The organism is Pseudomonas paraversuta, from assembly GCF_904063065.1.
In the GTDB taxonomy this organism is placed as follows: Bacteria; Pseudomonadota; Gammaproteobacteria; order Pseudomonadales; family Pseudomonadaceae; genus Aquipseudomonas; species Aquipseudomonas paraversuta.
The window spans coordinates 1-115343 of sequence record NZ_CAJFCL010000008.1; the positions used below are offsets into that span (position 1 = coordinate 1).

Sequence of the window (115343 nt, forward strand, 5' to 3'; positions counted from 1 at the left end):
GATGCTGATAATCTTGTTGACTATCAGTCTGACTCCACAAGCACCCACACGAATTGCTTGATTCAGTTGTTAAAGAGCGGTTGGTTAAGCTTTCGCTCAACCGAGGCGCGCATTCTACAGCAGCCTCTGTTGCTGTCAAGTGGTTATTTTCAGATGTTTTCAAAGTTTCCCTTGTAACATCAACCACTTGCGCTTTCGATCTCTCGTTAGCGGGAGGCGAATTCTACAGCGTTACACGCTGCTGTCAACACCTCATTTCCTGCTTCGATGACTTGAAGCTGACACTGCCGAAGAACCATCCAACTCATTGAAACTCAAGGAGTTTTCCGTTTCGACTGCGCCGGAAGTGGGCGAATTATAGGCCGTTGGAATTCTGAGTCAAGGGCTAATTGAGTGACTCTATCAATTAACCCAAAATCATACCCGCCACACATATATAGAGGGGTGCTGACGCACCCCTCTATATATAGCTACAGCACACCCGCCTCACGCAGGGCTTCCACCATCCCATGGTCCAGCCCCAACACTCGCTCCAGGACCTGTTGCGTATGCTCCCCCAACAAAGGAGGCGCATTACGGTACTCCACCGGCGTCTCGGATAAACGGATCGGGCTCGCCACCTGCGGCACCAGGCCAGCCAGCGCATGGGGCAGTTGCATAGACAGCCCACGCGCCTGGACCTGCGGATCTGCAAAGACCTGCGCCAAATCATTGATTGGCCCGCACGGCACGCCAACCGCCTCCAGCTGCGACACCCACTCAGCCGTAGTCTTGAAAACTGTTGCCTGCCTTATAAGGGGCACCAGCACTGCGCGATTGGCGACCCGCTGCTTGTTACTCGCAAAACGCGGGTCATCACTCCACTCGGGCCGACCAGCCACTTCAGCAAACTTGCGAAACTGACTGTCGTTACCCACCGTAAGGATGAAGTCGCCATCGGCCGTAGGAAAATCCTGATACGGCACGATATTAGGATGAGCATTGCCAAGACGCTGCGCAGCGACACCTGTAGTCAGATAGTTCATCGCCTGATTCGCCAGGCAAGCCACCTGCACATCCAGCAGCGCCATATCAATATGCTGACCGCGGCCACCCTGCTGCCGATGGGCCAGGGCCGCCAGAATTGCCACCGTCGAGTAAAGACCAGTCAATATATCCGTCAGCGCCACACCAACCTTTACCGGCCCCGCACCCTCGTCGCCCTCAGGCCGACCAGTCAAACTCATCAGGCCGCCCAGACCCTGAATCATAAAGTCATACCCGGCCCGCTTGGCGTAAGGCCCGGTCTGTCCAAACCCGGTAATCGAGCAGTAGATCAACTCTGGATTCAACGCCTTGAGCGACCCATAGTCCAAGCCGTAGACCTTCAGCCCGCCAACCTTGAAGTTTTCGATCAAGATGTCGGACTTCGCAGCCAGTTCTCGCACCAGTCGCTGACCTTCCGGCTTGGTGAAGTCGATTGTCACTGACTGCTTGTTACGATTGGCCGACAGGTAATACGCAGCCTCCCCCGTACTCTCGCCATACGCATCCTTCAGGAACGGCGGCCCCCAGGCGCGTGTGTCATCACCATTGCCGGGGCGCTCGACCTTGATGACCTCAGCCCCGAGGTCAGCAAGTATCTGCCCCGCCCACGGCCCGGCGAGAACCCGCGACAAATCCAGCACCCGCAAATGCGACAAAGCACCCATGAGCCGAGCTCCTGTTAATAGAACGCCTGAAGACCGGTCTGCGCACGCCCAAGAATCAAGGCATGCACGTCATGCGTCCCTTCATAGGTATTCACTACTTCCAGGTTGACCAGGTGACGCGCCACGCCGAACTCATCGGAAATACCGTTGCCGCCCAACATGTCGCGAGCCATACGGGCGATATCCAGCGACTTGCCGCACGAGTTGCGCTTCATGATCGATGTAATCTCCACCGCCGCAGTGCCCTCATCCTTCATCCGCCCCAGACGCAGGCAGCCTTGCAACGCCAGGGTAATCTCGGTCTGCATGTCAGCCAGCTTTTTCTGAATCAGCTGAGTCGCTGCCAAAGGCCGCCCAAATTGATGGCGATCCAGGGTGTACTGACGCGCGGTGTGCCAGCAGAACTCGGCAGCACCCAATGCACCCCACGAGATCCCGTAACGCGCCGAGTTGAGGCAAGTAAAAGGCCCCTTCAGACCGCGAACATCCGGAAAGATATTCTCTTGAGGCACAAACACGTTATCCATAACGATTTCGCCCGTGATGGATGCACGCAAACCAACCTTGCCGTGAATCGCAGGCGTGCTCAGACCCTTCCAGCCTTTTTCCAGAACAAAGCCACGAATGTCGCCTTCATCATCCTTGGCCCAAACCACAAACACATCCGCGATCGGGCTGTTGGTGATCCACATCTTGCTGCCCGTCAGGCTGTAGCCGCCATCCACAGAGCGAGCACGGGTAATCATCGCACCCGGGTCGGAACCATGGTTCGGCTCTGTCAGACCAAAGCAGCCAATCCATTCACCCGAGGCCAGCTTGGGAAGATACTTCTGCTTCTGCGCCTCAGTACCAAACTCATTGATCGGAACCATCACCAGAGACGACTGCACGCTCATCATTGAGCGATAACCCGAGTCGACCCGCTCTACTTCACGGGCAATCAGACCGTAGCTGACATAGTTCAGACCGCTGCCGCCGTACTGCTCAGGGATCATCGCCCCCAGCAAACCTGTCTCACCCATCTCACGAAAGATCGCCGGGTCGGTCTTCTCATTACGGAAAGCTTCAAGAACACGCGGCGCCAGCTTGTCCTGGGCAAATTGCTCAGCGCTGTCGCGCACCATGCGCTCCTCTTCAGTCAGTTGCTGATCCAGCAACAGTGGATCAATCCAGTTGAAGCTTGCTTTACCCGCCATCAGAGAACCCTCGTGAAATAGATCAAATGTCGTAGATCGATCCTAGGCCGCCCTTAATAGAAGGACAAACGAGGATTACGCACCCTGTTGTGATAATTTCTCACTCTGTAGCCAATGAAAAAGCCATTTATGGCCGTCTTTAGTGAGGATGTCGTACATGCGCCGCAAAATCCCCAGCACCACAGCCCTTATCAGCTTTGAGGCAGCGGCGCGCCACGAAAGCTTCACCAAGGCCGCACAAGAACTATCCCTCACCCAAGGGGCCATTTGCCGACAGATAGCCAGCCTCGAATCGTTCATTGGCGTAGAACTGTTCAGACGCTCCAAACGCGGGGTAAAGCTGACCGAAGCTGGCCTTTCCTACAGTCGGCGGGTTGCAACTCAACTGGATGCAGTAGAACGGGACACCCTGTCCGTCATGGGCCAACAAGGCGCCAACACCATTGAACTGGCCCTTGTCCCTACCTTCGGCACGCAATGGCTGCTACCCCGCCTGAAGGACTTTCAGCAACAACACCCGGACGTCACGGTCAACCTGACCAACCGAACACGCCCCTTCCTGTTCGCCGACACCGATTTTGACGCGGCTATCTACTTCGGTGATGCCGACTGGTCCGGCACATCGTCCTACCGCCTGATGGGCGAAAACCCGGTCCCGGTATGCAGCCCTTCTTTACTGGGTGCAGCCCAACACCTGAGCGCAGAAACCCTCGCAGAACTGCCCCTGCTGCAACAAACCACTCGCCCCTACGCCTGGCGACAGTGGTTTAACGCACAGGACATGAACGTGCCACGCGACATGACCGGCGCACGTTATGAGCTGTTTTCGATGCTGGCCCAGGCCGCCATGCACGACATGGGGGTCGCCCTGATCCCGCCTTTTCTGATTCAGCGCGAACTGGCCGAGAAGCGCCTGGTGATTGCCAATGAACGCCCGCTTTCCAGCACCAAGGCTTACTACTTAATGATCCCCGAGCGCAAAATTGAATCGGCCTCTCTGCAGGCCTTTCGCGACTGGCTGATCAAGCAGGCCGCGATCTACAGCCTTACCTGACTCCCCGCATCGTCCGGACAAACTATGTAGTGACGCATAAAAAAGCACTACATATATAAGCAAATGTCGCTATTTTACACTCGTTACTTTTGTCTAACTGGACAAACCTGCAAGGCAGTAACCACGCGGCCTGCAGGGTATTTCCGAAAGTTATGCTGCGATAACCAAAAGAAATCTGAAAAAAACTCAAAAACCCCCTCAAATCATTACAAGCCATGTATTCAAAGGGCTGCAGCTGACCCTTGCGACATTCGGTCACTGCATGACTTGTAGTTAATATCCCGTCACCCTCCATAAGTTCTTGAAGGCCAAAAAAATCGACGGCAGAATGCCCCGCCCCACCTGCATTCAGGCGGGGTCGTGCTGATCGGCCGCCCCAGATGCACCACCCGTAGTGCGCTGGCTTTCTTATAAAAGATCACGCAGGAGATATGACGTGCACATTGGTGTTCCTCTCGAAACCCAACCGGGTGAAACGCGGGTTGCTGCAACCCCCGAAACCATCAAGAAGCTGATCGGCCAAGGCCATAAGGTGACTGTTCAAAGTGGCGCCGGTGTTAATGCCAGCGTTATTGACAGCGCCTATGAAGCTGCAGGCGCGACTATTGGCAGCGCCACAGATGCATTCAGCGCCGAGCTGATTCTGAAAGTCGTCGCCCCGAGCGACAGCGAACTGGCCCTGATCAGTAGCGGCACCGTACTGATTGGCATGCTCAACCCGTTCAGCAATGAAACCATTGCCAAACTGGCCGAACGCGGGATCACCGCCTTCTCTCTTGAAGCCGCCCCCCGTACATCCCGTGCGCAAAGTCTTGATGTGCTGTCATCCCAGGCCAACATTGCCGGTTACAAGGCAGTTCTGGTCGCCGCTCACCACTATCCGCGCTTCATGCCGATGCTGATGACCGCCGCCGGAACCGTTAAAGCTGCACGGGTGCTGATCCTGGGTGCCGGTGTTGCGGGTCTGCAGGCGATTGCCACCGCCAAGCGCCTGGGTGCCGTCATCGAAGCGTCGGATGTACGACCTGCGGTTAAAGAGCAGATCGAATCCCTGGGCGCCAAATTTGTCGACGTACCCTACGAAACCGACGAAGAACGCGAATGCGCCGTCGGCGTCGGCGGTTATGCCCGACCAATGCCTGCCAGCTGGATGCAGCGCCAGGCTCTGGCCGTTCACGAACGCGCCAAGCAGGCCGACATTGTTATCACCACCGCACTGATTCCGGGACGCAAGGCCCCTGTGTTGCTGAGTGCAGAAACCGTCGCGCAAATGAAGCCCGGTTCTGTGGTCATCGATCTGGCAGCGGCCCAGGGCGGCAACTGCCCGCTGACCGTTGCCGACCAGGTCGTGGTCGAGCACGGGGTCACCATCGTCGGCTACACCAACCTGCCTGCCATGGTTGCCGCAGACGCCTCCGCGCTGTACGCCCGCAACCTGCTGGACTTCCTCAAGCTGGTCTTCACCCCTGAAGGGCAGTTCCAGATCAACCTTGAAGACGACATCGTCGCTGCGTGCCTGATGTGCCGCGACGGTCAAGTCGTGCGCAAAAACGGCTGAGGATAAAAACATGGAAGAGCTCATCTCCCCCGGTATCTACAACCTGATCATCTTCGTGCTGGCTATATATGTCGGTTATCACGTGGTCTGGAACGTAACCCCTGCATTGCACACGCCCCTGATGGCCGTCACCAACGCCATCTCCGCCATTGTGATCGTGGGCGCCATGCTTGCCGCCGCACTGACGGTCACGCCACTGGGTAAAACCATGGGCACCCTAGCGGTCGCACTGGCAGCCGTAAACGTATTCGGTGGATTTTTGGTCACCCGGCGCATGCTGGAAATGTTCAAGAAGAAAGCACCTAAAGCCAAAGAAGAGGTGCGCAAGCCATGAGCATGAACCTGGTCACTGTTCTTTATCTGGTTGCATCGATCTGCTTTATTCAGGCGCTGAAAGGCCTGTCGCACCCGACCACCTCACGCCGCGGCAACTTCTTCGGCATGCTTGGCATGGGTCTGGCGGTAATCACCACCGTCGGCCTGATCTACAAACTGGGCAGCGAAATTGCGACCGCAGGCATCGGCTACGTGATTGTCGGCCTGTTGGTAGGCGGCACCGCAGGCTCGATCATGGCCAAACGTGTCGAAATGACCAAAATGCCTGAGCTGGTCGCTTTCATGCACAGCATGATCGGCCTCGCGGCAGTCTTCATTGCCATCGCTGCAGTGGTAGAGCCGCAATCGCTGGGCATCGTCAAACATCTGGGCGACGCCATCCCTGCCGGTAACCGTCTGGAACTGTTCCTCGGCGCGGCCATCGGTGCCATTACCTTCTCCGGTTCGGTCATCGCCTTCGGCAAGCTCTCGGGCAAATACAAGTTCCGCCTGTTCCAGGGCGCACCGGTACAGTTCAACGGTCAACACAAACTGAATCTGGTACTGGGCCTGGCCACGCTGGCACTGGGCATCACCTTTATGCTGACCGGCAACCTCAATGCCTTCGCACTGATGCTGGCATTGGCGTTCGTACTGGGCGTGCTGATCATCATCCCGATTGGCGGTGCCGACATGCCGGTCGTGGTCTCGATGCTTAACAGCTACTCCGGCTGGGCAGCGGCAGGCATCGGCTTCTCGCTGAACAACTCGATGCTGATCATTGCCGGCTCGCTGGTCGGCTCTTCGGGTGCGATCCTGTCGTACATCATGTGCAAGGCGATGAACCGCTCGTTCTTCAACGTGATCCTCGGCGGCTTCGGTGGCGCAGTCGATACCGCAGGCCCGGCAGGCTCGAAAGAAGCGCGCCCGGTGAAATCCGGCTCGGCTGACGACGCCACGTTCCTGCTGATGAACGCCGACACCGTGATCATCGTTCCGGGCTATGGCCTGGCCGTGGCACGGGCCCAGCACGCACTTAAAGAACTGACCGAGAAGCTGACCCATCGCGGCGTGACCGTGAAGTACGCCATTCACCCGGTAGCGGGCCGCATGCCCGGCCACATGAACGTACTGCTGGCCGAGGCAGAAGTGCCTTACGACCAGGTGTTCGAGATGGAAGACATCAACTCCGAGTTCGGCCAGGCCGACGTGGTGCTGGTACTGGGCGCCAACGACGTGGTCAACCCGGCGGCCAAGAACGATCCTAAATCGCCGATTGCCGGCATGCCGATCCTCGAAGCCTATAAAGCCAAAACCGTCATCGTTAACAAACGTTCCATGGCCAGCGGCTATGCCGGTCTGGATAACGAATTGTTTTATCTGGATAAAACAATGATGGTCTTCGGCGACGCGAAGAAAGTTATTGAAGATATGGTTAAAGCGGTCGAGTAACATCCCCGCCCCTGCAACACCGAGAACCCCGGAGCTGAATTGGCCGGGGTTTTTCTATTTATAAAGAACCCGACCAAAGGCTCTAAATCGGCCGCTGGCATTCGACCATGGTAGCGGGACGAAAGGCTCTGAAAATGAATAGACTGCGCCTCTTGCTTCCGTTGCCCGAGATAACAATCCATGTACCGTGAACGTATTCGCCTAACTTCCCTACACGACAAGGTCATGAGCGCCGCAGAAGCCGCCGACCTTATCAAAGACGGCATGACCGTCGGCATGAGCGGTTTTACCCGTGCCGGCGAAGCCAAGGCCGTCCCCCAGGCATTGGCCGAACGCGCCAAGCTGTCGCCGCTGAAAATCACCCTGATGACCGGCGCCAGCCTGGGCAACGACCTCGACAAGCAATTGACTGAAGCCGGCGTACTGGCTCGGCGCATGCCGTTCCAGGTCGACAGCACCCTGCGCAAGGCCATTAACGCGGGCGAAGTGATGTTTATCGACCAGCATTTGTCCGAAACCGTAGAGCAATTGCGCAACAAGCAACTGACCCTGCCGGACATCGCCGTTATCGAGGCCGTCGCAATTACCGAGCAAGGTCATATCGTTCCAACGACCTCCGTAGGCAATTCCGCCAGCTTCGCGATTTTCGCCAAACAGGTGATTGTCGAAATCAACATGGCGCACAACCCGAATCTGGAAGGTCTGCACGACATCTACATTCCGACCTACCGTCCGACGCGCACACCGATCCCGCTGGTCAAAGTCGACGACCGCATCGGTAGCACCGCGATCCCGATCCCGGCGGAAAAAATCGTCGCCATCGTGATCACCAACAAGCCGGACTCTCCGTCCACCGTGTCCGAGCCGGACAGCGAAACCGACGGTATCGCCTTCCACCTGATCAATTTCCTCAAGCAGGAAGTTGAAGAAGGGCGCATGACCAACAAGCTTGGTCCGCTGCAGGCAGGCATCGGCAACATTGCCAATGCGGTAATGTGCGGCCTGATCGACTCGCCGTTCGAAGACCTGACCATGTACTCCGAAGTACTGCAGGACTCGACCTTCGATCTGATCGACGCCGGCAAGATGAGCTTTGCTTCGGGCAGCTCGATCACCCTGTCCAGCCGTCGCAATGCCGACGTGTTCGGCAACCTCGAGCGCTACAAGGACAAACTGGTCCTGCGCCCGCAAGAGATCTCCAATCACCCGGAAGTGGTTCGCCGCCTGGGCATCATCGGGATCAACACCGCACTCGAGTTCGACATCTACGGCAACGTCAACTCCACCCACGTTTGCGGCACGCGGATGATGAACGGCATCGGCGGCTCGGGTGACTTCGCCCGCAACGCACACCTGGCGATCTTCGTTACCAAGTCGATTGCCAAAGCCGGAGCGATTTCCAGCGTTGTGCCCATGGTCAGCCACGTCGACCACACCGAGCACGACGTCGACATCCTGGTCACCGAGCAGGGCCTGGCCGACCTGCGTGGCCTGGCCCCACGCGAGCGCGCACGGGTCATCATCGACAACTGCGTGCACCCGGACTTCCGCGAAGCGCTGAACGATTACTTCAACAAAGCCTGCGCTATTGGCGGCCACACGCCGCACATACTGCGTGAAGCCCTGAGCTGGCATATCAACCTCGAAGAAACCGGGAAAATGCTGCCGTAACTCCCGTTCTAGACAGCCGCTGACAAAAAACACTATTTGCCAGCGGCTTTTTTTGGCGTAAATTTCAAAAACTGTACTACTGTACCGGTCAATTCATGGCCCTTCCCCGCCTTCCCCCTGCCAAAACAGTCCGTTTCGCACCACATTGGTGCTGACAGGTACAGTTGTGCTCATTTATGGCCGTACAGCACCCCTAAACAGTTAACTGGCCCATCGCAATACAGTTGAACTGTATCTACTGTGTATGGACACAGAAGAGGATCATTGGCATCAGTTAAACCACTAGCCAATGCCGCCACAAGCGGAAGGATGCCGTCATGGAACGTACACTCAGTTCCGATCTGTTCAACGAAAGCAACACAGTAAACAACCAGGCTTCCATGCCTTTGCGCGTTCTTGCCAACTTGATGTTGTGGCAGCGCCGAATCTCCAGCCGCCATCAACTGGCTCGCCTGGACTCGCGTCTTCTGGCTGATGCCGGGATTAGCGAAGCACAGCGTTACGAAGAGCTGAGCAAGCCGTTCTGGCGCTAATGAGCGCTCGCTGGCCCTGACCACCGGTCTATCGCCAGCACCCTGAATTGAAAAAACAGAACCCGTCGCGGATTACCGCTGACGGGTTTTGTCGTTTATGGGGCGAATTTTTAAGAGGCCATAGCCAGACAGGTACAGTTTCTAAAAACATTAAAACAGACAGGTACAGTTACACAAATACTTGATCCAAAGCACTTTGCGTACTCCAATCGGCAAAACATCCTTTGCTCAGCGCTGCCCTGCGCCTACTATTCGAGCCATAAGCGTCTATTTTAATAAGCTCATGTTTTGGAGTCTCACCATGCCCACCCTTCGTCTGTTTAGCGCCGCTGCCTTGCTGACCCTTGCTGCAAGCGCCAATGCCTCAAGCTTTATCGTTACCACCGATAGCATCGTGGGCACCCTCAAGGCCACTTCCGACCTGACGTCCGACGCCACCGGTTCGTTCCGCGACAACAAGATCGTGCGTGCTGCACGTGACGACGCCGCCAGCTTTGTAGCCAGCGAAGGAACCATTCGCGGTGTGAAACTGGAAAGCGCATTCGAGGCCATCCGCCAGCAAGCACCACAGTTGCAGGCCACCGACGCTCAACTGGCCCAGGCAATCCTGACCATTTGATTTTCGGATACGCCTGCCCCCTGTGGGGCAGGCTTGCCCGCAGAAGAAACACTGCGCTGCGCCGCTTCATGAAGAACCCCGCCTCGCGCTGGCTCTGCCCCGGCCATTACGCTAGCCTTGAGTCTCATTCCAACTGCCTCGAGACCCATGCGCTTTTCCTCTTTAGCTCTGCTTGCACTCTGCTGGACACACACAGCCCATGCCTTCGATCTGACCACCCAGAATGTGGTGCTCAGTGGTTACGTCACCAGTAAAGTGACGTCCGCGCCCTTTGATCACAAACTGATACGTGCCGCCCAGGATGATGCTGGCGTCTTCATTGCCAGTGACGGCCAACTGCGAGGAGCGCAGCTGGAATCTGCCTTGCGCTGCCTGCGCCGGAGTCATCCAGAATTGAGTGTCAGCGACCTTGAACTGGCACAAGCAATTCTCGTCCAATAAATACCCGCATTTTCTGGAGATGTTTCATGCGTAGCCCTTTAATTGTCGCGACCCTGGGTCTTTTGCTGCTCGCCGACGTGGCACAGGCACAGACCCTGGTCCAGACCAGCAACATCATTGTGCGGGCCTTTGGCCGCACCATTGACTTCACCTCGGACACCACCACCTCGATCCGCGACTCCAAAGTCGTGCGCGAGGCTCAGGATGACGCCGCCACTTTCGTTGCCAGCCAGGGCGACATTCGCGGTGTGCAGCTGGAATCAGCCTTCAGCACCCTGCGTGAGCGTGTCCCCGAAGCCCGTACCGCCAGCGACCAGGTCCTCGCCGAAGCCATACTCGCACTGTGAGGCGGTTAACGCGCTGGTTCTTCGTTTGTGGCCTGCTGCTTGCGGGCAGTGCCCAGGCCGCTCTGCATCTGCAACTCAAGACCGAAGGCCTGAGCCCGGCTGAACAACAGGCCAGCCAGGCTCTGCTGGACGAGGCCATGCAGAGCCTGCCACCGCGTTTTATCGAGCAGCTGGACCGACAGATTCTGGTGGGCTGGACCGATGACATGCCAAGCAATGCCTACGGCCAGGCGTCGCTGGTGTCAGAGCTGGACCTCAATCGCAAGCTGCTGGCCGGGCTGACCGACGGTTCTGCCGCCACCCTGCAGACCAACCGTCCCCACGGCACCGTGCGCCGGGAAATGCTCGCCACTGTGCTGCACGAACTGACCCACATCTACGACCGCGCCCGACTCTGGCCCGCCGCAGAGCGCAGCCTGATCCTGCGCTGCAGCAGACAAAGCAACAGCTCCGGAATCATTGGCCTGCCCGATCAATGCCGCGGCCAGACCGAACGCCGCTTCACCCTCAGCGATGATCCACGGCTGCTCGACCTGGCCGGCTGGCAGCAATATGTCGGACGCCGTGGCGAGCGCGAGCAAGACAACCACCAGATCGTTCGCAGCCCGGACCTTTACGAAGTCACCAACCCCAAAGAGTTTGTAGCGGTCAACATGGAGTACTTCCTCCTCGACCCGGCCTACGCCTGTCGCCGCCCAGCCCTCTACCGCTACTACAAGGCGCATTTCGGCTGGGCCCCGGCGGCCAGGGACGAATGCCCCAAAGGCTTCGCCTTCCTCAACGCCGGTAACGACTTTGCCCTGCAGCCCCTGGGCACCGTCGACCCGGAGCGGGTCTACGCCGTCGACTACCTGCTGGCCGAGGCCAACCAGGAGTGGGCCAGCCGCTGGGGCCACAGCATGCTGCGCCTGGTGATCTGCGCCCCCGGACGCCCGCGCGGCCCGGACTGTCGCCTCGACCTGCAAGAACACCTGGTTCTGTCCTACCGGGCATTCGTCAATGACGTACAGCTTTCAAGCTGGGACGGCCTGACCGGGGCTTACCCGTCACGCTTGTTTGTGTTGCCACTGGCCCAGGTTATCGACGAATACACCAAGACCGAACTGCGCAGCCTGGCTTCGGGGCCGCTCAAGTTGAGCCGCCCCGAAATTGAAGAAGTGGTTGAGCACGCTGCCGAGATGCACTGGAGCTATGACGGCAACTATTACTTCATCTCCAACAACTGCGCGGTGGAAACCCTGAAGCTGCTGCGCAGCGGTAGCGACAATAGCCAGCTCAAAGGGCTCGACAGCATCGTGCCCAATGGCCTGCTTGAAGTGCTTGAGGGCCGCGGGCTGGCCGACACCAGCGTGCTGGAGGATCCGAAAGAGGCCCTGCGCCTGGGTTACCGGTTTGACTCCTACCGCGACCGCTATCAAGCCATGTTCGACGTGCTCAAAACCCGCCTGCCAATCAAACAGACCACGGTTGAAGACTGGCTGGCCCTGAATGCCGACGAACGCCGGCCGTGGATCGAGAAGGCGGACCTGCGCTCGAGTGCTGCGCTGTTATTGCTTGAGCAGGCCAGCTTTCGTCGACAACTGCTGCTGGCCCAGGACGAGGTCAAGCAAAAGTACCTGGGCGCCCGCGGGCTCAAGGATGGCGGCATGGATAAAGCCAATAAAACCCTGCAGCAGATTCTCGCCACCAGCGGCTTCCTCAGCCGCCCGGCCGAGTTGCTCGGCAGCAGTGGTTATGGCCTGCCGCAAGCCAAAGAGTGGGAAGTGCTCCAGTCCGAAAGCAGCCAGCGCCAGCAGCAACTGCTGCGCCTGACCACTGACCTGGACCAGGAAGTACGCGGCCTGCTTGAACCGGCCCGGGCGGCGGAAATTGCTGCCACCGAAGCCAACGTCAAACAGATCGGCGAGCACTTGCGGGCGATTCATAAAGCGTCAGGCGGGTTGCAACTGCCCTGATTCTGCTAACCCCCCCTGCAGGAGCGAGCTCTTTAGCCTGGCTGAAAACAGCTCGCTCCTGCAGGACTTGCCCGGCGTATCTCAGGCTCCCGGCACAAAGTGCTTCTGCACGGTGCCGTGGGCGATCAGCCGCGAGAGGTAGTTCATTTTCTCGGCATCCTGATCGACAAAGCGGAACGTCAGTTGCAACCAGTCACTGTCCGGCCTGGGCTCGTAAGCCACGATGGCATGCAGATAGCCATTGAGGCGCGCAACCTCGGCGCTCTCGCCCTGCTCAAGGTCCAGTACCGCACTGGCCAATACCTGAGGCAGCACTTCACCGCGACGCACCACCAGCAGCGCTTCCTTGAGGCTCAGGGCCTTGATCACGCACGCCTGGGTGCCGCTGGCCAGGCGCAGCTGCCCTTGACCCCGACCAGCCGGCACCTGAGCGGCTGGTTTTGCGGCTGGCGCCACCGGACGTGCAGCCGCAGCAGGAGCCGGGGTGATTACTTGGGCCTTGCCACCGGTCAGTGCATTCAGCGAGTCGTTACCGAAGGCGCTGCTCAAGCGTGCAGGTGCACTGCTCATCACGGCATCCAGCAAACCCGCCTTGGCAAAAGCCTTCTTCACCTTGGTCAACAACTGCTCGTTGGTGAAGGGCTTGCTGACAAAGTCTGAGACCCCGGCCTGAATCGCCTGAATCACATTTTCCTTGTCCCCGCGGCTGGTCACCATAATGAACGGCAGGGTTTTCAGATGATCCTGCTCACGGCACCAGGTCAGCAGTTCAAGGCCGGACATCTCCGGCATTTCCCAGTCGCACAGCACCAGATCGAAAGTCTCACGGGTCAGCAATGCCTGGGCTTTACGGCCATTGACTGCGTCTTCGGTCCTGATGCCCGGAAAATAGTTACGCAGGCAATTTTTAACCAGATCGCGAATAAACGACGCGTCATCCACCACCAGCACACTGACCTTGCTCATCGACTGCTCCTTTAAAATCCTGACCACCCTGCCCGCATTCAAAGCAATGTGCCAAGACCGACAGGCACCCCAACGGCATAAACGTTCGCAGAGCGCCTTGAATATGAATGCCAAAAACCAAAACGCCCGGCTAGAGCCGGGCGTTTTTTATCTCGGGCAGTCTTATTTATCGTCAGCAGACTGCACAACATTAGCTTTATCACCGCCTGTGCCTTCAACTTCTTCGCGCATGCGCTTGAGGCCCATGTGCCGCACGTCCGTGCCGCGCACCAGATAAATCACCAGCTCGGAGATATTGCGCGCATGGTCGCCAATACGCTCCAGCGAACGCAGAACCCAGATGATGCTCAACACACGCGAGATCGAACGCGGGTCCTCCATCATGTAAGTGGCCAGTTCGCGCAGTGCGGTCTTGTACTCACGATCGATGATTTTGTCGTACTGGGCTACCGACAGCGCGAGGTCGGCATCGAAGCGGGCGAACGCATCCAGTGCATCACGCACCATGTTGCGTACCTGATCGCCGATGTGCCGCACTTCGATATAACCCCGGGGCGCCTCGCCTTCTTCACACAGCTGAATGGCACGGCGAGCGATCTTGGTCGCTTCGTCACCGATGCGCTCCAGGTCAATCACTGACTTGGAGATACTGATGATCAGGCGCAGGTCAGAGGCTGCCGGCTGGCGACGGGCCAGAATGCGCAGGCATTCTTCGTCGATGTTGCGCTCCATCTGATTGATCTGATCGTCTATCTCGCGCACCTGTTGCGCCAGGCCGGAGTCGGCCTCGATCAACGCCGTGACGGCATCGTTGACCTGTTTCTCCACCAGGCCGCCCATCGCCAGCAAGTGACTGCGTACGTCTTCGAGTTCCGCGTTGAACTGCGCGGAAATGTGATGGGTGAGGCCATCCTTTGAAATCATGGTTTTGCTCCGCAAAAGCTTCAAGCGACCAGCTTCAAGCTGCAAGTTGATTGTGTCGTTACGCCAAACTGCATTTACTTGCCGCTTGAGGCCAACGGCTGCAGCTGCTGCTAGCCATAGCGCCCGGTGATGTAGTCTTCGGTCTGTTTCTTGGCCGGGTTGGTGAACAAGGTATCGGTGTCGCCGTACTCAACCATCTTGCCCATGTACATGAACGCGGTGTAGTCCGAAACCCGGGCTGCCTGCTGCATGTTGTGGGTCACGATCACGATGGTGAACTTGGACTTGAGCTCGTAGATCAGCTCTTCGACTTTCAGGGTCGAGATCGGGTCGAGTGCCGAGCACGGCTCATCGAGCAGCAGTACTTCAGGCTCAACTGCGATGGTACGGGCAATCACCAGACGCTGTTGCTGGCCGCCGGACAGCCCCAGGGCCGACTCGTGCAGACGGTCCTTGACCTCATCCCACAGCGCCGCGCCCTTGAGTGCCCACTCTACCGCTTCGTCGAGCACGCGCTTTTTGTTGATGCCCTGGATCCGCAGACCGTAGACCACGTTTTCGTAGATGGTCTTGGGGAACGGGTTGGGTTTCTGGAACACCATGCCGACGCGCCGACGCAACTCGGCCACATCCTCGCCCTTGCGGTAGATGTTGTTGCCGTACAGGTTGATCTCGCCCTCGACACGGCAACCGTCCACCAGATCGTTCATCCGGTTGAAGGTGCGCAGCAACGTGGACTTGCCGCAACCCGACGGGCCGATAAACGCGGTAACCCGTTGCTTGGGGATGTTCAGGCTGACGTCGAACAGCGCCTGTTTTTCACCGTAGTAAAGGTTCAGGCCCGGTACTTCAATGGCGACGGCTTCGTCAGCCAGGCTCAGGCTCTGTTTGCTGCGGCCCAGGGCTGACATGTTGATGCCGTGGGTGGGAGATTCATGCTGCATGGGTTGCTCCATACGCTAAAAATTCATTTCGCTTACCTCTGGCCGCTTATCAGGGCCAGAGGTTTACATGATTATTGTGGGAGCCGGCTTGCCGGCGATCCGGACAACGCGGTGTACATCTGAACCGTCGCTGGCAAGCCAGCTCCCACATGACCCTTACGTGTATCAATCAGCTTTCCAGCGCCTTGTACTTCTCGCGCAGGTGGTTACGAATCCATACCGCCGACAAGTTAAGCGTTGCGATCACCAGTACCAGCAGCAGCGCGGTGGCGTATACCAGCGGGCGTGCGGCTTCGACGTTGGGGCTCTGGAAGCCCACGTCATAAATATGGAAGCCCAGGTGCATGATCTTCTGGTCAAGGTGCAGGTACGGGTAGTTGCCATCCAGCGGCAGCGACGGTGCCAGCTTGACCACGCCCACCAGCATCAGCGGCGCCACTTCACCGGCCGCACGGGCCACCGCGAGGATCATGCCGGTCATCATCGCCGGGCTAGCCATCGGCAGCACGATCTTCCACAAGGTCTCGGATTTGGTGGCACCCAGCGCCAGCGAGCCTTCGCGAACGGTACGCGGAATACGCGCCAGCCCTTCTTCAGTGGCCACGATCACCACCGGCACCGCCAGCAGCGCCAGGGTCAGCGAGGCCCACATCAGGCCCGGCGTACCAAAGGTCGGCGCCGGCAGTGCTTCGGCGAAGAACAGCCGGTCCACCGAGCCGCCCAATACATACACAAAGAAGCCCAGGCCAAACACGCCGTACACAATGGCCGGGACACCGGCCAGGTTGTTGACCGCAATGCGGATCACCCGGGTCAGGGTGTTTTGCTTGGCATATTCGCGCAGATACACCGCCGCCAGCACCCCGAACGGCGTGACGATCACGGCCATGATCAGGGTCATCATCACGGTGCCGAAAATTGCCGGGAAGATCCCGCCTTCAGTGTTGGCTTCACGGGGGTCCTGAGTGAGGAACTCCCAGATATTGCTGAAATACATCCCCAGCTTCTGCCAGCTGTTCATCGCGTTCGGCTGGTAGGCCTTGACCACCTTGCCGATGCTGATTTCCAGCTCTTTACCGTTGGCGTCGCGGGCCGTGAGGCTGTCGCGATTGAACTGCGCGTGCAAGTCCCCCAAACGTTCTTCGATGGCTTTGTAGCGGGCGTTCAGTTCGGCCCGTTCCGACTCCATGTCAGCTTGCGCTTGCGGGGTGAGCTTGCCGTCCAGTTCCAGCTTGCGACCATGCAGGCGGATACGCTCCAGCCCGTAGTTGATCGCACCGATGTCTTTCTTTTCCAGCTGGCTGAGTTGTGCCGCCAGTTCATTGATACGTTTGACCCGGGCTTGCAGTTCAGGCCAGGCCGCAGCACCTTCGGCGATCACTTTGCCGTTTTCTTTAACGTTGACCAGATAGCCGTAAAAATTGCCCCATTCGCGGCGCTCGATGGCCATCAGCTCCGGCGGCGTGGACTGGTTGGTCAGCCACTCGCCGACCACCCATGTGAAGTCGTTGCCGTTCAGGTCACGGTTACCGACCTTGATCAGCTCCCGCGTCATGAACTCGGGGCCTTGATCGGGCACCGGCAAGCCGGCGCTTTTCAGACGCTCGCGCGGTACTTCTTCCTTTTGCACCACTTCGCCGATCAGCACGTGATTGGCATTACCCGGTACGTCGTACTGCGCGTGCACCAGGTCTGCCGGCCAGAAGTGACCCAGACCACGCACCGCGATGACCGACAGCAAACCGATGGTCATGATGACCGCGATGGAAACCGCACCACCGCTGATCCAGACGCCGGGAGCGCCGCTCTTGAACCAACCTTTGAGGGAGTTCTGTTTCACAGACTTCTACCTTCCTTAAAGCGACGAATATTTCTTGCGCAGACGCTGACGAATCAGCTCGGCGAGGGTGTTCATGACGAAGGTGAACAGCAGCAGTACCAGCGCCGAGAGGAACAGCACGCGGTAATGACTGCCGCCCACTTCCGACTCCGGCATTTCCACCGCGACGTTCGCCGCCAATGTGCGCAGGCCTTCGAACAGGTTCATTTCCATGACCGGGGTGTTGCCGGTGGCCATCAACACAATCATGGTCTCGCCTACCGCACGGCCCATGCCGATCATCAGCGCCGAGAAAATCCCCGGGCTGGCGGTCAGGATGACAACCCGGGTCATGGTCTGCCACGGTGTGGCACCCAGCGCCAGCGAGCCCAGGGTCAGGCCACGCGGCACGCTGAACACGGCGTCTTCGGCAATCGAGTAGATGTTCGGGATGACCGCAAAGCCCATCGCCAGACCCACCACCAGAGCATTGCGCTGGTCGTAAGTGATGCCCAGGTCGTGGGAGATCCACAGGCGCATGTCGCCGCCGAAGAACCAGGCTTCCATATACGGGCTCATATACAGCGACAGCCAGCCCACAAACAGAATCACCGGGATAAGGATCATGCTTTCCCAGCCGTCCGGCACCCGCAGGCGGATCGACTCAGGCAGGCGGCTCCAGGTGAAACCCGCCACCAGGATGCCGATGGGCATCAGCATCAGCAGGCTGAAAATCCCCGGGAGATGGCCCTCGACATAAGGCGCCAGGAACAGACCGGCGAAGAAGCCCAGGATTACCGTGGGCATCGCTTCCATCAGCTCGATCACCGGCTTGACCTTGCGCCGCAGGCTCGGGGCCATGAAGTAAGCGGTGTAGATCGCGGCAGCAACAGCCAGCGGAGCGGCCAGCAACATGGCGTAGAACGCCGCCTTCAACGTACCGAAGGTCAATGGCGCAAGGCTCATTTTCGGTTCGAAGTCGGTGTTGGCAGCCGTCGACTGCCAAACGTATTTAGGTTCGTCGTAGTTCTCGTACCAGACCTTGCTCCACAACGCGCTCCAGGACACTTCCGGGTGCGGGTTTTTCAGGGTCAGTGGCAGCAGCTTGCCGCCCTCTTCCACGATGATGCGGTTGGCCCGTGGCGACAACGCCATGATGCCGGGGCCTTCAGCAATTTTTTCAACCAGCAGGGTGCGATGCGCGGTGCTGTGGAACACACCGATTTCACCAGCAGCGTCCAGGGCCAGGAAGCCTTTGCGACGTTGTTCGGCGGTGATCTCGACAATCGGCGAGGTGCCCATCTGGAAACTGCGGATGTGCTTGAAGCGTTGCTCGCCATCCGGATCGCGCGCCATGAACCATTGGCTCAGACCACCCCTGGAGTCGCCGAAGATCAGCGAGATACCACCCACCAACTGGGTACTGGCGGTGATCTCGGTCGTGGCGTCATCAGCCAGCTTGTAGCGCCCGTTGAGGCTCTTGTCGCGCAGGCTGAACACATCGGCTTGCGCCCGCCCGTTAACCACATACAGCCACTGCTGGCGCGGGTCGACGTAGAGCGCTTTGACCTGCTCGGTCATTTGCGGCAGGTCGATGCGGGTCTCGGAATTCGTGACCTCGCCGGTCATCATGTTTTCTTCGCTGACCATCGACAGCACGTTCAACTGCGCACCGCTCGAGCCCGCCAGCACCAGCGTCGAATCGTTCACGCTGAGGTTCACGTGATCCAGCGCACGGCCCTGGGGGTCGAGCACAATCGGCGTTTCGCCATAGGGGTATTCAATGGCCGGGGTGATGGTCTTTTTGTTATCCGGATAGCTGACACGGTAGCTGTGACGGAACACCAGGGCCTGACCGTTGGACAGGCCCAGGACCACCACCGGATTACCCGGCTGGTCTTCACCGATCGACGTCACTTGTGTGCCCGCAGGCAACGGCAAGTTGACCCGCGATAACTCGTCGCCCGTTTTGGCGTTAAAGAACAGCACCATGCCCTTGTCGGACACACGCATACCGACCTGATTCTGCTCCTCTACGGAAATCATCAGCGGCTTGCCGGCATCCTGCATCCATACCGGAGTCAGCGCCTGCTTGGCATTGAGGTCTGCGCCCTGAAACAGCGGGAACACGACATAGCCGAGGAAGAAGAAAATCAGGGTGATCGCGCCGAGCACGGCAAGACCGCCGATAAATACATACCAGCGGGTCAGGTGGTCTTTTAGCGCGCGGATGCGACGCTTGCGCTTGAGTTCAGGGGTATTGAAATCAATGCGCTTGGGAGCGGATGTCGTAGTCATTGGGGAATTGGCCAGATCATTCATGCGCACACCCTAGCGATCCTGTATGACAGAAAGATGACAAAGCAGTGACGCAGAAAATCCGCCGCCCAGTGGTGCTGGCAGCGGAGCGAAAAATGAGGTGAATCAGGAGCGCCTGTAGCGGCTGCCGGAGGCTACGACGGGCTGCGTAGCAGACCCGTTTTTGAAGGCCCTTCGGACCTTGCCGCAGCCTTCGTCAGCGACTACAGAGCTCTCGTTTATGCGCCTTCTTTCAAGCCCAGGTCAGCCAGTGCTTTGGCAGCGACTTTGGCTGGCAGCGGGATATAGCCGTCTTTCACTACCACTTCCTGGCCCTGCTTGGACAACACCAGCTTGATGAACTCGGCTTCCAGCGGGTTCAGCGGCTTGTTCGGTGCCTTGTTCACATACACGTAGAGGAAACGCGACAACGGGTATTTGCCGTTCAGTGCGTTTTCTTCGGTGTCTTCAATGAACTCGGTGCTGCCCTTTTTAGCCAGAGGCACTGTTTTCACGCTGGCGGTTTTGTAACCGATGCCCGAGTAGCCCACGCCGTTCAGCGAGCTGCTGATGGACTGAACCACCGAAGCGGAACCCGGCTGTTCGTTCACGTTTGGCTTGTAGTCGCCTTTGCACAGGGCTTCTTCCTTGAAGTAGCCATAAGTGCCGGATACCGAGTTACGACCAAACAGTTGAACCGGCTTATTCGCCAGATCGCCGGTCACACCCAGGTCGCCCCAGGTTTTAACGTCAGCTTTGGCTCCGCACAAACGGGTCGACGAGAAAATCGCGTCAACCTGCTCCATGGTCAGGTGCTTGATCGGGTTGTCCTTGTGGACAAATACCGCCAGGGCATCAACAGCCACCGGGATGGCGGTCGGCTTGTAGCCGAACTTCTGCTCGAAGGCAGCCAGTTCGTTGTCCTTCATCTTGCGGCTCATCGGGCCCAGGTTGGCGGTGCCTTCAGTAATCGCAGGTGGCGCGGTCGAAGAACCGGCAGCCTGAATCTGGATGTTCACGTTCGGGTATTCTTTTTTGTAAGCCTCAGCCCACAGGGTCATCAGGTTCGCCAGGGTATCGGAACCAACGCTGGACAGATTCCCCGACACACCGGTGGTCTTCACGTAGGGCTGAATAGCCGGGTCAACACCAACGGCAACCGCATTGGCAGTCGCAACGCCAGCGGCAACAAAAGTCAGGGCCGCCATCACACGCTTCAGTTTCATGCCTTACTCCTAACAAACGGGGTTAGATGAATCGGGGGCCAGTATCTTCAGGCCATGTGACCACTCTATGAACCGATTGTGACAATTGGATGAAAGGCCATCATTGTTTACAAATGATGGCCTTTCTGGAGAGGCTAATTATATGTGACGACGAGGCCGGCTCGATCAGCGGCCCTTTTTCCACAAGTAGGCACCGACCAGCAAGCCCATGGTGCAGATGATTGCCACGTAGTACGCCGGGCCCATCGGGCTTTCTTTAAGCAGCAGGGTTACGGCCATCGGGGTCAGGCCACCAAAGATGGCGTAGGCCAGGTTGTAGGAAAAAGACAGGCCACTGAAACGCACCACTGGCGGAAAGGCTTTGACCATCACATAGGGCACAGCGCCGATGGTGCCTACAAACAATCCGCTCAAGGCGTACAGGGGAAACAACCAGTCCGGGTGCTGCAACAGGCTGTGGTAGAAGGTCCACGAGGTGATCAGCAGTCCGGCGCAACCCAGCACGAAGACTTTGCCGGCACCAAAGCGGTCAGCCAGTGCCCCCGAAGCAATACAGCCCAAGCTCAAAAAGACGATGGCCAGACTGTTGGCTTGCAATGAGGTGGTGGCAGAAAAACCGTACACGGTTTGCAGCACGGTCGGCGTCATCAATATGACCACGATGATCCCGGCAGACAGCAACCAGGTCAGCAGCATCGAAATCACAATTGCGCCGCGATGATCACGCAACACGGTCTTGAGCGGCACTTCTGCAGCCAGGGCCTTGCGCAGCTGCAACTCGGCGAACACCGGGGTTTCGTGCAACCAGCGCCGCAGATACACCGAAAACAGTCCGAACACACCCCCCATGAGGAAAGGGATTCGCCACGCGTAATCGGCCACTTCCGCCGGGGTGTAGATCGTATTGATCGCAGTGGCCATCAACGAACCGAGCAAAATGCCCGCCGTCAGGCCGCAGGTCAGGGTGCCGCAGGCATAGCCCACGTGACGCGGCGGAACATGCTCGGCCACAAACACCCAGGCGCCCGGCACTTCACCGCCAATCGCCGCGCCCTGAATCACGCGCATCAGCAGCAACAGAATCGGCGCCCACATGCCGATCTGTGCATAAGTCGGCAGCAAGCCCATGATCAGGGTCGGCACCGCCATCATGAAGATGCTCAAAGTGAACATCTTCTTGCGCCCCAGCAGGTCGCCGTAGTGCGCCATGACAATGCCACCCAGCGGCCGTGCCAGATAACCCGCAGCAAAAATGCCGAAGGTTTGCATCAGGCGCAGCCACTCCGGCATGTCCGCCGGGAAGAACAGCTTGCCGACCACGGTGGCAAAAAATACAAAGATGATGAAATCGTAAAACTCCAGCGCACCGCCCAAAGCAGACAGCGACAAGGTTTTATAGTCATTACGGGTTAACGGCCGCGACGGCGGTGCAGCACTGGAAGGCTCTGTGATCATGGAGTATTGCTTCTCTTATTTGGGCTCGGCAAAAAGCTGCAACTACGCCGGCAGGGGCTGGGCAGGTTTTGAAAGATAACAAATTGTTTACAAAAGCACAGAGCTAGACGCACGCCTCGCTTAAAAAGCAGAATCCGAAGGTCGTCGGCCAAGCCAGTGATCGATATACTCGTTGGCTGTAAGAAACATTTGGAGACTTCTGAAAATGCTGTGCGAAACGTTCGCAGGGCATTCACCAGCTGATTCCGCAGAGTTTCCCTTGGTGCGGCTTATGAAGAACGTGACGAACGTAGTATGTTCGGGCTGAATCGTTTTTCTAATGACGCTTATTCACCCGCAATACACATGATGAATCACGGGTCAGAGGCCCTTAGGCATGCTAGAGCTCGAACAAGAAGATCCAATCCCGCAAGGTGACCTGGCCTTGCAAATCACCGCATTACCGCGCGAAACCAACGGTTTCGGCGATATTTTCGGCGGCTGGCTGGTATCACAAATGGACCTCGCTGGCACCGCAATGGCCAGCAAGGTCGCCGGGGGCCGTGTGGCTACGGTTGCCATTGATCGCATGGCATTTCTGGTGCCCGTGGCAGTCGGGGCCCAGTTATCGTTTTACACCCAGGCCCTGGAAATCGGCCGCAGCTCGATCCAGATGATGGTCGAAGTGTGGAGCGACGACCCGCTGTCCAGCGAATGGCGCAAAGTCACCGAAGCTGTATTTGTGTTCGTTGCCATCGATGGCAGCGGCCGCACGCGCTCCGTTCCGCCGCGCCGTTAAACCTCGCCGCGCTTTGCCTGTCTACTGCTGTCCTAGTCCCTGATATAGAGAGCCTGCCATGCACCACATTGAGTCAGTCACCCTGGACGAACTGGAGTGCTGGCACTTCCAGCATGGTCAGGCCCAACTATTGGTCGCCAAACAGGGCGCCCAGGTGCTCAGTTATCAGGTAGGCGATGAGCCGCCGATCATCTGGCTTAACGACAAGGCCCAGTACAAGGCAGGCAAAGGCATCCGCACCGGCGTCCCGGTCTGCTGGCCGTGGTTTGGCAATTTTGAACGCAACCCGCAAAGCGTAAAAGCCATGCGTCAGTCAGACGAGCCGGCAACGGCCCATGGGCTGGTGCGCACCCGCGAATGGGAGCTCCTTGAGTTCGACGATGCCGGTGAAGCACTGCACATCGAACTGGGCCTGCCCCACGTCGAAGGCGGCCTGCCCGGGTGGCCACACGATGTCGCACTGACCCTGAGCATTCGCCTGGACACGCAGCTGCACATCAGTCTCACCAGCCATAACCGCAGTGATATTCCGGTCACCATCAGCCAGGCGCTGCACAGCTATTTTGCGGTCAGCGATGTACGCAGGGTGCATGTCGAAGGGCTGGACGCACTGACGTATATCGACACGCTGCAAGACTGGAAACAGATCCGCCAGACCGGCGATTTGACCTTCAGCGGCGAAACCGACCGCATCTACCTCGACGCCCCGCAGCAGCTGAGCATTGTCGATAACGACTGGCACCGCAGCATTCAGCTCACCAGCCGCGGCTCACGTACGGCGGTGATCTGGAACCCGTGGATCGAGCGGGCCGAACAGTTTGACGACATGGCCGATGATGGCTGGCAACGCATGCTCTGCATCGAAACCGCCAACGTGATGGACGACGTGGTCACCCTGGAACCGGGTGCGAGCCATACCCTGGGTGTGAGCATTGCGAGCAAACGCCTGAAACCCTGAACCTGTAGGAGCGAGCTTTTTAAACAGCTCGCTCCTACAGTCAGATTGCGCGTAGTTAAGTTGCGTATCCCTTACAAATCCGCCTCAACCACCACCCGCACCTTGCTCGCATCCAGCGCATAGGCCGCATCCGCCAGATCATTACTGACTGTCTCAACCTTCAGCGTGCCCACCACCCACAATGGCGTGTAGATGTCGTCCAGCTTCAAGCCTTTGGGGTAGCGCACCAGCACCAACTGATTGGGCGGCGGTGGCGGCACGTGGATGCAGGCGCCAGGGTACGGCACCAGGAAAAACAGGGTACTGCGCCCCTTGGCATCGGTTTCCAAAGGCACGGGATAGCCGCCCAAACGGATATTTTTCCCGTTCATGGCAGGCACAGTTTTACTGGAATACATGACCGCCGGCAGGCCTTTGCTCTGCTTCAAACCACCCTTGGCAGTAAACGTACCATTGGCCTCGGGCGAGTCATGGTCGATTTCGGGCATTTGTTCGAGGGCTTTTTGATCCGACTTTGGCATCAGGTCGAGCCAGTCGGTTTCGGGCAATTGCGCCGCGTGTACCAGGCCACAGCCCAGTAAAAGAAAGATAAAAGCAAAACGACGCATGGCAGTCTCAATCAAAGAGGGCTTCTGACGCCGCGCATTCTAGCCTTCTCTGCGGCGAGCGCAGAGAGGGCCAGACCATTCAATCAGCTCTTTTTCGACACCATGTTGTAGATCACCAGCAGGATAACCGCCCCGATCACCGCACCAATAAAGCCGGCACCCTCGCCTGCCTTATAGATACCCAGTGCCTGTCCGCCGTATGTTGCCGCCAGCGAACCGCCGATACCCAGCAGGATAGTCATGATCCAGCCCATGCTGTCGTCGCCCGGTTTCAGGAAACGGGCCAGCAGGCCAACGATCAAGCCGATAAAAATGGTTCCGATGATGCCCATGGACGCTTCCTCTCTGTAGATGGCGTAAACCCAAGCCTAGTCAGCACTTTGGGATCACGCCATCAGAGAGTGGCGGTCACTGAATGGTTCCCGCCAATTAACGATTTACGCTTGATCGATCAACGCTTCAACACGCTGGATTTGCGCTTTGAGCGTCGCCAGGTCTGCACAACGCAGATTGGCATGACCCACTTTGCGGCCGACCTTGAAGGCCTTGCCGTAGTGATGCAAATGGCAGTCGGCAATCGCGATCACCTGCTCTACCGGCGGCACGCTGCCAATGAAGTTGAGCATTGCGCTCTCACCGACCTTGGCCGTCGAACCCAGCGGCAAACCGGCAATGGCGCGCAAATGGTTTTCGAACTGGCTGCACTCGGCGCCTTCAGTGGTCCAGTGCCCGGAGTTGTGCACACGCGGGGCAATTTCATTGGCCTTGAGGCCACCGTCGACTTCAAAGAACTCGAACGCCATCACGCCGACGTAGTCGAGTTGCTTGAGTACACGGCTCGAGTAGTCCTCGGCCAGCGCTTGCAACGGGTGATCGGTGCTGGCAACCGACAGCTTGAGAATGCCGCGGTCATGGGTGTTGTGCACCAGCGGGTAGAACCGGGTCTCGCCATCACGACCGCGCACGGCGATCAGCGACACTTCACCAGTGAAGGGTACAAAACCTTCCAGCAGGCAGGCGACGCTACCCAGCTCGGCAAAGGTACCTTCGACATCGGCCGCAGTGCGCAGCACTTTCTGGCCCTTGCCGTCATAACCCAGGGTGCGGGTCTTGAGCACGGCCGGTAACCCGATGCTGGCTACCGCTGCATCCAGATCCACCTGGGACTGGATGTCGGCAAAGTCCGGCGTCGAAATCCCCAGGTCCTTGAACATGCTTTTTTCGAACCAGCGATCACGGGCGATACGCAGCGCTTCGGCACTCGGATACACCGGTACGAATTGCGACAGGAAGGCCACGGTTTCAGCAGGAACGCTTTCGAACTCAAACGTCACCAGATCGACTTCATCGGCCAGTTGGCGCAAATGATCCGGGTCGCTGTAGTCCGCACGCAGGTGTTCACCCAGCGCAGCTGCGCAGGCATCAGGCGCCGGATCAAGGAAAGCGAAGTTCATGCCCAGCGGAGTGCCCGCCAGGGCCAGCATGCGGCCCAGTTGGCCGCCACCGATTACACCGATTTTCATCGTCAAAAACCTCAGGCTTCGCGCGGGTCTGGATTGTCCAGAACGCTGTCTGTCTGCTCAGCACGGAATGCTTTCAATACGGTATGGAACTGCGGGTGCTTGGCGCCCAGGATGCTGGCCGACAATAGCGCTGCGTTGATCGCACCCGCCTTGCCTATGGCCAGGGTGGCAACCGGGATGCCTGCAGGCATTTGCACGATCGACAGCAGCGAATCAACGCCCGACAGCATCGCCGACTGCACCGGTACACCCAGTACCGGCAAGTGGGTTTTGGCCGCACACATGCCTGGCAGGTGAGCAGCGCCACCGGCACCTGCGATGATCACCTCGATCCCGCGGCCTTCGGCCTCTTCGGCATACTGGAACAGCAAGTCCGGAGTGCGGTGGGCAGAGACCACTTTAACTTCGTAAGGAATGCCGAGTTTTTCCAGCATATCGGCGGTGTGGCTGAGGGTGGACCAATCGGACTTGGAGCCCATGATCACGCCTACCAGTGCACTCATCGTCGCGCCTCTTCTCTTGGGCGCCCGCAGGCGCGTCAAAAAACAACAAGCCACGTGGGGAAACCGACGTGGCTTGTTATAGAAATTAAGGCCGGTCAAGCCAGCCGAAGGCCGCGCAGTATACCCAAAAAGGTAAACAAAACGCATATTCCCCGACCATCTGTCTTTGATCCTGAAATCTGCTTCGACGCCCGGTTTTATTGACTTCAAGGTCAGGCCAGAAAACCTCCGGGCAGCGACTACACCGGCGCCTGGGCTGGTGCTGAAGGATTTTCCAGCTTGCGCCACAGCAAGCGCACGTTGGCCTTGCGCACCAGGGCGCAGCGGTACAAGCGAATTTCCAGCGGCACGTGCCATTGGGGCCCGCCACAGATCACCAACTCACCGCGCTCAAGCTCCGCCCGCACGCTTAACCGCGGCACCCAGGCGATGCCCAGCCCTTCAAGCGCCATGCTTTTAAGGCTGTCGGCCATGGCGGTCTCATAAATAGTGGTGAAGCGCAGGCTGCGCTGGCGCAGTAACAAATTCACCGAACGGCCCAAAAATGCCCCGGCGCTGTAGGCCAGCAACGGCACACTGGCATCGCCTTCCAGATCAAACAGCGGATTGCCGTCAGCGTCGGCAGCACACACCGGCAACATTTCGGTATTACCCAGGTGCAAGGACGGGAAAATTTCCGGGTCCATCTGCAATGCCGCATCCGGATCGTAAAAGGCCAGCATCAAATCGCAGCCGCCCTCACGCAAAGCATGCACCGCGTCTCCGACGTTAGTCGCAACAAGACGTGTCGCGATGTTCAGCCCTTCGTTACGCAACTGAGCGATCCAGCGCGGGAAAAAACCCAGCGCCAGGGAGTGTGCCGCAGCCACTTGCATGACCTCGCCCTGCCCGCCTTCCAGGTGATGCAAGTGACGCAAGACTTCGCCGAGCTGTTCGACCACGGTGCGCGCCGTGACCAAAAACAGCTGGCCGGCCGCGGTCAACTCCACCGGGGTGCGGGAACGATTCACCAGGGTCAGCCCCAGCGCCGCTTCAAGGCTGCGAATACGTCGGCTGAAGGCCGGCTGAGTCACAAAGCGACGCTCTGCCGCCTGGGAAAAACTGCGAGTGGCGGCCAGGGCACTGAAGTCCTCTAACCATTTACTTTCGAGATTCATCGAGTCCTCCCGGACGCGCACCAAATTGGGTCACACGTTCGACGCGGCCGTCGCGTCACGTCGTCATTATGCCGTTTATGCATAGGATAGTGTTTAAAGGCATTGGCCCAATTTTGTCTGCAGGCCTAGCATTCGCAGCGTTCCGGCTCAGACCGGGTCCTTATCGAGATGATTTCTATCATGTCCTCCGCTGCATCTTTCCGCACTGAAAAAGACCTGCTTGGCGTACTCGAAGTACCCGCTCAAGCGTATTACGGCATCCAGACCCTGCGAGCGGTGAACAACTTCCGTCTCTCCGGCGTTCCGATCTCGCACTACCCGAAGCTGGTCGTGGCCCTGGCCATGGTCAAGCAAGCCGCAGCTGACGCGAACCGCGAGCTGGGCCATCTGAGCGACGCCAAACACGCAGCCATCAGCGAAGCCTGTGCACGTCTGGTGCGCGGTGATTTCCACGATGAATTCGTGGTCGACATGATTCAAGGCGGCGCTGGCACTTCAACCAACATGAATGCCAACGAAGTCATCGCCAACATCGCGCTGGAGGCCATGGGCCATCAGAAGGGCGAGTACCAGTACCTGCACCCGAACAACGACGTGAACATGGCTCAGTCGACCAACGACGCTTACCCGACGGCTATCCGTCTGGGCCTGCTGTTGGGTCACGATGCACTGCTGGCCAGCCTCGATAGCCTGATTCAGGCATTCGCCGCCAAGGGCGTCGAGTTCAACCACGTATTGAAGATGGGCCGGACCCAGCTGCAAGACGCGGTACCCATGACTTTGGGTCAAGAGTTCCGCGCATTTGCCACCACCCTGGGTGAAGATCTGGCCCGCCTGAAAACTCTGGCGCCAGAGTTGCTGACCGAAGTGAACCTGGGCGGTACTGCGATTGGTACCGGCATCAACGCCGACCCGCGCTACCAGCACCTGGCCGTGACCCGTCTGGCGACCATCAGCGGCCAGCCGCTGGTACCTGCTGCCGACTTGATCGAAGCCACTTCAGACATGGGCGCCTTCGTCCTGTTCTCCGGCATGCTCAAGCGTACCGCGGTCAAACTGTCGAAGATTTGCAACGACCTGCGCCTGCTGTCCAGCGGCCCACGCACCGGCATCAACGAAATCAACTTGCCAGCGCGTCAGCCGGGCAGCTCGATCATGCCTGGCAAGGTCAATCCGGTAATCCCGGAAGCCGTCAACCAGGTGGCATTCCAGATCATCGGTAACGACCTGGCACTGACCATCGCGGCTGAAGGCGGCCAACTGCAACTGAACGTGATGGAGCCGCTGATCGCGTTCAAGATCTTCGACTCGATCCGCCTGCTGCAACGCGCCATGGACATGCTGCGCGAACATTGCATCGTTGGCATCACCGCCAACGAAGCACGTTGCCGTGAACTGGTCGAACATTCGATTGGTCTGGTGACTGCGCTGAACCCTTACATCGGCTATGAAAACGCCACCCGCATCGCCCGTATCGCCCTCGAAAGCGGCCGCGGCGTGCTGGAACTGGTGCGCGAAGAAGGCTTGCTCGACGACGCCATGCTCGACGACATCCTGCGCCCGGAAAACATGATTGCTCCGCGTCTGGTGCCTCTCAAGGCCTGATGCATGTAACAAAGTTCTGAATGCAAAGTTGCCGAGGGTGTTTTTAACGCCGCATCACCGAAGCCCAGGCACTTTGCGACAGAACTCAACGCTCACCAGGTCGAGGGACTAGACACCTCTCACCTTTTGAGGGCTTGCAGATACGTCTGCAGGCCCTTTTTTTTGCGCAAATTTTGTGAGAACCGGCTCCCACAAAGGACAAACAAAGAGGGCAAACACGACAGGATCCAAGGCCTTTTCAGACGACTCGCACATGAAAAATCAATCACTTATGCAGACGCTTCCAACACTCCTAGGTATAGTGCCGGCCCTCTTCCCGTGCGTGGGCCCTGCAACAGCGGCCACCGACAGTGCGGAAACAGCATCGTAAACCAAGCAGCAACATGGCCGGGATTCCCTTGATCGCCTACTTTTATGCCCTGTCTTGCCGGGCGTAATGAGCGATCCTGATTCGGCCGTGTTGCCATCAGATAAAAACAGCGAGGAATAATCCATGCTTGAAGTCATCAATGACTTCCTCTCAGGGAAAGTGCTAATCGTGCTCATGGTCGGGCTCGGTGGCTACTTCACGATCCGCTCGCGTTTCGTACAGTTTCGCTACTTCCTGCACATGTTTTCGGTCTTCAAAGACAGCCTGCGCAGCAGCGCCGGCGAACTTAGCTCGTTTCAGGCATTGATGCTGAGCCTGGCGGGCCGTGTGGGTGCGGGCAACATCGCCGGCGTCGGCATTGCCGTGACCCTGGGCGGCCCCGGTGCCGTGTTCTGGATGTGGGTGACCGCACTGGTCGGCATGTCCAGCAGCCTGATCGAATGTTCCCTGGGCCAGCTGTACAAGCGTCGCGACGCTGAAGGCCAACTGCGCGGCGGCCCGTCCTTCTACATGAAGTACGGCCTGGGCAAAATCTGGATGGGCAAGCTGATGGCCGTGCTGCTGCTGATCACCTTCGGTTTTGCCTTTATGGGCCTGCAAGCCCACGCCGTAACCCACTCGCTGCAAGACGCCTTCGGCTTTGAGGTCAATTACTCCGGCCTGGCCATCGCCATCCTGCTGGGGCTGGTGTTTATCGGCGGCATCAAACGTATCGCTTCGGTTGCCGACCTGCTGGTACCAGTCAAAACCCTGGCCTACATCGCAGTCACCCTCTACGTGATCGTGCTGCAATTCGACCACGTGCCGGCCATGCTGGGCCACATCGTCAAGAGCGCCTTCGGCCTCGATCCGGTGTTTGGCGGGCTGATCGGCAGCGCGATCGTGATGGGCGTCAAGCGTGGCGTATTTGCCAACGAAGCCGGCCTGGGCAGTGCTCCGAACGTAGCTGCCGTGGCCGATGTCGAGCACCCTATCGCCCAGGGCGTAGTTCAGGCGTTCAGCGTATTCCTCGACACCTTTGTGATCTGCACCTGCACCGCGCTGCTGATCCTGCTGTCCGGCTTCTACACCCCGGGCTTCGAAGGGGACGGCATCGCCCTGACCCAGAACTCCCTGGCGGCCGTCGTCGGCGAATGGGGCCGTGTGTTTATCAGCGTGGCCCTGGCGCTGTTTGTCTTTACCTCGATGCTCTACAACTACTATCTGGGTGAAAACAACCTGCGTTTCCTGGTCGGTGAGAGCCGCAAGGCACTGATCGGTTATCGCGTGCTGGTACTGGTGCTGATTTTTTGGGGTTCGATTGAAAACCTGCAAACCGTCTTCGCCTTCGCCGATATCGCCATGACCATGCTGGCGTTCGTCAACCTGGTCGCCCTGGCGATGCTGTTCAAGGTCTGCATGCGCGTGCTCAAGGACTACGACGACCAACGTCGCGCAGGGATCAAGACACCGGTGTTCGATTCCAGTAAATTCCCGGATCTGGATCTGGACCTCAAGGCCTGGCCGCCACGACCGGCCGTCACGAGCGAAGAAACAAAACGCTGACACTCACGCGGCGGTTCTAATCAGAACCGCCGCGTTTTTGCTTATGGAGACTCATAAATGACTGCAGCCACCCATCACCCAGCCCAGCGCGTCATGGTGCTCTACACCGGCGGCACCATCGGCATGCAAGCCAGCGCCAACGGCCTGGCCCCGGCATCGGGCTTTGAAGCGCGCATGGCTGATTACCTCGCCAGCCAGCCACAGCTGCAAGTACCGCAGTGGCGCTTTCGCGAGATGAGCCCACTGATCGACAGCGCCAACATGACGCCCGCCTACTGGTTGCGCCTGCGCACAGCGATCATCGAAGCCGTTGAACAGGATGACTGCGATTCGGTATTGGTCCTGCATGGCACCGACACCCTGGCCTACAGCGCAGCGGCGATGTGCTTTCAACTGCTGGGGTTGCCGGCGCCGGTAGTGTTCACCGGCTCCATGCTGCCTGCGGGTGTGCCCGACAGCGATGCCTGGGAAAACGTCAGCGGTGCATTGAGCGCACTGGGGCAAGGCCAGCCCCACGGCGTGCAGCTGTACTTCCACGGCGCGTTGCTGGCACCGACACGCTGCGCCAAAGTGCGCAGCTTCGGACGCAACCCGTTTGTCGCGCTCAAGCGCAATGGCGGTACCCCCAAGGCCAATACCTTGCCGGGTGAGCTGATGTATCGCCAGCCCCGGCACGAAGCCAGTGTCGGCGTACTGCCACTGGTCCCGGGGATTGGCGCGGCGCAACTGGATGCCCTGCTCAATAGCGGGATTGAGGCGCTGGTGCTGGAGTGCTTCGGCAGCGGCACCGGCCCCAGCGACAATCCGGCCTTCCTCGCCAGCCTGCAGCGGGCGCAGCAAAACGGCATAGTGGTGGTCGCCATTACCCAATGCCATGAAGGTGGCGTGGAACTGGACGTGTACGAAGCGGGCAGCCGCTTGCGTGAAGCCGGCGTGCTCTCGGGCGGCGGCATGACCCGGGAAGCGGCGTTCGGCAAACTGCACGCGTTACTGGGGGCCGATTTGCCCCTGGCAGAAGTGCGTCAGCTGGTCGAGCTGGATCTGTGCGGCGAGCTGGCGTAACCAGCTCCCCTTCCATCTGTAGGAGCGAGCTTGCCTCGCGATCTTTAAAAAATCAAAAGATCGCGAGACAAGCTAGCTCCTACAGCGTCAGGGTACAGAGCTACATCGGGATCTATTTCACACCCCGGCACACAACTTGCTCGCTTCCTGCACCCTCATGCAGGAAGCCAACATGCTGCACTCCCACCTCACTACCCTCAACGCTGTATCGCTGGTACTCAGCACCTTCGAGGCCGAAGGCCTGTCCTGCGAAGCATTGCTGGCCGGCAGCGGCATTCGGGCCGCCGATCTGAGCCGCGCCGACACGCGCATTACCGCCAGCCAGGAAATGCAGGTGTGCGCCAACGCCGTGGCCTTGCGCCGCGAAATAGGCCTTGAGCTGGGGCGACGCATGCATGTGTCGTCCTACGGCATGCTCGGCTATGCCATGCTCACCAGTGCCACCTTAGGTGACGCTTTACGCCTGGCCTTGCGCTATCCGGCGCTACTGGGAACACTTTTCGAGCTCAGCCTCAGGGTCGAAGGCGAACACGTGTGGTTCTGCGCTGACCACTATCACGAAAATCCGCAGCTGGCCGTGTTCAATGCACAACTTTGCCTGGTGTCATTGACCGTTATTTGCCAGGACCTGCTGGGGCAGCCGTTACCCCTGCTGGCCGCCCGCTTCGCCCATAGCAAGCCGGACTATCACGCAAGCTATGACAGCACCTTCGACTGCACACGCACGTTCGAGGCTCAGGACAACGGCTTTGCCTTTGCCAGACACTGGCTCGATCACCCTCTGCCGCTGGCCGATGCCATCACCCACCAGGCGATGGCCGTGCGCTGCCGTAAACAAAACCTGGAGTTCACCGGCCGTCAGACCTGGCTGTCACGCATCCGCCAGCTGCTCGCCGGCCAACTGCATGCGGCACCGGGGCTGGAGGGCCTGGCCGAGCAGATGACCTGCTCGCCACGCACTTTGCGCCGGCACCTGCGTGACGCCGGATGCAGCTATCAGGGGCTGCTCGACGAATTGCGCTTCGAGCGCGCCAAGCTGTTGCTCCACGAAACCGAATGGCCGATTTATCGGATTGCCGAAACCCTGGGCTTTAGCGAAACCGCGAGTTTTCGCCACGCGTTTGTACGCTGGAGCGGTGTCGCACCCAGCCAGTTCCGCGCGTAATAAAACCGTAGGAGCGAGCTTGCTCGCGAGCTCTTGATCGCGACATGGAAGAGCTCGCTGCTACAGGTTTCAGTGGTTCAGGGGGCGAATTTCGGTCAGTGATTTCGGCCATATTTATCCCCTTTTGGCCGCTCCTGCCGTTCTCTGAAACCACCGCTGCCGCAAGACTGTAGGCCAACGCTCTAGCCTACGGAGAACAAGAAAAATGCTGACTATCTACTCGGACGATCACCATCTGCATCATGGCCGTTGTGAATTGATAGACGGGCAACTGATGCCCTGCTTTGAAATGCCCTCCCGCGCCGACCATATTCTGCAGCGCGTTCAAACCCGTGAGCTGGGGCCGGTGCAAGCCCCGCAAGACTTCGGACGCGATCCGATCCTGCGTGTGCACAGCGCGGCATATCTGGATTTTTTCGAGGGCGCCTGGGCGCGCTGGGCCGAGCAGGGTCTTGACGGCGACTTGATGCCCTACACCTGGCCTGCCCGCACCCTGCGCGCCATAGTGCCTGCCAGCTTGCACGGCCAACTCGGCTATTACAGTTTCGATGGCGGCGCCCCGATTACAGCGGGCACCTGGCGCGCAGCCTATAGCGCAGCCCAGGTTGCACTCACCGCCCAGGCCGCCATCCAGAACGGCGCCCCCAGTGCTTTCGCCCTGTGCCGTCCACCGGGGCACCACGCCGCCGGCGATTTGATGGGCGGTTATTGCTACCTCAACAATGCCGCGATTGCCGCTCAGGCCTTCCTGGACCAGGGTGGTAAAAAAGTGGCGATCCTCGACGTGGACTATCACCACGGCAACGGTACGCAGTCGATTTTCTATGAACGCAACGACGTGCTGTTCACTTCGATCCACGGCCATCCCGAAGCCGAATTCCCGTTCTTTTTGGGCTATGAAGACGAACTGGGCGAAGGTCCGGGTGCAGGCTTCAACTTCAACTATCCGCTGGCGGCCGGGTCGGCATGGGAGCGCTGGAGCGCGGCGCTGGAACTGGCCTGTGGCGAAATCGAAGGTTACGACGCTGATGTGCTGGTGGTTTCTCTGGGCGTGGACACCTTCAAGAACGACCCTATCTCCCAGTTCAAACTCGATAGCCCGGACTATCTGCGCATGGGCGAACGTATTGCACGCCTGGGCAAACCGACGCTGTTCGTGATGGAGGGTGGCTACGCGGTAGAAGAAATCGGGATCAATGCGGTCAATGTGCTCGAGGGGTTCGAAAGCGCCCGATAAGCCCCCGAACCTGCAGGAGCGAGCTTTACCGCGCAGCAACCAACAGCTCGCTCCTACAACCAGACCTTGCCCAGGCGGGCCAGCGCTGCCTTGATATCGGCCTCAGGCACCGCGGCAAAACCCAGCACCAGCCCTGCACGTTTATCCACAGGCACGCTCGAGTCTTGCAGCCAGTAGCCACTCAAACCGTTGATCTCCACCTCGGCCGCTTTGGCCTGAGCCAGCAATTGCTGTTCGCGCTCGAAACTTATGACCGGCACCGTCACATGCAGCCCCGCTGCAATGCTCGGCACCGGCCCCATCCCCGCTACCCCCTGGGGCCAATCTGCCAACAATGCATTACGCCGGCTCAAGGCCGCACGCCGCATGCGCCGGATATGCCGCTGAAAGTGCCCGGCAGCCATGAATTCGGCCATCACGGCCTGGGTACTGACCTCCGAATGCCGCATATCCAGGGAGCGCCGCCGGGCGAAAGGCTCAATCAAACCCTTGGGCAAGACCAGGTACCCCAGACGCAAGGCCGGGAACACCACTTTGCCGAAGGTACCGACATAGATCACCCGCCCCTGACGGTCCAGTGCCGCCAACGGGGCCAGCGGGGCCCCGCAGTAACGGTACTCGCCGTCGTAATCGTCTTCGATGATCCAGCCCTGGTTGCGCTCGGCCCAGTCCAGCAACTCAAGGCGCCTGGCCAGACTCATGGTGACACCCGTCGGGTACTGGTGGGATGGCGTCACATAGGCCAGCCGGCAGTTATTCAACTGCTTGAGTGCCGAGCAATCCATACCCTCCTGATCGACCGCTATGCCCTGCATTTTTGCCCCTGCAATCGCAAAGGCATGGGCCGCTGCGCGGTAGCCGGGATTCTCGACCGCCACCCCGTCGCCAGGCTCAACCAGCAGCTGTGCACAAAGGCTAATTCCTTGCTGCGCGCCACTGGTGATCAAAATTTGATCGGCCGAGCACGATAAACCACGGGAAGTGCGCAAATAGACGGCAATTAATTCACGCAGCCGCTCATCCCCTGCCGGATTGCCATAACACAGCTGCTGCAAGTCCGGCTTACGCCAAAAAGCCGCCTGCAGCTTGCTCCAGACCTCGAAAGGGAATAAGTCAAAGGCTGGCACCCCCACCCGGAAAGCTCGCGGAACTCCGCTCGGAGGAAGGTCAAGCGAGTGCTGGCCAACCCTGTCCAAAGCAGTGCTGTGGATAACTTTACTGGACGTAATTACAGGTAAATCAGCCTTTTTTGTGGATAACCCTGGGGATAAGCCTGTTGAAAACCCTGTGGACAAGTTGGTGGACAACTTTTTTCGCGGGAGGGCTTTTTCCGGCAACTGCGCGACATAAGTGCCATCACCGATTCGCCCCTCTAGAAAGCCCTCGGCATACAACTGGTCATAGGCCCGTACCACGCTGTTTCGGGAGATGCCGAGCGCCAGCGCCAGATCGCGACTCGCCGGCAACCGCGAGCCACTGCCAAGGCGGCCATCCAGTACCCGCTGGCGCAATGCCTGATAGAGCTGGCGGGTCAGGCCTTTTTTTGGATCAAGCTCGATACCGGCAGGGTTGAAGGCGATGGACAGCGCTGAATCCGGCATGGATTGGACCTATAAAAATGACCATTAATGGCTCTTACAACGAGCCAATAGCCTGCCTAGGATGCAGTCATTCGCCAAGGAAAATTTCTATGTACGTGCCCCGCGCCTTCGCAGAAAGTGACATTCACCTCTTGCATCAGCAGATGCAGGCCACCCCGTTGCCCGTGCTTGTGACCCATGGCAGCCAGGGCCTGGTCGCCAGCCATGTACCACTGCTGCTGAACCCGGACGAAGGCCCCAACGGCACGCTGTATGGCCACCTTGCCCGTGCCAACCCCCATTGGCAGGCACTTGCGCAAGGCGCCGAGGCGCTGGTTATTTTTGCCGGGGAGCAGGCTTATGTCAGTCCGTCCTTCTACCCCAGCAAAGCTGAAGACGGCAAATCCGTACCCACCTGGAACTACCTTGCCGTTCACGCCTACGGCCAGGCCCAGGTGTTCGATGATGCCGAGCGCCTGCTGGCCCTGGTCAGTCGCCTGAGCAACAAGCACGAAGCCGGTCGCGCCGAGCCGTGGTCCGTCAGCGACGCCCCCCGGGATTACATCGACAGCATGCTCAAGGCGATTGTGGGTTTCAGCCTGCCGATCACCCGCCTCAACGGTAAACGCAAACTCAGCCAGAACCGTAGCGCCGCCGACCAGACCGGTGTGCGCAATGGACTGCTGGCCAGCAACAACCCGCAAGACCACGCCCTCGCTCAATTAATTGCTAAGGAATAGCAACATGGCTCAGCCACTGCAGATCAAACCCGCCAGCGCCGCCGATCACGATCAATGGCTGCCGCTCTGGCAGGCGTATTTGAGTTTCTATAAAACCGAACTGCCCGCCGCAGTCAGCCAGTCGACCTGGGAGCGTTTTCTCGACCCGGCCGAACCGACCCACCTGGCGCTCGCCTGGAAGGGCAACGAAGCTGTAGGCATGGTGCAGTTCATTTATCACCGCTCCAACTGGAGCATTGGAAACTCCTGCTACCTTCAAGACCTGTTTGTCAGCCCCCAGGTGCGCGGCACCGGTGCCGGGCGCTTGTTGATCGAGCATGTATACGCCACCGCCAAAGACAATCAGTGCGCCAAGGTGCACTGGCTGACCCACGAGACCAACGCTACCGCCATTCAGCTCTATGAGCGAATAGCCGAGCGCCCCGGCTTTATTCAATTTCGCAAAGCCTTGTCATGAAAGGAACGCGCAATGCCTGAAGATCTACAACATTGGCAGCCAGCCAGAACCCCGGATACGCGAACCCTCGAAGGACGCTTCATTCGTCTGGAAAAGCTCGACCCGGCCCGTCATGGCGATGAATTATGGCTAGCCTTACAAGGCCCCGAGGGCGATCCCAAGCTGTGGGATTACTTGCCGTACGGGCCTTTCAATGAACGCCCGGCATTTGATGCCTGGCTGCAGAACAACGCGGCCAGCCGCGACCCGCACTTCTATACCGTCGTCGATCAGGCCAGTGGCCAGGCCCAGGGCACCATCAGCCTGATGTGCATTGTTGCCGAACACGGACGCATAGAGATCGGCCACGTCACGTTCGGCGCGCCGATGCAGCGCTCGCCGAAAAGTACCGAGGCGGTCTACTTGCTGGCCAAGGAGGCTTTCGCCCTGGGCAATCGACGTCTGGAGTGGAAGTGCAACAATGACAACGCCAGATCGAAACGTACTGCAGTACGACTCGGGTACACATACGAAGGTGTCTTCCGCCAGCATATGGTGGTTAAAGGCAAAAATCGTGATACCACGTGGTACAGCATTATCGGTACGGAATGGCCCGCTATAGCGGCAGGCTTTGAAAAATGGCTGGCACTGGATAACCAACCAGAAAGTGGCCAGATCAAGTCTCTGGAAGAATGCAGGGCAGCAACTGTATAAAATTTGATCAATGCGCCCGACAAGGACTGTCGGGCGTTTTTGTGTCTGGAAGGGGTTAAAACTTTACTGGGGTTTAACCGGGTCATTTCTGCACCCGTCACTCAGCCCTTATGGGTGATGAGCTGACAAACCCCGCGAGCAATCTCGTTCCTGCAGGTCTGTACGCACCTCAAATTGCAGGCAAAAAAAAGGGGAGCACATGCTCCCCCGAGGTTTAAAGCGTTTGGATCAAAGGCGGTATCAGGCTTCGATTTCGATCAGGATTTCGCCCGGGTTGACGCGATCGCCTTTGATCACATGGATGAGGAGGATCTTGCCAGCGATGGCGGCCTGTACTTCGGTCTCCATTTTCATCGCTTCGGTAATCAGTACCGATTGGCCAGCCTTGACGGTGTCGCCCACCTTGACCAGTACATCGACAATGTTGCCCGGCATGGCAGTGCTGACGTGCCCAGGCTCGCTGGCCTGCTTGCGTTTGCTGGATGCACCGCCGACGAACTGGTTGAGCGGCTCGAACACCACTTCTTCGGGCATGCCGTCGATGGACAGGTAGAAGTGGCGCTTGCCCTCAGCCTTGACGCCCACACCGGTGATGTCGACGCGATAGCTTTCACCGTGGACGTCGATCACGAACTCGGTCGGTACGCCTTCGCCACCGGCGCTGCTCACGCCGCCCGCTTCAGGAATAGGCAGCAGCACTTCCGGCGCCAGGGTGCCAGCAGCACGCTCCTCGAGGAACTTGCGACCGATATCCGGGAACATGGCGTAGGTCAGCACGTCCTCTTCGGACTTGGCCAGCGCGCCGATTTCGCCACGCAACTTGACCATTTCCGGCTTGAGCAGGTCCGCTGGACGCACGTCGATCAGCTCTTCGTTGCCGATGGCCTGACGACGCAACTGCTCGTTGACCACGCCCGGCGCTTTGCCGTAGCCGCCCTGCAGGTAGAGCTTCACTTCGTTGGTGATGGTTTTGTAGCGCTCGCCGGCCAGTACGTTGAAAAACGCCTGGGTGCCGACGATCTGCGAGGTCGGGGTGACCAGCGGCGGGAAGCCCAGGTCTTCACGCACACGCGGGATTTCGGCCAGCACTTCGCTCATGCGGTTCAGCGCGCCCTGCTCTTTGAGCTGGTTGGCGAGGTTGGAGATCATCCCGCCCGGCACCTGATTGACCTGAACCCGGGTGTCGACCGCGGTGAATTCGCTTTCAAACTGGTGGTATTTTTTGCGCACGGCGTAGAAGTACAGACCGATTTCCTGCAGCAGCGCCAGGTCGAGGCCAGTGTCGTATTCGCTGCCTTTAAGGGCGGCAACCATCGACTCGGTACCCGGGTGGCTGGTGCCCCATGCGAAGCTGGAGATCGCGGTGTCGATATGACTGGCACCGTTTTCGATGGCCTTGAGCTGGCACATGGCGGCCAGACCGGCAGTGTCATGGGAGTGGATAAAGATCGGCAGGCCGATTTCAGCCTTCAGCGCTTTGACCAGCTCGCCCGTGGCGTACGGCGTCAGCAGGCCGGCCATGTCCTTGATCGCCACCGAGTCGCAACCCATGGCTTCCATCTGTTTGGCCTGGGCCACAAAGGCCTCGGTGGTGTGCACCGGACTGGTGGTGTAGGCGATGGTGCCCTGGGCATGCTTGCCAGCCGCCTTGACCGCCTCGATGGCGACGCGCAGGTTGCGCACGTCATTCATGGCGTCAAAGATGCGGAATACGTCGATGCCGTTAACCGCCGCCTTGGCAACGAAGGCTTTGACCACATCATCGCTGTAGTGGCGGTAGCCGAGCAGGTTCTGGCCACGCAACAGCATTTGCAGGCGCGTGTTAGGCAAGGCTGCGCGCAACTGGCGCAGACGCTCCCACGGATCTTCTTTCAGGAAGCGTACGCAGGCATCAAAGGTGGCGCCGCCCCAGACTTCCAGCGACCAGTAGCCGACTTTGTCGAGCTTGTCGCAAATCGGCAGCATATCTTCAGTGCGCATGCGGGTGGCCAGCAGCGACTGGTGAGCATCACGCAGGATGGTGTCAGTTACAAAGATCTTATTGGACATGAAAATATTCCTCACAGGCCTGCGTGGGCGGCAATGGCGGCGGCGATGGCCAGGGCCAGCTCTTCGGGTTTGCGCTTGATCGAATAGTTGGTCAGTTCAGGGTGGCTTTCTACGAAGCTGGTATTGAACTGGCCACTACGGAATTCCGGGTTACGCAGAATTTCCTGGTAATAGGCGGCGGTGGTTTTGACCCCCTGCAGACGCATATCGTCGAGGGCACGCAAACCACGGTCCATCGCTTCTTCCCAGGTCAGCGCCCACACCACCAGTTTCAGACACATGGAGTCGTAATACGGGGGAATGGTGTAACCGGTATAGATCGCCGTGTCAGTACGCACGCCAGGCCCGCCGGGCGCGTAGTAACGGGTGATCTTGCCGAAGCTGGGCAGGAAATTGTTTTTCGGGTCTTCGGCATTGATCCGGAATTGCAGGGCAAAGCCGCGGTGATGAATGTCTTCCTGCTTGATCGACAGAGCCAGGCCGGAGGCGATGCGAATTTGTTCGCGAACAATGTCGATGCCGGTGATTTCTTCGGTGATGGTGTGTTCGACCTGCACCCGGGTATTCATCTCCATGAAGTACACCTCGCCCTCGGCGAGCAGGAACTCCACGGTACCGGCGTTCTCGTAACCCACCGCCTTGGCTGCGCGCACGGACAGGTCGCCGATGTAGGCGCGCTGCTCCGGGGTCAACTGCGGGCTTGGGGCGATTTCGATCAGCTTCTGGTTGCGGCGCTGGATCGAGCAATCACGCTCGAACAGATGCACCACGTTGCCGAAACTGTCGCCGAGAATCTGCGCCTCGATGTGCTTGGGGTTAACGATGCATTTTTCGAGAAACACTTCAGCCGAGCCAAAGGCTTTGGTGGCTTCGGAGATAACCCGAGGGAATGCCTGCTCAAGCTCTTCGCGGCTGTTGCAACGACGAATCCCGCGACCGCCGCCACCCGATGTGGCTTTAAGCATCACCGGGTAACCAATGCGCTCGCCTTCGATCAGTGCTTCGTGGATATCGGCAACGTTGCCCTCAGTGCCCGGAGTAACCGGCACACCGGCCTTGATCATGCTGCGGCGCGCTTCGGTCTTGTCGCCCATGCGGCGAATGACTTCAGCGGACGGACCAATGAACTTGATTCCGCGCTCGGCGCAAATGTCAGCCAGTTCGGCATTTTCTGACAGAAAACCGTAACCGGGATGCAAGGCATCACAACCGGTTTCAACGGCCAGGTTCACCAGCTTGCGCGGGTTGAGATAGCCGGCCAGCGGGTCTTCGCCAATGCTGTGCGCTTCATCGGCGCGCTTGACGTGCAAGGCATGCCGGTCAGCTTCGGAATAGACCGCAACAGAGCGGATACCCATCTCGGCGCAGGCACGCACGATGCGGACGGCAATTTCTCCGCGGTTGGCGATCAGGATCTTTTTTATCACTTGGAGTTTTCCTAAAGCCTATGGAACAAACGACCTGCTAGACCAGGTCGGCACGTGTCCAAATGTGTCTGAACCGTTGTGGGCTCACACTAGACCCACGCAGAGATAAACAAAAATCAATATTTCTTGGGTGATGCATAAGCGAAGACTTATAGTTGAATGACTTGCTCAGCCGGATAACTTACAAAAAATGCGTAAGTCATTGATGCGTATCACTTTTAGGCAACTTCAAGTTTTCAACGAAGTCTGCGATCTGCGCTCTTACAGCCGTGCAGCTGAAGAAATGTCTCTCACTCAACCCGCCGTCAGTCTGCAAATTCGGCAGCTGGAAGAGCTGATCGGGCAGCCTTTATTCGATTACGTCGGTAAAAAGCTGTACATGACCGAGGCCGCTGAAGCGCTTCAGCTGGCCAGTCGAGATATTTTCGGGCGCCTGGAAAATCTCGATATGCAGCTTTCCGACATGCTGGGGTCACTGCAGGGGCAGCTGAAACTGGCGGTCGAATCGAGCGCCAAGTATTTCGTCCCGCACCTGTTTGCCGCATTCAAGCGCCAGCATCCGGAAGTCAATTTGCAGCTCACCGTGGTCAATCGCGCACAGGCCGTGCGCAGGCTGTCGGATAACCGCGACGACCTGGTGATTATGTCGATGGTGCCGCAAGACATGGGCCTGGAATTTTTACCGTTTTTGAATAATCCGATTGTTGCCGTGGTCCCGGCGGATCACCCGCTGTGCGCTCTGGGCCCGTTACGTTTACAGGATCTGGAGCCTTACACCCTGCTGATGCGCGAGCAGGGATCGGGCACGCGCATGGCCTGCGAAGAATATTTCAAGGAAAAGCGCGTGCACTTCAATCACACACTGGAAGTGGCATCGAACGAATCCCAGCGTGAATGCGCAGTGGCCGGGCTGGGAGTGGCGCTGTTGACGCGCCACGCCGTCAGCCTGGAGCTGGCGACCGGACTGCTGCGCGAGCTGCCGGTCGAGGAGTTGCCGCTGTATCGCAGCTGGTGCGTGGTGCAGGCCAAAGCCAAGCGCCTGTCACCGGTGGCCCATGCTTTTCTGGACTTTATTCGCAGTGAACGCCTGCAAATCAGCGCACTGGTTGAGCGTTTCGACGGTCACTTGCCGAAATAGCCTGCCAGTAGTTAAGCGAGTTGAGGTCGGGATAATCGGCAGTTTCCATACTCAACTGACGCTGATTCGTACGGTCTTCAATCGCACGACGGAAGGCCATGCGCCGCTGGTCTTCTTGCTGACGACGGGTTTTGACGGCGCTGTTGCGTTCTTCGTAAGGCTGGGCCATTTCGAGTCTCCCAAGGCGTGTACGGGAGTTTCACGATGGACTTTGTTTATGACGACTTGGCGAAAGGGGGATGACAGGAAAATGAAGGCTGACAAAGTGCCTTATCTGCAGGAGCGAGCTTGCCTCGCGATCTTTTAAAGATCAAAAGCTCGCTCCTGCAGTAATTGTGCGGCGCTTAGTCGTCGTGGCTTTTCAGCGACTTGGGTGACAGGCGCAGACTGCGAAGGCTGCGTTTAACGCTTTTGAGGTGGTTGACCAGGCTTGGACCGCGGGCCATGGCAACCCCCATCGCCAGCACGTCAATCACCACCAGGTGGGCAATACGCGACGTCAGCGGGGTATAGATTTCGGTGTCTTCGTGAACATCGATCGCCAGGTTGATGGTCGAAAGCTCGGCCAGGGGCGTTTGGCTTGGACACAACGTGATCAGGGTGGCGCCACTTTCGCGCACCAGATTGGCAGTGATCAGCAGGTCTTTGGAGCGGCCGGACTGTGAGATGCAAATCGCCACGTCAGTAGGCTTCAGGGTTACGGCCGACATCGCCTGCATGTGCGGGTCAGAGTAGGCAGCAGCGGTCAGCAGCAGGCGGAAAAACTTGTGCTGGGCATCTGCCGCTACAGCGCCAGAGGCACCAAAACCATAGAACTCGACCCGCTGGGCCTGGGACATGGCCGTCACGGCTTGCTGCAACGCTACCGGGTCGAGCTTTTCGCGCACGTCCATCAAGGTGTGCAGCGTGGTGTCGAAAATTTTCAGGCTGTAATCGGCAACCGAGTCGTCTTCATGAATCGCGAACTGACCAAAGCTGGCGCCAGCGGCCAGGCTTTGGGCCAGCTTGAGTTTCAGGTCCTGAAACCCGGAGCAGCCAATCGCGCGGCAAAAACGCACGATCGTGGGCTCACTGATGCCGACGCTGTGAGCCAGATCAGCCATGGAACTGTGCATTACAGCCGCAGGATCAAGCAGCACGTGATCGGCGACCTTGAGTTCCGATTTACGTAACAGGTGGCGTGACTGGGCGATATGTTGCAGCAGGTTCAAAGGGCAGGACTCGGTCTGTAAGCGGCGGGCGCCGGGGATGTAGCAATCTTGTAGTTATACTACAAGAAATCGCTTTCTGCCCAACCAATACATCGTCCTGCTCCAGTACTTCCCGCCATGTAGCTCTTTTTGGCACTACATAACAACGACACCGGTGCGCAGCAAATCGCCTAAAGCCGTGGCGTTTACCGGACGACTGATCAAGTAACCCTGAACCTCGTCGCATCCCTGGCTCCTGAGAAACCCAAGTTGCACCTCATCTTCAACACCTTCAGCCACCACCTTGAGCTCCAGGCTGTGGGCCATGGCAATAATCGCAATGGTAATGGCATCGTCTTCGCTGCAGCGTCCGACACCGCGAATGAATACTTGATCGATCTTCACGTAATCCACGGCAAACCGCTTGAGGTAGCTGAGGGATGAATAACCGGTGCCGAAGTCATCGATCGCCAGCTTCACCCCCAACTCATGGAGCAACTGGAAGGTCGTGATGACGTGTTCAACATTGTCCAGCAGCTGGCTTTCAGTCAATTCGAGCTCCAGGCAGTGCGGCGCCAGCCCGGTTTCTTCGAGCACCTGACGCACCAGGCTGACCAGCTTGCCCTGGCGCAACTGATGCCCCGAAAGGTTGACCGAAACCCGTATCGCAGCCAGCCCCGCACGTTGCCACTCACAGGCCTGACGACAGGCTTCGCGCAGCACAAACTCGCCGATGGCACCGATCAGGCCGGTCTCTTCAGCCAGGGCAATAAAGTCGCTCGGTGGCACGCTGCCCAACTGGGGATGGTCCCAACGCACCAACGCTTCGGCCGCATGCAGACGTCCCGTACGCAGGCACAGCTTGGGTTGATAGAAAACGTTGAGCTGGCCTTCGGCGATGGCTTTACGCAGTTGGTTTTCCAGCTGAAAACGCTCAAGGGTACTGTGTTGCAGACTGTGACTAAAAAACTGAAAAGTACCGCCGCCCACGTGCTTGGCTTGCTGCATGGCCTGGCTTGCCTGATTGACCAGGGTCGCAATGTCTCGGGCGCTGTCGGGCAACAGGCTGATCCCCATCGACGCACTGATCACCAGTTCATGGCCATCAATCAGCAACGGGCGGCTGAGTTTGCTCAACAAGCGGGTGGCCACCCGCGCCAGGCTGGTCAGGCTGGCATAGGTATCGAACAGGACAGCAAACTCATCGCCCGACAGGCGCGCAATGGTGTCGGCCTCGGGCAAGGCCTTGGTGAGGCGCTCTGCCACTTGCTGCAGCACCTGGTCTGCCAGTTCATGCCCAAGACTGTCGTTGAGCAGCTTGAAACGGTCGAGATCGATGTGCAGCAGCGCCAGGTTGCGCGAGCCTTGACGCACCCGCTGGCTGGCCTCCTCCAGACGCTCCTTGAATAAAAGGCGATTGGCCAGACCGGTGAGCTCATCAAAATGGGTCAGGTGGCGCACCCGCACCTCAGAAATGCGGCGCGCTGAAAGGTCGCTGATAAAGGCCACGATATGACTGACACTCCCGGCCCCGTCGCGCACCACTTTGAGTTGCAGCCACTGAGGATAGAGTTCGCCGTTTTTGCGGGTTTCAACCAACTCCCCTTGCCAGCTGTCATGCAGGCCAAGCAAGGCCTGAATGGCTGGAAAATGACGACAGGCATCGCGGCTGCAGGCCAGCTCATCGACCCGGCGCCCGGTCAGCTCTTCAACCGCATAGCCACTGATATGACTAAACGCCTGATTGACCGCCAGCATTTTGTAAGCCGGGTCGAGAATCACGATACCTTCGCCGGCCGCTTCAAACACGGTTGCGGCCAATCGCCGCTGCTCCACTTCACGCGCCAGTTCGATGTTGAGCTGTTTACTCAGGACGTTGGCTTGCTGCAGGTCTTCAAACACCTTCTGGTGATGCCGACGACGTATGTGTCGGTCCTGATTGATTTTCCAGCCGAGCACACCCACCAGCGCCAGAAAAATACCGGACCCTATGCCAATAACACCACCCAGCGAGCTAAAACCCTGAATCATTGGCAAAATTCTTAATTAGTGGATGAGCCAAAAAGTTTCCCGAGCATACACAAGCAACGCCTGCTACCAAATAGACGAAAACAGCGGCACGAATTCATCCGCACACTCCGTTCACTGCCGGCCCTGCTTTTCATCACAACCGGCAAAGCAATGCCCGACACGGATTGGGGTTTGCCCGGTTTGCCTGCTCCCCCTAGAATGGCCCGATGCGCGATGATCTCTCTCTATTATTAAATTCTCTCAACGATGCCCAACGTCAGGCCGTCACGGCCAGTGTCGGGCGTCAGTTGGTTCTGGCCGGCGCAGGTTCCGGCAAAACCCGTGTGCTGGTGCACCGTATCGCCTGGTTGATCCAGGTCGAAAACGCGTCGCCCCACTCCGTACTGTCGGTGACGTTCACCAACAAGGCCGCTGCCGAGATGCGTCATCGCATCGAACAGTTGATGGGTATCAACCCGGCCGGCATGTGGGTAGGCACCTTCCACGGCCTGGCTCACCGCCTGTTGCGTGCTCACTGGCAAGAAGCCGGGCTGAGCCAGACCTTCCAGATTCTCGACAGCGATGACCAGCAACGCTTGGTCAAACGGGTGATTCGCGAGCTGGGCCTCGATGAACAGCGCTGGCCGGTGCGTCAGGCGCAATGGTTTATCAACGGCCAGAAAGATGAAGGCCTGCGCCCCAAACACATTCAGGCCAGCGGCGATTTGTTCCTGGCCACCATGCGCAATATTTACGAAGCCTATGAAGCCGCGTGCCAGCGCGCCGGTGTGATCGACTTCTCCGAGCTGCTGTTGCGCGCCCTCGACCTGTGGCGCGACAACCCGGGGCTGCTGGCGCATTACCAGAAGCGTTTCCGGCACATTCTGGTGGACGAATTCCAGGACACCAACGCCGTTCAGTACGCCTGGCTCAGACTCCTGGCCCAGGGCGGCGACAGCTTGATGGTGGTGGGCGATGACGACCAGTCGATTTACGGCTGGCGCGGCGCCAAGATTGAAAACATCTATCAGTATTCAACCGACTTCCCGGACGCCGAAACCATTCGTCTGGAACAAAACTATCGCTCCAGTGCCGGCATCCTCAAAGCGGCCAACGCCCTGATTGCCAACAACACCGGGCGCATGGGCAAAGAACTGTGGACCGACGGCGGCGAAGGCGAAGCGATCAATTTGTACGCGGCCTTCAATGAGCACGACGAAGCACGGTATGTAGTCGAAACCATCGAAAGCGCCCTGAAAACCGGTCTTTCCCACAGCGATATCGCCATTCTGTACCGCTCCAACGCCCAGTCCCGGGTGCTTGAGGAAGCGTTGCTGCGCGAGCGTATTCCCTACCGTATTTATGGCGGTCAGCGCTTCTTCGAACGCGCCGAAATTAAAAACGCCATGGCCTACATGCGCCTGCTTGAAGGCCGCGGCAATGATGCAGCGCTGGAGCGGGTAATTAACGTCCCGGCTCGCGGCATTGGCGAAAAAACCGTCGAGGCCATTCGTGAGCACGCACGCCACAGCGATGTGTCGATGTGGGAAGCCATGCGCCAGCTCATCGCCAACAAGGCTTTGCCCGGTCGCGCTTCTGGCGCCATCACCGGCTTTATCGAGCTGATCGAAAATCTTTCGGCAAAAGTCATGGAGATGCCGCTGCATCTGATGACCCAGACCGTCATCGAGCAAAGCGGACTGATTGCCTACCACCAGGCGGAAAAAGGCGAAAAAGGCCAGGCACGGGTAGAAAACCTTGAGGAACTGGTGAGCGCGGCACGCAACTTCGAAAACAATGACGAAGATGAAGAACTGTCGCCATTGGCCGCCTTCCTCGGGCACGCGTCGCTGGAAGCGGGCGACACCCAGGCCGAAGAGCACGAAGACGGCATCCAGCTGATGACGCTGCACAGCGCCAAAGGCCTGGAGTTCCCGTACGTCTTCCTGGTGGGTATGGAAGAAGGTCTGTTCCCGCACAAGATGAGCCTGGAGGAGCCCGGCCGCCTTGAAGAAGAGCGTCGTCTGGCCTACGTGGGCATCACCCGGGCGATGCATAACCTGGTGATGACCTATGCCGAAACCCGACGCCTGTACGGCGCCGAAACCTACAACAAGGTTTCACGTTTCGTGCGTGAGGTGCCGAAAGGACTGATTCAGGAAGTTCGACTTTCCAACAGTGTCAGTCGTCCTTTCGGCGGCGGTCAAAAGCAGAGTGCCAGCAGTCTGTTCGGTGGTTCGGAGATCCCGGAAACCGAATTCAAACTCGGCCAGTTGGTCAAGCATGCGGTGTTCGGCGAAGGTGTCATCCTCAACTTCGAGGGCGCAGGCGCACAGGCGCGGGTGCAGGTGAACTTCTCCGAGGGCAGCAAGTGGCTGATGATGGGCTACGCCAAACTTGAAGCCGTCTGACAGCTGGCCTACAGCTATTCAGGAATAAGATAGGTTGGCCCTGGACGCTTGCGGGAGCTGAATTGCCAGCGATACAACGAATGCGGTCACCTGATGCACCGCGTTCATGTAATCGCTGGCAAGCCAACTCCCACAAGATATTTCCCGCTCTCCTGCTTTGAAAAAATCCAACTCTTACATCCAAACAGGCAAAAGCCCGAAACACTTCACCGCTAGCCAGCCATACCTCACCTGTGCAACATGGCGCGCGTGTCATCCACAAATGGGAACCCCTTATGAAACGTTTTCTTAGCATCGCCATGGCGCTGTGCATCGGTTTGACGATGAGTCTCGACGCAAACGCCAAACGCTTCGGCGGCGGCAAGAGCTTTGGTTCGGCCCCTAGCCATCAAACGCGTCAGGCCGCTCCAGCCGCCGCAGCCCCTGCTGCTGCGGGCGCAGCTGCCAAAGCCGGCGGTGCTTCGCGCTGGCTCGGCCCTCTGGCCGGCCTCGCTGCTGGCGGCCTGCTGGCCTCCATGTTCATGGGCGGCGGCTTCCAGGGCATGCAATTCTTTGACATTCTGATCATGGCGGTCATCGCCTTCCTGATCTTCCGCTTTATTGCCGCCCGTCGCCGCAAGCAACAGTCTGAAATGATGGCCCCGGCTGGCCACGCGCCAATGCAACGCGAAGCGTTCGATGCCAAGCCTGCAGCCTCGATCTTCGGTGGCGGCTCGGCTGCACCTGCAGCACGTCCGGTGATCAACGCTCCGGCCTGGTTCAACGAACAGAACTTCCTGGAAGCTGCGCGCAACCATTTCCAATCCCTGCAACAGCACTGGGATGCCAACGAAATGGACAAGATTGCCGAGTTCGTAACCCCGCAAATGCTCGACTTCCTCAAGCGTGAACGTGCGGATCTGGGTGACGGCTTCCAGTCGACCTACATCGACAACCTGACCGTTCAACTGGACGGCCTGGATGATCGCGCTGACAAAACCATCGCGACCCTGACCTTCAGCGGTCTGTCGAAGTCTTCGCGCTTTGACCAGGGCGAAGCGTTCAGCGAAAGCTGGAACATGGAACGTCAGCAAGGTGATAACCAGCCTTGGCTGGTTGCCGGTATTCGCCAGAACGGCTAATCCATCAGGCATTGCACGCTGTAACCAAAACCCCGGACTTGTCCGGGGTTTTGCATTTCACGATTGCACTTATAACGAGCTACTGTATAAAGCGCGTCATATAAACCGCGCCATAGAGCATGAGGATTGAGGTCGTGGAAGAGATCATCGAACAACTACGTGAACAAAATGAGCCAGTGCCAGTGCCCCTGGAACTGCCAGACGAAGACCAATTGGTGGAAATCGAAGAACAACTGTTCATCGATATCCCGTTCGTATTCAGAGAGTTTTTGCTGACTGTCAGTGACGTGGTGTATGGCAGCCTGGAGCCGGTCACCGTAACCGATCCTCAGTCCCACACCTATCTGCCTGATGTAGCCGCGACCGCTTGGGATGCCGGTGTAGATCGCAGCCTGATCCCGATTTGTCAGGACGGTGACGACTACTACTGCGTTGAGGAAGACGGCACCGTGGTGCTGTGGTCCGGCGAAGAAGAACTGGTTACCGAAGAGACGTGGGAATCCGTCTGGCACTGGGCGCGGGACGTCTGGCTGGAAAGCTGATAGCTGTCCGCCCCGGGTTATTTTGCAGGAGCAGGCTTGCTCGCGAAGGCATCCGCACTGAATTCAGTGCGTCGCCAGCACCGCGAGGCAAGCTCGCTCCTGCAGAGACCGACTGTCTAGTGCCCCCCCTCCTTGTGATTATCCAGAGTTTCCAGCAGCGCCACCTGCATGCGCGTATGAATCCGGATAAACCAGCGCCACAATACTGCTGCAACCCCCGCCGCCACTACCGCAATCACCATCAGCAATTCATTGGTCGGCAAGATGCTCGCCGACAGTGCTGACAGCAGCAGAAAAATCACCAGCAACGATAAAATCGGGATCACTTCAGAGATCACCCGACGCAGGCGCTGGGTGTGCCGCCCGGCCATTTCAGGCTTGACGCCCATCTCCGCCAGCAACATCGACAGCGCTTTAAGCTTGCGATAGGCCGCGATCAAAAACGGCAGCGAGAGCAATAAGGCCGCCCCCCAGATCATGCCTTTTTGCCAGCTTGGCTCCAGGATCCAGCCCTGTAGATAGCGCCCGATTCGCGGAGCGAAATATCCGCCAGCAAAGAAAATGGCAATGACCAAAGCCAGATTCACCCCCACCTGAAGCAGTATTTTCCGGATCATGGCCGCCAGTAACGCACCCTCTCCCTGTGGCTGAATACTGCGCAGCCATTCGCCATACAGCCCAAAAACCCGGGACAGGCGATTCGGCATGACCTGCGCCAGCTTGTGCGAGAGCGGATCTGCGGCGCGAATCAGGTAAGGCGTCATCAGGGTAGTGAGCACCGACACAGCGACCGCTACGGGGTACAAGAAGCTGCTGGTGACCTGCAATGTCATCCCCAGCGCCGCGATGATGAAAGAGAATTCCCCAATCTGCGACAGCCCCATCCCGACCCGCAATGACGTCCGTCCGTCGTTACCTGCGATAAACGCGCCCAAGCCGCAAGAAAGCATCTTGCCCAGTACCACCGCGATGGTAATCACCACGATCGGCAGTGCGTATTCCAAAAGAATCGCCGGGTCGAGCATCAGCCCTATGGCGACGAAAAAGATGGCGCTGAACAAATCACGCACGGGTTCGATCAAGCGCTCGATTTTTAGCAACTGACGAGATTCGGCCATGATCGCGCCGATCAGGAAGGCCCCGAGTACCATGCTGTATTCCAGCTTGACCACCAGCAGGCAGAAGCCAAAACACAGCCCGAGCACAGTGATCAGCAACATCTCATTACTTTCAAACCTGGCGACATAGGCCAGCACTCGCGGCACCAACAAAATCCCGATGACCAGGGCCACGATCATAAACAACGACAGTTTGCCTACGGTCGAAAACACCTCTTCGGGGCTGACGCTGCCGCTGACCGCAATACTGGAAAGCAGCGCGATAATCCCGATACCTAAAATATCCTCAACGATCAGTACGCCAAAAATAAGCTGCGCGAAGCGCTCATTTTTCATCTTCAGGTCGTTAAGCGCCTTAACGATGATGGTGGTCGAGGAAATGGCCAGAATGGCCCCCAGAAACAGCGAGTCCATGGTGTTCCAGTCAAACCAGCGACCAATTTCGTAACCGATCCAGATCATCAGCGTTATTTCCATAAACGCTGCGATAAAAGCCGTTGCCCCCACCTTGAACAGTTTGCGCAGGCTAAATTCCAGCCCCAGGCAAAACATCAAAAAAATCACGCCCAGTTCGGCAAGGATCCGGATCGTCTCTTCGTCGTGGATCAAACCAAATGGCGGGGTGTGCGGCCCGATAATAAAACCTGCAACGATGTATCCCAGAACTACGGGCTGCTTGAAGCGGTGGAAAAGGATGGTCACCACGCCTGCAACCAGCATGATGACTGCCAAATCCTGAATAAAACTGATGGCATGCATGGCTTGACGCTCCTTGTTTAATTATCACCAGGCAACAAGACGACAGACGCAGCTACTTAAGCTGTGCAAATCACCGTTTTAAATGTAGGAATTTCCCGATTGACGGGTTTTTGCAGGTTAACACTGCGACTTCGAGCTGAAAGGCAGTGCAATATATGGAAACAGATGGACATAAGCGTGACGGCAGCCAAAACCGTAGCGTCCCGTTATTTACTGTTTCAAAAATCGACAAGTATCCACAGAGATACCCATTTCACTGCTGCAACACTACCGCGAGCCTGCTTCTATGGAACCCGGAAACGCCCAACTGTCGATGACGGTCCTGATGACCCCGGATATGGCCAACTTTTCTGGCAATGTTCACGGCGGAACCCTGCTCAAGTACCTCGATGAAGTCGCTTACGCGTGCGCCAGCCGCTATGCGGGTCGTTATGTAGTCACCCTGTCGGTGGATCAGGTGATTTTTCGCGAGCCGATCCACGTCGGCGAGTTGGTCACCTTCCTCGCATCGGTCAACTACACCGGCAACACCTCGATGGAAGTCGGGATCAAGGTGGTCACCGAAAATATCCGTGAACGCTCAGTGCGCCATACCAACAGCTGTTTCTTCACCATGGTAGCCGTGGACGACGACCGCAAACCCGCGGCCGTACCGCCTTTGCAACCGGTGAACAGCGAAGACAGGCGCCGTTTTATCCAGGGCAAGCAACGTCGCCAGATCCGTCAGGAGCTGGAACAGCGCTACAGAGAGTTGAAACACGAAGGGGTATAACGCGCTACAGAACGCTGTGGGGGCTGGCTTGCCAGCTCCCACAAATTATCTGTGATGTGCCTACAGATTGATCGGCACAGCTTCAAACCGCACGCGCGGATGGGCTATGCGGTCTTGGGCCCTGACCAGTTGCAGCTCATAGCTGGTGCACGCCTGGGTTTCGAGCAACACCTCATGCACTGCCGCTGCCGTGAACTCGAACGCAGCCACCAGGCTGTCGCCCAGCAGCACTCGCGCCAGGAACAATCCGGACGTCAGGTCGCCAACCCCCACAGGCTGACGCGGGAAGGCCAGCAACGGGCGGCGCAAGTGCCAGTTACCCTCAGCGGTCACCAGCAGCATCTCGAAGCTCTCTGCCGGCTTGCCGGGATATGACAAGTGCTTGACCAGCACGGCCTTCGGGCCGCGTGCCAGCAAACTGCGCGCCATCGCCAGACAGTCGAGCAGTGATTGCGGATGACGACCGCAGAAGCTGTCGAGCTCCAACTGGTTCGGACATAAAAAATCCGCCATCGCGGCAGCTTCTTCGAGCAGGAAGCTACTGACTTCCTCGGGCACGATGCAGCCCTTTTCAGGGTGCCCCATTACCGGGTCGCAGAGGTACAGCGCATTCGGGTTAACCGCTTTAATGCGCGCCACACCACTGAGGATCGCCCTCCCTTGCGCGGCACTGCCCAGATAGCCGGACAGGACCGCATCGCAATTGCCCAACTCACCGATTGCGGCAATACCCTCGACCAGTGCAGGAATTTGTTCAGGAGCCAGCACTTCCCCCGTCCACTGACCATACTGGGTGTGATTGGAGAACTGCACCGTGTTCAAAGGCCATACGTTCACCCCGACGCGCTGCATGGGAAATACAGCAGCGCTGTTGCCGGCATGGCCGAAAACCACGTGGGATTGGATGGCGAGTAAATGAGGTGTACGTTTCATGCCGGATTCCAGACTACGGGTGGATTCAAGCCACGCAGTATGCGGCTAAATGCAGCCTGTACGACAGGCTGAAGACGCAGTTAAGCTGAACCTAATCTGTTGGAGCGCACTTAATGCTGACCCTTGGAAATATGTTTGTGCTGATGCTGCTGGCAACTGGCGCTGCCTGGCTGTGGCACAACCACGGCCTGCGCGAACGGGCGCTGGAGCGGGTCAAACAACACTGCAAAAACCTTGATATCGATTTACTGGATGAGAACGTCGCGCTTAAAAAAATCGGTCTGGTAGCCGATGCCAACGGCCGCAAGCGCCTGGCGCGCGTGTATAACTTTGAATTCACGGTAACCGGCGAGCAACGCCACACCGGGACCATCACGCAATTCGGTGCCCATAGCGCAAAAATCGAACTGCCGCCCTACCCGTTCAAAACTGAACCTGAACCGAGCGAGATCCCCAGCGCCCAGGTGATTGAACTCAGCCAATGGCGCCAGGACCACAGCAAGACCCGTCACTGACCCCGGATGGCTGACGAAGCGCCCGCAAGAGCTGCCGAAAACTGCTCCTGCCGTTAGCCAATACCTTCAAGACATCGCAGGCAAAATACCTGTGGATAACTTTTCAAAAAACAGCCCTGAACCCCCGAAATAGACGCTTGATCCGGATTTTAGCCGGGAATAATTCATGCTCGCGCCGCAGATTGTAGGACAACTTTACCAGCACAAAATGTGCCCGAAACGCCCTGTTTTCGACCCAAACAGGCAACCATGCCTGGGCAAAAGACTACTCGATGCAGTTTTTCAGCCCGAACAGCAATGAATTCACGTCCTGTGGCTGATCGAAAATCAGTTCAATGCGTGAATCCTTGCGCCACTCACTTGGTTTCCAGTCTGCAACACAGTTATCCACAGAATTTGTTGAAAACCAGCCCGTAGAGCCATGGATAACCAGTTTGGCGCGACGCCAATCCAGACTTTCCAGCCACTGCTGCAACCGCCCCAGATCAAATTGCCGGGACGGATGCCAGCACCACCCCGCACTCCACCCTTCAGGGTCAAGCCGGGTCATTACAACCGGGGTATCGGGACTGGAAAACACCCTGCCAACTTGATTAATATCCTTATAAATCAACGAGTTATCCACAGCATGAATAACATTCATATTGGCTGCAGGCAGCGTATTTAAAGGGATTCGGCCATGTTCGGTCCATACAATCGGGCACTTTGGCAGGTCATATGCAATTCGCTCACGTTGCTCGTTTTGCACACTATTAGATTTATTCATGACCACTAAACCGGCGATTTCCAGGGCCGTTTTCTGGGTTTGAGGCAGGGGTTTTCCCTGGGCCAGTGCTTGTGCATCCAGCACCATGACACAGGGCTGCAACGCCAAAACCCCCAGCCACGGAGCCTCGCTGAGTTGCTTGATGATTTGGGCCGGATGCCCCAGACCGGAAGGCTCAATAAACAATCGATCGGGACGAGCCTTGCGTAAAAGACGGCTCAAACCGATCTGAAACGGCGCGCCATTGACGCAACACACGCAGCCACCCGCCACTTCGGCAATGGCGACAGCACCGTCCTGCTGGCTCATTAAAGCCGCGTCCAGGCCAATTTGACCGAACTCATTGACCAGTACAGCCCAGCGTTCGTGTTCAGGCTTTTGCGTCATCAGGTGCTGGAGCAGACTGGTTTTGCCGGCCCCCAGGGGACCGGCAATCAGGTGGGTGGGAATGTTGTGCAACATTTTTGCCGGCTTCTGTATTGATCGAAGTAAACAATATGCCTCAGGCCAGCCAATCGAGGGTCAAAATCAGCCGCCGCTCTCCCGGAGCCAATGCCGGCGAACGATGGATCAGGCCAGCCCCCTCATTGCCCTGCCATTTTTCGCCCTTGAGCAATGCCACCTCGCCGGTATTTATTTGCTCAATTAACCAACAGTCCAGTGGTTCGGTCTGGGGTTGTCCTAGCTGACAGCGCTCCATCACGCCCTCCTTCAACCACTGGCTGCCTATCCCCGCGTAAGTGGTAATAAGTCGTACAGGCACGTGATCCACATGAAATCTTGGGCACATCGCTTTATCCAGAGCCCTCAGACGCAGCCCAATGCGTTTTGCGCCCAACAAACAGGCATAGGCACTGACGAGCCAGGAAATGTCGGCAATAAAGCTCTCATAGCCCTCCAGATCGTTAAACCTTGAAGCAAGGCCGCTGAGGTTCGGCCGGGCCTTTTCATCGGCCATTTCAAGCACCAATGCGTCCGCCAGAGGCTCATCCAGCGAAAGTAACAAAGCTGAAAAATCGGTGATCTGGACCGGCAACTGACGCTGCCAAATGGTCATATTGACGTCATCCTGAAGAATTTTCGCCATCACATCCGGGCTTGTTCCCCGCACGTCACCGACCGCCGGGCGGGCAATTTGAGCGAGCGTTTGCATCATCCGGCCACCTCTTCGTGCCATTGCCCAAACGGATCGTTCAGCTGCTTCCACACCTCTACCCCCAAGCTCATTTCTGCATCCGAGAGCAAACAGGCATCGAGTTCCGCCGTCAGCAGCAAAAAGTCTATGTGCTGACCGATAAACACCAGCTCCTGACGGCAGTCTGCGGTGTCCGGCAACCACTTTTGCAGGATTTCAGCCCTGGTTTGTGCATCTTCTGGCCATTGATCGCGGGGCACGAAACGCCACCAGCGTCCGGCGAATCCATAGCGCATCAGGCCCCCGGCCTGGGACCAACTGCCTGCTTCCTGGTACTTGCTGGCCAGCCAGAAAAAGCCCTTTGAACGCAGCAGTTTGCCGTTGGTCCAGGGCCGATCAATAAAATTAAAAAAACGCTCGGGGTGAAACGGCCGGCGCGCGCGATAAGCCGTGGAAGCGATGCCGTATTCCGCAGTTTCCGGCACATGCGCGCCGCGTAACTCTTGTAACCAGCCCGGTGCCTGGGCTGCCCGCTCGAAGTCAAAACGGCCGGTATTGAGGATTTTTTTCAGAGGGACTTCCCCCATCACCATCGGAATTATTTCGGCCTGGGCATTCAGGCGCTCAAGAATGGCGATTAATTCCAGGCGGTCGGCGCTACTGATGAGATCACTTTTGCTGATCAAGATAACGTCTGCGAACTCAATTTGTTCTATTAGCAGATCGGTTATTGAGCGTTCATCGTCTTCACCCAGGGTCTCTCCACGGGATGCCAGGCTCTCCGAGTCCTGGTAATCCTGCAAAAAATTCAGGCCATCGACCACAGTGACCATGGTGTCCAAGCGAGCGATATCGGCCAGGCTTTGGCCTGAATCGTCGCGAAAAGTGAAAGTTTCTGCCACCGGCAGGGGTTCCGAAATACCGGTTGATTCGATCAATAAATAATCAAACCGCCCCTCTTTGGCTAACTTGCTGACTTCTTCAAGAAGGTCTTCACGCAGGGTGCAACAGATGCAGCCATTGCTCATTTCGACCAGTTTTTCTTCGGCCCGATTGAGGCTCACATCGCGCTGAACCTCACCACCATCAATATTGATTTCGCTCATGTCATTGACGATGACGGCCACGCGCAAGTTGTCGCGATTGCGCAAAATGTAATTGAGTAGGGTACTTTTTCCTGCTCCGAGAAATCCGGACAGCACAGTCACCGGCAAACGTTTTGACATGGGAGTTCCTCACCAGGGTTAGCAGGTCAAAGCGCCCGCTTTAAGGCCGACCGTTTCCGATCGTCGATAATGATACATTATAACAATACAAAGCATTAGAATTGTTATCTTGTAACGTTTCGCCATTCACTCGATGGAAGCCCTAATGAACGCCCTGACCCTTCCGGACATCGCCTCGCAAAACGCCCGACAATCTCTACCCCTCGAATGGGTCGGCATGTGCGGGATCGCATTGCCCGTGCTGATTAACGCTCAGCGACACACCGCAACAGCCGATGCAGGCGTTAGCCTGGATGATGGAGAAGCTCGCGGGATCCACATGTCGCGCCTTTATCTCGCGCTAGAAGTTCTAGAGTCGCAGGAGCTGAACCCTCTACTTTTGAAAATAATTTTGCAGCGATTTCTCGACAGTCACGATGATTTATCGATCTGTGCCTACCTGAGAATTCACACCCAATTGCTGCTAAAGCGGCCGGCACTGGTCAGCCCTTTAAGCGGCTGGAAGAGTTACCCGGTGAGCATCGATGCATCTCTGAAAAACGGAATGTTCCACGTGGAACTAAAAATTGAGGTGACCTATTCATCCACCTGCCCGTGCTCGGCGGCATTGGCCCGGCAGTTAATTCAGCAACAATTCGTCAGTGACTTTGCCAACCAGCCGCTGCATCACGCCGATGTATTAACCTGGCTTGGCAGTTCACAAGGCATAGTCGCAACACCCCATAGCCAAAGAAGCACCGCTTGCCTGCAGCTCAACCTGAGCTCCGAGCTACAGTCTTTGCCGATCGAAATGATCATTGATGAGGCAGAACGAGCGCTGGGGACTGCGGTACAAACTGCGGTGAGGCGCGCAGATGAACAAGCCTTCGCTCTGGCCAATGGGCAGAATTTAATGTTTTGTGAAGATGCCGCGCGGCGCTTGAATGTGGCACTGAAGACAGCTCCCGGGGTGAAAGGCTTCATGCTGAAAGTGGTTCACGCCGAAAGTCTGCACAGCCATGATGCCGTCGCTGAAAGCCGCTGGAACTGGAGAGTCTGATGATCCGCAAAAATCCGTCCGGCGATTTACCGCAAATTGCAGAGTCCGCATACGTCGACAGAACCGCCATCATCTGCGGCAAGGTGGTGATTGGCGAGAACGTATTCGTCGGGCCATATGCCGTTATCCGCGCCGACGAAGTAGACAAGGACGGCGGTATGCAGCCCATCAGCATTGGCGCCAATTCCAATATTCAGGATGGCGTAGTCATACATTCAAAGTCCGGGGCGGCAGTGACCATTGGTGAATACACTTCGATTGCCCACCGCTCCATCGTCCACGGGCCATGCCGTGTTGGCGACCGGGTGTTCATCGGTTTCAACAGTGTGCTGTTCAATTGCGAGCTGGGGGATGGTTGCGTGGTCCGGCATAACTCGGTCGTCGATGGCCGCGACCTGCCGGATAATTTTTATGTGCCGTCAACGACACGTATCGGACCCAACACTGACCTGAGCCAGTTTTCTCCCGTCAGTGTCAGTGCCTCGGAGTTTTCAGAGGATGTAGCGCGCACCAACGTAGATCTGGTGCGCGGCTATAAAGCGCTGCAAAACGAATTTTAATCAGCCCGTGGTTTGACTGTTCCACAGTTCTGTCCGAGCCAGACCGCGCGGGTATCCATGCTGCCTTTTTGCTGGATGCCCGTCGCGTTGAAGGTGCCATTGACCTGGGTAGTGAATTCACGATCGCTGACGAAAGTTGCTATCCCGGCACCCTGGGCTTTTGGGCAACTAAAGCGGAACTTCCATTTATTTCCACTACGCTCAGTGATCTGCTGATTACATCCTGACTTGGGATCGGTCAGTGGAATCTCATCCGATTTAACTTGATCGGGCGTGAGACAAACCCGAACCCCCTTGCCTCCCATGGTCAGTCCCTGATTCTCCAATTGGGCTTTTTGTTCCGGGGTCAGCATGTTCTGTAATTGGCCTAGCATTACCTGCAAGTCAGGCAGTTGCTGACCATCTACCTGCATGTTGCTGGAGGTAAGTTCCCACAGACCCGGTTGCAGCATCTGGGCCTGTGCAGCTACGGGGATCGACAAACCACAGGCCATAAATAACCCAAGCAGACGAACATTCATCAAGAAACTCCTACGGAATTGTCCGCATTAGACGTCAAAAACTGAAGGGCGTTGCACGCGCAACTAAATAGGGACATTCATAACAGAACATGGTCTGTTAGTAGTTACAACGTCGGACATTGAGGAGCAAGGATACGCATGGATTATCTAGGCCCACACGTTTTCGGATACCTGATTTTATTAATCCACAGCCTGGGCTTGATTGCCGCAGTGCATGCCGTACTGACTGTGAGAACGGCGCAGGGCTCGATTGCCTGGGCCATGTCATTATTCTTCATCCCCTACTTCACACTTATTCCCTATCTGATATTTGGCCGCAGTACGTTCGACGATTACATTCGCGCCCGACGCGAAGCCAATCAGGAAATGCGTGAAGCCATCACCGATCTCAACTGGCGCCCCTGGGTTGAGGAAGCACTGGCAGCCCGCAGCTCCAAAGCTTATACCTCGTTGCGGGCCATGCCCAAGTTGGGCCGCATGCCCTGCCTGGCGAACAACAGCGTGCGTTTGCTGATAAATGGCACCGCCACGTTCGAGGCGATTTTCAAGGCCATACGCGAGGCGAAACAGGTCGTACTGGTTCAGTTTTTTATTGTCCATGACGACGACATCGGCATGAAGTTGCACGCTCTGCTGTTGGAAAAGGCTGCCCAAGGGGTTGCGGTCTATTTGCTCTACGACAGCATTGGTAGCCACTCCTTGCCCAAAAGTTACGGCGAAAGCCTGCGTGCTGGCGGTGTACAAACCTATGCCTTCGCTACGCGTGGCGGATGGATCAGCCGCTTCCAGGTGAACTTCCGCAACCATCGCAAAGTGGTGGTGGTGGATGGTGTGACGGGGTTCGTTGGCGGGCATAACGTCGGCGACGAATACCTGGGGGCCAAACCGCCGTTATCGCCGTGGCGCGATACCCATGTCGAAGTCAGCGGTCCGGTGGTGGCCTGCCTGCAGGAATCATTTGCCGAAGACTGGTTCTGGGCCGCACGCAAATTACCGCCCCTGATCCTGCCGCAGAGTTATCCGGACGGTGGGGTGCTCTGCCAGTTCCTGGCCAGCGGCCCGGCAGATCCTTACGAAACCTGCTCGCTGTTTTTTGTCGAAGCCATTCACGCAGCCAACCACCGGGTGTGGATAACCACGCCCTACTTCGTACCTGATGAAGCGGTGTTCTCGGCATTGCGCCTCGCAGTCCTACGCGGGGTCGATGTCCGCATCCTGATACCGTCACGTCCCGATCACAAAATTGTCTACGCGGCTTCCAGTCTGTATGCCTTTGAAGCAGTGCGCGCAGGCGTGCGGATCTTCCGTTACCAGCCCGGCTTTGTGCATCAAAAAGTGGTGTTGGTAGACAACGAAATCAGCGCCATCGGCAGTGCCAATATGGACAACCGTTCGTTCCGCCTCAATTTTGAAGTCATGCTGCTCACCGTCGACCAAGGGTTCGCCAGCCAGGTGGAGAACATGTTGCTCGATGACTTCGCCCTGGCCCGGGAGATCACCGAAGCCGACATCAAGGCCACCCACCGTCTCCAGCAACTGGCCATGCGCGTTGCCCGGCTGGTTTCCCCCGTCCTATAAAAAAGGCCGTGTCGCTTTGCGCGGCACGGCCTTTTCGCCCGGCGAAAACTCTTAGCGATAAATATCCGCACGGGTAGGTGGCAATTCCAGCGAGCCATCCGCACGGGGTTTGGTCGCCAGTATCTGGTCTATGTTGATCCAGCCATGGGCAAAGGCGTAGGCACAGCCCGCAAGATACAGGCGCCAGATACGCAAGATTTGCTCAGGAACCATTTTTGCTGCTACTTCAAGATTGCTCTCCAGGCGCTGACTCCAATGCTCCAGCGTGCGCGCGTAATGCAGGCGCAGGCTTTCAACATCGACCACTTCCAGCCCGGCCTCACTGATCTCGGCAGTCATCATTGACAGGTGCGGCAGCTCGCCATTGGGAAATACATAGCGCTCGATAAAATCCCCGGCTCCACGGCCGACAGGTCGTCCATCCGTGTGTTTGGCGGTAATCCCGTGGTTCATCACCAGGCCACCTTCACGTACGGCTTTGGACAGAATCTCGCAATACTCTCGCAGGTTGGCATGCCCTACGTGTTCAAACATCCCGACACTGACAATTTTGTCGAACCGGCCATCCTGTGGCAGATCCCGATAATCCAGCAGTTGCAGGTCGACTTTATCTTGCAGGCCTTCGGCGTTGACCCGTTCTCGTGCCAGCTTCAATTGCTCTTTGCTCAGGGTAATGCCAAACACCTTGACCCCGAACTCACGGGCGGCAAATCGCGCCAGGCCACCCCAACCACAGCCAACATCGAGCAAGTATTCGCCAGGCTTTAGCCGCAACTTGCGACACAGCAGCCGGAACTTGGCTTGCTGTGCTTCGTCCAGGCTCTCTTCACCGGTTTCGAAATAGCCACAGGAATAGGCCATGTCACGGTCAAGCCACAGCTGGTAGAAGTCGTTGGATAGATCGTAGTGATAGGAAATGGATGCAGCGTCTGTGGCTTTGTCGTGGTGAACACGAGATGGCGCCGTGTCTTCTTCCTCGATAAGCGCCTGACTCAATTCATCACACACCCGTATGACTTCACTGATGGACCCCTCCAGTTCGAGTCGTCCTTCAACAAATGCACTCCCCAAAAGATCAAGGCTCGGGTGAGTAAACTCAGCCACCAGAGCCGGATCCTTGACCACAATCGTAACGCTGGGCGTCAGGCCAAAACTGAACTCGTGACCGTCCCAAAGCCTTAGGCGTAATGGAAGCTGAAGTTTCTGTAAGGCCGGTGGAAGTTGCGCGAGCATCTGTAATCCTCCTACATTTCAGACGTAAGATTACAGGGTAGTTGATTAACAGAAACTTTCAGCCCCATGGGCCAGAAGGTTGAAGCTAGAGCGTGCGACGGTTTAGAAACCCCAAGCTCAACCAATCCTTGAACCAGGTCACGGCCTGCAGTGCCGCCCCTTCTTCATGGGTGACTTCGAGTGCTGAGCACAGTTGGGCAAAAGACCACCCGCGGTTCATGCCTTGCAAAGCACTGGCCTCTTCAACGCCGAGGCTGCGATATTGACAGACCTGCCCGGAGCGCCAGATCAGACACACTTCCATGGCTTCAATCCCCTCGCTGGGCACAAAAGATTCACCGGCTTTGTACGCCTGCCAGAGCATCAACGTGTTGAACCGGCACTCTACCCACTGCGCACTCGGGACCAGCTCAACCTGTAAGTCGGGCCAGGCACTCGCGGGCAAAGCAGTCATCTCTTCACAGGTTAGAGGCTGCCGGGAGGGTGCATCGAAGGCCAGGGTGAAGGCCCATTCCAGAGTCGCCATTTCAACCAGAGGTGCTGCCTGTTGTTGATCCAGATACCCCGATAAAAACCCGGCGAAACCTGCACCGAACCAACGCAGGCTGAAATGCGCAGAAGGACACTGTCGGATGTAAGCAACCGCCCATTGCTCGAACTCCGCGTCGCCAACCCAATACACCAGCGCCGGATAGTCGCCCCGCAGGGCTTCAAGCAATCGCCCGCGATAAGCATTGTGATAAATCGCCAGCCCGCCGGATACGTCCAGCGTAGGGCCCCCCTGCAAGCTGGTCACCCATGACGAAGGCGCCTCTACGGCATCACTCAGCAGGTAATTTTCAAACGCCAGTTGCCATTCATTCAGGCGCATAGCGATTTTCGCTCTACAACCTGTTGCCCCAATTGGCGAGCCTTGATCAGCTCGGCCATCAAGGTTTCAAAGGGCGGGTAATGGTCATCGCGCTCAATTAAAGTCGCAACCGGGCCCAGGCGCTCCAGGGTTTTTTGATACAGCGCCCAGACCGGGTCGCTTATGGGCTGATCATGGGTATCGATCACGTAGTCGCCATAATCACTGTGGCCGGCCAGATGCAACTGGCGGATTTTTTCAGCGGGCAAGCTGCTGATAAATTCCCAGGGATCAAAGCCATGGTTGCGCGCGCTGACATACACGTTGTTTACGTCCAGCAATAACTCGCAGCCGCTGAGTTGAGTCAGAGCGTCAAGAAATGCCCACTCGGTAAATTCATCAGCACTCGAACGCACGTAACTGGAGACATTTTCCAGGATCAACGGCCGGCCCAAAAAATCCTGAACCTGGCGTACTCGCCCGGCGATGTAATGCAGACTTTCTTCGGTATAGGGCAAAGGCAGCAAGTCATGGAGCTGATGCGCATTGCCCCGGCTCCAGCACAAATGATCTGAAATCCAGACCGGCTGCACCCGTTCGGCGAGCTTTTTGAGCTGGCGTAAATACTCGAAGTCCAGCCCATGGGGGCCGCCGATCGATAGCGATACACCGTGCATGACCACAGGGTATTGCTCGGCAATCGCCTCGAGATAAAACAGCGCTTTGCCACCCTCGACCATATAGTTTTCGGAAATTATTTCGAACCAGTCCACCGCCGGCGACTGTTCAAGTATCGGTTGATAGTACTCACTGCGTAATCCGAGGCCGTAGCCCGGGCGGGGAAGGTTTTTTTGCATCACGGCATTCTCGCTGAAGTACCCGCAGCAACTATCAGTACTGCCGCGGGCACATGGCTGTTGGATTATTTTCCGACCGTGCCACCTGCTTCCATACACGCTGATTGAGTCATGGCCTTGAAGCCCTGGCCTTTGCAGGCACCCTGCCCCTTGCAGGCATTGTCGGCGGTTTTACAATCGTTCATGCCTTTGCACGAGGTCACACCATAGCAATGCACTTGCGCATCGGCGGCTGACACTTGAGTGGCGACACCGGCAAACAGGGAGGCGGCGGCAAGAGCAAGAGCGGCACCCGCCGCTGCGGATTTGATAGTCATTTTTGTATCCTCGATGAGCGTCATGGTACGTCGGGCAAACACAATGTCAGCTGCGACGTACCACTAGAGATCCACCGGGCAAACTTGTTACAGCGGCCACTCGAAATATTTCAACGCTCATCGACCAATGCCTGCAAAGGCTCGTGGAACCTCAACAATCGCCCTGCATTGCCCAATACCAACAATGTACTGAGGTTATGCAACAGCGCGGCAATCATTGCCCCCGCCACGCCCAGCCAACCAAACGCGGCAGCGGCGACGATGGCCAGGGTCCAGCCCAGACCTATGACCACATTGACCTGCAGGGTGTGCCGGCATGCACGGCTCAACCGCACGCACGTGCCCAGGCGCCGTAAATCACTGCCAATCAGCACAATGTCGGATGAGGCCAGAGCGATGTCGGAGCCGCCCGCGCCCATGGCCACACCCACCACACCAGCCTTGAGTGCCAGTGAATCGTTGATGCCATCGCCCACCACCATCGGACGAAAGCCCCGCTCGATTTCGCTCAACACCCGGGTCAATTTATTTTCAGGCAAAGCCTGGGCCTGAACCTCGCTGATGCCCACCACCCGGGCCAAATGCTCTGCGACACTCTGACGGTCACCGGTCAGCAACACCTGGCGCCCGAGCCCCAGCTCACGCAACTCGCTCAAGGCTTGCCGGGCCTCAGGCTTGACGCTGTCGGCGAGCAACAACCAGCCCAGAAATTCCCCGCCCAGGGATAGGCCGGCAATGGGTCCGTCGTGCCCGGGTACCGGGGTAGTGACGATGCCCAATTGCTTGAACAACTCGGGGCGCCCCAACGCCGCCTCACCCTGCCCGGTACTGGCGACAACGCCCAACCCCTGGCGCTCACGAACCTCGGTTAGCGCCAGCATCTGCTCGTGACTCACCAACCCGGCCAGCGCCCGGCTTACCGGATGACTGCTGGCCGCGCCCAAACTGGCGGCAAGTTGCAGCAGAGGCTGGTGCCCGGTCAGATCAGATTCAATGGCTTGCAGGCGCAAGGTGCCGTACGTCAGGGTGCCGGTCTTATCCACCACCAGCGACGTAAGGTCGGCCAGCTCTTCAAGAAACGCCGAGCTGCGGATCAATATCCCGTGGCGCGCCGCCACCGCAATCCCGGCAATGGCCGTCGCCGGTGCCGACAACACCAAAGCGCAGGGACACGCCGCGACCAGCACGGCGAGCATCGCTTGTGCATCGTTGGTGATAAACCATGTGACCGCCGCGATCATCAACACCAACACCATGTAGCCGCCGGCATACCGCTCCAGCAACCGGGTGATGGGCGGTTTCGAGCGCTCGGCGTTTTGCATCAGGGCGATCACTTTGCCCAGGGTCGACTCATCGCCGGTTCGCGTGACCTCTACCCGTAACAATCCATCAAGGTTGATCGCCCCGCCAAAGATCGGCATCCCCGCGCTCACTTCCAGGGGTACTGACTCACCGGTAATCGAAGCGGTGTCCAGACTGGCCTGGCCCGACAGCACCACGCCATCGGCCGGGACCCGGTCACCGGCGCGCACTTCAACCTGATCGCCGCGCTTCAGACTGGCGTTGTCGACTTCCTGCAAACTGCCGTCTGCTTGAAATAAACGCGCCTGGCTGCGGGTTAATTTGCCCAGGGCGTGAATCGCTTCCTGGGAGCCGATGACACTGCGCTCTTCGAGTACGTGGCCAAAAATCATGATGATCGGCAGCAATGCCGCAGTCAGCAAATCGCCGGTGGCCCATGCACCGAGCATCGCCAGTGCAATCAGCTGATCGGTGATCCCGTGCAGGCTCGGATAGCGCAGGCTGTACCACGCCGAACGCATGACCGGCACCGCGACCAGCAGCGATGCAAATCCCAGCAGCAACTGACTGGTACCGACTTGCAGTGGCATGAACCAGCGCCAGACCAGGCCCAGGCCCAACAGACCCAGCGCCAGCATGGCCAGAGTGAGCTGGCGGGCGGCGCTGCGTTGTTCAGCGCTGGTCAGCATACCGACGGCGGGCTGTGTGGCAGAGGTACTCATTGTCCGGCTCCCTGAATAATCAGACGGGAATCATCTTTCGGGTCAACGCTGGTGACAGAACCCGCCTGCCCCAGAATGTTCGGCAAGCGCTCGCGGTACAGACGTAACAGCAAACCCGGATCACTCCCGGCCTGTTGCACCTTGGCCAGACTGGCAATGGCCGACGTGTCGGCCTGCGCCTTGGCCAAGCGCTCACTGGCTTGAGCCCGGGCTTGCTCGACGGTGCGGTCGGCTTGCTGGGTCGCGGTCTGGGAAAGTTTGGCGGCATCGTTGCGGGCATTGGCCACGGCCTTTTGCGCTTGTTGGCTGGCCGTCAGTACCGCGTTGAACGCATTCACCGCGGGGCCCGGCAAACTCGATTGCACATCAACCCGTACCACTTCCAGTCCCAGCCCCTGCCCGGTGGCACTCAATGCCGCGAGTTGCTGGTTGACGCCCTGGACCAAATCGCCACGCAAGCGCTCGCGTCTTTCTGCGGCCTGGCTGTCACTGCCGATCAGTTCAGGGCGCGCCACCAGAATAGTGTCCAGGTCCCGCGCCGCCGTAAGGGCTACCGCGCTGCGGGTCACCAATCGGTCCAGCGCCGGCAAAACGTGTTCGCCCTGCAGCACAAACCCATAGGGTTGGGTGACGTTGTAAAACACCCGCACATCCAGTTGCACCACCCCTGCGTCGCCGGTCAATAAATACCCGGAGCCAGCCAGGGCATCATTGATCGGTGTGGCAAACGAGGCCACGCGATCGGCCTGCAGCGCCACATCCGAGCGCAACAGGTTTTCGATGCGGCGCTCGCTCACCCGATCTGCCGCAGGCACGATGACCACTTGTTCGAAAGGCCTTGGCCAGGCCAGCAGCAGCCCGGCATTTTGAATCCGGTCCAGTGCACCCATGCGTAACACCACCGCACGATTTTGCGGATCGATCTGGCGTACGTTGGAAACGCCCCAGGCGATGGCTGCAAACACAGTGACCGCGTACAGCCCCAGAAAAGCCAGGCGCCCGGCCTGCTGCCACGGGCTGCTGCGCCCCGGAATCTCATCAGGTGTCCGGCTCATGGCGTCGATCCAGCCTTGGGGTCCAGGTTCGGCGGGCCATCCACCAGCACCCGGAAGGGAGCGGCGTCGGTGCGCAAAATAATTTTTGTGCCCGGATTAACCATGGTTCCCAAGGTATCGAGCGAACGCAGCAAGTTGTACAGCTGCGGCGAGCTGGCATAAGCCCGGCCATAAATCTGCGCTGCTTCCACCCGCGACTGGGCCTCGATAGCGGCTGCTTTAACACTGGCATCCGCTTGCAGAATCCGCGCATCACGCTCGGCGGCGGAACGGATTTGCGCCGCTTCACGCTTGCCTGCCGCGGTACGTTCTGTGGCGATGGTTTCGCGCTCGGCGCGCATCCGGTCAACCGTGGCGGTGAGCGTGACCGAGGGCAGTGTCAACCGCTCGACACCTACCTGGAGCACACGAACCCCATAGGTACAGAGCAATTGCTGTTCGATCTGCTGGCGCAACTGCGCTTCAAAATCGGCGATTTTGACTTGGCTGGCATCCGTATTCACCAGGCTTGAGAGATCAAAACTGGCGGCGGTGGTTTCCAGCGCCGAGCCCACAAACGTACGGATTTGCCGGGCCGCTTCGTCTGGCTGATTCTGCACTGCACGCATAAAACGCTGCACGTTTTCGGTATCGGGCTGTACCTGCCAGGCCACATAGGCCTGAACGATAATCCGCAGACCATCCCGGGTGCCAACGTCCTGCAAGCCGCTGGAGGTAGTGCGCAGACGTAAATCCACCGGCACGCTGATTTCAAACGGAGTCGGCCAGCGCCAGCCTAGCCCGGGTTCGAGCAGCACCCGCGCCGGGTTGCCAAAGCGGGTTATTACCGTCGCTTCGCCGGATCGCACTTGCACCAGACTTGCCGCGGCTACGGCAAACAGCACCAGCAATGTCGCCCAACCCATGCGCCGCCACGGAAACGGGCCCGGTTCATGGCCCGCGCCATGATGATGGCCATGATGTGAACAGCCATGGTGATGGCCGCTGTGATCGTGTTGCTCAGGTGAATGTGACTGAGTCAAAAGAGGGCTCCTTACTGAACAGCTTTACGCGGCGCGACAGGATCGGCCGGCAGCGTGAAAGAACGCAGATCGAGGGTCGGCGCGCTGCTGCCCCCAAGGCGATGGTCGAGGATCAGCAATTTTGCGTTGTTCAGGCCCGTGCTCAACTGGCCCAGGTACTGCTCCAGGACAAAGGCGTGTCCGGCGCGGGCATAGGCTTTTTGTTCAGCATCAAAACGCAGGTCGGCAGTCTGTGCCGTGGCATTCACTTCATGGGCGCTGGCATGGGCCTGATCCAGAGCGGCGCTGGCAAGCATTTGCGCAACGTTGCTTTGCTCACTGGCCGCCCCGCGTTCGCGGGCAATCAGGGCCTGCGCGCTGATTTGCGCGGCCTGTACCCCGTGATAAGCGTTGGCGGCACCGGCAGGCGGATGGATGGCCTCAACCACGGTGGCGAGAATTTCCACCCCGCTGTCGAGGGTATCCAGATCCTTTTGCACTGCACGCCCGATGTCGGCGGCCAGTGCGATGCGTTGCTCGCCAAGCACGCCGTCCAGGGTGCGCGAGGCAAAGTCATGCACCAGAATTCGGCTGGCAGTACTGCGGATCAAGGTCGGCACATCGTCGCTGTGATAGGTGGCGGCAATCGCCGCCTGGTCGCTCAAACCAATGCGGTACACGAAACGCACGTCCATGTTGACGATCTGAAAGCCCTGTTTATCGTGGTTGTCGCTGGCAATGACCTGGGACTTGTCATTGATATGGGTGGCATCCCACAACCGGTTGGCCGTGACCGGCGGCGCCCCGTCTGCGGGAGTCAGTACTGGCTCGCCAGCCGATTCGGTAGCGGTGGCCAGTTCATGCACGACGCCGTTTTCCACCGCCAGCACCCGGCCTAGCGGCCAGGGCAAACCGGCGTGCAGGCCCGGTGCCAATACGGCCACCGGCTTGCCGAAGCGCTCATAGATCCCACGCCCCTGCAGGGGGATTTCATTCACGCCACTCAGCACCCAGCCGACGACAACCACCAGGGCCAATACCGGTAAGAATGCTTTGCGCATGTAGGTGAACGCCCAGATCTGGCGCAGATCGATGCCAAACCGGTTGTGCAATTCATGCTGCAGGGCCAGCAATGGTTGCGGCGGCCAGCGCAGCATGCCGGCGATAAAACTTTGCGCAATCATGCGCGGCTCAAGCTTGTCACGCCGCGGACTGAACAATGCCGCCACTGCCCGCAACATCAGTTCAATCGCAACCGCCGCAGGCAACAGGCCGATCAATACCGCGAGTCGCGCCGGCCACAGGGCCTCGGCGCTGCTGAACAGCAAACACAGCGCACTGAGCAAAAAGGTGATGATCGGTACCCGCACCAGCGGCGCCAAAGACCGGGCCTCAGGCCATTGTGCGGGTTGTTGTTGTGCCAGGTAGCGTTCCAGCACCAACAGGGCAAATGCCAATAGCACCGCACAACCTGCCGCGATACTGCCCCAAGTACCCAGGGCAACACCCGGCAATCCAAGGTTCCAGGTGTGTTGCACACTCCACCATGCCAACCCGCCGAGGCCTGCCAGCCACAGCGCAGGCGCACCGATATTGACTATCAAGCGGTACGACTCGCGGCTCAGGCTCTGGCAAAAGCGCTCGTAGGCACTCAACTCTTCGTCGGGTTGAGCCTCAATGGCCTCGGGTGGTACGGGGTGTAATGCGCTATTGCGCCAACTGGCGACCCAGAACGCGGATTGCGCACCTGCCGCCAGAACCAGCAACGCCGCCGCATTGTTGTTGAGCAATACCGGCCATAAAGACTCTGACGAAAACAGGCTGATAAAAAAAGCCACTGCCCACGCCATCAATGCCAAAGCCGCCAGTACGACCCCTAATTGAAAAAGCTGACGAGCCTGAGCAGAGGCACTGTGAAAACGAGACAAAGACTCAAGACCGCCCTCCTCGGCATCTAAATCGACACGCATGGAAGCTCCATATTTTGAAATATCTAGTTACGATAAAACAAAATCAGTGAAACTTCTGTCGGCCGGAGGCGATCTTCATCTTTCTACAAAGACCGCTCGTAGCGTTACTCCGGGTGTGCGATCAACTGCTTGGCCAGGGCTTCAAATGCCGGAATGGTTACCGGATCGTTGGCCGCATTGCCGGCGATCGGATTGGAGGCATAACGTACGATCACCATCTCGGCTTTGGGATCGATATAGATCCGCTGGCCGTATACCCCACGCGCCATAAAGGCACCGTCCGGGTTATGGGTGACCCACCACATGTTGCGATAGCTGCCGCCCTTGAGCAGGTCATAACCGGCTTTGGCGAAGGCGGCTTTATCACCACCGGCACGGATATCATCGACCACGGCCTTGGGCACAATCTGCTGGCCCAGGTACTGACCATCATTGCGGATCATCTCGCCAAACCGCGCCAGATCACGCAACCCGGTGTTCAACCCGCCGCCAGCAAATGGAGTACCGATGGAGTCGACGGTGAAGTAGGCATCCTGTTCAGCACCCAGGCGTTGCCAGATTCTTTCAGACATCAGTTGCGCAACGTTACGCCCTGTCACCCGGGCAATTACCCAGCCCAGGACATCGGTATTGACGGTTTTATAAGCAAAGGCCTGGCCGTGTTCGCCCAGCGGTTTGACGGTCAGCAAAAACTCCATATACGTGCGCGGGCCGGTGTAGTCCTTGGGTTTTGGCAGTGGGCTGCCCGCTGCCGAGTGTTGCCAGACTTCAGCATTCGGGTCGGCATAGTCTTCGCTGTATTTAAGCCCGGTGGTCATGTCCAGCACCTGGCGCAGGGTGGCGTTGCCAAAAGCAGATGTGGCCAGTTCCGGAACATAGTCCGCGACTTTTTTATTGGCATCCAGAGTGCCATCGGCCACCAGCATGGCACCCATGGTCCCGACCACCGATTTGGTGACCGACATGGCGCCGTGCTGACCCTCGGGGTTGAGCACACCGAAGTAACGCTCGTAGACCACTTGCCCGCGATGCAGTACCACGATGCCATCGGTGTAATTGGCCGCCAGGGACTGTTCCCAGGTCATTGGCTGTTGGCTGCCCAGGGGCACAAAGGTCAGCTTGTCGATATCACTGCGCAACGCCCGAGCCAGCGGCACCGGTGCTCCCAAGCCACGGGATACATTGGTGGTAGGCATCAGTTGGCGGAAGTTGGAAACGCTCCAGCGCATTGCCGGAAAATTGAAATAACTGCCATCGGCAAAACGCACGATACGATCGGCCGGTGGTGGCGCGCCGACCATCCAGCCCATAGTCTTGGGATCGCTGGCGGCGGCATCGGGGTAAGTGGTTTTGTCGGCTGCGCAGGCAATGGAAGCTGCCAGGCACGAGAGTAAAAAAACCGCACCGGTGCGGGCGGGATTCAGAAGATGCTTAAACATGCATACGCCTCAGTAAAGGAACGAGACTCGGGCCAACAACAGAACTGAATGTTCCTTTTCAATTCCTGGCCGCGCATCACCTTGCGGCATGCCGGCTACTTTGCATAGCTTGAATCTGATCCGGGAGCCGGCAGCTACAGGTCCTGGGTCTGCATGGGCGATTTATATTTTTATTTCCCCGATCAGAGCTTCCAGTTGGTGAAAGTCGCTATGGATATTTCTTTTTTTGCGCCAGATCATATCCAGCGTAAAGGTCGGAAAACCTGCAGGGGGGTTAAGAATTTTTATCTGCGGCGGTATGGGCAACGTCGGCAATATTTTTTTCGGAATCGCGATCAGTGACGGAACCGACAATAAAATATTGACCCCGGCGTGGTAAGAATTGGCGCGGGTAACTATTTTTCTGCTGCGTGCCTGCTTGCCCAGCCAATCATCCACCATGTTTTTTTCCGATAACCATGGCGTTGGAAATACCTGGGGTGTTTCACAGAATTCATCAATATTCAGTGTCGTTTTCGGCTGATGCTTTTGCACACTGGATAAGCACACAAAAGAATCTTCACTGATGCTTCGATAGTCCAAAAGCGGATGACGCTGGTGATAGCCCGCGCCGAAACCGAAACATACATCGGTCTCCCCTTCCAGTACCCCATTGATCGGTAAATCTTCACCCAGGCGGCTCACACCCAATGACCAGTTACGCCCTGCCGAACGGACTGACTGCAAGAGCGCGGGCAGCATCAATATTTCGAAATACTCGGGGGCAGTGATGTTCCACTGCCGGGTCGCCGATGTCTGGGCAACCCCCTCTTTGGCGCACTGGTTAATGCACTGGACAATATTTTGCAGGTAAGGCTGCATGGCCAATACCCGCGCGGTGGGCTGCATGGCGCCTTCGCAGCTTTCAAATAATTTGTCGTCGAAACAATTGCGCAGTTTTTTCAGGCTGTAACTGATGCTCGACTGACTCAAGTTGAGTATTTCCGAGACCCGCTTGGCGCTGCGGTTTTCAATCAGCAACAAAACAATCGAAATGTCCTGCATATCCAATTGCTTCAGTGCGTTGGTATAAAGCATGTCGACTCCCTGACGGTGTAATCCTCGTGCCAAAAACAACTCAACCCGTATTGCCGGTCAAGTGGGCTATACCAATTATTACACAATAAAGTGCCGGATCGCTTGTGGCGTGCAACTGCCGGCGGTGAAAGAAATCAACCTGATTGATGCCTGCCTTTGTTGCCCGAATAGAAGACAGTCGCGATAATTCATATATTTCTTTTTCCGGCATCTGCGATCACCCGGAGAAACGTGAGTTCTAGAGATGCACATAATAGAGCTGTTCCTCCAAGCCTTTAAGCTGGCAAGTTTATAATAAACTTCAGCCCCCCCTATAACTACTCATTAGAGCGGGCCGAGCATGATGGCAAGGCAACTATTAGCAGGCGCCATATACAAATATTGTTCAAGTTATTGATCGATACCCTCGCCCCCGAAGAGCTCTGTACTTTGAAAACTGTTTGCGGGCTCTTGAAGCAGGTCTTCGTTTTTAGTTGTGGCTTCAATCGATCGATCCAGATAACTGGCGCCTGCGCCAACAGGATGAGTGTTGTCAATAAAGTAACGACCGCGTGTTCCTGTGTCACGAAGGCCAGAGTAATTGATGCGGGATTCCTGGCCCAAAACAACTGTCTCCAGCGGCGGCTGGATATCCATGCAGGCCCTGTCTTCGCGATCGATGCGAACAGCCCCGGGCGCGGGCATGGAGCCATGGCGACAATCTTCTGGAGCACTTGCCAGCCGTCGGATGACGCAGGCAGAACCCGTGCTGCAACGGGTGAAGGTGCAGACTGGTTTGCAGTTGCTCAGGTTTTCGCTTCCCGGCGGCCTTGGCAAGGAACGGCACGACCGGATCCGCCTCGACGAGGAACCGTTCGCCACCCCGGGTTTGTGCGGGCTGGCGTATTCGATGACAGAAAAGCGTCATCCGGAGCATGGCTGGCCGGGAGGGTGAGGCCAGGATTCAGCACAGCTCAGGACTTGTTTTTGAAAATCCTTAAGTGGAAAGTTTTCATTTGATCAATTAAAGTAACTCACAAGTTTTAAAAAGCGTTTTTACCTCATCGTTAATCAGGATGATGAAAGCCAACCCCGAGACTGCAGCGGTGGGACTTGAAGGATCTAACATGAACAAGAAATCTACGCGGCTAACCATATTGATTGATACTCCAACCAAGGAAAAACTGGAGGCCCTCTCCGAGATGGCTGATCTCACGGTCTCGCAGATCCTTAGAAAGCTAATCAAGAATCATCTGAATACTCTCGAGGTGCCTAATAACCTGCCACCTGGAGAGCCAAGCAATGTAAGCTCACATATAATCAATTAGTATTAAGTCTTTGACTAATCCTAAAGTATTATGTTGCTGCCTCATCTATAACTAAATGATTAATAGTGGATGCTGGCCGCTGGTTATATGATGCCCGACCTGTGTGATTTTATAGTCCGCCTGCCCGCTAGAGCGCTGTCCTGCAGGACAAAATAACTTTATTTCAGTCAGCACTCTGTCGTCATCTGACGTTGATAATGGATTTGATTATGTCTTTGATACAGCAACTCCAGGCCTGTCATGCATTGTTAAGCGAATCCACTGCAGACCTCGGTGACCCCAGCGCTGCAGCCGAGCCTTGTACATTATTTTTTTCTATCAGTGACGGTACACAGCGGGCCCGGGTATTCCACGTCAGCGCCGACACGTTTGAAAATGCGTGGAGCGCCGGCCTGCTGAACCTTGCACAGCAGCCGCAGGAGCGCCAGTGGTTAAGGGTTGAACGCGCCGTCAACATCATGCCGCTGTCGTGGGCTCAATTTCAGGAACGCCTCAAGCGCCACAAACGTAACTACTTCAGATACGGCATGGCCTTCGACCCAGCCCTGGTCACCGCCATCACCGAACAGGAAATCAACGCCAACGCCATTCTTTACGGTGGCCCCAACGTTCCTCTTGCCTCGTTCAACATAAACAATTATCTGATTTATGCGAAAAGACGCTTTAGCCATTCAGTCGCTCAAGTCGCGGCCATGCAAGCACAGTCGGACTCTCAAACCCCGGTTTACCTGTTCCAGACTCAAGCTGTGTTTTGTGCCGAAGACGGCAAAGCCCATGCGCTGAGCAGCAGCGGGCCAGATGTCGGCCGACGACGCCTCAGCGGGTTACTGAGCGCGGCCGAAATCAAGGACAAGGTAACGACAGCCTCGGATTTTCTCGGCCGTCAGGTCAAGGACAGCGGGCAGTTCATCTATGGCCAGTTCCCGTGCTTCGATCGTACGATCCAGAACTACAACACGCTGCGACACGCCAGCACCACCTATTCGATGATCGAGGCCTGGGAGCTGACCGCAGATGATGCGCTTGAAGCATCAATACGTCGCTCCCTTGGCTATCTCACCGAACAGCTGATCAAGCACTACACCTTGCCCGATGGCAGCGCGGCAGCGTTCCTGGTGGATGAGGGAGATGAGATCAAACTGGGCGGCAATGCGGTCTGCCTGCTGGCGCTGGTCAAGTTCAGCGAGGTCACCGGCACCCGCGACTATCTGCCGCTACTGACAGCCCTGGCCAATGGCATCAGCTGGATGCAAGACCCCTTCACGGGCGGCTTCAATCATGTCTTGCATGCCAAGGATCTGAGCGTCAAAGCCCCGTTCCGGATCATCTATTACGACGGTGAAGCCGCATTCGGGCTGATGCGTCTTTATGGCTTGAGCGGTGACGAGCGCTGGCTGAATGTGGTGGAAAAAGCCTTCGATTATTTCATTGCCAAAGAACACTGGCGCGAGCATGACCATTGGTTGAGCTACTGCGTCAATGAGCTGACCCGCCACCGTCCGGAAGAAAAGTATTTCCGTTTCGGCTTGAACAACGTGACGGACTATCTGGACTTTGTCCTGTTGCGCATCACCACCTTCCCGACCTTGCTTGAGCTCATGATGGCCGCCCAGCAGATGCTGCAGCGAATCAGCCAGGAACCGTCGCTGCGCCATCTGCTCAACGAAGTCGATCTGGACAAGTTCTATCGCGCGCTGCACTACCGCGCCGGCCATTTACTGAATGGGTATTTCTGGCCGGAAACTGCCATGTTCTTTCGCAATCCTGAGCGCATCGTCGGCTCGTTTTTCATCCGCCACCACGCGTTCCGGGTGCGCATCGATGATGTGGAGCACTACCTCTCCGGGTTCATTGCGTACCACCGCTACCTGCTTGATGGTGCACCACAAGTCCAGTACGAGCTGCCGGTGGCCAATGGCTGGCGCTGGGATGCAGAAAGTGTTGCACAAGCCACTGGCGGCTCCTGGGCAATAGCTCCCGAGGCCGGTTGGCAAGCAACAGGCCTGGCTCCATCCATGGCTTACTTCAAACCGCATCGCATGCTGAACCGCCCTGAAAGCAAGATCGGGATCAATGAAGCACGACTGGCGCGTCTCTGGGCCAAAGCTGACGTAGCACAACGCCCGTCAGCTTTCATTTGTTCCGACCCGACACCCTACCTGAACGCCGGATTACCTGTGCTGCAAGTCCCGGACACGGCTGACGCCATGCTGCAACTGGGGCGCTACGCCCGGCAGGCATTTACAGGCCAGGTATTCGGGGTCACGGGCAGTGCCGGCAAAACCACCGTGGTCGCCATGCTTACCCATGCCTTGCAAACACTGGGTACCGTGGCGCAAACCGACGGCAATGCCAACCTGCCCCATGGCATCGCCTGGAACATGGCCTGCATGACCGACCCGGCTCAATTCTGGGTACTGGAAATGGCCGTGGGCAGGATGCCGATCAATTCGGATCTGGTTCGGCCTCACGTCGCAGTCGTCACCAGCCTGTCGCCTGCGCACCTGGAATACCACGGCACCCTGGAGAACCTGGCGCGCAAGAAAAGTGCGATTTTCAGATCCATGGCGCCGGGCAGCCACGCTGTGCTGAACCGCGATATGCCTTATTTCCAGGTATTCGCTCAAGCAGCCGAGCGGGCGCAATTGACGGTGCTCAGCTATGGCGAACACCCACACGCCGATCTGCGGATGATCGAGTGCAAGAGCATGCCGTCACACTTTCAGATCACTGCCAGCCTGCAGGGGACGACGGTGCGCTTCAACCTTCGCGCACGCGGTCGGCACATGGTGCTTAATGCCCTGTCGGTACTGGCGTCGCTGGTTGCCGCGGGCCTGCCGACAGCCGAAGCACTGAGTGCGCTGGAGACATTCGAGGCCGTTTCCGGTCGTGGCAATACACTGCAAATCCCCTGCGCAGACGGTGATTACCATCTGATTAACGATGCCTACAATGCCAACCCTGGCTCCATGGTGGCTTCGTTGAAGATGCTCGCCGAATTACCCGTCCCGGCCAATCAGCGGGTTGCGGTTCTGGGGGATATGCTTGAGCTCGGCCCGGATACGTCGCGCTATCACCTTGAGCTGGCGGAATATCTTGTCGCCGCCTCTCCTCGACACACCGTGCTTTGCGGGCCGCAGATGCATGCGCTTTACATGCACTTGCGCGACCAGTCGAGTGTTGTGTGGTTTGAGGACATCAAGGCGCTGCAGGTCAAACTGCCAGAGCAGGCTGCGCATTGGTTCCGTGCAGGGGACTGGGTGCTGGTAAAAAGCTCGGGCGGTACCGGCCTCTCGGAACTGGTCGAATCGCTCACGCGCACCGGGCAGTCTGCAACGGCCTGACTGGCAGCGCGCCGCTCGACATTCAATTGCTGGCGATGAAGGGCGTTTTCACTGTGTGAACGCAGCGTTCCTGGAAGCATCGCCAGCAAGCCCGCTTCTGGCACAGGCGGAAGCAGTCTTGAGGGCAATGTCGTTGCGCAGTTGATGGTTAGCCGGCGCAATGGCCGGTGCCTCGATCAACCGTGCCGTGTGCCCGGCATCTTTTAGCGCCTGGTAAAACTTTTTCTGCAACTCAAAAGGTGCAACCTGATCGCCGGGATTGCCGATCACATACAGCGGCCGGGCAGCCACCCTGGAAATGCCGCTGATATGCTCCAGGGGATCGTAGGGGTTGAACAAACCATTGGTGTCGCGCCCGTCACGGGCAGGCAGACCTTTGGTTTGACGAATCATGCGGGCTCGCTCGAGCAAGCCGAAAGCGCCCGACGTCATGACCGCGCATTTCACGTCCGTACGCCCCAGTGTCAACAGAGATGCAACCACCGTTGCCCCACCGCTGTGCCCCAGCAACACAAACTGCCCGATGCCATAACGCTTGCGCAATTGGTCGAGCGCAACCGCCAATGCCTGAAACTCACTGGCCTGACGCCGCTGCCCGTGGTTACCGCTGGAGCCGTAGGTGCCCGGACGCGCCACTATCACCACCGGCACGCCGGCTCGCCGGGTCAGCGTGGCGGCCTGCTTGTCTTTGGCCGTGAGGGTGTTGCCCGCTATGGCTTCGGGTGGGCGGTGCATTTCGATGTTCCGGTCACCATGAAACATTACGATCACTACCGGAGCATGCTCTAGCGGCGAAGAACTGAAGTAGCGGATACAGGCCTTGCCGCTGACAAACTCGACCCACAAAGCCGAGTCCGGGTCGACACAGGACGCCTGGTTGGCCGCAGTGTTCCACAGCAACGGGACGTCATCCGTGCCCAGCGCCCATGCCGGCGAGCAGGCCAGAACTGCCAGGCAAAGCAGTAACCGCGAAACAACCATCGCCCACCTCCGACTAGCGTTCGCGCAATGCTTCACGCGCACGGTTCATGGGTTTGATCAAATAATCGAGCACGGTTTTACGGCCCGTCTTGATGTCTGCCGCGGCAATCATTCCCGGTACGATGGCAAACGCCTTGCCGGCCTTGTTGTGAAGTTCATTGTCATTGGTGCGGATAAACACGCGATAGTAGAAGACCTCGGGTTTGACTTCGTCCTGAATGGTATCGGGTGAAATGGTGACCACCTTCCCGTCCATGCTGCCGTAGATGGAGTAGTCATAGGCTGTGATCTTGACCTTGGCATCCTGGTCCGGGTGGATGAACGCGATGTCCCGGGGTGAGATACGGGCTTCGATCAACAACTGGTCATCCATGGGTACGATCTGCATCAACCGGCCATTGGGCGGGATGATGCCGCCGATGGTGGTGACTTCAATGCCTTTCACAATTCCGCGCACCGGTGAGCGCAAGGTTAACCGGGTGACCGAATCGGAGCGGCCCTTGAGTACCGAAGCCAGGGTTTGTACATCGGAGTTGGCCTTGGCCAGTTCTTCGCCGGCGCGCACCATGTATTCGGAACGCGACTGGGTAAGCTTGAGCTCAAGCTCGGACTTCTGGCGTTTCAGGCGCAAGACCTCAACGTTACTCGCCGCACCGACCCGGGCCAGGTTTTCGGTGATTTCCAGTTCACTGCGCACCAGCCCCAGAGAGGCGCGTACTCCGGCCTGAGACTCTTCAAGCCCCTTGCGTCGGGTCTTGTAAAGATCTGTTTCGGCTGCAATCAGCGCCGGATAACCCTTGAGTTCCTCGTCAAACGTCAGGGTTGTGCCGCTCACTTCCGCCTGCAACCGCGCCACACTGGCCAGGGATGAACGGTACTTGGCCGCACTCTCACCCAGGTTGGACTCGGTTTTGGTAGGGTCGAGCCTGGCGAGTACTTCTCCCTGCTTGACGATGTCACCTTCGGCGACATTCAGCTCGGTAACGATACCGCCCTCCAGCGACTGAATAACCTGCTCGCGAGACGACGGGATGACCTTGCCGGTGCCTGTCGACACCTCATCTATTTCAAACAAATAAGCCCATGTACCAAACGCCAGCAGCATCAATGCAACGCACCAGACAATACGTGTAGAGCGCACGACGACTGCGTCATCGAGGCCATCATCGGACTGACTACCGGTACCTCGGGAAGCCCCCGCCATCGGAGTGCCTCCCTGGTGCTGCGAACCCGAAGCACTCGTTTTATTGGACATCTGAACTATCCTTTCGCGCAGTCAATTGCATGGGGCAGCTGGCTCACTGCGGCTGACTCTTGGGTTTTGAAAGTTGGGCAATCGCGTTGTCCTTGGTGTCATCGATCACCACCATGCCGTTGTCGACGACGATGATGCGGTCCACCAGACTCAGTACATTCATACGGTGTGTCGCGATAATCAGCGTGCGCTGCGCGCCCCACTGCGCCAGGTTCTGAATCAGCTTGCGCTCGCTGGCATCGTCCAGTGCAGCAGTAGGCTCATCCAGCAGCACGATCTGCGGCTGGCGAATAATCAGTCGCGACAGCAGCAACGACTGGCGCTGGCCACCGGACAGGCCAAGCCCCCCCTCCAGAATCATATGGTCCATGCCCAACGCAAACTTACCGATGAACTCCAGTGCGCCCGTCAGCGCCAGCGCTTCGAGGATTTCCTTGTCGCCTGCGTGCGGGGCACCCATCGTCAGGTTTTCGCGCAAGGTGCCGTGAAACAGTCTCGAGTTCTGGGTCAACAGGCCCACGTCGCGGCGTATATCGGCCGGGTCGATATGGCTGAGTCCCACACCATCCAGCGTCAGGGAACCTGCGCTGAGGTCGATCATGCCAGCCATCGCCTGCAGCAGCGTTGACTTGCCGGCACCGTTTCGTCCAAGCACTGCGATCCGTTCACCCGGAGCAATCTTCAATGCCTTGACCGTCAAGGCCGGCATGGGTGCCTCTTCGGAATATTTGAACACTGCCTGTTTGAATTCATAAGCGCCACGCACCACGGGCAGGTGTACACGTTTGCTGCCTTCGGCCTGATCGATCGGCAATTTCATGATCCGATGCAAACCCTGCAGGGCCACTTTGGCCTGTTGCCAGCGCGTCATCACCAGAGTGATCTGAGACAAGGGTCCCATCATTCGCGAAGCCAGAATTGACGAGGCCACCAGGCTACCAGTGGTCATATCCCCCAGCATCACCATCGGTGCACCGATGACTACCACCACCGCGAAAACGCCCCCTTGCACGCACTGGGTCCAGGTCATCAGGCCGTTGGTGAGCATCCGCGAACGAAGGCTGGCCTCGGCAGCAGTGGCGTTGTAATGGTTCCATTGCTGCTGAAAACGCGGTTCGGCCTGCAGCATCTTGATGTCGTCCAGGCCTTGCACGGTCTCCACCAGCATGGCGCTGCGCAGCGCGCTCTCACGCATGGACTGGTTAGCCAGCACTGCCAGTTTTTTCTGCGCCAGCAGGCCCGGGATCACCATAAACAACACGGCCCCCAGCGGTACTGCCACCAAAGGTCCGGCAATAAACCAGTAGATCACCACAAACATCAGAAAAAACGGCAGGTCAGCCAAAGCGCTGGCAGTGCTGGAGGTAATCAGCTCACGTAGCTGCTCCAGCTCGCGCAACTGCGAAATAAACGAGCCGGTCGATTTCGGCCGGGCGCTGTTGCGCAGTCGAATGGCATGCCCGAATACCAGATCAGACACCCGTATGTCCGCACGCTTGCCCAACAGGTCGGTGATGCGCACACGCATGACCCGCAGCACAAAATCGAAAAACAACGCCAGCATCACCCCACCGAACAGCACGTAGAGGGTCGGCATCGATTCGGCCGGAATTACCCGGTCGTATACCTGCATCGAAAACAGCACACCGGCAAGGCCCAGGACGTTCGCCGCCAGGGAAGCCAACATGACATGGCCATAGGGACGCATGTCGCGCAAGACGATGTTTTTGAACCAGCTCTTGTCGTAGGGTTTTTCGTAATCATCAACCCGCGAATCCCTGGCCGTCTGGCTGGGCCGCAGAATCAGCGCCTTGCGCGCAGACGCAAGTATCTGGGCACGGCTGATGCGGCTTTGCAGGCCTTGGTCGCCACTGTAGACAATGCCCAGTTCATCGTCGTCGTTGAGGGCCTGCAGCACGCCGATCTGGCCATCGTCAAACTGCAGCACCAGCGGCAGTCGCCTGTTCACCAGCAAATCCTGGCTAAAGTCGACGATCTTCAGGCTCATGCCGGCCTGTCGCGCCATCTGACGCAGTACTTCGTCGACATCTGCGTCCTTGCTCCACTGGGTGGCAATACGCACATTCTGAGCCGAGTAATCCAGGCGATGATGCCGGGCAACAAGTAATATCGCCTCCAGCCAGCCTTCGTAACTGAGTGCGCGAACATCTTCCAGAGTCTGGGGTTCGGTGGCGTTCGGGGTTTCAAGGTTCACTGCGTCATTCATGGTTGAATCTCCACGCCTTGGATCGTGCTGCTATCCAGATTGAACGCCGTACGCAATCCACTGCTGTTATAGAGGCAATCGATTTCCAGGCGGTGCAGATCGGCGGTGGTGTTGGCCCGATCCATGGCGGCCTGGTGGATTTCCTGCTCGGCGTTCAACAAATCGAGTAGCGGCCGCGTACCCAGCTCAAGGTATTGCTGGCGATACAAATCGCGGGTTTCAGAAATGCTGCGTTCACGAAAATCCAGGGTAGTCAGCCGCTGTTCGAGGCTCGACGTTTGATCCTTGGCCTCCAGCAGGCCCTGGCGCACGGCCAGCCGAGCGGCATCATTGGCAGCCTGGGCAGTGCGCAGAGCCTGTCCGGCAGCCGATTTTCGGGCGTTGATGGCTCCCCCCTGATACAGCGGCATTTCAACGTTGAGATAAATACCGTAGCGCGTGCGGTCGCGACCGCCGAGGGTGCCATCGTCATTGTTACTGTCCAGGTATTGGGTAGCCGACGGGTCCAGCGAAACGGTCGGCAACCCTTCGGCCTTGGCCAGGGCAATTTGCGCCAAGGCATCCACCTGTTGAGCCTGGGCGATCAACAGCGAAGGCGTCATCACTTCATCAGCATTGACCCCCTGGCAGGATTGGCTCAATGAAGGCGGTACACCGTTAGAAACACTGACCGATGTTTGTGACCCGAGCAAAGAACTCAGGGTGCTGCGCCACCGGTTATAGAGCGCCGTGTATTGCAGCTGAGTGGCTACGGCCGCCTCAACCCGCGAGCGCGCCTGGATCAAGTCAGAACGGGTGCTGGCCCCCATATCGCTACGCTTTTGCGCCAGATCGGCGATGGCTGTCAGGCCCTTTACCTGCGCCTTGGAAATAACCAGCAACGCCTGATAACGCTGCAACTCGATCACGGCAAAGGCGGTATCGCGCGCCACCTGGTCAATGGCCAACAAAACTGACGCCTGCCGACCACTGAGTTTGGCCTCGGCGCTGTTCACCGCACTGTCCACCTTGCCGAAGTCATACAGCATCTGCGACAGCGACAAGGTAAAGGCCTGGCTTTGACCGTTACCGGTCAGCCCCGAGTCATACCCGGAGTTGAGTCCCGCCCGAATCTGCGGGTAGTAGCCAGCACGAGCCACGGTGACGTAGTCGTTTTGCTGGTAAAGCTGACCGATCGACTCCGAGATGGCGGGATGCCATGCCACGGCCAGTTGAACCGCGCGCGGTAGATCGAGGTTGTCGGGGACTGCATTTCGGGGAGCTGCGGGTTGGCTCGCGCCGAACGAATCGCCCGGTAAATTCTTGCCCACATCTGTTGGGCTGATGATGTTGATGCTTTCAGGTTCATAGTCACGTGTCAGCGCTACGGCCTGTTCTATCGTCAATGGCTGAACGGCAATAGCCAACAAAGCCATATAAAGGAACCCGAACCGATCCTTAGGTTTCAAGTAATACTCCAACTTGGCTTGTGATCAAAAAGAGAAACACTTACACGCCATGCAGATGTTTGAACTTCAGTGACATTCACAGCGTTACTCGAATTCGGTATGCAACGCCCGGGCGGGGCAAAGTGCCCCGCCGGGATCGTTACAGTTGTGAGTTGAAAGGATGAAGGGAAAACGCCAGGCCTTGCGGCCTGACGCTCCCCCGCCGACAACGTGGTTAAACCACGTTGATACCGCTTTGCACCCAAAGTTGATGGGTCTCATCTTCCTGGCTGGTGTACACCACGTACTCCTGCCCGTTCTCCAGTTGCGTACTGCCCACTGTCCAGTTACCCGTCAGCTGAACGCTGTCTTCATCGTCACCCTGGATAAACAATCTATCCGTGCCGGTTGACGTCAGTGCTACCAGATCTTCAAGACTCACAGTCAGATCAACAGCACTGAAATCGTTCAGGTCAATGCTCTCGACATTGCTGGCGTTACCGATCAGCAAGTGCAAGTTGATCGACGCATCGCCACCCTCCCAAACCTGGGTATCGGAACCGTCTGCTTCATGTACCGCAACAAAGCCGGTGTCATGAGTGGCAATCGGATCAGTACCGTCGGCAACTTCAGTGAGCTTAGCCTGTGACGAATCATCCACAACCGAGGCTGCTGCAAAACCTGGAGAATCAGTGCCAGGGTTGCCCGGATTAGCATCGTCCCAGACCAGGCCGCTGCCTGGAGAGTCAATACGGATATACAGAGTGGCAGTGTCCATCTGGCCACTTGGTGTGGTGAGTTGGTAACTGAAGCTGTCGACTTGACCGATGTTTGTCGACGCTCCTCCCTCGGTCGGTTTGTAGCTGTAGTCTCCGTTGCCCTGAATTGTCAGCGTGCCAAAGTCACCCTGCACCACCGTACCGATTTGACCCGGTACTACGTAGGCCCCGTCGACCAGCACACTCAGTACAGTCAGCGAAGAACCTTGGCTGTCTGCAACAGAGTGATCACCAGCTGCCAGAACATTGCCTGTTACGGCAATTGTCGGACCTGTGATCTCCACGCCCGTATGGGTGGCCAGTGTCTGCACAACACTTACAGCGGTCCCCACCGCTACCTTGGCCGTCGACGAAGACAACCGATAATCACCTGCACCCAGGGTGAAGGTATGTGTCGCATCGGTTGTGCTTTGACCAGGCTCGTTAACCCAGGTCGTACCATTGAGTTTCTGCAGGACAATGGTGGTCGTGGCAGACGATCCAGTGCGATTGACAAACAGCTCCGCCGTCATTCCAGCCTCGACCGTCACGGTCTGCCCGAAATGCTCGGTGACAGTGCCCAACACCCCGGGCCCTGTGTAGTTGGTTGCCGTAGAAGGACTGTTAATCACCTGGAGAACCAGATCAACCTGCGCCGTGTCGATGTCATCGGTCGCCAGCAACTCCCCAGTACCCGGGGCCGTTGGATTGGCAGGATCCCAGACCACCGTGCTGTCAGTACTGTCGGTCCGCACGTACAGCGTAGCCGTAGCCGTGCCGCCCGCCGGTGTCGTCAGTTGATACACGAAGGCATCCAGTTTCCCGATGTCCGCAGGGTTGCCATTTGAGGTGTAGGTGTAACTGCCGTCAGCGAAGATCGTCAGCGCACCGTACAACCCGGTCACTACTGTTCCTACAGCAGGATCGGCATTCACAGCCTCACCATTGACCGTATTAACCGTCGCATCTGCGCCAGTACCAGTAGAGTCCGGTATACCGGAGACTCCGTTATCGGTGATTACGTTGCCTTCGACTACACCACCCGTGGCTGTGAAATCGACCTGACTTTCATTGGTCACACTGACCACCGCGGACGCACCGGAGAGCACGGCCAACAGACTAGGGTTTATGTCCATGGTGAGACGGTACTGACCCGCCGCCAGGCCTTCGACCTTCGCCGTAGTAGAGGAACCTAACAGCCCTAGCAAATCGAGCAATCCTGCCCCGTTGCTACCTTCCTGGACTGGTTTCCAACCGCCGGCCCCGTCACTTACCTCAAGCCTGACGGTAACTCCACCGTTGAGCAGAGAAAGTACATCGGCCTGTTTGAATGTCAGGTTCAGCGTGCCCTCGGTGTCATTAGCCACCGTGAAAGTCTGAACCGCCGGAGGTGTGCCAACCGGGATACCAAGCACATCCGCCAGCCTAAGAACGCTCATATTCGCGAGACTGGTCTGAGTTGTGACCGGTGTAAGCGTCAGCTCTGCAGTGGCCACATCATCGTAGGCGTCCAGGTCAGCGTCAGCATCGGCGTCGGCGTCCGCGTCGGCGTCGGCGTCCGCATCAGCATCAGCATCAGCATCAGCATCAGCGTCAGCGTCAGCATCGGCATCGGCATCGGCATCCGCATCGGCATCCGCATCGGCATCCGCATCGGCATCAGCATCGGCATCCGCATCGGCATCGGCATCTGCATCAGCGTCAGCATCGGCATCGGCATCGGCATCGGCGTCGGCGTCGGCGTCGGCATCAGCATCCGCATCCGCATCCGCATCGGCATCGGCATCGGCGTCAGCATCAGCGTCCGCATCAGCGTCGGCGTCGGCATCGGCATCGGCATCCGCATCAGCATCGGCGTCGGCATCCGCATCGGCATCCGCGTCGGCATCAGCATCAGCATCAGCATCAGCATCCGCATCAGCATCAGCATCAGCATCCGCATCCGCATCTGCATCCGCATCCGCATCAGCATCAGCATCCGCATCCGCATCCGCATCAGCATCAGCATCAGCATCAGCATCGGCATCGGCATCGGCATCGGCGTCAGCATCGGCATCGGCATCGGCATCGGCATCAGCATCGGCATCGGCATCGGCATCGGCATCGGCATCGGCATCGGCATCAGCATCGGCATCGGCATCAGCATCAGCATCGGCTTCCGCATCCGCATCGGCATCGGCATCCGCATCGGCATCGGCATCCGCATCAGCATCGGCATCGGCATCGGCATCGGCATCAGCATCGGCGTCAGCATCGGCGTCAGCATCGGCATCGGCATCGGCATCGGCATCGGCATCAGCATCGGCGTCGGCGTCGGCATCGGCATCAGCATCGGCATCCGCATCCGCATCCGCTTCAGCATCGGCATCGGCATCGGCATCGGCATCCGCATCGGCATCGGCGTCGGCGTCGGCGTCGGCATCCGCGTCAGCATCCGCGTCGGCATCGGCATCCGCATCCGCATCCGCATCAGCGTCGGCATCCGCATCCGCATCCGCATCCGCATCGGCGTCGGCTTCGGCATCAGCATCCGCATCAGCATCGGCATCCGCATCAGCATCAGCATCAGCATCGGCATCGGCATCGGCATCGGCATCGGCGTCGGCATCGGCGTCGGCATCAGCATCCGCATCAGCATCGGCATCGGCATCGGCATCCGCATCAGCATCCGCGTCGGCATCGGCATCGGCATCCGCATCCGCATCCGCATCCGCATCCGCATCCGCATCCGCATCAGCATCAGCGTCCGCATCGGCGTCGGCATCGGCGTCAGCATCCGCATCCGCATCCGCATCAGCGTCGGCATCGGCATCCGCATCCGCATCAGCATCAGCATCAGCATCGGCATCCGCATCAGCATCAGCATCAGCATCGGCATCGGCGTCGGCATCGGCGTCGGCATCGGCATCCGCATCAGCATCAGCATCAGCATCCGCATCGGCATCAGCATCAGCATCAGCATCGGCATCAGCATCGGCATCGGCATCGGCATCGGCATCGGCATCGGCGTCAGCATCGGCATCGGCGTCCGCATCAGCATCAGCATCGGCATCGGCGTCGGCTCGCATCCGCATCGCATCCGCATCCGCATCCGCATCCGCATCAGCGTCGGCATCGGCATCCGCATCCGCATCGGCATCGGCATCGGCGTCAGCATCCGCATCCGCATCCGCCTCGGCATCCGCATCCGCATCCGCATCAGCATCCGCATCAGCTTCGGCATCGGCATCGGCATCCGCATCCGCATCAGCATCGGCATCGGCGTCGGCATCCGCATCCGCATCCGCGTCGGCATCGGCATCCGCATCCGCATCGGCGTCGGCATCGGCGTCAGCATCAGCGTCGGCATCGGCGTCCGCATCGGCATCGGCATCCGCATCCGCATCGGCATCGGCATCGGCATCGGCATCGGCATCGGCGTCCGCATCCGCGTCAGCATCGGCATCGGCATCGGCATCGGCATCAGCATCAGCGTCGGCGTCGGCATCGGCATCAGCATCAGCATCAGCATCAGCATCAGCGTCGGCATCGGCATCGGCATCGGCATCGGCATCAGCATCGGCATCAGCATCCGCATCCGCGTCCGCATCTGCATCAGCATCAGCATCGGCATCCGCATCCGCATCAGCATCGGCGTCGGCATCGGCATCCGCATCCGCATCGGCGTCGGCGTCAGCATCCGCGTCAGCATCAGCGTCGGCATCCGCATCCGCATCCGCATCCGCATCCGCATCAGCATCAGCATCAGCATCAGCATCCGCGTCCGCATCGGCGTCCGCATCGGCGTCGGCATCGGCATCGGCATCGGCATCGGCATCGGCATCGGCGTCAGCATCCGCATCGGCGTCGGCATCGGCATCGGCATCGGCATCGGCATCGGCATCAGCGTCTGCATCCGCATCCGCATCAGCATCGGCATCGGCATCGGCATCGGCATCCGCATCCGCATCCGCATCGGCGTCGGCGTCAGCATCCGCGTCAGCGTCGGCATCGGCATCGGCATCCGCATCGGCATCGGCGTCGGCGTCGGCGTCGGCGTCGGCGTCGGCGTCAGCATCCGCGTCAGCATCAGCGTCGGCATCCGCATCCGCATCAGCATCCGCGTCGGCATCGGCGTCGGCGTCGGCATCGGCATCGGCGTCGGCATCGGCGTCGGCGTCGGCGTCGGCGTCGGCGTCAGCATCCGCGTCGGCATCGGCATCGGCGTCGGCGTCGGCGTCGGCGTCGGCGTCAGCATCCGCATCCGCGTCGGCGTCGGCGTCGGCGTCGGCGTCCGTCTCATTCAAGTCAGAACTAACAACTTGGGTCGGGTTCGAAATATTGCCGGCGGCATCCGTCAGGGTCACGCCCAGGGTTTCGCCATTGACTCGCGGGGTGGCCAGTTCAATCGAAAAGTTCCCGAAGTTATCAACGTGGCCTGTGCCTATGGAGTTACCGTCGGCATCTCTGATGGTCACATCTGTGTTTGCTTCACCTTTGCCGGAAACAGTGATGCCGTCATGACTGACGGCAAGGTTGGTTGGTGCATCAGGCGCTGTGGTATCACCAGCAATCACTTGCGATGGGGACGAAACGTTACCGGCGGCATCCGTCAGGGTCACGCCCAGGGTTTCGCCATTTTCTCGAGGATGATCCAGCTGGATCGCAAAGTTGCCATCGGCTCCAACTTGACCTGTGCCTATGGTGTTGCCGTTGGCATCCTTGATGGTTACGGTGGTGTTTGGTTCACCTTTACCGGAAACCGTGGTGCCATCAGCAGATACGGCAAGTTCGGTTGGGGCGTCCGGCGCTGTTGTATCTCCCGCGTCCACTTGCGTCGGGACCGAGACGTTGCCCGCGGCATCCGTCAGGGTCACGTCCAGGGTTTCGCCATTGACTTGAGGGTGATCCAGATTAACCGCAAAGTTGCCATCGGCTCCGACGTGGCCAGTGCCAATGGTATTGCCAGCTGCATCTTTGACCGTCACGGTGGTGTTCGCTTCACCTTTGCCGAAGACAGTCAGACCATCAGCAGCAACGCTAAGATTGGTCGGGGCATTGGGAGCTGTCGTGTCAGACGTAATGCCATTGCCGCCGTCACCGTCACCGCCGCCGCCACCGCCACCGCCGCCACCGTGGGATAGCGCTGCGATTGCCGCGCCAGCACCCAGCAGGCTCAGACCCCAGACTAACCAGTCCGGTACACCAGCGCCTGCTTGTGCAGCAAGGGCCAGATCTTCAAGTGATCCGAGTTCGCTAAACGTAAAACCTGAATAGGGAGTGGAGTAACTTCCAAGAAGCAGTGTGCCGTCGTCATTTTCAAGGACTAGCTGATTCGCTGCGCCGTCCTCACCTACCACAAAGAAATTCTGGATTGTGACCGTCTCTCCCGACTTAAGGGTCACTACCAAGTTTTTACCCGATTGTTGCATCGATTGAATCGATGCCTGACTTATGGGCAGTTTGACAATACTGGTTTCTTTAAGGGCAATGTTCCCGAACGTTTGTTCGGTCGCCGCCCCCGTCGACTTATCGACAATGACTATATTCTTCATCGGACACCTTTTTTATTAAACCAAGCAAAACCAATAACAAAAGCGAGCCGAACGCCTACGCAGCTTCTGAATGAGAAGCTGAGCATTCGAACAAGCGAAAGTTATGTGAGTTTTTAAATAAACCCTGGCTCAGCCCACGCCCGCGCGCTCACTTAGCAACGGGCGTATGACCCGCAGCGAGAGGCAGTAAGGGCCGTAGCACAAGGGGTTTACAGCCAGATACCGTGTCGGTATCGAGCAGGAAAGGCAGTGCTTGGGCAGGGGGTTGATCACCGTAGGCTCTCCATGTCCTTTGCCCGGAAATACCGGGATGGGCATCCTTTTACTAAGCAAATCAAGCATGCCTATCAAAGGTGCAAGAGTTGAATGCGTCATCTTAGTGGCAGGGTTTTTAACCCCACCAAAACGACTCGCTTACGGGATACTAACCGCCTAAAAATCATCTTCAAAGAGAAAAGTTCAATCGCCAAACAGGGTCGCTTATACCCTATGGCAACTTGTGATATGTCACCGCCAATCAAGTTAGACGCTTTGATAACCCTATGTGAATTTCATTATAATGAAATCATATTCAAGTCAAATCACAGGTGTTCCTGATGAGTGCTGGATGAGTGATTCGTCTGTTTTTCACGAACATCACGACGTTATATTTTTTTAAAAAATCCGACAGATGGTAAGACGCCAGATGGCTCACACGCCGCCACCCGCGGTGATTTAACAGACGATCTTCAGCGCAACGGCTGGTATCAGCCTGACAAGCGCCAGAGATGAGAATGCCCTGTAGCGACCAGGTGCCTGCCCGCCACCCATGAAAAAAATCGCTGTCACTGCAGATACTCGCAGAAAAACGATGCACCGCCTCGCCAGGCAAGATGACGCGAAATGCGCCGCATTGGGCTGTACCTGTCGTGGGGGGAGGCATGACTATCCAGGTTTCAATGTGGCGAGATAGCCTTAGCGCGAGGTCTGTTGCAGGGCTATCAAGGGGGGCAGAATAGCCAGTGGAAGCTGAAAGGAAGTAGAGCCGTCAAAGTCAAAAGAGTTAAGCCGAATGACGCAGATATAATATCGACTGTGGGTACTCGATGGCTTTCAGTGACGAGGCCATCAAGACTTTCTGGGAGCCCAGTGCTTTGGGCACGAGCTTCACCTTGAATGAACCCTATATTTGTTGATTAAACTTTACGCGCCTATGACATATGGCGACCGAACAGTTGCGGAATATTATTCTCAGAGCAAGCAAGCATTACAATTGGCAACTTAAACAACACTGCCCCCGGAATACTTTGAATACAAATAGACAACTTATACACATAAAGCACTTATAGAAACCTCCAGACCTCAGGATTCTTTATATTTAACGCCTGTGGGACTTATATATAAAAGTCATATTTGTGGCGAAAAACGACGGCAAATGGATAAATATAAATCCACCGAGATTAACAAACGGGTTTAGAGGGCCTTGCAGTTAGACAATCAAAACTGTGGCAAAGGGTCTCCGTATTCAGGACCGGACCAGCCGGAGGCTGCGGGCGCTTTGCAGCTATAACTGCACCTATTGCTCAGTGTTCGGCCATCAGCCGCGAGGCCCCCAAGGACGGGACCTCGCTTTGCGTGCGTGATGCAGATTGTAGAGTTGCTCAAGGCAGGAGGCAGTAGGAAAGACCTGGCCGGCTCCTGCAACAGATTAAGTTCTCTAAATCCAATTACGCTCAACGCTAACTGCTTATTCCACGGTGACCGATTTGGCCAGGTTGCGTGGCTGATCCACATCGGTGCCTTTGAGCACGGCAACGTAGTAAGACAGCAGTTGCAGCGGGATGGTGTAGAGGATCGGCGCCAGTACATCATGGATGTGCGGCATGTTGATCACATGGGTGCCTTCGCCATTGGTCATACCTGCTTGCTCGTCAGCGAACACAATCAGTTCACCGCCACGGGCACGAACTTCCTGCAGGTTGGACTTCAGTTTTTCCAGCAGTTCGTTGTTCGGCGCCACGGTGACCACCGGCATGTCGTTATCCACCAGTGCCAGCGGACCATGCTTCAACTCGCCTGCCGGGTAAGCTTCGGCGTGGATATAGGAAATTTCTTTCAGCTTGAGAGCACCTTCCATCGCTACCGGGAACTGCGCGCCACGCCCCAGGAACAAGGTGTGGTGCTTGTCGGCAAACAGTTCGGCGACTTTCTCAATCGTGGCATCCATCGCCAGTGCTTCACCCAAACGCGCAGGCAGGCGGCGCAGTTCTTCAACCAGTTGCGCTTCGACACCGGCTTCAAGAGTGCCACGCACCTGCCCCAAAGACAGGGTCAGCAACAGTAAGCCAACCAGCTGGGTGGTGAAGGCTTTGGTCGACGCCACACCAATTTCGCGACCCGCCTGGGTCAGCAGGGTCAGGTCAGACTCACGTACCAGTGAGCTGATGCCAACGTTACAAATCGCCAGGCTGGCGAGGAAACCCAGTTCTTTGGCGTTACGCAGTGCAGCCAGGGTGTCTGCGGTTTCGCCCGATTGCGAGATCGAAACAAACAGGGTGTCAGGCTGGACCACGACCTTGCGATAACGGAACTCGCTGGCCACTTCAACCTGGCAGGGAATTCCGGCCAGACTTTCGAGCCAGTATCGGGCAACCATCCCCGCGTGATAGCTGGTACCACAGGCAACGATCTGAACATTGCGCACTTTGGCGAACAATTCAGCAGCCTGTGGACCGAATGCCTGAACCAATACGTGGTCCTGGCCCAGGCGGTTTTCCAGGGTGCGTTGCACCACCGCTGGTTGCTCGTGAATTTCCTTGAGCATGTAGTGACGGTATTCGCCTTTGTCCGCAGCTTCAGCACCATCACGGTACTGCACGGTTTCACGCTGCACGCTTTTACCGTTCACGTCCCAGATTTGCACGCTGTCACGGCGGATTTCAGCGATATCGCCTTCTTCCAGGTACATGAAGCGGTCAGTGACCTGGCGCAATGCCAATTGATCGGAAGCCAGGAAGTTTTCACCCAGGCCCAGGCCAATCACCAGCGGGCTGCCACTGCGTGCAGCAACCAGACGATCCGGCTGTTTGGCACTGATGACGGCCAGGCCGTATGCACCGTGCAGCTCTTTAACCGTGGCTTTCAAGGCTTCGGTCAGGTCGCTTTGATCTTTGAGTTTGTGATTGAGCAGGTGTGCGATCACTTCAGTATCGGTGTCCGACGTGAACACATAACCCAAGCCTTTGAGCTGTTCGCGCAGGGCTTCATAGTTTTCAATGATGCCGTTGTGCACGACAGCCAGGTCGGAACCCGAAAAATGCGGGTGAGCATTACGCTCGCTGGGTGCACCATGGGTCGCCCAACGGGTGTGGGCAATGCCCAGGCGCCCCATCAGCGGCTCACCGGCCAGAGCTTGTTCCAGCTCGGCCACTTTGCCATTGCGGCGCATGCGTTCCAGCGTACCGTTGTGGGTAAACACTGCTACACCGGCGCTATCGTAGCCCCGGTATTCAAGACGTTTCAGGCCTTCAAGCAGAATGGCCGTGATATTGCGTTCAGCGACTGCGCCAACGATTCCACACATAATATTCTCCTAGCTTAGGGCGGCGCATAACAGTGTTATGCCCCGGGCCTGAATCTGTTCGCGTGCCTCCATGGACAAGCGATCATCTGTAATAAGGGTATGGACGCTGCTCCAGGGCAGTTCCAGGTTGGGTATCTTGCGACCAATTTTGTCGGACTCGACCATCACAATCACTTCACGCGCGACCTCGGCCATGACTCGGCTCAGGCCCAACAATTCGTTAAAAGTTGTGGTGCCACGCAACAGATCGATGCCATCAGCGCCGATAAATAATTGATCGAAATCGTATGAACGCAGCACCTGCTCAGCCACCTGGCCCTGGAAGGACTCGGAATGAGGGTCCCAGGTACCGCCGGTCATCAACAGCACGGGTTCATGTTCGAGTTCGCTCAGGGCCCTGGCGACATGCAACGAATTGGTCATTACCACAAGACCAGGTTGCTGGCCCAATTGTGGAATCATCGAAGCGGTGGTGGTGCCGCTGTCGATGATGATGCGCGCATGTTCCCGAATCAGGCCAACCGCCGCACGGGCAATGGCTTGCTTATAAAGAGAAACGGGCTGGGCGGGATCACTCACCAACTCTTGCGGCATGGTGATGGCACCACCGTAACGACGCAGCAGCAGACCGTTACTTTCGAGTGCGGCCAAATCCTTGCGGATCGTCACTTCGGAAGTTTCGAAGCGCTTGGCCAGCTCATCCACACTGACTTCACCTTGCTGCGCAAGCAAAGCCAGGATGTTGTGGCGGCGTTGAGGCGTATTGCGTTTCGACATGAGAGCCTAAGTTTCGTTTCGAAAGATAACAAAAGCAATGAGACCCGATCCCGTAATCAGCGTCAACAATTTTTTGTAGCTTTTAAGCAGTGAATAACTCGCTGAGCTGGCGCAGGGCGGGGCGATTGGCTGATATAGACGCGGATAAAACAAAGCCTTATCCACAGGCAGTGGATAAGGCTTTTGCTAACTTGCTGATTTTAAACAGTTATACGACAACCTGTTTTACCCACAAAAACACTGTTTTCGCTTGTGGATAACTTCAAATCAAGGCTTTGGCAGCTTTACCGGGCGCTTCCAGCCATCGATATTGCGTTGCCGTGCCCGACCAACGGCCAGCTGTTCGACGGCTACGTCCTGATTAATGGTCGATCCGGCTGCCGTGGTGGCTCCGCTGGAGATATCCACAGGTGCCACCAACGAGTTGTTCGAACCAATAAATACGTCGGCTCCCAACACGGTCTTCCATTTGTTGGCGCCATCGTAATTGCAGGTGATGGTGCCCGCGCCGATGTTGGTACGCGCCCCAACTTCGGCATCGCCCAGGTAAGTCAGGTGACCGCACTTGGCATCTTCGCCGAGGTGGGCGTTTTTCAACTCTACAAAGTTACCCACATGGGCGCGGGCATCAAGCACGCTACCCGGACGCAAACGGGCAAAAGGACCGGCATCGCTGCCCTCGCCCATCACGGCACCGTCGATATGGCTGTTGGCCTTGACCACCACCCCTTTACGCAGGGTGCTGTCTTTGATCACACAGTTGGGACCAATCACCACGTCATCTTCGATGACCACACGGCCTTCGAGAATCACGTTGATATCAATCATGACATCGCGCCCGACTGTGACTTCACCGCGCACATCGAAGCGCGCCGGATCACGCAGGGTCACACCCAGGGCCATCAGGCGACGGGCTTCACGTAGCTGGTAATGACGCTCCAACTCCGCGAGTTGTTTACGGTCGTTGGCGCCCTGCACTTCCATCGGGTCGTGGGCATGCTCAGTGGCCACCACCAGACCATCAGCAACGGCCATCGCGATCACATCGGTCAGGTAGTACTCGCCCTGTGCATTGTTATTCGACAGCCGGCTCATCCAGTCAGCCAGACGTCCAGTGGGCAATGCCAGAATGCCAGTATTGCCTTCAGTGATCGCACGTTCAGCCTCGGTGGCGTCCTTGTGCTCGACAATGGCGCAGACCTTGCCTTCGGCGTCACGCACGATGCGGCCATAGCCGGTCGGGTCCGCCAGGTTAACGGTCAACAAACCCAGCTGCTCCGGGCCTACCTGTTTCAGCAGGCGCTCCAGGGTCGGCACCTCGATCAGGGGTACATCGCCGTACAGAATCAGTACGTTCTGCGCGGTCAGAAATGGCAGCGCCTGGGCGACGGCATGCCCTGTGCCCAGCTGCTTGTCTTGCAATACAAAGTTCAGATCATCGGCCGCCAGGCGTTCACGGACCAATTCGGCCCCGTGCCCGATGACCACGTGGATGCCTCTCGGTTTGAGTTGCCGGGCGCTGTGGATAACATGCCCGAGCATGGAGTTTCCGGCGACGGGATGCAGAACCTTGGGCAGGGCCGAACGCATGCGGGTGCCCTGACCTGCAGCGAGAATAACGATATCGAGAGACATGACTGGCTACCAATCCTGGGTGGTCAGCGGCTGCGACCAGAAGTAATTCGCGGAAAAAGAAAAAGGGTAGCCGAGGCTACCCTTTTTAATCAATCACACAATGAAGCAGGAGGCTTAGCCGCCGAACTTTTTGCGGATTTGCTGGACGGTGCGCAGCTGAGCTGCGGCCTCGGCCAGACGTGCAGCAGCAGATCCGTAATCGAAATCTGCGCCTTTCTCGTTCAGTGCCTTCTCGGCTGCCTTGACGGCGGCCTGAGCGGAGGCTTCATCCAGGTCGGCAGCACGTTGCACGGTGTCGGCAAGAACCTTGACCATGTTCGGCTGAACCTCGAGGTAACCACCAGAGATGTAAAACACCTCGGCTTCTCCACCCATTTTGATCAGGCGGATCGGACCTGGCTTGAGTTCAGTGATCAGCGGAGCGTGACCCAGAGCGATACCAAGATCACCCAGGCTGCCGTGCGCAATCACCATCTCGACCTGACCGGAAAAGATTTCTCCTTCCGCACTGACGATATCGCAATGGACTGTCATCATATTAGCCATCTGATTGCCTCAACCTGATTAGCGCCCGTTACCGGGCGCCGGAATTACAGTTTCTTGGCTTTCTCGATCGCTTCTTCGATGCCGCCGACCATGTAGAACGCTTGTTCTGGCAGGTGGTCGTAGTCACCGTTGAGGATGCCTTTGAAGCCAGCAATGGTGTCTTTCAGGGAAACGTATTTACCCGAAGCGCCAGTGAAGACTTCTGCCACGAAGAACGGCTGAGACAAGAAACGCTGGATCTTACGAGCGCGGGATACCAACTGCTTGTCGACTTCCGACAGCTCGTCCATACCCAGGATCGCAATGATGTCCTTCAGTTCTTTGTAACGCTGCAACACGTACTGAACGCCGCGAGCGGTGTCGTAGTGTTCCTGGCCGATTACCATCGGGTCCAGCTGGCGCGAAGTCGAATCCAGTGGATCCACCGCCGGGTAGATACCCAGGGATGCGATGTCACGGGACAGTACGACAGTGGCGTCCAAGTGGGCGAAGGTGGTCGCCGGCGACGGGTCAGTCAAGTCATCCGCAGGTACGTATACCGCTTGGATCGAAGTGATCGAACCGTTCTTGGTCGAAGTGATGCGCTCTTGCAGAGTACCCATCTCTTCAGCCAGGGTCGGCTGGTAACCTACTGCGGAAGGCATACGGCCCAGCAGTGCGGATACTTCAGTACCGGCCAGGGTGTAACGGTAGATGTTGTCAACGAACAACAGTACGTCGTTACCTTCGTCACGGAACTTCTCGGCCATGGTCAGGCCGGTCAGTGCTACGCGCAGACGGTTACCCGGCGGCTCGTTCATCTGACCGTAAACCAGTGCCACTTTGTCCAGAACGTTGGAGTCCTTCATCTCGTGGTAGAAGTCGTTACCCTCACGGGTACGCTCGCCCACACCAGCAAACACAGAGTAACCGCTGTGTTCCATGGCGATGTTACGGATCAGTTCCATCATGTTTACGGTTTTGCCTACACCGGCACCACCGAACAGACCAACCTTACCGCCTTTTGCAAACGGGCAGATCAGGTCGATAACCTTGATGCCGGTTTCCAGAAGGTCGTTGCCGCCCGCTTGATCAGCGAAGGACGGTGCAGGACGGTGAATGCCCCAGCGCTCTTCGGTATCAATCGGACCAGCTTCGTCGATCGGGTTGCCCAGAACGTCCATGATCCGGCCCAGAGTCGCTTTACCGACCGGTACGGAGATGGCTGCGCCAGTGTCGGTGACTTCCAGACCGCGCTTCAAGCCCTCGGTGGAACCCATCGCAATGGTACGAACCACGCCGTCGCCCAGCTGCTGCTGAACTTCCAGAGTGGTTCCGGCCGCGCTTTGTACTTTCAGCGCGTTGTAGATGCTCGGTACGTTTTCGCGTGGAAATTCCACGTCGATCACGGCGCCGATGATTTGAACGATACGTCCGCTACTCATAGCTGGATCCTCTGAATATTTGAACCGTTAAACCGCGGCAGCGCCGCCGACGATTTCCGAGATCTCTTGGGTGATCGCAGCCTGACGCGCCTTGTTGTAGATCAGCTGCAAATCGCTGATCAAATCACCGGCGTTATCAGTGGCGTTCTTCATCGCGATCATCCGCGCAGCTTGTTCAGCTGCACTGTTCTCGACCACCGCCTGGTACACCTGCGACTCCACGTAACGAACCATCAAGCCGTCTAGCAGCTCTTTGGCGTCCGGTTCGTAGAGATAGTCCCAGTGGTGCTTGAGTTCTTGATCCGGGGTCGCCACCAGTGGAATCAATTGCTCCACAGTAGGCTGTTGCGTCATGGTGTTGATAAACTTGTTGGACACCACGGACAGGCGATCAATACGGCCTTCCAGGTAAGCATCCAGCATCACCTTAACGCTGCCGATCAAATCATTGATCGACGGTTCTTCACCCAGATGGCTGATTGCAGCGACGACGTTACCGCCGAAGTTACGGAAAAAAGCCGCACCTTTGCTGCCGACCACGCACAGATCAATCTCGACGCCGTTTTCACGGTTTACCGCCATGTCCTTGACCAAAGCCTTGAACAGGTTGGTATTCAAACCACCGCACAAGCCACGGTCACTGCTCACAACCACATAACCCACACGCTTAACTTCGCGGTCGATCATGAAAGGGTGGCGGTATTCCGGGTTGGCGTTGGCCAAATGCCCAATAACCTGGCGGATGCGCTCCGCATAAGGACGGCTAGCAGCCATGCGCATTTGTGCCTTGCGCATTTTGCTGACCGCCACTTTTTCCATGGCGCTGGTAATCTTTTGCGTGCTTTTGATGCTCGCAATCTTACTGCGAATCTCTTTTGCGCCTGCCATGTAACACCTATCAGGTTAGCAAGCGGGAGCCTTGCGGCTCCCGCTGCGGCTTACCAGGTTTGGGTGGCCTTGAACTTCTCGATGCCGGCTTTGATGCCAGAATCGATTTCGTCATTGAAGTCACCTTTAACGTTGATCTTCGCCATAAGCTCGGCGTGATCGCGGTTGAAGTAAGCAATCAGCGCTTGTTCAAAGCTACCGATCTTGGTGATTTCGACGTCAGTCAGGAACCCACGCTCAGCGGCATACAGCGACAGCGCCATGTCAGCGATCGACATTGGTGCGTATTGCTTCTGCTTCATCAGCTCGGTAACGCGCTGACCATGCTCAAGTTGCTTACGGGTCGCTTCGTCCAGGTCAGATGCGAACTGGGCGAATGCCGCCAGTTCACGGTACTGAGCCAGAGCGGTACGGATACCACCGGACAGCTTCTTGATGATCTTGGTCTGAGCGGCACCACCCACACGGGATACCGAAACACCGGCGTTCACTGCAGGACGGATCCCGGAGTTGAACATGGCCGATTCCAGGAAGATCTGACCGTCAGTGATGGAAATCACGTTGGTCGGAACGAACGCGGAAACGTCGCCAGCTTGAGTTTCGATGATCGGCAGTGCGGTCAGGGAACCGGTTTTGCCGGTCACTGCGCCGTTGGTGAACTTCTCTACGTACTCTTCGGATACGCGGGATGCGCGCTCCAGAAGACGGGAGTGGAGATAGAACACGTCGCCCGGGTAAGCTTCACGGCCTGGTGGACGGCGCAGCAGCAGGGAAATCTGGCGGTAAGCCACTGCTTGCTTGGACAGATCGTCATAAACGATCAGTGCGTCTTCACCGCGGTCGCGGAAGTATTCGCCCATGGTGCAACCGGAGTACGGTGCCAGGAACTGCAGCGCTGCGGATTCGGAAGCACTGGCAGCAACGACGATGGTGTTAGCCAACGCGCCGTTTTCTTCCAGCTTGCGAACCACGTTGGCGATGGTCGATTGCTTCTGACCGATCGCTACGTATACACAGAAAATGCCGCTGTTCTTCTGGTTGATGATCGCGTCGATCGCCAGAGCGGTTTTACCGATCTGACGGTCACCGATGATCAGCTCACGCTGGCCACGGCCGACAGGGATCATGGCATCGACAGCCTTGTAGCCAGTCTGTACAGGCTGGTCTACCGACTTACGCCAGATCACGCCTGGAGCAACTTTCTCGACTGCATCAGTCTCGGTGTTGTTCAGCGGACCTTTGCCATCAACTGGGTTACCCAGTGCGTCGACAACGCGACCCAGCAGTTCCTTACCAACCGGAACTTCCAGGATGCGGCCAGTGCACTTGGCGCTCATGCCTTCAGCCAGAGTCGTGTATGCGCCCAATACAACAGCACCTACAGAGTCTTGCTCCAGGTTGAGGGCCATGCCGAAGACGCTGCCCGGAAACTCGATCATCTCGCCGTACATTACGTCGGCCAGACCGTGAATCCGCACAATACCGTCAGATACGCTGACGATGGTGCCTTCGTTACGGGCTTGGGAGGTCACATCGAGTTTTTCGATGCGGCCCTTGATAATTTCACTTATTTCGGAAGGATTGAGTTGCTGCATTGCTCTGCTGCCCCTTCAAACTCAAGATTTCAATGCTTCGGCAAGGCTTGCGAGTTTTCCGCGAACCGAGCCATCGATAACCAGGTCGCCGGCGCGGATGATGACACCACCTATAAGGCTGGCATCCTCCGCAACTTGCAGGCGCACTTCCCGGTTGAGTCGTGCACTGAGAACCTTGGCGAGTTTGTCTTGCTGTTCTTGGTCCAATGTAAAAGCACTGGTCACTTCTACGTCTACCGACTTCTCTTGTTCAGCCTTGTACAGGTCAAACAGAGCGGCGATCTCCGGCAATAGCGGGAGACGGTCGTTTTCGGCAACGACGTTGATGAAGTTCTGCATTTTTACATCGAACTTGTCGCCGCACACGTCAATAAACGTGGCGGCCTTTTCTGCGCTCGTCAGTCGCGGGGCCTTGAGCACGCGCTGCATAGTGTCGTCTTGCGACACTGCTGCAGCCAGGCCGAGCATGGCTGACCAAGAGGCCAGTTGCTGGTGGGCCTGGGCGTGCTCGAAGGCTGCCTTAGCGTAAGGTCGGGCCAACGTGGTCAATTCTGCCATGATCGCCCTCGCTTAAATTTCAGCAGCCAGTTTATTAACCAGCTCCGCGTGCGCGTTTTGATCGATTGTGGCACCCAGGATCTTTTCAGCGCCTTCAACGGCCAGGCTACCCAATTGGGTGCGCAGCGCGTCTTTGACACTGTTGATTTCCTGTTCGATCTCGGCCTGAGCCTGAGCCTTCACACGGTCAGCTTCAACGCGAGCCTGTTCACGGGCTTCGTCTACGATCTGAGTACCGCGTTTCTTGGCTTGCTCAATGATTTCAGCTGCTTGAGCCTTAGCTTCGCGCAGTTGTTGACCCGCTTTATCTTGGGCCAACTCCAGGTCGCGAGCTGCTCGGTTAGCAGCGTCCAGTCCAGCCGCAATCTTCTTCTGACGTTCTTGCAATGCCGCGATGACCGGAGGCCACACGAACTTCATGCAAAACAGTACAAAAATGAAGAACGCAACGGACTGGCCAATCAGGGTTGCATTAATGTTCACGCCAACACCTCGCTCGTTCGTTGTCCATCACTCTAATCAACTCGAAAATTCGAGTGATTAGCCAGCGAGTTGACCAACGAAGGGGTTCGCGAAGGTGAAGAACAGTGCAATACCAACACCGATCATGGTTACGGCGTCGAGCAGACCGGCAACGATGAACATTTTAACTTGCAGCATTGGAACCATTTCTGGCTGACGCGCTGCGCCTTCCAGGAACTTGCCGCCCAACAGGCCGAAACCAATTGCGGTACCCAGTGCGCCCAGGCCGATCAACAGTGCAACAGCGATAGCGGTTAGACCAACTACAGTTTCCATCTTTCCTCCCGACTTTTACGTCGTATGGTTTAGGTTTTTTAGATTAAAGCGGTAAAACAAAATCATTTTGCGACACCCCCATGCCGGAGCAGGGGGCGCCAGACTCGCCGAGACGGGTCTTAGTGGTTATCTTCGTGTGCCATCGACAAGTAGACGATGGTCAACATCATGAAGATGAACGCTTGCAAGGTGATGATCAGGATGTGGAATACAGCCCACGCCCATTGCAGCACCACGCCCAGACCGCTAAGCCAAAGCAGGCCGCTGCCGAACATTACGGCGATCAGGATAAATACCAGTTCGCCAGCATACATATTGCCGAACAGACGCAGAGCCAGCGAGATTGGCTTGGCAATCAGCGTCACGAATTCGAGCAGGAAGTTCACCGGAATCAGCAGCGCCTGAATAAAGATATTCTTGCTGCCAAACGGGTGCAGGGTCAGTTCACCGATGAAACCGCCGATGCCTTTGACTTTGATGCTGTAGAAGATGATCAGTGCAAACACCGACAGGGCCATGCCCATGGTCGCGTTTGGATCTGTCGTCGGTACGGCACGGAAAGGGATGTGCGGGTCGCCAGTGATCAGCATCGCCAACTGAGGAATCCAGTCAACCGGTACCAGGTCGATGGCATTCATCAGGAATACCCAGACGAAAATGGTCAGCGCCAGTGGTGCAATGACGGCACTGCGACCATGGAAGCTGTCTTTCACACTGCCATCAACGAATTCAATCAAAACCTCTACGAAGTTTTGCAGTGCGCCTGGTTGACCGGAAGTTGCCTTCTTGGCCGCCATGCGGAATACGAGGATGAAAATCAGACCGACAAACAGCGACCAGCCGAGAGTATCGACATGGAACGCCCAAAAGCCCATTGATTTAGCTTCTGCAACGGTGTGAGCAAAGCCCCAGCCACCATCAGGTAGCTGCCCGAAGGTCAGGTTCTGTAAGTGGTGCTGGATATAGCCCGAAGCGGTTGTTTCTGCCATGGTTGCCTCAAACGCCCTAAGGTCTCGAAAGTGTTGTTCTCATTAGCAGGGGAGCGAACCAACTGACCAGTTGGGTCAGCACGAAGACGCCGAATACAGCTAGCGGCGCCAATGGCTTCACACCTGCAAACGTCAGCGCGAACAGCACTGCCGTCAAAATTAATTTGCCTGCCTCGCCAGCGTAAAACGACCGGACGATGGCTTGCGCTGCTCGGGCGCCGGAAAACCGGAAAGCCCTGTGAGCAAAATACACATTGGGTAGCAAAGCTATCAGGCCTCCGCAGAGTCCTGAATATCCGGCTACGACTCCATGCCATTGCCAGAGCCCCAGAGCAGCCAGCAATAAAACGACAAATTGAGCCAGTAAAACTGGAAATACCGCCAAGCGATGGAACGGCAAGCGGTTTGGCGTGCGGGTTTCCATCACAACTGCTCCTCAAAGGTCGGCTGCCAAAAGAAAAAAACTTGGCATAATTTGTGCCGACAAAATGCGCGCAGAGTATAGGGGCGCTTAAGCCCCTATTCAACTGTCAGGTAGTGATTTCCGACTGCGCGCTACATGAGGAAATGTTTCAGCGGATGTGAGCAAGCACTCCTTGAAGCTCATCCAGAGAGTTGTAACCAATGACTAACTGACCCTTTCCCTTCTTACCGTGGCGAATCTGCACCGCAGAGCCTAGGCGCTCGGCCAGACGCTGCTCGAGCCGGGTGATATCCGGATCGGTTTTGACCGGTTCGGCAGGCTCTTGCTTGCCACTCAACCACTGGCGAACCAGGGCTTCGGTCTGACGCACGGTCAAACCACGTGCGACAACGTGTCGCGCCCCTTCAACCTGCTGATTTTCAGGCAAACCCAGGAGTGCCCGGGCATGACCCATTTCCAGGTCACCATGGGACAGCATGGTTTTGATCACTTCCGGCAGTGAAATCAACCGTAACAAGTTAGCCACAGACACTCGGGACTTACCCACAGCATCGGCCACCTGTTGCTGAGTCAGCTGGAACTCTTGCTGCAAACGCTGCAAGGCCACGGCTTCTTCAATCGGATTGAGGTCTTCACGCTGGATGTTTTCGATCAGCGCCATTGCAATGGCAGTTTCATCCGGTACGTCTTTGACCATCGCCGGGATGGTGTCCTTGCCCGCTTGCTGACTTGCACGCCAGCGGCGCTCACCGGCAATGATCTCAAAACGCCCGCCAGCGATCGGACGCACCACGATCGGCTGCATCACGCCCTGAGACTTGATCGAACTCGCAAGCTCTTCAAGTGCCTGGGGGTCCATGTCGCGACGAGGCTGGTATTTACCGCGCTGGATCAAGTCCAGGGGCAAATGCTGCAGTTCGCTTTGATCAACCTTGACCGCTTGTTCTTCCAGCGAGCTGACCGTAGGACCACTCAGAAGAGCATCCAGTCCGCGTCCGAGACCTCGTTTCTTGACGGCCATGGGATTTCCTTAAGTTGGCTGAGCAGTGCGGGAGGTACGACGTTGACGACGAACCAGCTCGCCCGCCAGGGCAAGGTAAGCAATCGCGCCACGGGAATTTTTGTCATAGGCCAGGGCAGGCATGCCATAGCTTGGCGCTTCAGCCAGACGGATATTGCGCGGAATCACGGTGTCGTAGAGCTGCTCGCCAAAGTGTTCCTTGAGCTGGGCCGAGACATCGTTCATCAGGCTCAGACGCGGATCGTACATAGTCCGCAGCAAGCCTTCGATTTTCAGGTTCGGGTTCAGCAGCTCAGCGATACGCTTGATGTTATCCACAAGGTCGCTCAAGCCTTCGAGCGCGAAGTACTCGCACTGCATGGGGATAATCACCCCGTCGGCAGCGACCAGAGCGTTCAGGGTCAGCATCGACAGTGACGGCGGGCAATCGATCAGGATGTAGTCGTAGCTCTCACGGACCGGGGCCAGTGCAGTACGCAGACGGCTTTCCTTCATCTGCATTTCGAGCAGTACGACTTCAGCCGCGGTCAGATCGCGGTTAGCTGGCAGTAACTGGTAACCACCGTGTTCGGAGTAGTGCATGGCCTCGGCCAGATCACACTCACCGATCAACAGGTCATAGACTGAATTCTCGAGACCATGCTTATCCACACCGCTACCCATGGTGGCGTTGCCCTGTGGATCGAGGTCGATCAGCAGTACGCGGCGCTTGGTCGCGACCAACGATGCTGCGAGGTTGATACAGGTGGTGGTTTTACCCACACCACCCTTTTGGTTCGCTATTGCGAATACCTTAGCCATTCTTGCTTGCGTTCCCAATCATGCCGTGCGGCGCAGTATCAGCAGATGGCGTTGGCCTTGGCAACCCGGAACGGTCAAGGCGTGTTCGCCATCGAGACGAAAATCAGACGGCAATGCTACCAGCTCATCGGCCGGATGAACGCCCTTCATTGCCAACCAGCGCGTTTCGCTGTCACCAAGGTGACGCGTCCAGTTGCTGAAGTTTTCCATACTGCTGAAAGCTCTGGACACAATTCCAGTGAACGGTTGCGCAGGCTGATACTCCTCGACGCGACTGTGGATAACTTGCAGGTTATCCAGCTTGAGCTCGAGTTTGACCTGGGTCAGGAAGCGGGTTTTCTTGCCGTTACTGTCCAGGCAGGTCACTTGCGACCCGGGAAACAGGATGGCCAAGGGAATCCCCGGCATGCCGCCGCCACTACCGACATCCAGCCAGCGGCCGTTTTCGATGAAAGGCATCACGCTCAGACTGTCGAGCAAATGGCGCGACACCATTTCGTCGGGGTTACGCACAGCCGTAAGGTTGTAGGCCTTGTTCCATTTGATCAACAGGGCGAGATAACCCAGCAACTGCTGGTGCTGGGCCTCGGTCAGATCGACGCCCAGCTGGCGTGCACCTGTGGATAACTCTTCAGCATGTTGTGCGGTAACCAGCGAACTCAAGCGTTTTGCTCCAACTTGCGGCCAGCGCCGCGTTTTTTCAGGTGAATCATCAACAGGGAGATCGCAGCCGGTGTCACACCGGGAATGCGCGAAGCCTGGCCCAGCGTCTCGGGACGCGTAGCACCCAGCTTGCTCTGGATCTCTTTCGACAGTCCGGAGATGGTCGTGTAATCGATATCCACAGGCAGTTTGGTATTTTCACTGGCCCGCAGACGAGCAATCTCATCCTGTTGACGATCGATGTAACCGGCATATTTGGTCTTGATTTCAACCTGCTCGGCCACCAGCGGATCGGTTGCACCCTGCCCTGTCACTTCGATCAGACCGACGTAATCAATTTCGGGACGGGTCAGCAGATTCAGCAAATTGTATTCGTGGGTCAAAGGCGTACCGAACCGGGCTGCAATCGCTTCACCCTGTTCAGTGCCCGGGCGAACCCAGGTGCTCTTCAAGCGCTGTTCTTCCTGCGCGATGCTTTCGCGCTTGGTGCAAAACGCAGCCCAGCGGGCGTCGTCGACCAGGCCAAGCTCGCGTCCTTTCTCGGTCAGACGCATATCGGCGTTGTCTTCACGCAGGATCAGGCGGTACTCGGCCCGGGAGGTGAACATCCGGTACGGTTCTTGAGTTCCCAAGGTGATCAGATCGTCCACCAGGACCCCGATGTAGGCCTCGTCGCGACGAGGGCACCAGCTGTCTTTGCCCTGTGCAAGCAATGCCGCGTTGGCGCCGGCGAGCAAACCTTGTGCTCCGGCTTCTTCGTAACCGGTGGTGCCGTTGATTTGTCCGGCAAAGAACAAACCGCCGATCACCTTGGTTTCGAGGCTGTATTTCAGGTCACGGGGATCGAAATAGTCGTATTCGATGGCATAACCTGGACGCACGATGTGGGCGTTTTCCATACCGCGGATCGACTGCACAATCTGGATCTGCACATCGAACGGCAAGGAAGTGGAAATCCCGTTCGGGTACAGCTCGTGGGTCGTCAAACCTTCAGGTTCGATAAAGACCTGATGGCTTTCCTTGTCGGCAAAGCGATGAATCTTGTCTTCGATGGACGGGCAATAGCGCGGACCAATGCCCTCGATAACACCCGAATACATCGGTGAACGATCAAGGTTGGCAGCAATGATTTCGTGGGTGCGGGCGTTGGTATGGGTAATCCAGCAACTGACTTGCGCCGGATGCTGTTGCTTGTTGCCCATGAACGACATCACTGGAATCGGGGTATCGCCAGGCTGTTCGGTCATGACCGAAAAATCCACTGAACGACCATCAATACGCGGTGGTGTACCGGTTTTCAGGCGACCGACCCGTAATGGCAGTTCACGCAGGCGCTGTGCCAGGGCGATCGAAGGTGGATCACCGGCCCGGCCGCCTGAATAATTCTGCATTCCGATGTGGATAAGTCCACCGAGGAAAGTGCCTGTGGTCAAAACCACGGCATCGGCCATGAAACGCAGACCCATCTGGGTTACTACGCCACGGACCTGATCCTGTTCAACGATCAGGTCATCAGCCGCTTGTTGAAATATCCACAGGTTGGGCTGGTTTTCCAGAATTTCCCGTACTGCCGCCTTGTACAGAATGCGGTCGGCCTGTGCACGGGTTGCACGCACTGCCGGGCCTTTGCGGCCATTGAGTACACGGAACTGGATACCGCCTTTATCGGTGGCAATCGCCATCGCGCCACCGAGGGCATCGATTTCTTTAACCAGATGGCTTTTACCAATCCCGCCAATCGCAGGATTGCAGCTCATTTGCCCGAGGGTTTCCACGTTGTGGGTCAACAGCAGGGTTTTTACGCCCATACGTGCTGAAGCAAGTGCAGCCTCGGTTCCGGCGTGACCGCCGCCGATGACGATCACTGCAAAACGGGAAGGGAAATTCACCACGCACCTCGTGCCTGTTTCTAGGGGTTTTTGGATAGACCGCAAAGTATAGGGACTTCGCCCTTCTTAAAGAACCCTTTGCACAAAATTTAACCAGCTGTGGATAAGGCCAGATAGATAAATAAATAGAGAAGAAATTTATAAAGCTTTGTTTTTATGTTTATTACTACTGAGCGACCTATCTGTGGATAGATTGCTGAAGGCCTTTAAACGCGTACTGTACAGAGATTCAAAAATCTGTGGTTAGGTGCCAATGAGGGGTTTGGATAAGTGCTTTAAGCTTGTGGATAAAGACCTCGCTTATCCACAGGGGTGGTTATCTTCAGTTTTCAGGCCTACTTACCCACCGAGCTGAGGGGCGGTTATGCACAGGGCTTATTTCATGTTTATTGTGCAATCCAGCCAATAAACAGGCAGCCGAAGGCCGCTCGAATGGCTGTTTCATCAAGCGGCCTGACGATCGGTAGCTGGGTAAAGCGAAAAATGCCTGAAATTAACCCCTTCAGACGGAGATATTCAGCCAGCCTGAGGTCGAGGCCTCAAGCCTGTGGGTAATTCCGATAGCGTCCACAAACGCTTCATCGTGGGAAGTCACGATCAAAGTCCCCCGGTACTGCTGGAGCATCGATTCCAGGGCCCGGATAGAGGGCAAATCGAGATGATTGGCCGGTTCATCCAGCAATAAAAGCTGTGCTGGCTGTTGTGCATAAAGCACACATGCCATTGCCGCTTTCACCCGCTCACCCCCACTGAGCTGTGCACAAGTCTGGTTTACCTGGTTAGCGTCAAGGCCTATTTGCGCCAGCCGGGTACGCAATTCACTGTCATTGAGCTCCTGGTTCAGAGCGCGCAATTGCTCAAGCACTGACAGCCCGGGCTCCAGCAATGTCAGATGCTGGTCGAGATAAGCCGCTGTCACAAAGGTGTGAGCCTGGCCCGATATGATAGGAAGCTGCCCGGCCAAAACCTTGAGCAAGGTCGACTTGCCGCAACCGTTTGGCCCCACAAGGGCGACTCGCTGGCCCCGACTCAGGGTCAGGTTGACCAGCTGCAGAGGCTCAGCCCCCCGGGGCAAACGGGCATCTATCAGCTCTGCGATTTGCAACGGTACGTTTTGGCTGCGTACAGGTGGATACACAAAAATGCTCTGTTGGTCTTCTACCTGGCTTGCAGCCAGGTGGACCTTGGCAGACAAGGCCTGATGTGCAGTGTTTTGTTGCAGCCGCAGTTTGCCGCTACTGGTCTGACTGCGTTCCTTTTGCCGATCCAGCAGGATCTTCGCCTGGTTACTGCCACTGGCCTGTTGCTTGCCTCGGGCTTGCCTGCGCTCAAGGCGCTCCCTTTGCTCACGCTGGGCATGCTCCTCGCGTTTGCGTTCAACCTTGGCTGATTCCAGTCGTTGCAGGGCCGACTGTTGCTGCTGGTCTTTGGCCTGTGCATAAAACGAGAAATTGCCGCCATAGCTGGTGAGTCCAGGGATGAGAGTTCCACGATGCGTTCCATGCACTCCAACAATTCGCGGTCATGGCTGATCACCAGCAGACCGCCGGGCCAACGTTGCAGTTGTTGATACAAAGCCTGTCGGTGCTGACGATCGAGATGATTGGAGGGTTCATCCAGTATCAAAAAGTCGGCTTCAGACAAAAAAGCGCCCATCAAAGCTACGCGCATGGCTTCGCCACCACTGAGCGCCGAAGCAGGTGTCGAAGGATTCAGGTGGGCGAGTCCGTTTTGCTGCAGCTGGTCGAGCAATTGCTGACGAATGTTCCACTGCTCTCCTACGCAGTCAAAGTCCGCTTGGACAGTGCTGCCTTGCCCGATACGCTCAAGGGCACAGAGGATGGGCTGCACGCCTGCCAGATCGGCCAGGGTCCGCTCTGATTCAAGGCTGACTTGCTGTGCCAGGTAATACACCGATCCGTTGCGCAGACAGCGACCTGAGCTGGGCAAGAGATCCCCTGCGATTAGACGCGCCAGGATACTTTTGCCCACGCCATTGCGCCCGATCAGGCCTGTGGGGCGTTGGTCGAGGTGCAAATCAAGGTCAGAAAACAGCGGGCTACCGTCGGGTAGCTGATAAGAAACGCTTTCCAGCGTCACATAGGGAACGTGAGTCATATGCACTCCAAAGATGCCCAGAACTGCCCCTGCTGTGAGGGGAATAAGAACTGGCCGCAAGAATCGCGGCGGCATCAATGACGCATTGGACTAACACCTCTGTGGATGTGGGGAATGGAAACTATACCGAAAACTGTAGGAGCGAGCTTGCTATCTTTTAACCGCTCGCTCCTACAGGGATCTTGGCTATTTACCGATACAGAAGCTGGAGAAGATCCGTCCCAGCAGATCATCCGAGCTGAATGCCCCGGTAATCTCGCCGAGGGAATGCTGGGCCTGACGTAAATCCTCCGCCAGCAACTCACCGGCACCCGCCAGGGTCAGCTGTGCCCTGCCGTGCTCCAGGGCATCACTTGCATGGCGCAACGCCTCCAGGTGACGACGGCGTGCACTGAAGCTGCTCTCAGAGGTCTGCTCGTAGCCCATGCAGGCCTTGAGATGATCGCGCAGCAACTCGAGGCCATCTCCGGCATCTGTGGAGCGGGCACTCAAGCTGATGGTCACGTGGCCATCGTCACAGACCTGCAGACGAATATCCTCTCCGGTCAGGTCAGCCTTGTTGCGGATCAAGGTTACTTTGGCCGGGTCCGGACGCTGCTGCAAAAACTCGGGCCACAGGGCAAAGGGGTCATCAGCCTCTGGTGCAGTCGCATCCACCACCAGCAACACCCGGTCAGCTTCACCAATGGCCTTGAGGGCTCGTTGTACACCGATTTTTTCGACTTGATCATCGGTGTCGCGCAGACCTGCAGTGTCTACCACGTGCAACGGCATGCCATCGATGTGGATATGTTCACGCAATACGTCACGGGTGGTGCCGGCAATTTCGGTAACAATTGCGGCTTCGCGTCCGGCCAGTGCGTTGAGCAAGCTGGACTTTCCTGCATTGGGCCGGCCGGCAATCACTACTGTCATGCCGTCCCGCAACAATGCACCCTGGCCTGCCTCGCGCATCACGGTGGATAACTCATGGCGAACCTTGTCGAGCATCCCCAGCACGTGGCCATCGGCCAGAAAGTCGATTTCCTCTTCCGGAAAATCAATCGCAGCTTCGACGTAGATGCGCAAACCGATCAATTGTTCGGTCAAGTTATGCACACGCTGCGAAAACGCTCCCTGCAAGGAGCGCAAGGCATTGCGTGCCGCCTGTGCAGAGCTGGCCTCGATAAGGTCGGCAATGGCTTCGGCCTGGGCCAGATCGAGCTTGTCATTCAAAAATGCGCGTTCGCTGAACTCGCCCGGGCGTGCCAGGCGGCAACCCAGTTGAATACAGCGTTGCAGCAACATATCGAGAACAATGGGGCCGCCGTGACCTTGCAGTTCCAGCACGTCTTCGCCGGTAAAAGAGTTGGGGCCCGGGAAGTACAGCGCGATGCCTTCATCGAGTACTTCGCGGTTTTCCCCATAAAACGGACCGTAGTGGGCGTAGCGCGGCTTCAATTCGCGCTCGCTGAATGCTTTGGCTGCGATGCTTGCGAGCGGGCCGGAGATACGCACGATACCCACACCACCTCGGCCTTGGGCAGTTGCCACAGCGGCAATGGTTTCAGCAGCAACACTCATAAAACAGGCCTCAAAACAAAAGTGATGGAAAGCAAAACGCCCCACTAGGGGGCGTTTTGAGTGGTGCTCACCAGAGTAAGTTACTCGGCTGCTTTTTTGGTAGCAGCTTCGACCTTACGTGTGATGTACCACTGTTGGGCGATGGACAGGCAGTTGTTCACAACCCAGTACAGCACCAGACCAGCCGGGAACCACAGGAAGAAGAAGGTGAAGATGATTGGCATCAGCTTCATCACCTTGGCCTGCATCGGATCCGGAGGAGTCGGGTTCAGACGCTGCTGGATGAACATGGTTGCGCCCATGATGATCGGCAGAATGAAGAACGGGTCCTTGATCGACAGGTCGGTAATCCAGAGCATGAACGGCGCCTGGCGCATTTCAACACTTTCCAGAAGTACCCAGTACAAGGACAGGAAGACCGGCATCTGCACCAGAATCGGCAAGCAGCCGCCCAGCGGATTGATCTTCTCTTTCTTGTACAGCTCCATCATCGCTTGCGACATTTTCTGGCGATCATCACCGAACTGCTCTTTCAGAGCGGCCAGTTTTGGTGCCACAGCGCGCATGCGGGCCATCGACTTGTAGCTGGCGGCCGACAGAGGGAAGAAGATCCCTTTGATCAGCATGGTCAGGAAAATGATCGACCAGCCCCAGTTACCTACCAGGCTGTGGATATGTTGCAGCAGCCAGAAAATAGGCTGGGCAATGAACCACAGGATGCCGTAGTCGACAGTCAGTTCCAGGCCTGGGGATAACTCTTTGAGCACACCCTGGCTTTTCGGACCGGCGTACAAGGTAGCGCTGGTTTCGCCTGTTTTGCCCGGCTCAACGGTCAAGGTTGGACCGGTAAAACCGATGATGTAGTTGCCCTGGCTGTCTTTACGGGTCTGAACTACGTTGGAATCACCCTTCTGAGGAATCCATGCGGTTACAAAGTAGTGTTGCAGCCATGCAACCCAGCCACCTTGAACGGTTTCTTTCAGCTGGCCCTTGTCGATATCTTTCATCGACACTTTTTTGTACGGCTCAGAACTTGTCCACAGGGCGGCGCCCAGGTAAGTCGCAGTGCCGGTGGCGGTGCTGGAAGAAGGATCGGAGCTGTTGTCGCGTTTCAATTGCGCGAACAGGTTGCCGTTCCACGGCTTGCCGCTCTCGTTATCAATCAAATAGCTGACTTGAACATCGTACAGGCCACGCTTGAGCGTGAAACGCTTGATGTAGTTGATCCCGTTTTCGCTGAATTTCAGGTCAACGACCAACTGATCCTGGCCTGGAGCCAGTTCATAAGTCTTTTTATCTGTGCTGAAAACCGGGCGACCTGCAGGGCGGGCATCCGGTCCATCAACACCTGTCAGGCCGCTTTGAGCCAGATAGGTGCGTTCGTTGCCGTTATCGAACAACTGGAAAGGAACATCCGGGTGGTCCTGACGGCGCGGATAAAGCGGCAGACGCAACTGGGCAATGTCGCCACCCTGTGGATCAATCGCAATGTCCAGAACATCCGTTTTCAGGTGGATGAGATCTTTGCTTGCAGCAACCGGAGTTTCAGTCGGTGTGCTGGTATCGCCATTGGCGCTGGGTACATCGGCACTGTTGGAAGCGTTGTTACCTGAAGCCGTGTCGGGCAAAGCCGGCGCGGTGGTGCTGCTGGCGGCAACATTCTGAGTCGGCAGTGCAGCTTGGCCGTAGTCCTGGTTCCATTTCAGGACCATAACGTAGGACACGACTGCTAGAGCGACGATCAGGATCGTGCGTTTAATATCCATGATTACTCGGCCATCGAAGAAGAACGGGAGGTAGGGATAGGTGGAACCGGGTCGTAACCACCGGGATTCCACGGGTGACAGCGACCTAAACGACGAAAGGTCAGCCAGCCGCCGCGAAGAACGCCATGATTTTCGATGGCTTCCAACGCGTAGCAGGAACAACTGGGGTAGAAACGGCAGTGGCTGGCCATCAAAGGACTAATGGCATAACGATAAAACTGGATCGGAACGAGCACCAGTTTACGCATCAGGACTGCCTACCCCTACAGTTTCGGTTTTAACCGCTGGAACTGGCGCGTTACGGGCCAGACGCTTCCAGAGTTTGCCGAAATGCTGAATCAATTCGGGGTTCTCTACGTCACCCAAACCTTTGCGCGCGACGATAACGATATCCCAACCAACCAGTAAATCCTGGTGGAGACGAAACGATTCACGCATCAAACGCTTAAGGCGATTGCGCTCAACGGAGAGCTTTACGCTCTTTTTACCGATCACTAACCCCAAACGGGGGTGATCGAGATCGTTGCTGCGCGCAAGGAGCAGGAGATTTTTCCCCGGAACCTTGCCGGTGGGGGAGTCAAAGACTGCCTTGAAATGTCGGGGAGTGAGTAACCGCTTTTCCCGACTGAAGTCCTGACTCACCACCATTGTCTGATTATCAAACTGCCAGACGTGCACGGCCTTTGGCGCGGCGACGCGACAGGACTGCACGGCCGTTTTTGGTTGCCATGCGAGCACGGAAACCGTGAGTGCGGGCGCGTTTGATAGTGCTTGGTTGGAAAGTACGTTTCATGTCGTGCTACCTGGTTCGTCCACAACGGGCCGGAATGGCCCCCGTTTTAAGAGACCGGCGATTCTAGAGAAAGCAAGCCGATAGGTCAATTTCCAACCAACGTTTACTGCTAAATAGATGTTTGGCCTTTTGCACAGCCCTTTCACCAGCCAACTATAAAAATAAAGAAACGAAGTATTTAAAGCTCTTTTATAAAGCTTATTAAACTTAGGGACGCCATCTTCTGTGGATAACTCGCTCGAGGCTAGATAAATCAACGTTCTCAGAGGATGACAACACTGTCGAGAAGCCGTGCTCTGCCTGTGCTGCACCCTCGGATAAGCTGTGCACGAAAGGGCTATTTATCCACAGGCCACTTATGCACAGAGTTTCGACCCCACTTGTGCAACGAGCTTAGGCCCGCTTATCCACAGACCTTATGCACATACCATTTGTCGCTTTGTTCACAGCAAAAAGGCGAATCTCCCCTTATAGGCAGGCAACCTACATGTGGATAAGTGGGCGAGTGCTCGCTACAATGGCGCCTGTTTTTGCCTCACCGGCTTTCAACTTAGGGGATATCCGTGTCAGTGGAACTTTGGCAGCAGTGCGTAGAGCTTTTGCGCGATGAACTGCCTGCCCAGCAATTCAACACCTGGATCCGTCCACTACAGGTCGAAGCCGAAGGCGACGAGTTGCGTGTGTATGCACCCAACCGCTTTGTTCTCGACTGGGTCAACGAGAAGTATCTGAGCCGTTTGCTCGAACTGTTGAATGAGCACAGCAATGGCATGGCGCCTGCGTTGTCCTTATTAATAGGCAGCAAACGCAGTTCAGCTCCTCGTGCAGCACCCAATGCGCCGCTGGCGGCCGCGGCTTCTCAACAAGCCCCGGCCCCGGCGAGCGCACCGACTGCCTCGGCTCCTGCGTCAGCGCCCGCACCTAAACAGTCGGCTCAAGCAAGCGAAGAACCTTCGCGTGCCAGCTTCGACCCGATGGCGGGTGCCAGTTCGCAACAGGCGCCTGTACGCGCCGAGCAGCGAACTGTTCAGGTTGAAGGTGCGCTCAAGCACACCAGCTACCTGAACCGCACCTTTACCTTCGAAAACTTCGTAGAAGGCAAGTCCAACCAACTGGCCCGCGCTGCGGCGTGGCAGGTGGCGGATAACCCCAAGCACGGTTACAACCCGCTCTTCCTTTATGGCGGCGTTGGCCTGGGTAAGACTCACTTGATGCACGCGGTGGGTAACCACCTGCTAAAGAAGAACCCGAATGCCAAGGTCGTGTACCTGCATTCCGAGCGTTTTGTAGCTGACATGGTCAAGGCCTTGCAGCTCAACGCAATCAACGAATTCAAGCGCTTCTACCGTTCGGTGGACGCCTTGCTGATCGATGATATTCAGTTCTTCGCACGCAAAGAGCGCTCGCAAGAAGAGTTCTTCCATACCTTCAACGCCCTGCTTGAAGGCGGCCAGCAAGTCATCCTCACCAGTGACCGTTATCCGAAAGAAATTGAAGGTCTTGAAGAGCGTCTCAAGTCGCGCTTCGGCTGGGGCCTGACGGTTGCTGTTGAACCGCCGGAGCTTGAGACCCGGGTCGCGATCCTGATGAAGAAAGCCGATCAGGCCAAGGTCGACCTGCCT

The 115343-nt window shown here is 57.4% G+C and carries 96 protein-coding genes and 1 pseudogene (1 of these 97 running past the window's edge); 33 read left to right on the forward strand and 64 right to left on the reverse strand.

Going from position 1 to position 115343, the window contains the following annotated elements; all coding sequences use genetic code 11:
- Positions 1–470: 470 nt before the first annotated feature.
- Both JQ845_RS16655 and JQ845_RS16660 read right to left on the reverse strand, forming a co-directional pair.
- Positions 471–1691, reverse strand: coding sequence for a CaiB/BaiF CoA transferase family protein (locus tag JQ845_RS16655; RefSeq protein ID WP_161720130.1), 1221 nt, complete (start codon positions 1689–1691; stop codon positions 471–473).
- A 14-nt stretch (positions 1692–1705) separates the two neighbouring features.
- Positions 1706–2887 (reverse strand): acyl-CoA dehydrogenase, encoded by a 1182-nt coding sequence (locus JQ845_RS16660; protein ID WP_003438163.1) that lies wholly within the window; start codon positions 2885–2887, stop codon positions 1706–1708.
- 157 nt (positions 2888–3044) lie between these two features.
- Here JQ845_RS16660 and JQ845_RS16665 point away from each other — a divergent pair, with 157 nt between their 5' ends.
- The 10 genes from JQ845_RS16665 (at position 3045) to JQ845_RS16710 (ending at position 12832) form a co-directional block, all read left to right on the forward strand.
- Positions 3045–3941: a LysR family transcriptional regulator gene (locus JQ845_RS16665; RefSeq protein WP_010657074.1), complete on the forward strand. Its 897-nt coding sequence runs from the start codon at positions 3045–3047 to the stop codon at positions 3939–3941.
- A 436-nt stretch (positions 3942–4377) separates the two neighbouring features.
- The gene (locus JQ845_RS16670) at positions 4378–5499 is read left to right on the forward strand and encodes a Re/Si-specific NAD(P)(+) transhydrogenase subunit alpha (protein WP_127196922.1); all 1122 of its coding nucleotides are present in this window, start codon (positions 4378–4380) and stop codon (positions 5497–5499) included.
- A gap of 10 nt (positions 5500–5509) precedes the next feature.
- Positions 5510–5833, forward strand: a complete 324-nt coding sequence (locus JQ845_RS16675; RefSeq protein WP_003438157.1) for an NAD(P) transhydrogenase subunit alpha part 2 — start codon at positions 5510–5512, stop codon at positions 5831–5833.
- Positions 5830–7266 (forward strand): NAD(P)(+) transhydrogenase (Re/Si-specific) subunit beta, encoded by a 1437-nt coding sequence (locus JQ845_RS16680; RefSeq protein WP_003438156.1) that lies wholly within the window; start codon positions 5830–5832, stop codon positions 7264–7266. Before JQ845_RS16675 ends, JQ845_RS16680 begins: the two co-directional genes overlap by 4 nt.
- A gap of 180 nt (positions 7267–7446) precedes the next feature.
- Complete coding sequence (locus JQ845_RS16685) at positions 7447–8937, forward strand: acetyl-CoA hydrolase/transferase family protein (RefSeq protein WP_003438154.1); 1491 nt, start codon at positions 7447–7449, stop codon at positions 8935–8937.
- 317 nt (positions 8938–9254) lie between these two features.
- A complete protein-coding gene (locus JQ845_RS16690; protein ID WP_003438153.1) occupies positions 9255–9470 on the forward strand; it encodes a DUF1127 domain-containing protein in 216 nt (71 codons plus the stop codon).
- Between the two features lie 301 nt (positions 9471–9771).
- Complete coding sequence (locus tag JQ845_RS16695) at positions 9772–10089, forward strand: DUF2388 domain-containing protein (protein WP_003438151.1); 318 nt, start codon at positions 9772–9774, stop codon at positions 10087–10089.
- Positions 10090–10236: 147 nt separating this feature from the next.
- Positions 10237–10530 carry a DUF2388 domain-containing protein gene (locus tag JQ845_RS16700; RefSeq protein WP_003438149.1) on the forward strand — a complete coding sequence of 98 codons (294 nt, stop codon included), beginning with the start codon at positions 10237–10239 and terminating at the stop codon, positions 10528–10530.
- A 26-nt stretch (positions 10531–10556) separates the two neighbouring features.
- A complete protein-coding gene (locus tag JQ845_RS16705) occupies positions 10557–10877 on the forward strand; it encodes a DUF2388 domain-containing protein (RefSeq protein WP_010657071.1) in 321 nt (106 codons plus the stop codon).
- Positions 10874–12832, forward strand: a complete 1959-nt coding sequence (locus tag JQ845_RS16710) for a DUF7844 domain-containing protein (protein WP_203009275.1) — start codon at positions 10874–10876, stop codon at positions 12830–12832. The genes JQ845_RS16705 and JQ845_RS16710 overlap by 4 nt, the downstream gene beginning before the upstream one ends.
- Positions 12833–12913: 81 nt before the next feature.
- On the opposite strand, the gene JQ845_RS16715 is transcribed toward JQ845_RS16710, so the two are convergent.
- From JQ845_RS16715 to JQ845_RS16745, 7 genes are all read right to left on the reverse strand, one after another.
- Positions 12914–13798: a response regulator gene (locus tag JQ845_RS16715; protein ID WP_203009276.1), complete on the reverse strand. Its 885-nt coding sequence runs from the start codon at positions 13796–13798 to the stop codon at positions 12914–12916.
- Between the two features lie 162 nt (positions 13799–13960).
- Positions 13961–14722, reverse strand: a complete 762-nt coding sequence (gene phoU / locus JQ845_RS16720) for a phosphate signaling complex protein PhoU (protein WP_203009277.1) — start codon at positions 14720–14722, stop codon at positions 13961–13963.
- 110 nt (positions 14723–14832) lie between these two features.
- The gene (gene pstB / locus JQ845_RS16725) at positions 14833–15666 is read right to left on the reverse strand and encodes a phosphate ABC transporter ATP-binding protein PstB (RefSeq protein ID WP_003438139.1); all 834 of its coding nucleotides are present in this window, start codon (positions 15664–15666) and stop codon (positions 14833–14835) included.
- A gap of 169 nt (positions 15667–15835) precedes the next feature.
- Positions 15836–17506 (reverse strand): phosphate ABC transporter permease PstA, encoded by a 1671-nt coding sequence (gene pstA, locus JQ845_RS16730; protein ID WP_003438137.1) that lies wholly within the window; start codon positions 17504–17506, stop codon positions 15836–15838.
- Positions 17507–17521: 15 nt separating this feature from the next.
- A complete protein-coding gene (locus tag JQ845_RS16735) occupies positions 17522–19807 on the reverse strand; it encodes an ABC transporter permease subunit (protein ID WP_161720132.1) in 2286 nt (761 codons plus the stop codon).
- A gap of 215 nt (positions 19808–20022) precedes the next feature.
- Complete coding sequence (locus JQ845_RS16740; RefSeq protein WP_003438133.1) at positions 20023–21009, reverse strand: phosphate ABC transporter substrate-binding protein PstS; 987 nt, start codon at positions 21007–21009, stop codon at positions 20023–20025.
- Positions 21010–21174: 165 nt separating this feature from the next.
- Positions 21175–22464: an MFS transporter gene (locus tag JQ845_RS16745; RefSeq protein ID WP_203009278.1), complete on the reverse strand. Its 1290-nt coding sequence runs from the start codon at positions 22462–22464 to the stop codon at positions 21175–21177.
- 376 nt (positions 22465–22840) lie between these two features.
- Between JQ845_RS16745 and JQ845_RS16750 the strand changes: the two genes are divergently transcribed.
- Both JQ845_RS16750 and JQ845_RS16755 read left to right on the forward strand, forming a co-directional pair.
- A complete protein-coding gene (locus JQ845_RS16750; RefSeq protein ID WP_003438129.1) occupies positions 22841–23242 on the forward strand; it encodes an acyl-CoA thioesterase in 402 nt (133 codons plus the stop codon).
- 58 nt (positions 23243–23300) lie between these two features.
- A complete protein-coding gene (locus tag JQ845_RS16755; RefSeq protein ID WP_003438128.1) occupies positions 23301–24200 on the forward strand; it encodes a D-hexose-6-phosphate mutarotase in 900 nt (299 codons plus the stop codon).
- A 71-nt stretch (positions 24201–24271) separates the two neighbouring features.
- On the opposite strand, the gene JQ845_RS16760 is transcribed toward JQ845_RS16755, so the two are convergent.
- From JQ845_RS16760 to JQ845_RS16780, 5 genes are all read right to left on the reverse strand, one after another.
- Positions 24272–24808 carry a DUF3299 domain-containing protein gene (locus JQ845_RS16760; RefSeq protein WP_003438126.1) on the reverse strand — a complete coding sequence of 179 codons (537 nt, stop codon included), beginning with the start codon at positions 24806–24808 and terminating at the stop codon, positions 24272–24274.
- An 83-nt stretch (positions 24809–24891) separates the two neighbouring features.
- Complete coding sequence (locus tag JQ845_RS16765) at positions 24892–25140, reverse strand: GlsB/YeaQ/YmgE family stress response membrane protein (protein ID WP_003438124.1); 249 nt, start codon at positions 25138–25140, stop codon at positions 24892–24894.
- A gap of 105 nt (positions 25141–25245) precedes the next feature.
- Positions 25246–26331 (reverse strand): 5-(carboxyamino)imidazole ribonucleotide synthase, encoded by a 1086-nt coding sequence (locus JQ845_RS16770; protein WP_203009279.1) that lies wholly within the window; start codon positions 26329–26331, stop codon positions 25246–25248.
- An 11-nt stretch (positions 26332–26342) separates the two neighbouring features.
- Positions 26343–26834: a 5-(carboxyamino)imidazole ribonucleotide mutase gene (gene purE / locus JQ845_RS16775; protein ID WP_003438120.1), complete on the reverse strand. Its 492-nt coding sequence runs from the start codon at positions 26832–26834 to the stop codon at positions 26343–26345.
- A gap of 239 nt (positions 26835–27073) precedes the next feature.
- Positions 27074–27991: a LysR substrate-binding domain-containing protein gene (locus JQ845_RS16780; protein ID WP_003438119.1), complete on the reverse strand. Its 918-nt coding sequence runs from the start codon at positions 27989–27991 to the stop codon at positions 27074–27076.
- 180 nt (positions 27992–28171) lie between these two features.
- On the opposite strand from JQ845_RS16780, the gene aspA reads away from it, so the two are divergent.
- The 5 genes from aspA to JQ845_RS16805 all read left to right on the forward strand — a co-directional run bounded on the left by aspA (position 28172) and on the right by JQ845_RS16805 (position 34975).
- Complete coding sequence (gene aspA / locus JQ845_RS16785) at positions 28172–29596, forward strand: aspartate ammonia-lyase (RefSeq protein ID WP_003438118.1); 1425 nt, start codon at positions 28172–28174, stop codon at positions 29594–29596.
- Positions 29597–30089: 493 nt separating this feature from the next.
- Complete coding sequence (locus JQ845_RS16790; RefSeq protein ID WP_003438116.1) at positions 30090–31511, forward strand: alanine/glycine:cation symporter family protein; 1422 nt, start codon at positions 30090–30092, stop codon at positions 31509–31511.
- 57 nt (positions 31512–31568) lie between these two features.
- Positions 31569–32573, forward strand: a complete 1005-nt coding sequence (locus JQ845_RS16795) for an asparaginase (protein WP_003438114.1) — start codon at positions 31569–31571, stop codon at positions 32571–32573.
- Positions 32574–32745: 172 nt separating this feature from the next.
- Positions 32746–33738 carry an AraC family transcriptional regulator gene (locus JQ845_RS16800; RefSeq protein ID WP_003438112.1) on the forward strand — a complete coding sequence of 331 codons (993 nt, stop codon included), beginning with the start codon at positions 32746–32748 and terminating at the stop codon, positions 33736–33738.
- 205 nt (positions 33739–33943) lie between these two features.
- The gene (locus JQ845_RS16805) at positions 33944–34975 is read left to right on the forward strand and encodes a histone deacetylase family protein (RefSeq protein WP_003438110.1); all 1032 of its coding nucleotides are present in this window, start codon (positions 33944–33946) and stop codon (positions 34973–34975) included.
- Positions 34976–35028: 53 nt separating this feature from the next.
- Here the strand turns inward: JQ845_RS16805 and pdxR are convergent, their stop codons facing one another.
- Complete coding sequence (gene pdxR / locus JQ845_RS16810; RefSeq protein WP_203009280.1) at positions 35029–36576, reverse strand: MocR-like pyridoxine biosynthesis transcription factor PdxR; 1548 nt, start codon at positions 36574–36576, stop codon at positions 35029–35031.
- A gap of 89 nt (positions 36577–36665) precedes the next feature.
- Between pdxR and JQ845_RS16815 the strand changes: the two genes are divergently transcribed.
- From JQ845_RS16815 to JQ845_RS16825, 3 genes are read left to right on the forward strand one after another with little or no spacing between them, the layout of a single operon-like run.
- Positions 36666–37295, forward strand: a complete 630-nt coding sequence (locus tag JQ845_RS16815) for an FMN-binding negative transcriptional regulator (protein WP_003438106.1) — start codon at positions 36666–36668, stop codon at positions 37293–37295.
- Positions 37296–37299: 4 nt separating this feature from the next.
- A complete protein-coding gene (locus JQ845_RS16820; RefSeq protein ID WP_010657064.1) occupies positions 37300–37752 on the forward strand; it encodes a GNAT family N-acetyltransferase in 453 nt (150 codons plus the stop codon).
- Between the two features lie 12 nt (positions 37753–37764).
- On the forward strand, positions 37765–38445 hold the full coding sequence (locus JQ845_RS16825; RefSeq protein ID WP_003438102.1) for a GNAT family N-acetyltransferase: 681 nt from the start codon (positions 37765–37767) through the stop codon (positions 38443–38445).
- Positions 38446–38685: 240 nt separating this feature from the next.
- On the opposite strand, the gene oadA is transcribed toward JQ845_RS16825, so the two are convergent.
- Together oadA and JQ845_RS16835 are read right to left on the reverse strand one after the other, a co-directional pair.
- Positions 38686–40494 (reverse strand): sodium-extruding oxaloacetate decarboxylase subunit alpha, encoded by a 1809-nt coding sequence (gene oadA / locus JQ845_RS16830; protein WP_003438100.1) that lies wholly within the window; start codon positions 40492–40494, stop codon positions 38686–38688.
- 11 nt (positions 40495–40505) lie between these two features.
- Positions 40506–41921, reverse strand: a complete 1416-nt coding sequence (locus JQ845_RS16835) for an acetyl-CoA carboxylase biotin carboxylase subunit (protein WP_003438098.1) — start codon at positions 41919–41921, stop codon at positions 40506–40508.
- Positions 41922–42111: 190 nt separating this feature from the next.
- Between JQ845_RS16835 and JQ845_RS16840 the strand changes: the two genes are divergently transcribed.
- The gene (locus tag JQ845_RS16840; protein WP_003438097.1) at positions 42112–43059 is read left to right on the forward strand and encodes a LysR family transcriptional regulator; all 948 of its coding nucleotides are present in this window, start codon (positions 42112–42114) and stop codon (positions 43057–43059) included.
- Here the strand turns inward: JQ845_RS16840 and JQ845_RS16845 are convergent.
- The 3 genes from JQ845_RS16845 to JQ845_RS16855 form a co-directional block, all read right to left on the reverse strand.
- Positions 43016–43228, reverse strand: coding sequence for a PA3496 family putative envelope integrity protein (locus JQ845_RS16845; protein WP_003438094.1), 213 nt, complete (start codon positions 43226–43228; stop codon positions 43016–43018). The two genes, JQ845_RS16840 and JQ845_RS16845, sit on opposite strands and share 44 nt — an antisense overlap.
- Before the next feature lie 175 nt (positions 43229–43403).
- Positions 43404–44270, reverse strand: a complete 867-nt coding sequence (gene hexR, locus JQ845_RS16850; RefSeq protein WP_003438091.1) for a transcriptional regulator HexR — start codon at positions 44268–44270, stop codon at positions 43404–43406.
- A 135-nt stretch (positions 44271–44405) separates the two neighbouring features.
- Positions 44406–46280, reverse strand: coding sequence for a putative bifunctional diguanylate cyclase/phosphodiesterase (locus JQ845_RS16855; RefSeq protein ID WP_010657063.1), 1875 nt, complete (start codon positions 46278–46280; stop codon positions 44406–44408).
- A gap of 206 nt (positions 46281–46486) precedes the next feature.
- On the opposite strand from JQ845_RS16855, the gene uvrD reads away from it, so the two are divergent.
- The 3 genes from uvrD to JQ845_RS16870 all read left to right on the forward strand — a co-directional run bounded on the left by uvrD (position 46487) and on the right by JQ845_RS16870 (position 50333).
- Complete coding sequence (gene uvrD, locus JQ845_RS16860) at positions 46487–48670, forward strand: DNA helicase II (protein WP_003438087.1); 2184 nt, start codon at positions 46487–46489, stop codon at positions 48668–48670.
- Positions 48671–48945: 275 nt separating this feature from the next.
- Positions 48946–49791: a Tim44 domain-containing protein gene (locus JQ845_RS16865; protein ID WP_127196930.1), complete on the forward strand. Its 846-nt coding sequence runs from the start codon at positions 48946–48948 to the stop codon at positions 49789–49791.
- Between the two features lie 134 nt (positions 49792–49925).
- Entirely contained in the window at positions 49926–50333 is a 408-nt protein-coding gene (locus JQ845_RS16870) for an SMI1/KNR4 family protein (protein ID WP_003438083.1), read from the forward strand.
- Between the two features lie 116 nt (positions 50334–50449).
- Here JQ845_RS16870 and JQ845_RS16875 read toward each other — a convergent pair whose 3' ends face one another.
- Complete coding sequence (locus JQ845_RS16875) at positions 50450–52210, reverse strand: cation:proton antiporter (RefSeq protein WP_003438081.1); 1761 nt, start codon at positions 52208–52210, stop codon at positions 50450–50452.
- 286 nt (positions 52211–52496) lie between these two features.
- Here JQ845_RS16875 and JQ845_RS16880 point away from each other — a divergent pair, with 286 nt between their 5' ends.
- Positions 52497–52982: an acyl-CoA thioesterase gene (locus JQ845_RS16880; protein ID WP_003438079.1), complete on the forward strand. Its 486-nt coding sequence runs from the start codon at positions 52497–52499 to the stop codon at positions 52980–52982.
- Positions 52983–53042: 60 nt separating this feature from the next.
- On the opposite strand, the gene pdxY is transcribed toward JQ845_RS16880, so the two are convergent.
- On the reverse strand, positions 53043–53915 hold the full coding sequence (pdxY, locus tag JQ845_RS16885; protein WP_003438078.1) for a pyridoxal kinase PdxY: 873 nt from the start codon (positions 53913–53915) through the stop codon (positions 53043–53045).
- Positions 53916–54028: 113 nt separating this feature from the next.
- Between pdxY and JQ845_RS16890 the strand changes: the two genes are divergently transcribed.
- The gene (locus tag JQ845_RS16890; RefSeq protein ID WP_003438076.1) at positions 54029–54430 is read left to right on the forward strand and encodes a DUF3301 domain-containing protein; all 402 of its coding nucleotides are present in this window, start codon (positions 54029–54031) and stop codon (positions 54428–54430) included.
- A gap of 265 nt (positions 54431–54695) precedes the next feature.
- Here the strand turns inward: JQ845_RS16890 and JQ845_RS16895 are convergent, their stop codons facing one another.
- Genes JQ845_RS16895 through zigA form a run of 3 tightly spaced genes read right to left on the reverse strand, consistent with a single transcriptional unit; the run spans position 54696 to position 57557 of the window.
- Positions 54696–55658, reverse strand: a complete 963-nt coding sequence (locus JQ845_RS16895) for a CobW family GTP-binding protein (RefSeq protein WP_203009281.1) — start codon at positions 55656–55658, stop codon at positions 54696–54698.
- 40 nt (positions 55659–55698) lie between these two features.
- Positions 55699–56352, reverse strand: coding sequence for a DUF1826 domain-containing protein (locus JQ845_RS16900; RefSeq protein WP_127196933.1), 654 nt, complete (start codon positions 56350–56352; stop codon positions 55699–55701).
- Positions 56349–57557, reverse strand: coding sequence for a zinc metallochaperone GTPase ZigA (zigA, locus tag JQ845_RS16905; RefSeq protein WP_003438071.1), 1209 nt, complete (start codon positions 57555–57557; stop codon positions 56349–56351). The genes JQ845_RS16900 and zigA overlap by 4 nt, the downstream gene beginning before the upstream one ends.
- A gap of 145 nt (positions 57558–57702) precedes the next feature.
- Between zigA and folE2 the strand changes: the two genes are divergently transcribed.
- Positions 57703–58596, forward strand: a complete 894-nt coding sequence (gene folE2, locus JQ845_RS16910) for a GTP cyclohydrolase FolE2 (RefSeq protein ID WP_203009282.1) — start codon at positions 57703–57705, stop codon at positions 58594–58596.
- Positions 58596–59156 (forward strand): gamma carbonic anhydrase family protein, encoded by a 561-nt coding sequence (locus JQ845_RS16915; RefSeq protein ID WP_003438067.1) that lies wholly within the window; start codon positions 58596–58598, stop codon positions 59154–59156. Before folE2 ends, JQ845_RS16915 begins: the two co-directional genes overlap by 1 nt.
- On the opposite strand, the gene JQ845_RS16920 is transcribed toward JQ845_RS16915, so the two are convergent.
- Positions 59153–59677 carry a DUF3617 domain-containing protein gene (locus JQ845_RS16920; protein WP_003438065.1) on the reverse strand — a complete coding sequence of 175 codons (525 nt, stop codon included), beginning with the start codon at positions 59675–59677 and terminating at the stop codon, positions 59153–59155. The two genes, JQ845_RS16915 and JQ845_RS16920, sit on opposite strands and share 4 nt — an antisense overlap.
- A 138-nt stretch (positions 59678–59815) precedes the next feature.
- On the opposite strand from JQ845_RS16920, the gene cls reads away from it, so the two are divergent.
- Positions 59816–61255, forward strand: coding sequence for a cardiolipin synthase (gene cls / locus JQ845_RS16925; protein ID WP_003438063.1), 1440 nt, complete (start codon positions 59816–59818; stop codon positions 61253–61255).
- 51 nt (positions 61256–61306) lie between these two features.
- Here cls and cfaB read toward each other — a convergent pair whose 3' ends face one another.
- The 11 genes from cfaB to JQ845_RS16980 all read right to left on the reverse strand — a co-directional run bounded on the left by cfaB (position 61307) and on the right by JQ845_RS16980 (position 73714).
- Entirely contained in the window at positions 61307–62488 is a 1182-nt protein-coding gene (gene cfaB / locus JQ845_RS16930; protein WP_003438061.1) for a C17 cyclopropane fatty acid synthase CfaB, read from the reverse strand.
- A gap of 85 nt (positions 62489–62573) precedes the next feature.
- On the reverse strand, positions 62574–63359 hold the full coding sequence (locus JQ845_RS16935) for an HvfC/BufC N-terminal domain-containing protein (protein ID WP_203009283.1): 786 nt from the start codon (positions 63357–63359) through the stop codon (positions 62574–62576).
- Entirely contained in the window at positions 63350–64195 is an 846-nt protein-coding gene (gene bufB / locus JQ845_RS16940) for an MNIO family bufferin maturase (RefSeq protein ID WP_203009284.1), read from the reverse strand. The genes JQ845_RS16935 and bufB overlap by 10 nt, the downstream gene beginning before the upstream one ends.
- Before the next feature lie 65 nt (positions 64196–64260).
- Entirely contained in the window at positions 64261–64512 is a 252-nt protein-coding gene (bufA2, locus tag JQ845_RS16945; protein WP_003438056.1) for a BufA2 family periplasmic bufferin-type metallophore, read from the reverse strand.
- A gap of 110 nt (positions 64513–64622) precedes the next feature.
- Positions 64623–66536, reverse strand: coding sequence for a cation-translocating P-type ATPase (locus tag JQ845_RS16950; RefSeq protein WP_203009285.1), 1914 nt, complete (start codon positions 66534–66536; stop codon positions 64623–64625).
- Positions 66533–67591, reverse strand: a complete 1059-nt coding sequence (locus tag JQ845_RS16955) for an SPFH domain-containing protein (protein ID WP_203009286.1) — start codon at positions 67589–67591, stop codon at positions 66533–66535. Before JQ845_RS16955 ends, JQ845_RS16950 begins: the two co-directional genes overlap by 4 nt.
- Entirely contained in the window at positions 67588–68613 is a 1026-nt protein-coding gene (gene hflC, locus JQ845_RS16960) for a protease modulator HflC (protein ID WP_203009287.1), read from the reverse strand. The genes JQ845_RS16955 and hflC overlap by 4 nt, the downstream gene beginning before the upstream one ends.
- An 11-nt stretch (positions 68614–68624) precedes the next feature.
- On the reverse strand, positions 68625–70562 hold the full coding sequence (gene hflK / locus JQ845_RS16965; RefSeq protein ID WP_203009288.1) for a protease modulator HflK: 1938 nt from the start codon (positions 70560–70562) through the stop codon (positions 68625–68627).
- Between the two features lie 104 nt (positions 70563–70666).
- A complete protein-coding gene (locus JQ845_RS16970; RefSeq protein ID WP_010657052.1) occupies positions 70667–72001 on the reverse strand; it encodes a serine hydrolase domain-containing protein in 1335 nt (444 codons plus the stop codon).
- A 162-nt stretch (positions 72002–72163) separates the two neighbouring features.
- A complete protein-coding gene (locus JQ845_RS16975; RefSeq protein WP_003438040.1) occupies positions 72164–73078 on the reverse strand; it encodes a LysR family transcriptional regulator in 915 nt (304 codons plus the stop codon).
- Positions 73079–73468: 390 nt separating this feature from the next.
- Positions 73469–73714, reverse strand: coding sequence for a hypothetical protein (locus tag JQ845_RS16980; protein WP_003438038.1), 246 nt, complete (start codon positions 73712–73714; stop codon positions 73469–73471).
- Here JQ845_RS16980 and JQ845_RS16985 point away from each other — a divergent pair.
- From JQ845_RS16985 to JQ845_RS16990, 3 genes are all read left to right on the forward strand, one after another.
- Entirely contained in the window at positions 73713–74012 is a 300-nt protein-coding gene (locus JQ845_RS16985; protein WP_160626454.1) for a hypothetical protein, read from the forward strand. The genes JQ845_RS16980 and JQ845_RS16985 overlap by 2 nt on opposite strands.
- 172 nt (positions 74013–74184) lie before the next feature.
- Positions 74185–74385: a ribbon-helix-helix protein, CopG family gene (locus JQ845_RS23095; protein ID WP_236010222.1), complete on the forward strand. Its 201-nt coding sequence runs from the start codon at positions 74185–74187 to the stop codon at positions 74383–74385.
- A 209-nt stretch (positions 74386–74594) separates the two neighbouring features.
- Complete coding sequence (locus JQ845_RS16990; protein WP_203009289.1) at positions 74595–77729, forward strand: UDP-N-acetylmuramoyl-tripeptide--D-alanyl-D-alanine ligase; 3135 nt, start codon at positions 74595–74597, stop codon at positions 77727–77729.
- Positions 77730–77777: 48 nt separating this feature from the next.
- Here the strand turns inward: JQ845_RS16990 and JQ845_RS16995 are convergent, their stop codons facing one another.
- From JQ845_RS16995 to rpmH, 27 genes and pseudogenes are all read right to left on the reverse strand, one after another.
- Positions 77778–78710 carry an alpha/beta hydrolase family protein gene (locus JQ845_RS16995; RefSeq protein WP_203009290.1) on the reverse strand — a complete coding sequence of 311 codons (933 nt, stop codon included), beginning with the start codon at positions 78708–78710 and terminating at the stop codon, positions 77778–77780.
- A 13-nt stretch (positions 78711–78723) separates the two neighbouring features.
- Positions 78724–79914, reverse strand: a complete 1191-nt coding sequence (locus JQ845_RS17000; protein WP_003438031.1) for an HlyD family efflux transporter periplasmic adaptor subunit — start codon at positions 79912–79914, stop codon at positions 78724–78726.
- Between the two features lie 94 nt (positions 79915–80008).
- Entirely contained in the window at positions 80009–82192 is a 2184-nt protein-coding gene (locus JQ845_RS17005) for a type I secretion system permease/ATPase (RefSeq protein WP_203009291.1), read from the reverse strand.
- Positions 82189–83607: a TolC family outer membrane protein gene (locus tag JQ845_RS17010; RefSeq protein WP_160626458.1), complete on the reverse strand. Its 1419-nt coding sequence runs from the start codon at positions 83605–83607 to the stop codon at positions 82189–82191. The genes JQ845_RS17005 and JQ845_RS17010 overlap by 4 nt, the downstream gene beginning before the upstream one ends.
- Before the next feature lie 247 nt (positions 83608–83854).
- On the reverse strand, positions 83855–89911 hold the full coding sequence (locus JQ845_RS17015) for a BapA/Bap/LapF family large adhesin (RefSeq protein ID WP_203009292.1): 6057 nt from the start codon (positions 89909–89911) through the stop codon (positions 83855–83857).
- A 1726-nt stretch (positions 89912–91637) separates the two neighbouring features.
- The gene (glmS, locus tag JQ845_RS17020; protein WP_003438011.1) at positions 91638–93473 is read right to left on the reverse strand and encodes a glutamine--fructose-6-phosphate transaminase (isomerizing); all 1836 of its coding nucleotides are present in this window, start codon (positions 93471–93473) and stop codon (positions 91638–91640) included.
- A 9-nt stretch (positions 93474–93482) separates the two neighbouring features.
- The gene (locus JQ845_RS17025) at positions 93483–94250 is read right to left on the reverse strand and encodes a DeoR/GlpR family DNA-binding transcription regulator (protein ID WP_003438010.1); all 768 of its coding nucleotides are present in this window, start codon (positions 94248–94250) and stop codon (positions 93483–93485) included.
- A gap of 267 nt (positions 94251–94517) precedes the next feature.
- Positions 94518–95885 (reverse strand): bifunctional UDP-N-acetylglucosamine diphosphorylase/glucosamine-1-phosphate N-acetyltransferase GlmU, encoded by a 1368-nt coding sequence (glmU, locus tag JQ845_RS17030; protein WP_003438009.1) that lies wholly within the window; start codon positions 95883–95885, stop codon positions 94518–94520.
- Positions 95886–95999: 114 nt separating this feature from the next.
- Entirely contained in the window at positions 96000–96419 is a 420-nt protein-coding gene (locus JQ845_RS17035; protein ID WP_003438007.1) for a F0F1 ATP synthase subunit epsilon, read from the reverse strand.
- 56 nt (positions 96420–96475) lie between these two features.
- A complete protein-coding gene (atpD, locus tag JQ845_RS17040; RefSeq protein ID WP_003438005.1) occupies positions 96476–97855 on the reverse strand; it encodes a F0F1 ATP synthase subunit beta in 1380 nt (459 codons plus the stop codon).
- A 27-nt stretch (positions 97856–97882) separates the two neighbouring features.
- Positions 97883–98743 (reverse strand): F0F1 ATP synthase subunit gamma, encoded by an 861-nt coding sequence (atpG, locus tag JQ845_RS17045; RefSeq protein ID WP_003438003.1) that lies wholly within the window; start codon positions 98741–98743, stop codon positions 97883–97885.
- A gap of 50 nt (positions 98744–98793) precedes the next feature.
- Positions 98794–100338, reverse strand: coding sequence for a F0F1 ATP synthase subunit alpha (gene atpA / locus JQ845_RS17050; RefSeq protein WP_003438001.1), 1545 nt, complete (start codon positions 100336–100338; stop codon positions 98794–98796).
- Positions 100339–100359: 21 nt separating this feature from the next.
- Positions 100360–100896 (reverse strand): F0F1 ATP synthase subunit delta, encoded by a 537-nt coding sequence (locus tag JQ845_RS17055; protein WP_003437999.1) that lies wholly within the window; start codon positions 100894–100896, stop codon positions 100360–100362.
- A 12-nt stretch (positions 100897–100908) separates the two neighbouring features.
- Positions 100909–101379 (reverse strand): F0F1 ATP synthase subunit B, encoded by a 471-nt coding sequence (locus tag JQ845_RS17060; RefSeq protein ID WP_003437998.1) that lies wholly within the window; start codon positions 101377–101379, stop codon positions 100909–100911.
- A gap of 57 nt (positions 101380–101436) precedes the next feature.
- Positions 101437–101694, reverse strand: a complete 258-nt coding sequence (gene atpE / locus JQ845_RS17065; protein ID WP_002555987.1) for a F0F1 ATP synthase subunit C — start codon at positions 101692–101694, stop codon at positions 101437–101439.
- A gap of 119 nt (positions 101695–101813) precedes the next feature.
- Positions 101814–102683 (reverse strand): F0F1 ATP synthase subunit A, encoded by an 870-nt coding sequence (gene atpB, locus JQ845_RS17070; protein ID WP_161719247.1) that lies wholly within the window; start codon positions 102681–102683, stop codon positions 101814–101816.
- Between the two features lie 16 nt (positions 102684–102699).
- A complete protein-coding gene (locus JQ845_RS17075; RefSeq protein ID WP_003437994.1) occupies positions 102700–103107 on the reverse strand; it encodes a F0F1 ATP synthase subunit I in 408 nt (135 codons plus the stop codon).
- Between the two features lie 148 nt (positions 103108–103255).
- The gene (locus JQ845_RS17080; protein WP_003437992.1) at positions 103256–104128 is read right to left on the reverse strand and encodes a ParB/RepB/Spo0J family partition protein; all 873 of its coding nucleotides are present in this window, start codon (positions 104126–104128) and stop codon (positions 103256–103258) included.
- 9 nt (positions 104129–104137) lie between these two features.
- Entirely contained in the window at positions 104138–104929 is a 792-nt protein-coding gene (locus tag JQ845_RS17085) for a ParA family protein (protein ID WP_003437990.1), read from the reverse strand.
- Positions 104930–104947: 18 nt separating this feature from the next.
- Complete coding sequence (gene rsmG, locus JQ845_RS17090) at positions 104948–105592, reverse strand: 16S rRNA (guanine(527)-N(7))-methyltransferase RsmG (protein ID WP_003437989.1); 645 nt, start codon at positions 105590–105592, stop codon at positions 104948–104950.
- Positions 105589–107481 carry a tRNA uridine-5-carboxymethylaminomethyl(34) synthesis enzyme MnmG gene (gene mnmG / locus JQ845_RS17095; RefSeq protein WP_003437986.1) on the reverse strand — a complete coding sequence of 631 codons (1893 nt, stop codon included), beginning with the start codon at positions 107479–107481 and terminating at the stop codon, positions 105589–105591. The genes rsmG and mnmG overlap by 4 nt, the downstream gene beginning before the upstream one ends.
- Before the next feature lie 502 nt (positions 107482–107983).
- Positions 107984–109599 (reverse strand): annotated as a pseudogene (locus JQ845_RS17100) (ABC-F family ATP-binding cassette domain-containing protein).
- 186 nt (positions 109600–109785) lie between these two features.
- Complete coding sequence (gene mnmE / locus JQ845_RS17105) at positions 109786–111162, reverse strand: tRNA uridine-5-carboxymethylaminomethyl(34) synthesis GTPase MnmE (protein ID WP_203009293.1); 1377 nt, start codon at positions 111160–111162, stop codon at positions 109786–109788.
- Positions 111163–111242: 80 nt separating this feature from the next.
- Positions 111243–112928: a membrane protein insertase YidC gene (gene yidC, locus JQ845_RS17110; RefSeq protein WP_003437981.1), complete on the reverse strand. Its 1686-nt coding sequence runs from the start codon at positions 112926–112928 to the stop codon at positions 111243–111245.
- Between the two features lie 2 nt (positions 112929–112930).
- Complete coding sequence (yidD, locus tag JQ845_RS17115) at positions 112931–113176, reverse strand: membrane protein insertion efficiency factor YidD (protein WP_003437980.1); 246 nt, start codon at positions 113174–113176, stop codon at positions 112931–112933.
- A complete protein-coding gene (gene rnpA / locus JQ845_RS17120) occupies positions 113169–113570 on the reverse strand; it encodes a ribonuclease P protein component (RefSeq protein ID WP_029612709.1) in 402 nt (133 codons plus the stop codon). The genes yidD and rnpA overlap by 8 nt, the downstream gene beginning before the upstream one ends.
- Before the next feature lie 16 nt (positions 113571–113586).
- Entirely contained in the window at positions 113587–113721 is a 135-nt protein-coding gene (rpmH, locus tag JQ845_RS17125; RefSeq protein ID WP_003213577.1) for a 50S ribosomal protein L34, read from the reverse strand.
- Between the two features lie 563 nt (positions 113722–114284).
- On the opposite strand from rpmH, the gene dnaA reads away from it, so the two are divergent.
- A protein-coding gene (gene dnaA, locus JQ845_RS17130) for a chromosomal replication initiator protein DnaA (RefSeq protein WP_003437978.1) crosses the window boundary here: on the forward strand, positions 114285–115343 show its 5' portion. 450 nt of this gene lie beyond the right edge of the window; 1059 of the gene's 1509 nt are visible here — the first part of the coding sequence; the start codon lies at positions 114285–114287; the stop codon falls past the right edge of the window.

What these genes read in the sequence shown, in the direction of transcription:
- JQ845_RS16655 (WP_161720130.1), bottom strand. Translation starts at nt 1,691, where the DNA reads ATGGGTGCTTTGTCGCATTTGCGGGTGCTGGATTTGTCGCGGGTTCTC.
- JQ845_RS16660 (WP_003438163.1), bottom strand. Translation starts at nt 2,887, where the DNA reads ATGGCGGGTAAAGCAAGCTTCAACTGGATTGATCCACTGTTGCTGGAT.
- JQ845_RS16665 (WP_010657074.1), top strand. Translation starts at nt 3,045, where the DNA reads ATGCGCCGCAAAATCCCCAGCACCACAGCCCTTATCAGCTTTGAGGCA.
- JQ845_RS16675 (WP_003438157.1), top strand. Translation starts at nt 5,510, where the DNA reads ATGGAAGAGCTCATCTCCCCCGGTATCTACAACCTGATCATCTTCGTG.
- JQ845_RS16680 (WP_003438156.1), top strand. Translation starts at nt 5,830, where the DNA reads ATGAGCATGAACCTGGTCACTGTTCTTTATCTGGTTGCATCGATCTGC.
- JQ845_RS16685 (WP_003438154.1), top strand. Translation starts at nt 7,447, where the DNA reads ATGTACCGTGAACGTATTCGCCTAACTTCCCTACACGACAAGGTCATG.
- JQ845_RS16690 (WP_003438153.1), top strand. Translation starts at nt 9,255, where the DNA reads ATGGAACGTACACTCAGTTCCGATCTGTTCAACGAAAGCAACACAGTA.
- JQ845_RS16695 (WP_003438151.1), top strand. Translation starts at nt 9,772, where the DNA reads ATGCCCACCCTTCGTCTGTTTAGCGCCGCTGCCTTGCTGACCCTTGCT.
- JQ845_RS16700 (WP_003438149.1), top strand. Translation starts at nt 10,237, where the DNA reads ATGCGCTTTTCCTCTTTAGCTCTGCTTGCACTCTGCTGGACACACACA.
- JQ845_RS16705 (WP_010657071.1), top strand. Translation starts at nt 10,557, where the DNA reads ATGCGTAGCCCTTTAATTGTCGCGACCCTGGGTCTTTTGCTGCTCGCC.
- JQ845_RS16715 (WP_203009276.1), bottom strand. Translation starts at nt 13,798, where the DNA reads ATGAGCAAGGTCAGTGTGCTGGTGGTGGATGACGCGTCGTTTATTCGC.
- phoU (WP_203009277.1), bottom strand. Translation starts at nt 14,722, where the DNA reads ATGATTTCAAAGGATGGCCTCACCCATCACATTTCCGCGCAGTTCAAC.
- pstB (WP_003438139.1), bottom strand. Translation starts at nt 15,666, where the DNA reads ATGCAGCATGAATCTCCCACCCACGGCATCAACATGTCAGCCCTGGGC.
- JQ845_RS16735 (WP_161720132.1), bottom strand. Translation starts at nt 19,807, where the DNA reads ATGAATGATCTGGCCAATTCCCCAATGACTACGACATCCGCTCCCAAG.
- JQ845_RS16740 (WP_003438133.1), bottom strand. Translation starts at nt 21,009, where the DNA reads ATGAAACTGAAGCGTGTGATGGCGGCCCTGACTTTTGTTGCCGCTGGC.
- JQ845_RS16745 (WP_203009278.1), bottom strand. Translation starts at nt 22,464, where the DNA reads ATGATCACAGAGCCTTCCAGTGCTGCACCGCCGTCGCGGCCGTTAACC.
- JQ845_RS16750 (WP_003438129.1), top strand. Translation starts at nt 22,841, where the DNA reads ATGCTAGAGCTCGAACAAGAAGATCCAATCCCGCAAGGTGACCTGGCC.
- JQ845_RS16755 (WP_003438128.1), top strand. Translation starts at nt 23,301, where the DNA reads ATGCACCACATTGAGTCAGTCACCCTGGACGAACTGGAGTGCTGGCAC.
- JQ845_RS16760 (WP_003438126.1), bottom strand. Translation starts at nt 24,808, where the DNA reads ATGCGTCGTTTTGCTTTTATCTTTCTTTTACTGGGCTGTGGCCTGGTA.
- JQ845_RS16765 (WP_003438124.1), bottom strand. Translation starts at nt 25,140, where the DNA reads ATGGGCATCATCGGAACCATTTTTATCGGCTTGATCGTTGGCCTGCTG.
- JQ845_RS16770 (WP_203009279.1), bottom strand. Translation starts at nt 26,331, where the DNA reads ATGAAAATCGGTGTAATCGGTGGCGGCCAACTGGGCCGCATGCTGGCC.
- purE (WP_003438120.1), bottom strand. Translation starts at nt 26,834, where the DNA reads ATGAGTGCACTGGTAGGCGTGATCATGGGCTCCAAGTCCGATTGGTCC.
- JQ845_RS16780 (WP_003438119.1), bottom strand. Translation starts at nt 27,991, where the DNA reads ATGAATCTCGAAAGTAAATGGTTAGAGGACTTCAGTGCCCTGGCCGCC.
- aspA (WP_003438118.1), top strand. Translation starts at nt 28,172, where the DNA reads ATGTCCTCCGCTGCATCTTTCCGCACTGAAAAAGACCTGCTTGGCGTA.
- JQ845_RS16790 (WP_003438116.1), top strand. Translation starts at nt 30,090, where the DNA reads ATGCTTGAAGTCATCAATGACTTCCTCTCAGGGAAAGTGCTAATCGTG.
- JQ845_RS16795 (WP_003438114.1), top strand. Translation starts at nt 31,569, where the DNA reads ATGACTGCAGCCACCCATCACCCAGCCCAGCGCGTCATGGTGCTCTAC.
- JQ845_RS16800 (WP_003438112.1), top strand. Translation starts at nt 32,746, where the DNA reads ATGCTGCACTCCCACCTCACTACCCTCAACGCTGTATCGCTGGTACTC.
- JQ845_RS16805 (WP_003438110.1), top strand. Translation starts at nt 33,944, where the DNA reads ATGCTGACTATCTACTCGGACGATCACCATCTGCATCATGGCCGTTGT.
- pdxR (WP_203009280.1), bottom strand. Translation starts at nt 36,576, where the DNA reads ATGCCGGATTCAGCGCTGTCCATCGCCTTCAACCCTGCCGGTATCGAG.
- JQ845_RS16815 (WP_003438106.1), top strand. Translation starts at nt 36,666, where the DNA reads ATGTACGTGCCCCGCGCCTTCGCAGAAAGTGACATTCACCTCTTGCAT.
- JQ845_RS16820 (WP_010657064.1), top strand. Translation starts at nt 37,300, where the DNA reads ATGGCTCAGCCACTGCAGATCAAACCCGCCAGCGCCGCCGATCACGAT.
- JQ845_RS16825 (WP_003438102.1), top strand. Translation starts at nt 37,765, where the DNA reads ATGCCTGAAGATCTACAACATTGGCAGCCAGCCAGAACCCCGGATACG.
- oadA (WP_003438100.1), bottom strand. Translation starts at nt 40,494, where the DNA reads ATGTCCAATAAGATCTTTGTAACTGACACCATCCTGCGTGATGCTCAC.
- JQ845_RS16840 (WP_003438097.1), top strand. Translation starts at nt 42,112, where the DNA reads ATGCGTAAGTCATTGATGCGTATCACTTTTAGGCAACTTCAAGTTTTC.
- JQ845_RS16845 (WP_003438094.1), bottom strand. Translation starts at nt 43,228, where the DNA reads ATGGCCCAGCCTTACGAAGAACGCAACAGCGCCGTCAAAACCCGTCGT.
- JQ845_RS16855 (WP_010657063.1), bottom strand. Translation starts at nt 46,280, where the DNA reads ATGATTCAGGGTTTTAGCTCGCTGGGTGGTGTTATTGGCATAGGGTCC.
- uvrD (WP_003438087.1), top strand. Translation starts at nt 46,487, where the DNA reads ATGCGCGATGATCTCTCTCTATTATTAAATTCTCTCAACGATGCCCAA.
- JQ845_RS16865 (WP_127196930.1), top strand. Translation starts at nt 48,946, where the DNA reads ATGAAACGTTTTCTTAGCATCGCCATGGCGCTGTGCATCGGTTTGACG.
- JQ845_RS16875 (WP_003438081.1), bottom strand. Translation starts at nt 52,210, where the DNA reads ATGCATGCCATCAGTTTTATTCAGGATTTGGCAGTCATCATGCTGGTT.
- JQ845_RS16880 (WP_003438079.1), top strand. Translation starts at nt 52,497, where the DNA reads ATGGAACCCGGAAACGCCCAACTGTCGATGACGGTCCTGATGACCCCG.
- pdxY (WP_003438078.1), bottom strand. Translation starts at nt 53,915, where the DNA reads ATGAAACGTACACCTCATTTACTCGCCATCCAATCCCACGTGGTTTTC.
- JQ845_RS16890 (WP_003438076.1), top strand. Translation starts at nt 54,029, where the DNA reads ATGCTGACCCTTGGAAATATGTTTGTGCTGATGCTGCTGGCAACTGGC.
- JQ845_RS16895 (WP_203009281.1), bottom strand. Translation starts at nt 55,658, where the DNA reads ATGTTGCACAACATTCCCACCCACCTGATTGCCGGTCCCCTGGGGGCC.
- JQ845_RS16900 (WP_127196933.1), bottom strand. Translation starts at nt 56,352, where the DNA reads ATGATGCAAACGCTCGCTCAAATTGCCCGCCCGGCGGTCGGTGACGTG.
- zigA (WP_003438071.1), bottom strand. Translation starts at nt 57,557, where the DNA reads ATGTCAAAACGTTTGCCGGTGACTGTGCTGTCCGGATTTCTCGGAGCA.
- folE2 (WP_203009282.1), top strand. Translation starts at nt 57,703, where the DNA reads ATGAACGCCCTGACCCTTCCGGACATCGCCTCGCAAAACGCCCGACAA.
- JQ845_RS16915 (WP_003438067.1), top strand. Translation starts at nt 58,596, where the DNA reads ATGATCCGCAAAAATCCGTCCGGCGATTTACCGCAAATTGCAGAGTCC.
- JQ845_RS16920 (WP_003438065.1), bottom strand. Translation starts at nt 59,677, where the DNA reads ATGAATGTTCGTCTGCTTGGGTTATTTATGGCCTGTGGTTTGTCGATC.
- cls (WP_003438063.1), top strand. Translation starts at nt 59,816, where the DNA reads ATGGATTATCTAGGCCCACACGTTTTCGGATACCTGATTTTATTAATC.
- cfaB (WP_003438061.1), bottom strand. Translation starts at nt 62,488, where the DNA reads ATGCTCGCGCAACTTCCACCGGCCTTACAGAAACTTCAGCTTCCATTA.
- JQ845_RS16935 (WP_203009283.1), bottom strand. Translation starts at nt 63,359, where the DNA reads ATGCGCCTGAATGAATGGCAACTGGCGTTTGAAAATTACCTGCTGAGT.
- bufB (WP_203009284.1), bottom strand. Translation starts at nt 64,195, where the DNA reads ATGCAAAAAAACCTTCCCCGCCCGGGCTACGGCCTCGGATTACGCAGT.
- bufA2 (WP_003438056.1), bottom strand. Translation starts at nt 64,512, where the DNA reads ATGACTATCAAATCCGCAGCGGCGGGTGCCGCTCTTGCTCTTGCCGCC.
- JQ845_RS16950 (WP_203009285.1), bottom strand. Translation starts at nt 66,536, where the DNA reads ATGAGTACCTCTGCCACACAGCCCGCCGTCGGTATGCTGACCAGCGCT.
- JQ845_RS16955 (WP_203009286.1), bottom strand. Translation starts at nt 67,591, where the DNA reads ATGAGCCGGACACCTGATGAGATTCCGGGGCGCAGCAGCCCGTGGCAG.
- hflK (WP_203009288.1), bottom strand. Translation starts at nt 70,562, where the DNA reads ATGCGTGTCGATTTAGATGCCGAGGAGGGCGGTCTTGAGTCTTTGTCT.
- JQ845_RS16970 (WP_010657052.1), bottom strand. Translation starts at nt 72,001, where the DNA reads ATGTTTAAGCATCTTCTGAATCCCGCCCGCACCGGTGCGGTTTTTTTA.
- JQ845_RS16975 (WP_003438040.1), bottom strand. Translation starts at nt 73,078, where the DNA reads ATGCTTTATACCAACGCACTGAAGCAATTGGATATGCAGGACATTTCG.
- JQ845_RS16985 (WP_160626454.1), top strand. Translation starts at nt 73,713, where the DNA reads ATGCAGGCCCTGTCTTCGCGATCGATGCGAACAGCCCCGGGCGCGGGC.
- JQ845_RS16980 (WP_003438038.1), bottom strand. Translation starts at nt 73,714, where the DNA reads ATGGATATCCAGCCGCCGCTGGAGACAGTTGTTTTGGGCCAGGAATCC.
- JQ845_RS23095 (WP_236010222.1), top strand. Translation starts at nt 74,185, where the DNA reads ATGAACAAGAAATCTACGCGGCTAACCATATTGATTGATACTCCAACC.
- JQ845_RS16990 (WP_203009289.1), top strand. Translation starts at nt 74,595, where the DNA reads ATGTCTTTGATACAGCAACTCCAGGCCTGTCATGCATTGTTAAGCGAA.
- JQ845_RS16995 (WP_203009290.1), bottom strand. Translation starts at nt 78,710, where the DNA reads ATGGTTGTTTCGCGGTTACTGCTTTGCCTGGCAGTTCTGGCCTGCTCG.
- JQ845_RS17000 (WP_003438031.1), bottom strand. Translation starts at nt 79,914, where the DNA reads ATGGCGGGGGCTTCCCGAGGTACCGGTAGTCAGTCCGATGATGGCCTC.
- JQ845_RS17005 (WP_203009291.1), bottom strand. Translation starts at nt 82,192, where the DNA reads ATGAATGACGCAGTGAACCTTGAAACCCCGAACGCCACCGAACCCCAG.
- JQ845_RS17010 (WP_160626458.1), bottom strand. Translation starts at nt 83,607, where the DNA reads ATGGCTTTGTTGGCTATTGCCGTTCAGCCATTGACGATAGAACAGGCC.
- JQ845_RS17015 (WP_203009292.1), bottom strand. Translation starts at nt 89,911, where the DNA reads ATGAAGAATATAGTCATTGTCGATAAGTCGACGGGGGCGGCGACCGAA.
- glmS (WP_003438011.1), bottom strand. Translation starts at nt 93,473, where the DNA reads ATGTGTGGAATCGTTGGCGCAGTCGCTGAACGCAATATCACGGCCATT.
- JQ845_RS17025 (WP_003438010.1), bottom strand. Translation starts at nt 94,250, where the DNA reads ATGTCGAAACGCAATACGCCTCAACGCCGCCACAACATCCTGGCTTTG.
- glmU (WP_003438009.1), bottom strand. Translation starts at nt 95,885, where the DNA reads ATGTCTCTCGATATCGTTATTCTCGCTGCAGGTCAGGGCACCCGCATG.
- JQ845_RS17035 (WP_003438007.1), bottom strand. Translation starts at nt 96,419, where the DNA reads ATGACAGTCCATTGCGATATCGTCAGTGCGGAAGGAGAAATCTTTTCC.
- atpD (WP_003438005.1), bottom strand. Translation starts at nt 97,855, where the DNA reads ATGAGTAGCGGACGTATCGTTCAAATCATCGGCGCCGTGATCGACGTG.
- atpG (WP_003438003.1), bottom strand. Translation starts at nt 98,743, where the DNA reads ATGGCAGGCGCAAAAGAGATTCGCAGTAAGATTGCGAGCATCAAAAGC.
- atpA (WP_003438001.1), bottom strand. Translation starts at nt 100,338, where the DNA reads ATGCAGCAACTCAATCCTTCCGAAATAAGTGAAATTATCAAGGGCCGC.
- JQ845_RS17055 (WP_003437999.1), bottom strand. Translation starts at nt 100,896, where the DNA reads ATGGCAGAATTGACCACGTTGGCCCGACCTTACGCTAAGGCAGCCTTC.
- atpE (WP_002555987.1), bottom strand. Translation starts at nt 101,694, where the DNA reads ATGGAAACTGTAGTTGGTCTAACCGCTATCGCTGTTGCACTGTTGATC.
- atpB (WP_161719247.1), bottom strand. Translation starts at nt 102,683, where the DNA reads ATGGCAGAAACAACCGCTTCGGGCTATATCCAGCACCACTTACAGAAC.
- JQ845_RS17075 (WP_003437994.1), bottom strand. Translation starts at nt 103,107, where the DNA reads ATGGAAACCCGCACGCCAAACCGCTTGCCGTTCCATCGCTTGGCGGTA.
- JQ845_RS17080 (WP_003437992.1), bottom strand. Translation starts at nt 104,128, where the DNA reads ATGGCCGTCAAGAAACGAGGTCTCGGACGCGGACTGGATGCTCTTCTG.
- JQ845_RS17085 (WP_003437990.1), bottom strand. Translation starts at nt 104,929, where the DNA reads ATGGCTAAGGTATTCGCAATAGCGAACCAAAAGGGTGGTGTGGGTAAA.
- mnmE (WP_203009293.1), bottom strand. Translation starts at nt 111,162, where the DNA reads ATGAGTGTTGCTGCTGAAACCATTGCCGCTGTGGCAACTGCCCAAGGC.
- yidC (WP_003437981.1), bottom strand. Translation starts at nt 112,928, where the DNA reads ATGGATATTAAACGCACGATCCTGATCGTCGCTCTAGCAGTCGTGTCC.
- yidD (WP_003437980.1), bottom strand. Translation starts at nt 113,176, where the DNA reads ATGCGTAAACTGGTGCTCGTTCCGATCCAGTTTTATCGTTATGCCATT.
- rpmH (WP_003213577.1), bottom strand. Translation starts at nt 113,721, where the DNA reads ATGAAACGTACTTTCCAACCAAGCACTATCAAACGCGCCCGCACTCAC.